This window comes from Nonomuraea roseola, assembly GCF_039535395.1.
Lineage (GTDB): Bacteria > Actinomycetota > Actinomycetes > Streptosporangiales > Streptosporangiaceae > Nonomuraea > Nonomuraea roseola.
The window spans coordinates 56252-146063 of sequence record NZ_BAAAXC010000011.1; the positions used below are offsets into that span (position 1 = coordinate 56252).

General features: G+C 70.8%; 87 protein-coding genes, 1 tRNA gene and 6 pseudogenes (1 of these 94 only partly in view). 53 read left to right on the plus strand and 41 right to left on the minus strand.

Annotated features, from left to right (window positions below):
• On the minus strand, nt 1-853 hold the 5' portion of the coding sequence (locus tag ABFX55_RS11570; RefSeq protein WP_346120303.1) for a LysR family transcriptional regulator. The gene continues 41 nt to the left of window position 1, outside the view; 853 of the gene's 894 nt are visible here — the first part of the coding sequence; it begins with the start codon at nt 851-853; its stop codon lies beyond the left edge, outside the window.
• A gap of 99 nt (nt 854-952) precedes the next feature.
• Here ABFX55_RS11570 and ABFX55_RS11575 point away from each other — a divergent pair, with 99 nt between their 5' ends.
• A complete protein-coding gene (locus ABFX55_RS11575; RefSeq protein WP_346120305.1) occupies nt 953-2245 on the plus strand; it encodes an MFS transporter in 1293 nt (430 codons plus the stop codon).
• A gap of 250 nt (nt 2246-2495) precedes the next feature.
• Nucleotides 2496-3614, plus strand: a complete 1119-nt coding sequence (locus tag ABFX55_RS11580; RefSeq protein ID WP_346120307.1) for an epoxide hydrolase family protein — start codon at nt 2496-2498, stop codon at nt 3612-3614.
• Between the two features lie 34 nt (nt 3615-3648).
• On the opposite strand, the gene ABFX55_RS11585 is transcribed toward ABFX55_RS11580, so the two are convergent.
• From ABFX55_RS11585 to ABFX55_RS11605, 5 genes are all read right to left on the minus strand, one after another.
• Nucleotides 3649-4227: a peroxiredoxin-like family protein gene (locus ABFX55_RS11585; protein ID WP_346120308.1), complete on the minus strand. Its 579-nt coding sequence runs from the start codon at nt 4225-4227 to the stop codon at nt 3649-3651.
• Entirely contained in the window at nt 4224-5135 is a 912-nt protein-coding gene (locus tag ABFX55_RS11590; protein ID WP_346120310.1) for a haloalkane dehalogenase, read from the minus strand. The genes ABFX55_RS11585 and ABFX55_RS11590 overlap by 4 nt, the downstream gene beginning before the upstream one ends.
• Before the next feature lie 36 nt (nt 5136-5171).
• A complete protein-coding gene (locus ABFX55_RS11595) occupies nt 5172-5615 on the minus strand; it encodes a hypothetical protein (protein ID WP_346120312.1) in 444 nt (147 codons plus the stop codon).
• Complete coding sequence (locus ABFX55_RS11600; protein ID WP_346120314.1) at nt 5612-6154, minus strand: RNA polymerase sigma factor; 543 nt, start codon at nt 6152-6154, stop codon at nt 5612-5614. The genes ABFX55_RS11595 and ABFX55_RS11600 overlap by 4 nt, the downstream gene beginning before the upstream one ends.
• A 442-nt stretch (nt 6155-6596) precedes the next feature.
• Nucleotides 6597-7331, minus strand: a complete 735-nt coding sequence (locus ABFX55_RS11605) for a class I SAM-dependent methyltransferase (RefSeq protein ID WP_346120315.1) — start codon at nt 7329-7331, stop codon at nt 6597-6599.
• A 298-nt stretch (nt 7332-7629) separates the two neighbouring features.
• Here ABFX55_RS11605 and ABFX55_RS11610 point away from each other — a divergent pair, with 298 nt between their 5' ends.
• From ABFX55_RS11610 to ABFX55_RS11625, 4 genes are all read left to right on the plus strand, one after another.
• Nucleotides 7630-8181 carry an RNA polymerase sigma factor gene (locus tag ABFX55_RS11610; protein WP_346120317.1) on the plus strand — a complete coding sequence of 184 codons (552 nt, stop codon included), beginning with the start codon at nt 7630-7632 and terminating at the stop codon, nt 8179-8181.
• A complete protein-coding gene (locus ABFX55_RS11615) occupies nt 8178-9038 on the plus strand; it encodes a hypothetical protein (protein ID WP_346120318.1) in 861 nt (286 codons plus the stop codon). The genes ABFX55_RS11610 and ABFX55_RS11615 overlap by 4 nt, the downstream gene beginning before the upstream one ends.
• Nucleotides 9039-10018: 980 nt before the next feature.
• Complete coding sequence (locus ABFX55_RS11620; RefSeq protein ID WP_346120319.1) at nt 10019-10594, plus strand: hypothetical protein; 576 nt, start codon at nt 10019-10021, stop codon at nt 10592-10594.
• A gap of 485 nt (nt 10595-11079) precedes the next feature.
• Entirely contained in the window at nt 11080-11655 is a 576-nt protein-coding gene (locus ABFX55_RS11625; RefSeq protein ID WP_346120321.1) for a DoxX family protein, read from the plus strand.
• 494 nt (nt 11656-12149) lie between these two features.
• Here ABFX55_RS11625 and ABFX55_RS11630 read toward each other — a convergent pair whose 3' ends face one another.
• Nucleotides 12150-12629 carry a carboxymuconolactone decarboxylase family protein gene (locus ABFX55_RS11630; RefSeq protein ID WP_346120322.1) on the minus strand — a complete coding sequence of 160 codons (480 nt, stop codon included), beginning with the start codon at nt 12627-12629 and terminating at the stop codon, nt 12150-12152.
• Nucleotides 12630-12866: 237 nt separating this feature from the next.
• Between ABFX55_RS11630 and ABFX55_RS49785 the strand changes: the two are divergent.
• Nucleotides 12867-13782 (plus strand): annotated as a pseudogene (locus tag ABFX55_RS49785) (RNA polymerase sigma-70 factor).
• A 416-nt stretch (nt 13783-14198) separates the two neighbouring features.
• Here the strand turns inward: ABFX55_RS49785 and ABFX55_RS11645 are convergent.
• Nucleotides 14199-14519: a hypothetical protein gene (locus ABFX55_RS11645; protein WP_346120323.1), complete on the minus strand. Its 321-nt coding sequence runs from the start codon at nt 14517-14519 to the stop codon at nt 14199-14201.
• 42 nt (nt 14520-14561) lie between these two features.
• Entirely contained in the window at nt 14562-15155 is a 594-nt protein-coding gene (locus tag ABFX55_RS11650) for a TetR/AcrR family transcriptional regulator (protein WP_346120325.1), read from the minus strand.
• Between the two features lie 47 nt (nt 15156-15202).
• Between ABFX55_RS11650 and ABFX55_RS11655 the strand changes: the two genes are divergently transcribed.
• Complete coding sequence (locus ABFX55_RS11655; protein WP_346120445.1) at nt 15203-15613, plus strand: VOC family protein; 411 nt, start codon at nt 15203-15205, stop codon at nt 15611-15613.
• Between the two features lie 1143 nt (nt 15614-16756).
• Here ABFX55_RS11655 and ligA read toward each other — a convergent pair.
• From ligA to ABFX55_RS11670, 4 genes and pseudogenes are all read right to left on the minus strand, one after another.
• Nucleotides 16757-18856: an NAD-dependent DNA ligase LigA gene (gene ligA, locus ABFX55_RS11660; RefSeq protein ID WP_346120327.1), complete on the minus strand. Its 2100-nt coding sequence runs from the start codon at nt 18854-18856 to the stop codon at nt 16757-16759.
• Nucleotides 18857-19077: 221 nt separating this feature from the next.
• Nucleotides 19078-19209 (minus strand): annotated as a pseudogene (locus ABFX55_RS49790) (IS481 family transposase); the annotation flags it as partial.
• A gap of 156 nt (nt 19210-19365) precedes the next feature.
• Nucleotides 19366-19499 (minus strand): annotated as a pseudogene (locus ABFX55_RS49795) (hypothetical protein); the annotation flags it as partial.
• On the minus strand, nt 19499-19990 hold the full coding sequence (locus ABFX55_RS11670; protein WP_346120328.1) for a DUF6194 family protein: 492 nt from the start codon (nt 19988-19990) through the stop codon (nt 19499-19501). The gene ABFX55_RS11670 and the pseudogene ABFX55_RS49795, both read right to left, overlap by 1 nt.
• 42 nt (nt 19991-20032) lie before the next feature.
• Here ABFX55_RS11670 and ABFX55_RS11675 point away from each other — a divergent pair, with 42 nt between their 5' ends.
• Together ABFX55_RS11675 and ABFX55_RS11680 are read left to right on the plus strand one after the other, a co-directional pair.
• Nucleotides 20033-20758, plus strand: coding sequence for a MerR family transcriptional regulator (locus ABFX55_RS11675; RefSeq protein ID WP_346120330.1), 726 nt, complete (start codon nt 20033-20035; stop codon nt 20756-20758).
• A 1679-nt stretch (nt 20759-22437) separates the two neighbouring features.
• A complete protein-coding gene (locus ABFX55_RS11680; protein WP_346120331.1) occupies nt 22438-22824 on the plus strand; it encodes a hypothetical protein in 387 nt (128 codons plus the stop codon).
• Between the two features lie 151 nt (nt 22825-22975).
• Here ABFX55_RS11680 and ABFX55_RS11685 read toward each other — a convergent pair whose 3' ends face one another.
• Nucleotides 22976-23632 (minus strand): response regulator, encoded by a 657-nt coding sequence (locus ABFX55_RS11685; RefSeq protein ID WP_346120333.1) that lies wholly within the window; start codon nt 23630-23632, stop codon nt 22976-22978.
• The gene (locus ABFX55_RS11690) at nt 23629-24801 is read right to left on the minus strand and encodes a sensor histidine kinase (RefSeq protein WP_346120335.1); all 1173 of its coding nucleotides are present in this window, start codon (nt 24799-24801) and stop codon (nt 23629-23631) included. Before ABFX55_RS11690 ends, ABFX55_RS11685 begins: the two co-directional genes overlap by 4 nt.
• Nucleotides 24802-24935: 134 nt before the next feature.
• Here ABFX55_RS11690 and ABFX55_RS11695 point away from each other — a divergent pair, with 134 nt between their 5' ends.
• From ABFX55_RS11695 to ABFX55_RS11705, 3 genes are read left to right on the plus strand one after another with little or no spacing between them, the layout of a single operon-like run.
• Complete coding sequence (locus ABFX55_RS11695) at nt 24936-25844, plus strand: ABC transporter ATP-binding protein (protein WP_346120337.1); 909 nt, start codon at nt 24936-24938, stop codon at nt 25842-25844.
• Nucleotides 25841-26647, plus strand: coding sequence for a hypothetical protein (locus ABFX55_RS11700; RefSeq protein WP_346120338.1), 807 nt, complete (start codon nt 25841-25843; stop codon nt 26645-26647). The genes ABFX55_RS11695 and ABFX55_RS11700 overlap by 4 nt, the downstream gene beginning before the upstream one ends.
• A 40-nt stretch (nt 26648-26687) precedes the next feature.
• On the plus strand, nt 26688-27851 hold the full coding sequence (locus tag ABFX55_RS11705; RefSeq protein WP_346120339.1) for an alpha/beta hydrolase family protein: 1164 nt from the start codon (nt 26688-26690) through the stop codon (nt 27849-27851).
• A gap of 174 nt (nt 27852-28025) precedes the next feature.
• On the opposite strand, the gene ABFX55_RS11710 is transcribed toward ABFX55_RS11705, so the two are convergent.
• Nucleotides 28026-28349, minus strand: coding sequence for a sensory rhodopsin transducer (locus ABFX55_RS11710; protein ID WP_346120341.1), 324 nt, complete (start codon nt 28347-28349; stop codon nt 28026-28028).
• Nucleotides 28350-28862: 513 nt separating this feature from the next.
• On the opposite strand from ABFX55_RS11710, the gene ABFX55_RS11715 reads away from it, so the two are divergent.
• Complete coding sequence (locus tag ABFX55_RS11715; protein ID WP_346120343.1) at nt 28863-29930, plus strand: hypothetical protein; 1068 nt, start codon at nt 28863-28865, stop codon at nt 29928-29930.
• Between the two features lie 89 nt (nt 29931-30019).
• Here the strand turns inward: ABFX55_RS11715 and ABFX55_RS11720 are convergent, their stop codons facing one another.
• Together ABFX55_RS11720 and ABFX55_RS11725 are read right to left on the minus strand one after the other, a co-directional pair.
• Nucleotides 30020-30544: a hypothetical protein gene (locus ABFX55_RS11720; protein WP_346120345.1), complete on the minus strand. Its 525-nt coding sequence runs from the start codon at nt 30542-30544 to the stop codon at nt 30020-30022.
• 136 nt (nt 30545-30680) lie between these two features.
• The gene (locus ABFX55_RS11725; protein WP_346120347.1) at nt 30681-31535 is read right to left on the minus strand and encodes an intradiol ring-cleavage dioxygenase; all 855 of its coding nucleotides are present in this window, start codon (nt 31533-31535) and stop codon (nt 30681-30683) included.
• A gap of 119 nt (nt 31536-31654) precedes the next feature.
• Between ABFX55_RS11725 and ABFX55_RS11730 the strand changes: the two genes are divergently transcribed.
• Complete coding sequence (locus ABFX55_RS11730) at nt 31655-32662, plus strand: zinc-binding alcohol dehydrogenase family protein (RefSeq protein WP_379478978.1); 1008 nt, start codon at nt 31655-31657, stop codon at nt 32660-32662.
• A 90-nt stretch (nt 32663-32752) separates the two neighbouring features.
• Here ABFX55_RS11730 and ABFX55_RS11735 read toward each other — a convergent pair whose 3' ends face one another.
• Both ABFX55_RS11735 and ABFX55_RS11740 read right to left on the minus strand, forming a co-directional pair.
• Complete coding sequence (locus ABFX55_RS11735) at nt 32753-34222, minus strand: M81 family metallopeptidase (RefSeq protein WP_346120348.1); 1470 nt, start codon at nt 34220-34222, stop codon at nt 32753-32755.
• A 12-nt stretch (nt 34223-34234) separates the two neighbouring features.
• Nucleotides 34235-35383, minus strand: coding sequence for an ROK family protein (locus tag ABFX55_RS11740; protein ID WP_346120350.1), 1149 nt, complete (start codon nt 35381-35383; stop codon nt 34235-34237).
• A gap of 291 nt (nt 35384-35674) precedes the next feature.
• Between ABFX55_RS11740 and ABFX55_RS11745 the strand changes: the two genes are divergently transcribed.
• Both ABFX55_RS11745 and ABFX55_RS11750 read left to right on the plus strand, forming a co-directional pair.
• Nucleotides 35675-36049, plus strand: a complete 375-nt coding sequence (locus tag ABFX55_RS11745) for a helix-turn-helix transcriptional regulator (RefSeq protein ID WP_346120449.1) — start codon at nt 35675-35677, stop codon at nt 36047-36049.
• Nucleotides 36050-36059: 10 nt separating this feature from the next.
• Nucleotides 36060-36476, plus strand: a complete 417-nt coding sequence (locus ABFX55_RS11750) for a VOC family protein (protein WP_346120352.1) — start codon at nt 36060-36062, stop codon at nt 36474-36476.
• A 389-nt stretch (nt 36477-36865) separates the two neighbouring features.
• Here ABFX55_RS11750 and ABFX55_RS11755 read toward each other — a convergent pair whose 3' ends face one another.
• On the minus strand, nt 36866-37396 hold the full coding sequence (locus tag ABFX55_RS11755) for a hypothetical protein (RefSeq protein ID WP_346120353.1): 531 nt from the start codon (nt 37394-37396) through the stop codon (nt 36866-36868).
• Between the two features lie 599 nt (nt 37397-37995).
• A pseudogene (locus ABFX55_RS11760) lies at nt 37996-39124 on the minus strand (IS630 family transposase).
• A gap of 547 nt (nt 39125-39671) precedes the next feature.
• Here ABFX55_RS11760 and ABFX55_RS11765 point away from each other — a divergent pair.
• From ABFX55_RS11765 to ABFX55_RS11800, 8 genes are all read left to right on the plus strand, one after another.
• Complete coding sequence (locus tag ABFX55_RS11765; RefSeq protein WP_346120355.1) at nt 39672-40418, plus strand: histidine kinase dimerization/phospho-acceptor domain-containing protein; 747 nt, start codon at nt 39672-39674, stop codon at nt 40416-40418.
• A 15-nt stretch (nt 40419-40433) separates the two neighbouring features.
• Entirely contained in the window at nt 40434-40706 is a 273-nt protein-coding gene (locus ABFX55_RS11770) for an ATP-binding protein (protein WP_346120357.1), read from the plus strand.
• A 147-nt stretch (nt 40707-40853) separates the two neighbouring features.
• Nucleotides 40854-40991, plus strand: a complete 138-nt coding sequence (locus ABFX55_RS11775; RefSeq protein ID WP_346120359.1) for a hypothetical protein — start codon at nt 40854-40856, stop codon at nt 40989-40991.
• 27 nt (nt 40992-41018) lie between these two features.
• On the plus strand, nt 41019-42419 hold the full coding sequence (locus ABFX55_RS11780; protein WP_346120361.1) for an FAD-dependent oxidoreductase: 1401 nt from the start codon (nt 41019-41021) through the stop codon (nt 42417-42419).
• 423 nt (nt 42420-42842) lie between these two features.
• Nucleotides 42843-43220 carry a metalloregulator ArsR/SmtB family transcription factor gene (locus ABFX55_RS11785; protein WP_346120363.1) on the plus strand — a complete coding sequence of 126 codons (378 nt, stop codon included), beginning with the start codon at nt 42843-42845 and terminating at the stop codon, nt 43218-43220.
• 90 nt (nt 43221-43310) lie between these two features.
• Nucleotides 43311-43643, plus strand: a complete 333-nt coding sequence (locus tag ABFX55_RS11790) for a YnfA family protein (RefSeq protein ID WP_346120365.1) — start codon at nt 43311-43313, stop codon at nt 43641-43643.
• 245 nt (nt 43644-43888) lie between these two features.
• Nucleotides 43889-44971, plus strand: coding sequence for an ACR3 family arsenite efflux transporter (gene arsB / locus ABFX55_RS11795; RefSeq protein ID WP_346120367.1), 1083 nt, complete (start codon nt 43889-43891; stop codon nt 44969-44971).
• Complete coding sequence (locus ABFX55_RS11800) at nt 44971-45375, plus strand: arsenate reductase ArsC (RefSeq protein WP_346120368.1); 405 nt, start codon at nt 44971-44973, stop codon at nt 45373-45375. The genes arsB and ABFX55_RS11800 overlap by 1 nt, the downstream gene beginning before the upstream one ends.
• 112 nt (nt 45376-45487) lie before the next feature.
• Here the strand turns inward: ABFX55_RS11800 and ABFX55_RS11805 are convergent, their stop codons facing one another.
• The 4 genes from ABFX55_RS11805 to ABFX55_RS11820 all read right to left on the minus strand — a co-directional run bounded on the left by ABFX55_RS11805 (nt 45488) and on the right by ABFX55_RS11820 (nt 48327).
• Complete coding sequence (locus tag ABFX55_RS11805) at nt 45488-46903, minus strand: MFS transporter (RefSeq protein WP_346120370.1); 1416 nt, start codon at nt 46901-46903, stop codon at nt 45488-45490.
• A gap of 190 nt (nt 46904-47093) precedes the next feature.
• Complete coding sequence (locus ABFX55_RS11810) at nt 47094-47447, minus strand: ArsR/SmtB family transcription factor (RefSeq protein WP_346120372.1); 354 nt, start codon at nt 47445-47447, stop codon at nt 47094-47096.
• Nucleotides 47444-47890, minus strand: coding sequence for an SRPBCC domain-containing protein (locus tag ABFX55_RS11815; protein WP_346120374.1), 447 nt, complete (start codon nt 47888-47890; stop codon nt 47444-47446). Before ABFX55_RS11815 ends, ABFX55_RS11810 begins: the two co-directional genes overlap by 4 nt.
• Before the next feature lie 149 nt (nt 47891-48039).
• Entirely contained in the window at nt 48040-48327 is a 288-nt protein-coding gene (locus tag ABFX55_RS11820) for a DUF4287 domain-containing protein (RefSeq protein ID WP_346120376.1), read from the minus strand.
• Between the two features lie 165 nt (nt 48328-48492).
• On the opposite strand from ABFX55_RS11820, the gene ABFX55_RS11825 reads away from it, so the two are divergent.
• The gene (locus tag ABFX55_RS11825) at nt 48493-48933 is read left to right on the plus strand and encodes a pyridoxamine 5'-phosphate oxidase family protein (RefSeq protein WP_346120377.1); all 441 of its coding nucleotides are present in this window, start codon (nt 48493-48495) and stop codon (nt 48931-48933) included.
• Here ABFX55_RS11825 and ABFX55_RS11830 read toward each other — a convergent pair.
• A complete protein-coding gene (locus ABFX55_RS11830) occupies nt 48923-49507 on the minus strand; it encodes a TetR/AcrR family transcriptional regulator (RefSeq protein ID WP_346120379.1) in 585 nt (194 codons plus the stop codon). The two genes, ABFX55_RS11825 and ABFX55_RS11830, sit on opposite strands and share 11 nt — an antisense overlap.
• Before the next feature lie 88 nt (nt 49508-49595).
• Between ABFX55_RS11830 and ABFX55_RS11835 the strand changes: the two genes are divergently transcribed.
• Together ABFX55_RS11835 and ABFX55_RS11840 are read left to right on the plus strand one after the other, a co-directional pair.
• Complete coding sequence (locus tag ABFX55_RS11835; protein WP_346120381.1) at nt 49596-49982, plus strand: nuclear transport factor 2 family protein; 387 nt, start codon at nt 49596-49598, stop codon at nt 49980-49982.
• Nucleotides 49983-49984: 2 nt separating this feature from the next.
• Nucleotides 49985-50998, plus strand: coding sequence for a zinc-dependent alcohol dehydrogenase family protein (locus ABFX55_RS11840; protein WP_346120382.1), 1014 nt, complete (start codon nt 49985-49987; stop codon nt 50996-50998).
• Between the two features lie 120 nt (nt 50999-51118).
• Here ABFX55_RS11840 and ABFX55_RS11845 read toward each other — a convergent pair whose 3' ends face one another.
• The gene (locus tag ABFX55_RS11845) at nt 51119-54025 is read right to left on the minus strand and encodes an AfsR/SARP family transcriptional regulator (protein WP_346120383.1); all 2907 of its coding nucleotides are present in this window, start codon (nt 54023-54025) and stop codon (nt 51119-51121) included.
• A gap of 95 nt (nt 54026-54120) precedes the next feature.
• Between ABFX55_RS11845 and ABFX55_RS11850 the strand changes: the two genes are divergently transcribed.
• From ABFX55_RS11850 to ABFX55_RS11865, 4 genes are all read left to right on the plus strand, one after another.
• Nucleotides 54121-54636 (plus strand): NADPH-dependent FMN reductase, encoded by a 516-nt coding sequence (locus ABFX55_RS11850; protein ID WP_346120384.1) that lies wholly within the window; start codon nt 54121-54123, stop codon nt 54634-54636.
• 126 nt (nt 54637-54762) lie between these two features.
• On the plus strand, nt 54763-55185 hold the full coding sequence (locus ABFX55_RS11855) for a protein kinase family protein (protein ID WP_346120386.1): 423 nt from the start codon (nt 54763-54765) through the stop codon (nt 55183-55185).
• A gap of 503 nt (nt 55186-55688) precedes the next feature.
• Nucleotides 55689-56675: an NAD-dependent epimerase/dehydratase family protein gene (locus tag ABFX55_RS11860; protein WP_346120388.1), complete on the plus strand. Its 987-nt coding sequence runs from the start codon at nt 55689-55691 to the stop codon at nt 56673-56675.
• A 315-nt stretch (nt 56676-56990) separates the two neighbouring features.
• A complete protein-coding gene (locus ABFX55_RS11865) occupies nt 56991-57350 on the plus strand; it encodes an anti-sigma factor antagonist (RefSeq protein ID WP_346120390.1) in 360 nt (119 codons plus the stop codon).
• Between the two features lie 165 nt (nt 57351-57515).
• Here the strand turns inward: ABFX55_RS11865 and ABFX55_RS11870 are convergent, their stop codons facing one another.
• On the minus strand, nt 57516-58301 hold the full coding sequence (locus ABFX55_RS11870) for an SAM-dependent methyltransferase (protein ID WP_346120392.1): 786 nt from the start codon (nt 58299-58301) through the stop codon (nt 57516-57518).
• A 47-nt stretch (nt 58302-58348) separates the two neighbouring features.
• Here ABFX55_RS11870 and ABFX55_RS11875 point away from each other — a divergent pair, with 47 nt between their 5' ends.
• From ABFX55_RS11875 to ABFX55_RS11885, 3 genes are all read left to right on the plus strand, one after another.
• Nucleotides 58349-59659: an MFS transporter gene (locus ABFX55_RS11875; protein ID WP_346120394.1), complete on the plus strand. Its 1311-nt coding sequence runs from the start codon at nt 58349-58351 to the stop codon at nt 59657-59659.
• An 85-nt stretch (nt 59660-59744) separates the two neighbouring features.
• Entirely contained in the window at nt 59745-62777 is a 3033-nt protein-coding gene (locus ABFX55_RS11880) for a WD40 repeat domain-containing protein (RefSeq protein WP_346120396.1), read from the plus strand.
• Nucleotides 62778-62837: 60 nt separating this feature from the next.
• Entirely contained in the window at nt 62838-62975 is a 138-nt protein-coding gene (locus ABFX55_RS11885; protein ID WP_346120398.1) for a hypothetical protein, read from the plus strand.
• Between the two features lie 43 nt (nt 62976-63018).
• On the opposite strand, the gene ABFX55_RS11890 is transcribed toward ABFX55_RS11885, so the two are convergent.
• The 3 genes from ABFX55_RS11890 to ABFX55_RS11900 all read right to left on the minus strand — a co-directional run bounded on the left by ABFX55_RS11890 (nt 63019) and on the right by ABFX55_RS11900 (nt 65312).
• The gene (locus ABFX55_RS11890; RefSeq protein ID WP_346120399.1) at nt 63019-64215 is read right to left on the minus strand and encodes an MFS transporter; all 1197 of its coding nucleotides are present in this window, start codon (nt 64213-64215) and stop codon (nt 63019-63021) included.
• 56 nt (nt 64216-64271) lie between these two features.
• On the minus strand, nt 64272-64817 hold the full coding sequence (locus ABFX55_RS11895) for a TetR/AcrR family transcriptional regulator (RefSeq protein ID WP_346120401.1): 546 nt from the start codon (nt 64815-64817) through the stop codon (nt 64272-64274).
• Nucleotides 64818-64943: 126 nt separating this feature from the next.
• Entirely contained in the window at nt 64944-65312 is a 369-nt protein-coding gene (locus tag ABFX55_RS11900; RefSeq protein ID WP_346120403.1) for a VOC family protein, read from the minus strand.
• A gap of 442 nt (nt 65313-65754) precedes the next feature.
• Between ABFX55_RS11900 and ABFX55_RS11905 the strand changes: the two genes are divergently transcribed.
• The 4 genes from ABFX55_RS11905 to ABFX55_RS11920 all read left to right on the plus strand — a co-directional run bounded on the left by ABFX55_RS11905 (nt 65755) and on the right by ABFX55_RS11920 (nt 68074).
• Complete coding sequence (locus ABFX55_RS11905) at nt 65755-65910, plus strand: hypothetical protein (protein WP_346120405.1); 156 nt, start codon at nt 65755-65757, stop codon at nt 65908-65910.
• Nucleotides 65911-66019: 109 nt separating this feature from the next.
• Entirely contained in the window at nt 66020-66373 is a 354-nt protein-coding gene (locus tag ABFX55_RS11910; protein ID WP_346120406.1) for a hypothetical protein, read from the plus strand.
• The gene (locus ABFX55_RS11915; protein ID WP_346120408.1) at nt 66327-67001 is read left to right on the plus strand and encodes an iron-containing redox enzyme family protein; all 675 of its coding nucleotides are present in this window, start codon (nt 66327-66329) and stop codon (nt 66999-67001) included. Before ABFX55_RS11910 ends, ABFX55_RS11915 begins: the two co-directional genes overlap by 47 nt.
• Nucleotides 66998-68074, plus strand: a complete 1077-nt coding sequence (locus ABFX55_RS11920) for a glycosyltransferase family 2 protein (RefSeq protein ID WP_346120410.1) — start codon at nt 66998-67000, stop codon at nt 68072-68074. The genes ABFX55_RS11915 and ABFX55_RS11920 overlap by 4 nt, the downstream gene beginning before the upstream one ends.
• Here ABFX55_RS11920 and ABFX55_RS11925 read toward each other — a convergent pair.
• Nucleotides 68038-68196 (minus strand): annotated as a pseudogene (locus ABFX55_RS11925) (hypothetical protein); the annotation flags it as partial. The gene ABFX55_RS11920 and the pseudogene ABFX55_RS11925 sit on opposite strands and share 37 nt — an antisense overlap.
• A 123-nt stretch (nt 68197-68319) precedes the next feature.
• Here ABFX55_RS11925 and ABFX55_RS11930 point away from each other — a divergent pair.
• Nucleotides 68320-69060, plus strand: coding sequence for a class I SAM-dependent DNA methyltransferase (locus tag ABFX55_RS11930; protein ID WP_346120412.1), 741 nt, complete (start codon nt 68320-68322; stop codon nt 69058-69060).
• 75 nt (nt 69061-69135) lie between these two features.
• Nucleotides 69136-70470, plus strand: coding sequence for a serine/threonine-protein kinase (locus tag ABFX55_RS11935; protein WP_346120414.1), 1335 nt, complete (start codon nt 69136-69138; stop codon nt 70468-70470).
• 259 nt (nt 70471-70729) lie between these two features.
• Here ABFX55_RS11935 and ABFX55_RS11940 read toward each other — a convergent pair whose 3' ends face one another.
• The 3 genes from ABFX55_RS11940 to ABFX55_RS11950 all read right to left on the minus strand — a co-directional run bounded on the left by ABFX55_RS11940 (nt 70730) and on the right by ABFX55_RS11950 (nt 72252).
• Nucleotides 70730-71074: an isoamylase early set domain-containing protein gene (locus ABFX55_RS11940; protein WP_346120416.1), complete on the minus strand. Its 345-nt coding sequence runs from the start codon at nt 71072-71074 to the stop codon at nt 70730-70732.
• Between the two features lie 321 nt (nt 71075-71395).
• The gene (locus ABFX55_RS11945; RefSeq protein WP_346120418.1) at nt 71396-71719 is read right to left on the minus strand and encodes a hypothetical protein; all 324 of its coding nucleotides are present in this window, start codon (nt 71717-71719) and stop codon (nt 71396-71398) included.
• A 74-nt stretch (nt 71720-71793) separates the two neighbouring features.
• Entirely contained in the window at nt 71794-72252 is a 459-nt protein-coding gene (locus tag ABFX55_RS11950; RefSeq protein WP_346120420.1) for a MarR family winged helix-turn-helix transcriptional regulator, read from the minus strand.
• Between the two features lie 62 nt (nt 72253-72314).
• Here ABFX55_RS11950 and ABFX55_RS11955 point away from each other — a divergent pair, with 62 nt between their 5' ends.
• From ABFX55_RS11955 to ABFX55_RS11970, 4 genes are all read left to right on the plus strand, one after another.
• Nucleotides 72315-73334 carry a hypothetical protein gene (locus ABFX55_RS11955; RefSeq protein ID WP_346120422.1) on the plus strand — a complete coding sequence of 340 codons (1020 nt, stop codon included), beginning with the start codon at nt 72315-72317 and terminating at the stop codon, nt 73332-73334.
• Between the two features lie 104 nt (nt 73335-73438).
• Nucleotides 73439-75358: an APC family permease gene (locus ABFX55_RS11960; RefSeq protein WP_346120424.1), complete on the plus strand. Its 1920-nt coding sequence runs from the start codon at nt 73439-73441 to the stop codon at nt 75356-75358.
• Nucleotides 75359-75475: 117 nt separating this feature from the next.
• Entirely contained in the window at nt 75476-75829 is a 354-nt protein-coding gene (locus ABFX55_RS11965) for an STAS domain-containing protein (protein ID WP_346120426.1), read from the plus strand.
• Nucleotides 75830-75867: 38 nt separating this feature from the next.
• On the plus strand, nt 75868-77037 hold the full coding sequence (locus tag ABFX55_RS11970; RefSeq protein ID WP_346120427.1) for an FUSC family protein: 1170 nt from the start codon (nt 75868-75870) through the stop codon (nt 77035-77037).
• Between the two features lie 61 nt (nt 77038-77098).
• Here ABFX55_RS11970 and ABFX55_RS11975 read toward each other — a convergent pair whose 3' ends face one another.
• Nucleotides 77099-77926, minus strand: a complete 828-nt coding sequence (locus ABFX55_RS11975; RefSeq protein ID WP_346120429.1) for an ATP-binding protein — start codon at nt 77924-77926, stop codon at nt 77099-77101.
• Nucleotides 77916-78752 (minus strand): MEDS domain-containing protein, encoded by an 837-nt coding sequence (locus tag ABFX55_RS11980; RefSeq protein ID WP_346120431.1) that lies wholly within the window; start codon nt 78750-78752, stop codon nt 77916-77918. The genes ABFX55_RS11975 and ABFX55_RS11980 overlap by 11 nt, the downstream gene beginning before the upstream one ends.
• Before the next feature lie 219 nt (nt 78753-78971).
• Between ABFX55_RS11980 and ABFX55_RS11985 the strand changes: the two genes are divergently transcribed.
• Nucleotides 78972-80123: an NAD(P)/FAD-dependent oxidoreductase gene (locus tag ABFX55_RS11985; RefSeq protein ID WP_346120433.1), complete on the plus strand. Its 1152-nt coding sequence runs from the start codon at nt 78972-78974 to the stop codon at nt 80121-80123.
• On the opposite strand, the gene ABFX55_RS11990 is transcribed toward ABFX55_RS11985, so the two are convergent.
• On the minus strand, nt 80120-80950 hold the full coding sequence (locus tag ABFX55_RS11990) for a UbiA family prenyltransferase (RefSeq protein WP_346120435.1): 831 nt from the start codon (nt 80948-80950) through the stop codon (nt 80120-80122). The genes ABFX55_RS11985 and ABFX55_RS11990 overlap by 4 nt on opposite strands.
• Nucleotides 80951-81074: 124 nt before the next feature.
• On the opposite strand from ABFX55_RS11990, the gene ABFX55_RS11995 reads away from it, so the two are divergent.
• From ABFX55_RS11995 to ABFX55_RS12005, 3 genes are read left to right on the plus strand one after another with little or no spacing between them, the layout of a single operon-like run.
• The gene (locus tag ABFX55_RS11995; protein WP_346120437.1) at nt 81075-82133 is read left to right on the plus strand and encodes a type III polyketide synthase; all 1059 of its coding nucleotides are present in this window, start codon (nt 81075-81077) and stop codon (nt 82131-82133) included.
• 6 nt (nt 82134-82139) lie between these two features.
• Nucleotides 82140-82679: an isoprenylcysteine carboxyl methyltransferase family protein gene (locus ABFX55_RS12000; protein WP_346120439.1), complete on the plus strand. Its 540-nt coding sequence runs from the start codon at nt 82140-82142 to the stop codon at nt 82677-82679.
• Nucleotides 82676-83689 (plus strand): NAD(P)/FAD-dependent oxidoreductase, encoded by a 1014-nt coding sequence (locus tag ABFX55_RS12005; RefSeq protein WP_346120441.1) that lies wholly within the window; start codon nt 82676-82678, stop codon nt 83687-83689. Before ABFX55_RS12000 ends, ABFX55_RS12005 begins: the two co-directional genes overlap by 4 nt.
• 34 nt (nt 83690-83723) lie before the next feature.
• On the opposite strand, the gene ABFX55_RS12010 is transcribed toward ABFX55_RS12005, so the two are convergent.
• Nucleotides 83724-83797: transfer RNA gene (locus ABFX55_RS12010), tRNA-Leu, on the minus strand.
• 455 nt (nt 83798-84252) lie between these two features.
• Between ABFX55_RS12010 and ABFX55_RS12015 the strand changes: the two are divergent.
• The 3 genes and pseudogenes from ABFX55_RS12015 to ABFX55_RS12025 all read left to right on the plus strand — a co-directional run.
• Nucleotides 84253-85590 (plus strand): annotated as a pseudogene (locus tag ABFX55_RS12015) (hydantoinase/oxoprolinase family protein); the annotation flags it as partial.
• A gap of 73 nt (nt 85591-85663) precedes the next feature.
• Nucleotides 85664-86257 carry a hydantoinase/oxoprolinase family protein gene (locus ABFX55_RS12020; RefSeq protein WP_346120451.1) on the plus strand — a complete coding sequence of 198 codons (594 nt, stop codon included), beginning with the start codon at nt 85664-85666 and terminating at the stop codon, nt 86255-86257.
• Nucleotides 86254-87882 carry a hydantoinase B/oxoprolinase family protein gene (locus ABFX55_RS12025; protein WP_346120453.1) on the plus strand — a complete coding sequence of 543 codons (1629 nt, stop codon included), beginning with the start codon at nt 86254-86256 and terminating at the stop codon, nt 87880-87882. Before ABFX55_RS12020 ends, ABFX55_RS12025 begins: the two co-directional genes overlap by 4 nt.
• Nucleotides 87883-87931: 49 nt before the next feature.
• Here ABFX55_RS12025 and ABFX55_RS12030 read toward each other — a convergent pair whose 3' ends face one another.
• A complete protein-coding gene (locus tag ABFX55_RS12030) occupies nt 87932-88774 on the minus strand; it encodes an NAD(P)-dependent oxidoreductase (RefSeq protein WP_346119600.1) in 843 nt (280 codons plus the stop codon).
• 54 nt (nt 88775-88828) lie between these two features.
• On the opposite strand from ABFX55_RS12030, the gene ABFX55_RS12035 reads away from it, so the two are divergent.
• Nucleotides 88829-89812, plus strand: a 984-nt coding sequence (locus ABFX55_RS12035) for a BTAD domain-containing putative transcriptional regulator (RefSeq protein ID WP_346120443.1), incomplete at its 3' end; no start/stop codon positions are given.

Sequence of the window (89812 nt, forward strand, 5' to 3'; positions counted from 1 at the left end):
CGGTGAGGGCGGGCTGACCCAGGGAGGTCTCGCGTACGGCGGTGTGGATCGAGCGGACAGGTGCCGGGGCGTGCAGGTCGCGGACGACGACGCCGGGATGGGGGCCGGGCAGGGCCAGCCGCGGGATCAGCGTGACGCCGAGGCCGGCGGCGACGAAGCCCTGGGCGGTGGCGTAGTCCTCGCCGTCGACCGCGAACTCCGGGTGGAAGCCGGCGGCCGCGCAGCCCGCCAGAAGGGCGTCGAGGCAGGGGCCCGGCCGTTCGCCGCAGATCCACGGCTCGCCGGCGAGGTCGGCCAGTTCCAGGACGTCCTCGGCGGCGAGCGGGTGCCCGGTGGGCAGGACGGCCAGGTAGGGGTCGTCGAGCAGGTGGTCCAGCCGGACGCCCTGGTGAGGCAGGCCGCGGGGCCGTACCACGACGGCGAGGTCGGCCCTGCCCCGCAGCACCTCGGGCATCGGGTCGTCGGGGTCGGTCATACTCAGGTCGATCAGCACGTCCGGGCGCTCCCGGCGGAAGCGGGCCAGCGCGGGCGCCACCAGCACGGCCCCGGCCGTGGCGAAGTACCGGACCGAGAGCCGCCCGGACCGGCCGGCCCGCAGGTCGGCCAGCGCGGCCTCCGCCTCGGCCACCTGCTCCCCGATGACGGCCGCGTACTTCGCCAGCAGCCGCCCTGCCGTCGTGGGCCGTACGCCGCGGCCGACCCGTTCCAGCAGGGCGATGCCGGCCTGCTTCTCCAGCGCCGCCACCTGCTGGCTGATCGCCGACGGGGTGTAGCCCAGCGCCTCGGCGGCGGCCGTCACCGTCCCTCTGGTGACGACCTCGTGGAGGACCTGCATGCGCCGCGTGTCGAGCATGTAGCAGAGCTTAAAGGTGAGTCCACGACTTTGCGCTTGTCCTGACGGTTCGGGCTCGGGCACCGTTCATCTCGGCCCCCATCATCGGATGAACGGATCATGGACTCCAGCTCCCCCTGGCGGATCGCCGGCTTTCGCACCCTGTTCACCGCGAGCACGCTCAGCCAGCTCGGCACCAACGTCGGCTACATCGCCGTCCCGCTGATCGCGGTCTCCGCGCTCGGGGCCGGCCCTGGCCAGGTCGGGGCGCTGGCCATGCTGAGCACGGTCGCCTTCCTGGTCATCGGCCTGCCCGCCGGCGCCTGGGTGGACCGGCTGCGGCACCGGCGGGTGCTGATCACCGCCGACGTGGCGCGCGCGGCGCTGTACGCCTCGGTCCCGCTGGCGTGGTGGCTGGACGCGCTCACCCTGCAGCAGCTGTACCTGGTCGTCGTGCTGCACGGCTGCGCCACCGTCTTCGCCGACATCGGATCCCAGAGCGTGCTCCCGCAGGTGGTGGGCCGTGACCGGCTCGTGCCTGCCAACGCGGCCGTCATGACCCTCATCGCGCTGGGCAACGTGGCAGGGCGCGGCGCGGGCGGCGGCCTCGTTCAGGCGCTCAGCGCGCCCGTCGCCGCGGCCTGCGCCGCCGCCGGCTATCTCGTCTCGGCCCTGCGGCTCATGTCCCTGCCCCGCCTGCCCGCGCCGCCTTCGCCGGCCGGACGCGTCCCGCTGCGCACGCAGATCGCGCAGGGCGTGCGGCATGTCTTCGGCGACCGCGAGCTGCGGGCGCTGGCGCTCACCGCGTCCTTGAACAATCTGGGCTCCCAGATCGTCAACACCATGCTGCCGGTGCTGTTCGTGCGCGAGCTGGGCCTGCCCGCGGGCGCCCTCGGCCTGTTCTGGGCGGTGGGCGGGACTGGCCTGCTCCTCGGCGCCCGCTGCGCAGGGTGGGCGGGCCGGCGGCTGGGCCATGGCCGCGCCCTGGCCCTGGCCGGCCTCTGCCTGGCCCCCGCCGGGCTGCTCCTGCCGTTCCTCGACCGCGGGGCCGGGCTGTGGCTCGCCGGGGCCGGGTACCTGCTGGCCATGTTCAAGACCGGCATGGACAACGTGCTCGGCGTCAGCCTGCGGCAGCGGATGACGCCCGACCCCCTGCTGGGCCGCATGAACGCCACCTTCCGCACCCTGCTGACCGGCGCGCTCGCGGCCGGCGCCGCCGTCTCCGGCCTGATCGGCGAGCTGGCCGGGGTCCGCGTCACCCTGTGGGTGGGAGCCTGCGTGCTGGCCACGGCGTTCCTGCCGGTCTTCCTCTCCCCTCTCAGGACCAGACGCGACCTGCCCGAGCAGCGGGCCGAGCCGCCCACGAGCGGCGGCGGGCCGCATCAGGAGGACCTCGCCCCTTCCCGTCCCTGATCCGGTGCCCTGCTCCTGATCCCGGGCTCCCCCGATCCACCGGCGTCCCCGATCGCCCGACCAGGGAGATCCGCGAGGCGGACGCCCCCTCCTCGAGCGAAGCCCGGTAGGCGGCCATCGGCTCGCCGGTCACGGTCGGCCGGTGGGCCGCTCCCTTTCGTCGTTCTGAAGATTTCCCGCTGTCCGTCCTTGCGTCCGCTGAACCGTATGCTGTACGGTACAGCGTACTAGACACACTGAGGAGAAGCTCTTGCCACAGAACGACATCCGGCCCTTCCGTCTCGACGTGGCCCAGTCCGACCTGGACGACCTGCGCGAGCGGCTCGACAGGGTCCGCTGGCCCGACGAGGTACCCGGGCTCGGCTGGCAGCACGGCGTGCCCCTGGCCCACCTGCGCGACCTCGTCGACCACTGGCGCACCGGCTACTCCTGGCGCGAGGCCGAGTCCGAGCTCAACGCCCACCCGCAGTTCACCACCGAGATCGACGGGCAGAACGTCCACTTCCTGCACGTCCGCTCGGCCAACCCCGACGCGCTTCCGCTGCTGATCACCCACGGCTGGCCCAGCTCCCCCGTGGAGTACCTCGACGTGATCGAGGCCCTTTCGGCCGACTTCACGCTCGTCATCCCCTCGCTGCCCGGCTATGGCCTGTCGGGCCAGACCCGAGAGGTCGGCTGGGGCTCCACCCGCATCGCCAGAGCGTGGCTGGAGCTGATGACCAGGCTCGGCTACGACCGGTTCGGCGTGCAGGGCGGCGACTGGGGCACCTGGATCTCCAGGGAGATCGGCGTGCTGGCCCCCGAACGCGTCGCCGGCATGCACGGCAACGGCATCATCTGCTTCCCCATGGGCCTGCCGGGCGAGCTCGACGGCCTGACCGAGGTCGAACAGGAGCGCATGGCCTTCCGTGAGCGCTACCTGACCGAGCAGTACGGCTACAAGCTCATCCAGTCCGCCCGCCCGCAGACGTTCGCCTACGGCATGGCCGACTCCCCCGTCGCGCTGCTGTCGTGGTTCACCGGCGTCTTCCACGAATGGAGCGACGCCGAGATCCCGCGCGACCGTCTGCTGACGAACGTGATGCTCTACTGGCTGACCAACACCGCGGGCTCGGCTGCCCGCTCCTTCGTCGAGACGCCCGACACCGACCAGGACACCTCGGTGGAGTGGGAGCTCAAGCCCGCGACGGTGCCCACCGCGGTCTCGGTGTTCCCCAAGGACATCCTGCGCCCGATCCGCAGGTTCGCCGAACGGGACAACAACGTGGTGAGCTGGGTCGAGCACGACCGCGGCGGCACCTTCGCCGCCCTCGAGCAGCCGGACCTCTACGTCGCCGACGTCCACGCCTTCTTCACCTCCCTCACCTGAGCGTCAGCGGGCAGGTCCGGGAGCGGGCGGCCGCTCAGGCATGGCGCGTTCGCGTAGCCGGCCCTCCCTGCGTTCTTGCCCGGGCTGCGAGGAGGAGGAGCTCGTCGACCTCCCACTGGTCGCCTGCGTGCCTGCCGTACCGGTGGGAGAGGATCTGCCCGTCGGGGTCGATGAGGAAGTCGGCGGGCAGCCCGAGCACCGTCTCCCCGCCCGTGGGGTACGGCCTGCCGCCGCGGCGCAGGCCGCGGGCGACCACCGGCCACGAGCCGGGCCGCATCGGGGTGGTCCAGGCGCGCGGATGCAGCACCGCTCTGGCCGAGGCCTCCACCCCGAACTCGGCGTACAGCCGCCTGCCGGGGTCGGCGATCGCGGCGAAGGGCAGCAGACCCTGGTGGGGGAGCATGTCCTCGGCGGAGGAGTGGAAGACCACGATCTCGTGGACGCCCGCGGCCCTGATCTCCTCGTGCCGTGCGGCGATCGTGCGCAGGTGCATGTTGCAGATCGGGCAGCCGGCGTAGCGGCGGAACTGCAGGTGCGTCAGCCCGTCGGGGGCGGGCAGCCGCACGCGCTCGCCCGTGATCGTGCTCAGCTCGCGGGCCTCGACGGTCCTCATCGGGCCGCCGACCTGATGAAGTCGTCGACGACCTGCGCCAGGCGCGGCCCCTGGTCCTCCTGGACGAAGTGACCACCGCCGACGATCGTGGTGTGCGGCAGGCCCTTCGCGCCGGGAACGCGCTCCCTGAAGGCCGTGTGCGCCTGGCCGAGCACGAAGTCCCTGTCGCTGAAGGCGCACAGGAACGGGGTGTCGAGGCTCTCCAGCACCTCCCACGCCTTGCGGTTGGCGGGGGCCGCCTCGTCGGCGGGGGTGATGGGGATCAGCAGCGGGAAGCGGCGCGCGCCCTGCGCGTGGTCCTCCTCGGGGAAGGGCGCGTCGTAGGCCGCGACCACCGCGGGGTCGAGGTCGGTGACGGTGCCGGTCGCGACGATCTGCCCCGCGCTGAACGGCCGCACGCGCTGGCTGTGCTGGAGCCACTGGGCGTAGAAGGGTCCCATGTCGCCCTGGTCGCCGGTGTGCAGGACGGTATTGGTCGCCACGACGCGGCGGAACCTGTCAGGGTGCTCGGCCAGCAGGCGCAGGCCGAGCAGGCCGCCCCAGTCGTGGCAGACCATCGTCACATCACGCAGGTCGAGCCGGTCGAAGACGGTCTCCCACAGCCAGTCGACATGGCTCTGGTAGGTGTAGGCGAAGCGGTCGGCGGGCTTGTCCGAACGGCCGAACCCGACCAGGTCGGGTGCCACGCACCGGTGCCCCGCCGCGACCAGCGGCGGGATGACGTGCCGGTACAGGTAGCTCCACGTCGGCTCGCCGTGCAGCAGCAGCACCGTCTCCCCCGAGGGCCGCTCCGGGCGCTCGTCGAGGTAGTGGACTCTGATGCCGTCGCCGAGTTCGACGTAGTGCGGCTCGAAAGGGAAGTCGGGCAGGTTCTCGAACCGGTCGTCCGGTGTACGAAGGATGTTCATGCCTCCTGAGAGCGCGTGGGCGCCAGGAGTGTGACATCAGCCGCCGAGCTCGTGCTTGCGGCGCAGCAGGGCCGCCCGCGCCGACCTGGCCCTGACCAGCACGACGGCCGCCACCAGCGCGAGCACCACGTTCACCGCCGCGCCCGCCCAGCCCGCCCAGCCCGGCCTGTCCACCGCCAGCGCGACGGTCAGCAGGGTCAGCGGCCAGGTCGCCGCCACGGCGATCCAGCCGCCGATGACCCTGTCGAGCGCGAACAGCGGCGTCCTGCGGGTCAGCGCCCAGCCGCCGTAGCAGGCCCATGCCAGGCACAGGACGGCGAAGCCCCCGAAGACCGGCGGCAGCCGCTCCTCCGTGGCCCACAGCAACCCGATGGCCAGCGCCCCGCCCAGCCCCATGACCAGCGCCACCACGTACGCCATGCGCCTGCGCAGCGACACCGGCCCGGACAGCCTTTTGATCATGTCGTCGGCGTCCATCATCGCGTTCCCCTCTCACCCAGTTGTTCTCTCAGCAGGCGCCTGGCCCGTGACAGGCGCGACTTCACCGTTCCGACCGGGATGGCGCAGATCTGCGCGCAGTCCTCGATCGACAGGTCTTCGAGGTAGAACAGCACGAGGATCTCCCTCTCGACCAAGGGCAGCCCGGACAGCCCCGCGACCAGCGCGGCCCTGTCCGCCATCACCTCGGCCCTGTCCTCGACCACCCGCTCGTCCGCGTGCTCGGTGACCTGGCCGGACGCCGTGGTCGTCTCCTGCCTGCCGTACTCCTCGCGCAGCCTGTTGGTCACCGCGCGGCGCGCGATCGTGAACAGCCACGGCGCGAACCTTCCGGGCTCCCGGAGCCTGGGAAGGCCGCGCACCACGGCCAGCCACACCTCCTGGGCCACGTCGTCGGCGTCGCCGTGGTCGAGCATGCGCCGCACGTAGGTCCACACCGGGTCGTGCCATGCGCGCACCAGCTCGGCGAGCGCCTCGCGCTCTCCGAGCTGGCACCGCACCACCAGCAGTTCGTCAGTCACGCTGCCTCCTCACCCACAACAGTCGGGAACACAGCCCCGCGGGTTCACGAGGTGGACAGGACGCGAGAAATCGTCCTGCTCGTTCCGTGCCTGGCGCCGGCCGTGGAGTGCCTGGCACGACCGGCCCACCGCCGAAGGTCGGCGAAGTCTGTCCCAGTCGTCACGCGCCTGTTGTCAGGGTTCGCCGCCTGTGAAGTGGTGCGCGAATGGTGGTCCCTTTCGACGGGATCCAGGTCGAGCAGCCCGAGGTGGTACTCGGCGTCGGCCTCGGAGGCCGCCCTGGGGCCGATGCCAGGGCGGCGGCGAAGGGTTTCGGCGTGTCGGCGGACGCGGGAACGGCAGCCATACCGGCGAAGATCAGTCCAGCGGCGCCTCAGGCTGTGTTCGCCCGGCCGGGCTTGCTCGGCTGGGCGGCTTGGCGTTCGGGGCCTGATCGGTGAGGCTAAACGGCTTCCAGGACGAAGAACAGGAAGCACAGGAAGGTCGAGTCGGCTTCCTTGAGGACGTCGGGGAACAGTTCGTGTGCCCCTGGCGCCGGGCGCGGTTCGCTGATGACGGCGATCCGGAAGCCGGCCGCGGTGAAGGCGTCGGTCATCGCGTGCAGCGGCCGGTGCCAATACGTCAGCACGGCGCTCTGGCCGCTGAAGGTGTAGTCCTCGGAGTACTCGCGGATCGCGAAGTAGCCGGCATCGGGATAGGCCAACGGGTAGATCAAGGGGTGATTGACCGCCACGATGAGTCGGCCGCCGGGCGCAAGCACGCGCCGCAGGTCGGCGAGCGGTCCCTTCCAGTCCTCCAGGTAGTGCAGCACCAGGCACACGATGGCATCGTCGAACGCGCCGTCAGGGAAAGGCAGAGGACCGCCGCCCAGACCGGCCTGATGCAGGGCCGCGCCCTCGCCGAGCCGCTGCCGTGCCAGGTCCAGCATCCTGGCGCTGGGGTCGACGCCGGTCACGATGGCGCCCTGCTCGCGCAGCGCCGCGAGCAGGGGACCGGCACCGCAGCCGACATCGAGGATCCGCCGCCCGGCCACGTCTCCGGCCAGGTCCAGGATCGCGGGCCGCGTGTAGTAGCCGTTGATGAGGTTGGCCTCGGTTTCGGCCGCGTACGCCTCGGCGAAGCTGTCGTAGTCGTTGGCCACGGTCTGGCCGGCGGGCCCGGCGGAGTTCTCGATCATGGGAGACATGCGGCACATCCTGGCATGGCCGGTCACCACGGGCGTGTCCAGATCCGATCGGCGCAGGGGAATTCCTGGCTCGACGCTGGACCCGATCACGACCCCGGTCCGACCCCGTTAGGTGAGCCGACGGCCACGCCAGCACCCTCCTCCGCCGAGGTGACACATAGCGGTACCGAGGCGCCGCCACGGCGCGATCTCCTCGAGTCTCTGCCCGTGGCCTGAAATTCTGCCGTCGCTCGCGGACACGTAGGAAACGAAACCCGAAAGCGTTCGGAAGGTCCGATGAGGATGACGCATGGATGAAACAGACAGCCGGCACCGGTTCGAGGCCATGTACCGGCACACGTATGAACAGATCCTTGGCTACGCCATGCGGCGGTGTTCCTCTCCCGAAGACGCCGCCGATGTCGTGGCCGAGACCTACGTGATCGCGTGGCGGCGCATAGGGGAGCTTCCGCGTGGCGAGGCCGGCAGGCTCTGGCTGTACGGCGTGGCCCGGCGGGTCCTGGCCAACCACCGTCGTGGCGAGCGACGCAGAGCCACTCAACACGCCGAACTCACGGCCGAGGCTGAAGTCCTCTACGCCATGCCCTCTCCTCAGACAGGGGCTGACGAAGTGGACGAGGCCATGAACATGCTCTCCGACGATGATCGCGAGCTGCTGGCCCTGTCCGTCTGGGAGGAACTCGACCCCGGAGAGATCGCCGCGGTGCTGGGCTGCTCACGCAACGCCGCCCGCATCCGCCTGTACCGCGCCCGCAAGCGCTTCGCCACGGCGCTGGAGAAGACCTGCCCATCGATGCCCCGCCTCGAAGCGCGGCCGCTCATCGAGAAGGAGTCACGGTGAACAACGACCAGATCTTCAAGAACCGGGCCAGGGTGCTGGACGAGGACCTGGCCGGCCGGGCGTCCACCGCGGGGGCGGACGCGCTGCTGGCCGAGATCGTCCTGCTGGAGCAGGAGCCGGCCCGGCGGCGGCTCACGCCGTCACCCCGCCGCGCACTGCTGGGCCTGGCCGCTGTGGCCGTCCTGGCTGGAGCCTTTGTCGTCGTACCATCCCTCTTCAAGGAGTCCGGGCAGGTGTACGCCAGCCAGGCTGTGACAATCGACCGCGACGGCGACTGGTACGTCTTCTACATCACTGACGGCGATCCCGAGCCCGCCGAACTGGAGAAGGCCTTCAGGAAGGTCGGGCTGGACGGCATCACGGTCGAACTGATCCCCGTCTCGCCGCAGCAGCGCGCGCCCGTCGTCGGGTTCGACAAGACTGATCCCGACGCACGCATGTCGTCCACCCTGTCCGACTGTGGCGAGCGCGTCGAAGGGTGTCTGACGGCCTTCCGCGTGACCGCCGGCATCAAGGGGTCCGCGCAGTTCCACCTGGGCCGCCCGGCGAAGCCGGGCGAGAGGTATTCCTATCCTGCCGATGCGAGCTGGCCAGGTGAGGCGCTGGCCGGAGTGAAGTTGCAGGGACGTTCGGTGGCCGAGGCGGTACAAGTCGTGCGCGAGCGCGACCTCAAGGTGGCCTACGAGCTCGACTGGCCGCTTCGGGACGGGGGCCACGGCGTTCGCTTCGAGCAGGGCGTGCCCGCTTCCCGCATCGATCCGAGCTGGAAGGTGGCGACAGCGGAAACCTACAACGACGGCGTGATCGTCCTGCACATCGAGCCAGGGGCAGGCGCGACTCCACCGCCCGGATTCTGAAGTGGAAACGGGTGAGCACTCGTCAGCGCGGAAGGGGTGCTCACCCGTCGCTCAACGCGAACCGACATTCAGATGGTGCGTGCTTCGGCGCGCCTCCTACAGGGACCGGTCTGCTCCGGGTCCGCGCCGAGCAGGAGTAGGAGGCCGGTCCTCGGCCGCGCCGGTCTTCCACTCCTCGCGCGTCACGCCGAGAGGGATGTCCTGACCGTCCGCTCGGGTGCCCGCACTGAGCATGAGGTCGCGACAATATCCTGCGCCGCTGTCGCCTCGGCGCACACCTCAGGCCGTCTCGACGAGCAGCCCTGGTCAGGTCGTGCTCACCGAGGACGAAACCGTTGCCGGGAGGCTCCGCCGCCTCGGTGAGCGGGCTACCACCCACCGCGAGCCATGAGTCGGTCGGCAACGCGGTCGACGGGGTGCGGACCACCCTCTTCGGGGTGTCATCACCTTCGCGCAGCGCTACAAGGCGGACCCGGTCATCTACCGCCGCAGGCGGCCCATCAGTAATGAGTACGCCCGATGGAAGGTGTCATGGCGGTTGTGGATCGGCGGCGACCAACTCGTCCGCAGAGCGTGGAGCACGTGGCGCGACCAGGTCCCCCGGCGACGGGTCCTCCTACGCCTATGCTGCTCCTCCACCATGGCGTCCGGGTCGCTGGGCGGCCGCGGCGGCCATGAGGAGCGCGGCGGCAGCCAGGGCGAACGCAGCCTGCGACCTCACCCAGCCCGATGATCGTTTCCGGTCACGGCGCCAGACATGGAGCGCATGGCCCAAAGCAGTGAGTCAGCTCCCGGTGGCTTGCTGAGCACGGCGCGTACGAGAATGGTTTCTCCAGAGCGCCAGCCTGCGATGTGCTCCGTAGAGTGGCGAGGTACTCGAGGCTGGGCGCAGAGCGCGGCTCGCTGACCACGCCCGTCCACCGCTGGCGATACCGCGCCTGCGCTGGTGGCTCCGACCCGCTGGAGAGGTTGATCCGTTCGTGTTCGATGAGATCATCGCTCGTTACGATGCCTTGGCACTTCACACCTTCGCGTACACGGTGACCATGCCGGGCTCTGGTGTTCTCGCAATCGAGGATGCCGCTCGTCGCCTGGGATTCGACCCGGCCATGGTGCGGGGTCATGAAGAGCCGCACAGCGATTGCGGTCTTTCCCTCTACCAGATCGGCACCGGCATCGTCATGTTCGACCGGAACCCGGGCGGTTACCGCAACGAGACGATCGATCGGCTCGCAGGCGAAGGGTTTCGGCATTGGAGCCTGGCCTTCGACATCGAAGGCAACACCAGCATGTATGTCCGCTACGGAGATGCCGAAGGACACCTCGAACACCCTGAGGAGATCTGGATACCCTTCACACACTGGGCAGATCACCTCGGTCCCTTGGTTGGCTACGCCGAACTCCTCGGCGCCGGCTATGACACCGAGGACGGGGAAGCAGCGGTGGACATGACCTCGGCATGCTTAGCCGTGATCGAACTGGAAAGCGGCGTTCGTCTGGACGATGCGCTGATACGCAGCTCACACTCGGGGTTACCGCCGCTGCCGATGTCATGACCCGTGGCAACGCCAGTGAGAGACGGCCTTGATGCCCGCCTATGCCCGGACACTCCTCCCCCACAAGGGATCGCCGAGGCCGCGATCAGCGTGCTGACGTCGTCCTGACCATGCCCCTTTGTGAGCGCAGCCGATAAACGCGGGAGCGGCCAGACGAGCGGCTTCGCCCACATCAACGGTGCAGGTCACCAATCAAGATCACACGGTTGGGCCCCGTGAACGCGAGCCTTGCGGGCACCCCGTCGTGGACGCTCGATCCCCGCACCGCGGCTACCGTCCCAGCCCGCAGTCACGGGCCAAATTCTTGTTTTCGCAGCTAGACCGCGTCTCGCGTGTCCCGCCCTGTCCCGCGGACGGCGCGCGCGACCCTGCTGCGGTGGTCAGATGTGTCCTGTCAGCACGTACGGAGCACCACACGCTGACAACGGAACGAACAGAACCAGCGCGTTCCCCGGCCAACCCGACAAGAAAGGCAGTGACACGACATGAGCCAGCACGTCAGCGAGAACTCACTCGACGTCAAGAACATCGAGCAGCAGCCCAAGGAGCGCGGAAAGAGGTTCACGCTCAACGGCGCATTCTGGTCACTCCAAGTGTTGTTCGGCTTCTTCTTCGCCGGCAGCGGTTTCGGCAAAGTGCTGTTGTACGACGAAGCCCTGTATGCGGCAGCGCCCCGGGCCGTGGCGTGGTACGCCGCGGTGCCGCAGTCCCTGATCGTCTTCATCGGGATCTGTGAGGTACTTGGCGGGGTCGGCCTGATCCTGCCGGCGATGACGGGGGTCAAACCGAAGCTGACGCCGCTCGCCGCCGTTGGCCTGGCGCTGACGATGATCCTCGCGGCTGGTTTTCATATCATGCGCGGCGAATACGCGTTGGTGCCCGCGAATCTCTTGCTGGGAGGCGTCGCGGCGTTCATCGCGGTCGGACGATGGAGGCTGAGGCCCGTCGCACCCGCGATCATCACCACCTCAGGCGCCCTCAAGTCGTTCGCGGTCCTCATCGCACTGACCCTGCTGGTATTCGTTCCGACGTGGTACACGATGACCAACGTCCAATTCTGATCACACCGTTTCGCACACCGACTGCCCCGACTCCCTCGCCCAGCATGAGCGGCTCATGCAGCCGAGCGGGTGCGCCCGGAGGAAGCGCGGACCCGGTGGCTGTTTCCGGACGCTCACGCCCGTTTCCAGGCCGCCCTGGAGGCGCTGCCCGCCTCGCAGCCCGTTCGCCTTCACGAAGACCTGACGCCACAGCCTCGGGGATCAGCCAGGCCACCCTGTACGACCTGCTGCCGAGCGCCGCGACGATGACGAAGAAGGCGCGACTGAGCAGGAAGCCGCTCGACAGCTGGTCAGCCGCCCGCACCGCCAGCGCGCCGTCATCCCCATTCCCGCCCCCCGGCCCGGCAGCCAGGCGCAGGGCCCTGGCGATGACCGGGCTGCCGAACAGGTTCACACGGGTGGCCATGATGCACTCCTTGCCGGAGTTGATGACGATGGTTCGGTTTCAATGGATTGGTGACGTGGGTTCGCACTGCCGAGCCGAACTGGCCGGACTAGTAGCCGAACTGGCCGGGCTGGTAGTTGCCGCCGGGCATCCGGTTGATGACGCCGAGCCGGTTGTTGGCGTTGATCAGGGCGATGACCAGCATCAGGGTGGCGAGCTGGTCTTGGTCGTAGTGCTTGGACGCGTTGGCCCAGGCCTCGTCGGTGACGCCGCCGGCACCGTCGGCTATGCGGGTGCCCTGCTCGGTCAGCTCCAGCGCGGCGCGCTCGGCGTCGGTGAACACCGTGCTCTCCCGCCAGGCCGCGACCAGGTTGACGCGCGTGGCGCTCTGCCCTGCGTGCGCCAGATCCTTGGCGTGCGCGTCGGTGCAGTAGCCGCAGCCGTTGATCTGGCTGGCGCGCAGCAGCACCAGATCGCGGGTCACCGACGGCAACGTCGACTCCTTGATCAGCACCATGCTCGCCGAAGCGATGTGCTTGAGGGCCTTGGCTGCGACGGGGCTGCCGAACAGGTCCATACGAGCTTCCATGACTTCGTCCTCACTACTGGAGATACCTGCCGCGCGGATCACCGGCGTGGATCATCGGCGCGCGGCGTCTGATGACCATGGAGATGCCGGTGACCCAGCCCCCGTGACACCTCGATCGTGTGACATGAATCACAAGCTCTGGCTGTCACAAGAGGGTGGGGACCGGCGTCTTGTGCGTGTGGCACGATCAACACCGAAAGGCAGAAGCCCACGATGAGCGAGCGCAGCGAACCGGCCATGGACACACCCGAGCCGCCCGCCGACCGTGGCCGCGTGGACTCAGCCACCGAGGCGTTCGTGGCCCACCGCAACCTGTTGTTCACCGTCGCCTACGAGATGCTCGGCTCGGCCGCCGACGCCGAGGACGTCCTGCAAGAGACCTGGCTGCGGTGGGCGGACGTCGATCTGGACCAAGTGCGGGATCGGCGCGCCTACCTGGTCCGGATCACCACGCGTCAGGCGCTGGGCCGGATGCGTACGCTCCGCCGCCGCAAGGAGTCCTACGTCGGCCCCTGGCTGCCCGAGCCGCTGCTGACCGCGCCGGACGTTTCCCATGACGTGGTGCTGGCCGACAGCGTCTCGATGGCGATGCTGCTGGTGCTGGAGACGCTCGCGCCGGTCGAGCGGGCGGTGTTCGTGCTGCGCGAGGTGTTCGACCTCGGCTACGACGAGATCGCCGAAGCGGTCGGCAAGACCCCCGCCGCGGTCCGCCAGATCGCCCACCGGGCCCGGGCGCACGTCGCCGCTCGCCGCCCGCGCGGGGTCGTCCCCCCCGGCCGAGGCCCACGAGGCGCTCAAGGCGTTCCAACAGGCGGTCGAAACCGGCGATCTGCAGAATCTGCTCGACAAGCTCGCACCCGACGTCGTCCTGCTGGGCGACGGCGGTGGAGTCGTCCAGGCCGCGCTGACGCCCGTCGTCGGCGCCGACCAGGTGGCTCACGTGCTGGCCACCGGGCGGCTGAGCACGATCACCGCGGCATCGCTGCAGCTGACACAGATCAACGGCTATCCGGCACTGATTTTCCGGCTCAACGGCGAGATCGACACCGTCCTGGCGGTGCGCATCGACGACGGTCTCATCACCGGCCTGTACGCCGTGCGCAACCCCGAAAAACTGTCACGGATCGAGCAGCCGACCACCCTGCGCCGCTGAACCCGGACAGGTGACGGACACCGCTGGAGGAGGTAAGGCGCTGCGCCTTACGATCGCGCCTGAGTTATGTCACGTGCCACCAGGGGCGATGATCGACCGAAACCAGAGGGATGCCCTGCGCGGCGGCCTGGCCCTCAGGGACGGGCGGGGCCGGTTCGTCGAGCGGTTGTGAGCCGACCTGTCCCCGGATCGCCCCCTCCTCCGTGGACAGGTCCCTTCCCACCGGGCGCCGCACCGGCTCAGGCGCTCGCGCGGGTAGGCGCGTACGCGGATACAGGGGTGTGGAGCCGAGAGCCAGGACGCGGTCGTCTGCGGCCTGTCTGGATTAAACGGGTTCGACGCCGGCGGCCGCTCCTTGCGCGCGCAGGACCGTCACGCCCGGGGCGGTCTGGCCCGCGACGATGGCAAGGCAGTCTTCACAAGCGATGGACTGGCTGCTGCCGCTGGGCGAGGCTTCGGGCGTAGGCAGGCGACACGGAGACCCCGACCGTCCGTTCCCGGGCCCGGAAGCGCGCGTCAGGTGGGCTGCTGAACCTCCAGCCGGGGCCCGGCTCACGGCCTGGCCGGAGGTCGAGCCCTTTGCATATGTCGAGCTCGAGGGGGATGTCCCAGTCGGCGACGCCGCTCTGGGGCAGCGGCGTCGCCTTGGCCACCGCGTGGCTGAGCTGCGTGGTCGTCATGGCGACCGCGCGCCGCTCTGCTGCGTAGGTCAGCGCCATCTCATGTGGGCCAGGCACAGGAGAGATCATTCCGTTTGGCGCTTTGGTGCGCCGAGCCGGTCACGAACGCACGCGCAGCGACTCCAGCATCCGCACGAGGGCGGCCTGGGTGTCGGCCAGGTCGTTCGGGCCCGTCGAGGAGGCCAGCCACAGCGCCGCCTCGTTCATCGCCCCCGAGAGCAGACGGGTCAGCGGCGCGAGCGGCTGGCCGGCGATGACCCCTGCCTCGACCAGCGCCGCCAGCGCGTCGGCCAGGTGGCTGGCCGAGGCGGCCTCATCCATCGCCCGCCACTCGTTCCAGCCCAGTACGGCGGGGCCGTCGATGAGCATGATCTGCTGCACCTCGGGATCGGCGCCCGCGGCGAGGAAGGCCTCGCAGCCGGCGACGAGCTGGTCCCACGGGTCGTCCATGGCGTCGGCTCCTTCGGCCACCCGCCGGCCGACCTCCTGCTGCACCTGCTCGACCACCGCGCGAAACAGCTCGGCCTTGCTGTCGAAGTGGTGATAGAGCGCGCCCTTGGTGACGCCAGCGGCGCGGACGATCTCCGACAGCCCGACGGCGCCGTAGCCGCGCGCGGCGAACAGTCGCCTGCTCTCGCGCACGAGCGTCCGCCTGGTCTCCTCGCGCTGCCGCGCCCTCGCCGTCCCATTCACATACCGATGGTATGCTGACATACCGTCGGTATGTGAAAGGACTCACCATGACGCTGACCAGCTTCTATCCGGTCATCTGCACGACCAGCCTCAAGGAGTCGCACGACTTCTACACCCGTTTGATGGGCTTCGAGACGACCTTCGAGGCCGACTGGTACGTGAGCCTGCGCCGCGGGCCGTACGAGCTGGCCCTCCTGGACCCGAGCCACCCCACCATCCCCGAGCGGTATCGGGGCAGGGCCGCGCAGGGGCTGCTGCTCAACTTCGAGGTGGAGGACGTCGACGCCGAGTGGGAGCGGCTGGTCGTGCGCGAAGGACTGTCCGCCGAGCTGGAGCTGCGCAGCGAGGACTTCGGGCAGCGCCACTTCATCGTGGCCGACCCCAACGGCATCCTGATCGACGTCATCACCCCGATCCCGCCGCAGGGCGAGTACGCCACCCAGTACGTCAACCCATGACTTCCATGCCGCCCCCATATCCGGGGGCGGCCCGCCCCCAGGTACGCCGGCACGAGCGGACCCTACGATCACACCTCAACCCCAGAGCACCCGAGCTGACCAGCTTCCTAGCCCTCAGAACACCCCGGCAAGCGGACCACCCGATCGACACATCCCAGCCGCTGCCTCCGCCACCGTGGCGCATGTGCACGTGAGCTCGCATGGTTCGACAGCCCAGCCTCCCCTCCGCCTCCGTGGGGTTTGCGAATGGGCAGCACGGTCAACATCCCAGGCCCCACCTCCGCCTCGGTGGATGCGTTTGCGAATGGGTGCGGTCGAGATTCCACGAACCTCCGTCACCGTCGATCGGGAGCGGCCCGCACGATCGACGGCCGCCGCCCGACCACAGACTCCGGACCCACCGCCGCCTGCGCGCCCGCCAACCCGCTGCACGCTCATCGCCCCCGCTCCACCCTCACTCTGCCGCCACCGAGAGGTCAGCCTCACGATCGATATCCCAGACTCCGATTCGCCTCCGTGGAGGCGTTTGCGAACAGGACGCACGGTCGAGATTCCACGCCTCCGTCACCGCCGGGCGAGAGCGGACCGCACGATCGACGGCCGCCGCCCGACCACGGGCTTCGGACCCACCGCCGCCTCCGTGGTCGCCATCCCGGCCGGACGCTCTGCGACCCCGGGCCTCGCCATGCCGCCGCCGGAAGGCGATCGACAGCCCAGCCCCGCCTCCGCCGCCATGAGCGGGTGCGGGCGCACCGCACGGTCGACGACCTCCGTCCAGCCACCAACGCCGGCCCAGCGCCAACCGATCGGACGCTCATCGACCCCGACACCACCCCGCCCTCCTGGGCGAACGCGAGTGGGCCGGACGATCGTCTGATCCAGGATCGCTCCGACCACTGGCCCGGCCAGGCTTGCATTGAGGGGCGCAACGGCTCGTCCATGCCCCTACAACGGGCACGCGACCCGCGTTGATCACCGTGACGCGCGGACGCCGACCCGCCCTCGCCAACCCGCTCTGCCCGGTCGCGCTAGCCCGTCCTCGCCACCTCCCAGTCCGGTCGCGCTAGCCCGTCCTCCCCCTGCTCGCCCCGGTCGCCCCTTTCGTCGCGGTCGGTCAGGCGGCTTCCGGTTGGCGTGGGCGGCCTATCTGAACGCCGCGACGAGGTCGGCGAGCTCCTCCGGGGTGACGATCCGTACGCCCAGCGCTTCGGCCTTGGTGCGCTTGGATCCGGCCTTCTCCCCCGCCACCAGCAGTGACGTCTTCGCCGACACGCTCGAGGACGCCTTGCCTCCCGCGCGCTCGACCAGCTCGTTCACCTCGTTGCGCGACAGCGCCTCCAGCGGTCCGCTCATCGCCCCTGTGACGACCACTGACATCCCGGCCAGTGGCAGCTCGGGCACGTCGTCCGCGAGTGCGTGGCCTACAGGATCGGGGCCCTGGCCTGTGAGGGTGGGTGGCACGGCTCCTGGCTCGGTCATCGTCACCCCCGCCTTGACCAGCTTGTCGATGAGAGGCCCGAGCGCGGCCAGCTCGGCCACCACCACGGGCGCCTTCTCGGGGCCGATGCCCTCCACGGCCTGGATCGCCTCGGCGTCGGCCGCCCTGATCGCCTCCATCGTGGCGAAGTGACGGGCGATCCTGCGGCTCATCGACCGGCCGGTGCCACGCACCCCCAGCGCGCAGAACACCCGGCTCAGCGGCCTGGTTTTGGCCTGCTCGATGGCGGCGAGCAGGTTGTCGCTGCTGACCTCGCCCATGCGCTCGAGGGGCAGGAGCTGCTCGCGGGTGAGGAAGAACAGGTCGGCGAAGTCGGCGATGAGCCCGGCGTCCAGCAGTTGAAGGATGCGGCTGTCGGCGAGGCCCTCGATGTCGAGCTGGTCGCGCCCGACCGCGTAGGTGATGGAGGCGCTCGCCTTGCACGCCCTGCCGCGCACGCACCTCCACCGCTCCTGCGAGGCGTCGATGCCGTCGCCGCACGAGGGACACACCTGCGGGAACTCGATCGGCCGCTCGTCGCCGGTGCGCAGGTGCACGACGGGCGCCTCCACGCGCGGGATCACGTCGCCCGCCTTGTAGACGACGACGCTGTCGCCGAGCATGAGCCCTCTGCGGGTGATGTCGGCGACGTTGTGCAGAGTCGCGTACTTGACCGTGCTGCCGTCGAGCTCCACCGGTTCGAGGACGGCCCTCGGGGCGATGACGCCGGTGCGGCCGGTGTTCCACTCCACCGCGACCAACTTGGTGATCTTCTCGGTGGCGGGCAGCTTGTAGGCGACCGCCCACCTCGGCGCGCGCGTGCCGAACCCGGCCTGCGCCTGGTCGCCGGCCAGGTCGCACTTGACGACGATGCCGTCGATGCCGAAGGGCAGCTCGGCCCTGAGTGCGGCGATCTGCTCGATCCGCTCCTGCACCCCCGCGAGGTCGGTGGCGACGACGCCCGCCACGGCCGTCACGGCCGTGGTGCGCACGCCCTGCCCCGCGACCCACTCCATGATCTGGCTGTGCGGCAGCTCCCGCAGCCGCGCGGCCAACTCGGAGTCGTCCTGCGGCGGCAGCGGCAGCGCGCCGTAGGCGAAGAAGGTGAGCTCGCAGGTGTAGGCCCGGTCCTGGGCGCGCAGGGTGCCCGCCGCCGCGCTGCGCGGGTTGGCGAACGTCGTGCCGTCGTGCGCGCGGCGCTTGTCGCACGCCTGCGCGAACTGCTCGGCCGTCATCATCACCTCGCCGCGCAACTCCACCGTCACCGGCTCGGCCAGCCGCTCCGGCAGACCGACGACGGTGCCGATGGCGTGCGAGACGTCCTCACCGGCGGTGCCGTCCCCCCTGGTGACCAACTGGACGAGCCGCCCACCCCGGTAGCGCGCGGAGACCGCGAGCCCGTCGAGCTTGGGCTCCACACTCCACGCGGCGACCTGCCGCCCGAGCCTGCGCTCCAGCGAGGTCACCCAACCGGCCAGCTGCTCGGGCTTGAAGACGTTGTCGAGCGAGAGCATCGGCACCGTGTGCGGCACGTCGCCCACCACCGCTCCACCGGCCACCTTGCCCGTCGGTGAGTCGGGCAGCACCTCGTCGGGATGGGCCTGCTCGTAGGCCTCGATACCGCGCACCAGCCGGTCGTAGGCGTCGTCGTCGAGCGCGGAGGTGCCGTCGGCGTAGTAGGCGGCGGAGGCTCCGACGGCCTCGCGCACGGCCTCGGCGTAGGAGGCGTGATCGGCCAGGAGGATCATGGGGGGTGCGTCGCTCATGCGTTCATCATGCCGGTCGGCACCGACAATCCATGGAGGCCGGGACGGCCGCCCCCGCAGGCGGCCGTCCCGGCATGGAGCAGCGAACTTACCACTGCCTCGACGCGCCGGATTCATGTCCTCGACGATTGGGACGCCAAGAGCTGCCGCCCGGCTGACGCTATAGTTCGGCATCGCCGAGCGCTAGCTGTATGGGGCCAGGACGTTGTCGATGCGTTCGATCGCGTGATGCCGTGGGCGGCGAACCATTCCCGTGCGCGATCGAGGAATGCTGCGGCGGTGGCGCCCTTCTCGTCGTCGAGGGACTCGGTGTAGGCAAGGCGCGTGTGACCGTCGATCGCAGAGTGGAGGTAAGCGCGGCGACTGATCGTGACGCCTTCCCGCTCCAGCTCGAAACCGATGCGCCGCCGACCACTTGTGTTCGCGCCGCATCCACTCGATACGCGTAATGATCGACCCCTCCGTCGCGGTGGGCTGACGTAGGGTCCGAACTGCGTGTAACGGTTCACCCACTTCGATGCCGTGGCGCGGGAGATCCCCATCTCTGCGGCGACATGGGCGATCGGGCGAGTCGGCATCGCTCGACAAGGCGGCGGCGGCCTTCGATGGTCAGCGGCGCGTTGCGGTGGCCGCCGGGGCTCATCAGTCGTGGGCGGGGCCGGCGCCGCCCCGAGCCTGGCGGCGCTCGACGCGGCGCTGATCGGCGAGGTGAGCTTCGTGGAGAGCCGCCAACGCGCGAGTCGTGGTGCGCGAGCCCGGGTTCACTACCGCGACCCAGCCGTAGGCGCCGTAGAGCGGGTGTGGGAGGAACGTGTCCGTCTCGCTGAAGTCGACAGTCGATTCCTCGATCGACTCGGGCGGGTATCCGACGAGGTCGGTGAACAGCTGTGACCCGACGTGGATGTTCAGGCGCCACCGGTCGGGCGCATCGAGGCGCGATTCGACGTCATCCGGGTAGTCCTTCGTGACGATCGTCGCGTAGGGCTGCCTGTTCCGCGGAACCTCGCCATCTGGGGCGTAGTAGAAGAAGAAGTCCCCCCAGGAGATCTCGGGGTGCTCGCTTCCTGATTGGGGTGCGAGCTCCAGCACACCGACGTAGCTTCTGATCTCTGTGAGAATCTGTTCCGAAGTCATGGTTCAAGTGTGAACTTGAAGTGCTTATGGAGGGTTGGGATCGTGGAAGCGACCATCGTGTCCGCGCCCCAGGCGTATACGACGAGCAGTCTGGCCGCAGCCACCGGCTATTCCGTCCAGCAGATTCGCGACCTCGAACGCCTCGCCGTCATACCTCCCGCCATCCGGCAACCCAATGGGTACCGCCGCTTTGGTTCCGAGCACGTCACAGCCCTGCGCGCCTACCGCAATCTCGCGATCGCCGTCGGCCCGGTCGCGGCTCGCAGCACGCTGCGAGAAGCACAGACCCTCCCGTATGACCAAGCAATCGCCCGTATCGTCGCACTTCACGTCGCACTGGCTCGGTCCCGCGACGACAGCATCGCAGCCCTCCAGGCGCTCGACGGCATCGTCGAGGAGGACTCCCACGACGCGGCGCCTACGCCCGCCGATTCGATGAGCATCTCGGAACTGGCGAACGCGATCGGCGTGCGCGCCTCCACGCTCCGCTTCTGGGAACAACAGGGCCTCGTCACCCCCGAACGCACCGCCGGGCTCAACATGCGGCACTACCCGCTCGCAGCGATCCGGGAAGCGCGAATCGTTGCTGCGCTACGCGCCGGCGGCTACCGCATCCCCGCAGTACAAGCGGTGATGAAATCCCTCCGCAGGATCAGCGACACCGACGACGCCCGCACCGCGCTCCAGAACCGACTCCGAACAGTCGCGAGCCAATCAGAAGCGCTACTCCGAGCCGGCACCGACATCGCCGACCTGATATCGCGTTGAGCGGACCGGCCTACCAGCACCCGCAGGTCGCCGCTGGGCATGAAGACCAGCTTCGGCATCCGGTCGCGGAGGTCCACGTCGTCCATCGTGGCCGACACCGGCCGCGGGCTGCCCACCAGCCTGCCGCTGACCAGGTCGAACAGCTTTCGGTCTCGGTCTGGGCGCGCGCCTGTGCCACCACGGCCACTGTGGCCGGCTCGGCCGCTGCCAGCCGGCGCTTCGGGGCCAGGTCACCGCGCAGCCGCTCGAGGTCGCGCTCGCATGGTGCGCGCCAAGCAATTCCCCTGGTCATACCCCGTCTCGGCCCCTCGCAGTACATGAGACACATCACAACTCAACAGGTTTCCGGCCGGAACTATAGGGCATTTGGTAGCGGCCGCTGCGAAGTTCCCGCAAGCTGCAAATCAAGATCATTGCCTGACCCATGGGCAACGAGACGAGATTCAGAAGGACGAACACGAAGCATGTCGTTCACCGACGAGTACGACCACGACGACGCGCACGCCGAGTGCTTCCAGCCGCACGTGGGCACCGACCTGGACTACTACGGCAGTGAGGGACGTCCGTTGTAGGTCTCAGGACGGATCAGTCGCCGAACGCCCGGACCAGGCACGACAGTCAGCCGGACGGTCAGCGTGCAGTGGCAGCCGAAGCGCGCGCACATCGACTGACGTTCAGATGACTGCTGCTGGAAGCAGTGCCGTTCTTCTTGCTTCCAGCAGCAACTCCGCTCGGTAGAAACGCCCCCGCCAGGTCTCAGGTGCTCATGTTCAGGCCACGACCTCCACGAGCGGAAGTCACACCCGCCCCCGCCCAACGGGTGTGGGGGACAGACAGACCAGGGCTCAACGCCGGTCACACTCACCGTGGGCGGAGATCACGTGTCCGTCGCAGGTCAGTGCCTGTCCGCGCGAACGATGAACCGCCCCGAGGCCTGGATGTCGCGGGCGTCCTGCTCGGCTCGGCCGCCGCCTTCGCGCTGGTCGACGCCATGTCCGCCGGCCTGGGCGCGGCGCCTGTCCCGGGTGGGTACGGCAGGCGCCGCGGTGCCTGCTCGCCGGAGGCGCCGCGGTCGCCGTCTGGCTGATCGCCTTCGCCTCCATCCTGTCCCGCCTCCCCGACGACGCCTACTTCCCGGTCGGCGACCTGCTCGTCGAGATGGGCCTGTGCCTGGGCATCACGCTGGCGGCCGCCGTCCGATACGCCCCTGGACGGCAGGCCGCCATGGCCGCCGTGGTGGTCCAGCCCGCGCTGGCCGCTCAGGCCGCTGAGCGTGACCATGTACTTCCCGTCGGCGGAGAACTCGGCGGTGGCCGCGGTGCCCTTGAAGCCGAGAGGGTCCGGCTGGCGACGATCCTGCTGCCGGACCAGATCAGACTCTGGCCGCCCACCTGCGGGTTCGGTCGCTTGAATGCCCTTCCACTGGCGGATGACCCACCGGGCGGGGACCGTGAGGATGACTGGCATGGATCCGGAACCCGCCCTGTCAGTCCGGTTCGGTCTGCCTGACGGCCCCGCCCGGCGTGGCCGATACGGCCCCGAGGCGGCTCTTGACAGGAAGCCTGCAAACCGTGTGACATACGTCGTGTATGTTACCGACACGGAGTAGGCGCTCACTTCCTGAGCCGCCGCCGCGGGCCTGTGTCCGACCATCCGAATCCGTTCTACCGGGAGTAGACGTGAAACGATTCTTCGCATTCTTAGGCTCTTTTCTGCTGGTCAGCTCACTTGCCGCACCTCCCGCCGCCGCGGCGGCCGCTCCGCGGCTGAAGCTCAGCTTCGGGTGGTGCAAGACGGCCTGCGAGATCCGCATCAAGGTGACGAACACCAGCCGGTACGACATCGCCTGGGTGGGCGGAACCTGTCGCCTCAGGGTCAATGGACGCTACGTGGGCAAGGGCACGATCTACCTCGGCCCCATCAAGCGTGGCCATTCCCGCAGCAGCACGTGCAACGTGGTCGATGCGCGGTTGAAAGAGGCGTGGTGGGACTACGAGAACGGCGACGCCGACTTCAGGACGTACGCCACCGTCAAGGCGATCCCGCACTACCGGTACCGCCGTTGATCCCGGCTCTCATCCGGGACGAGCCCGGCCTTCGTGTGACGCGGTTGGCCGTGACGGTGACCTGTCTGGCCTGGGCCGCGGCGGCCTGCTCGGTGCCGCCGGTGGAGGTCGGCTCGGCCCGGCCCGCCGGGTCCGGCGTCCGCGCGGTCGGTCAGCGGGACGGGGAGGCCAGGCCCGCGTCGTAGGCGATGATGACCAGTTGGACCCGGTCACGGGCATCGAGCTTCTGGAGCAGGCTCGCCACGTGCGCCTTGGCGGTGCCGGGGCTGATGTGCAGCTTGGTCGCGATCTCGGCGTTGGACAGGCCGCGCGCGACCTGGATCAGCACCTCGCGTTCCCTCCCTGTGACGCCCGCGAGCTCGCGCGGCTCGGGCACGGGGGCGGGCCTGGCGGCGAACTCCTCGATGAGGCGGCGGGTGACGCTGGGCGCGATCAGGGCGTCTCCCGCGGCGACCACCCGGACGGCGGACAGGATGTCCTCCAGCGCCATGTCCTTGACCAGGAATCCGCTCGCCCCTGCGCGGAGGGCGGCGTGGACGTTGTCGTCGTCGTCGAAGGTGGTCAGGATGAGAACCCTGGCCGCGGGCGCGTCGGTGGTGATCATCTGGGTGGCCTCGATGCCGTCCATGCCTGGCATGCGGATGTCCATCAGCACCACGTCGGGGCTCAGCTGTCTGGCCAGCTGTACGGCTTGGGCCCCGGTTCCTGCTTCCCCGACGACGTCGACGTCCGGTGTGCCGGCGACGACCATGCGCAGTCCGGCGCGCACGAGGGGCTGGTCGTCTGCGAGTACGACACGGATCTTCACGGCGCCCCTGCCGGAATCGGCAGACGTGCGGCGACCCGGAAACCGCCCTCGGGCCGTGGCCCGGCGATGAAGTGGCCGTTCAGCAGCGCGACCCGTTCTCGCATCCCAGGAATGCCGAATCCGTCCCCCTCGGCGGTGGTGGTGCCGCGCCCGTCGTCGACGACCTCGATGCGCAGTTCCTCGCCCCCGTAGTCGATCGACACGTGGCAGTGCGGCGTGCCCGCGTGCCTGACCACGTTGGTCACCGCCTCCTGGACGATGCGGAAGGCGGACTGGTCGACGGGGGCGGGCAGCGGACGGCGCTCCCCCTGCCAGCGCAGGTCCACGTGGACACCCGCGGCGGTGGTCGTGGCCATGAGCCGGTCGAGGCTCGCCAGCCCCACCTGTGGTGAGGGCGCTTCGCTCCTGCGCAGCACACCTACCATGCTCCGCAGCCCTTTCAGGGTCTCCCTGCTGGTGGTCTCGATGGCGTCCAGCACGTCGCGCGCCTGCGCCGGGTGGGCGTCGATCACCCTTCTTCCCGCGCCGGCCTGGATGGCGATGACGCCGATGCTGTGGGCGACCATGTCGTGCAACTCCCGGGCGATGCGCAACCGCTCGGCCGTCACCGCCTGGGCGGCGGCGTGCGCGCGCAGGGCCTGGCCGTACTCGCGCCGCTGGCGGATCGCGGCCCCTGCCAGCCAGGCGAGCACGACGAACGCGGCGAGCAGGATCGTCAGCGCGAGAAAGCCGGGGGCGAGGGCGCGGTAGCCGTTGCGCCACAGGTCCAGGTGCCAGGCTGCTTCCTGGACGGCCAGCGTCACGCCGGCCACGGTGATACCGGCCCGGTGTGTCCGCGTGGCCGCGATGAGTCCGACCAGGATGTCGGCCGCCAGGAGCACCGGCCAGATCTGCTCGGCCGAAACTCCCGCCGCCATGGCGGCTGCCACCTCGCCCAGCATCACGACCAGCACCGGCGCCGGCCGGCGCCGCGCCCACACAAGAGGCAGCGCCATGGCCACGGCCACACCGGCAAGGGCCATGCCCTCCGGATGGACGTCCTCGTCCTCGTTCAGCAGCATGACGTACTGCGTCACGGCGAAGATCGCCACGGCACACCCGGTCAGCACCGCCGACGTGCCAGGCGGCAGGCGTTGCAGCAGAGGGGGCCGAGGCGGTTCGTGGTGCACGCGGTCGATCGTAGCCACCCCCCGCCGGCCGGGGCATCGGCCTGGCGGCGTATGCCCGCAGGCCACCCCCGTGCCGCCGAATGCCGCCCACGGCCAGATGCCCCAGGGGGACGGCCTGCGGCAGCGTTGGCCCGGTGATCGAAGTCAACGGACTGACCAAGCGCTACGGCGCCGCGACGGCGGTGAACGACCTGACATTCACGGTGCGTCCCGGGCACGTCACCGGTTTTCTCGGCCCCAACGGCGCGGGCAAGAGCACCACGATGCGCATGATCCTCGGCCTGAACCGGCCGACCAGCGGGAGCGCCACCATCGACGGCCGGCCGTTCGGGCGGCACAGGGCCGGGTTGCGTCACGTCGGCGCGCTGCTGGACGCGGGCGACGTGCACCCAGGCCGTAGCGCCGCCGCGCACCTGTGGGCGCTGGCCCGCGGTAACGGACTGCCCCGCCGCAGGGTGGCCGAGGTGTTGCAGGAGGTGGGGCTGGAGGGCGTCGCGCGCCGCAGGGTCGGCGGGTTCTCCCTCGGCATGCGGCAGCGGCTCGGCATCGCCACCGCTCTGCTGGGCGACCCGCCCGTGCTGCTGTTCGACGAGCCGGTCAACGGGCTCGACCCCGAAGGCGTGCGGTGGGTGCGCGGCCTGTTCAGGGGCCTGGCCACCGAAGGACGCACGGTCCTGGTCTCCAGCCACCTGATGAGCGAGATGGAGAACACCGCCGACCGCCTCGTCGTCATCGGCCGCGGCCGGCTGATCGCCGACCAGACTCTCGCCGAGTTCGCGGCGCGCGGCACCCGCGCAGGCGTCGCCGTCCGCACGCCCGCCCCCGCCGAACTCACCGCCGTGCTGACCCGCGAAGGCGCCGTCGTACGGCCGGAGGGCGCGGCTTTGACGGTCACCGGGCTGAGCGCGGCTCGCATCGGCGAGCTCGCCCATCAGCGCCGGATCATGCTCCACGAACTGGCACCGCACACGGCGTCGCTGGAAGCGGCGTTCATGGAGCTGACCGCCGGCCGCACCGAGTACCTCGCCGGTGACCGCCGGTGATCACCGCTCCCCGTCCCAGTTTCCGTGATCTGCTGGCCGCGGAGTGGATCAAGTTGTGGTCGCTGCGCTCGGCCCGCTGGGTGCTCGGGCTCGGCGCGCTGGCCGTGATCGCGCTTGCCGTACAGGCGAGCATCGACGCCTACGGCGCCTGGCCCACCTTCACCCCGATGGAGAAGCTCAGGTTCAACCCGATGACGGAGGCCTTCAGCGGTCTCAGCGCGGTCCTGGTGATGATCGGCGCGGGCAGTGTGGGCGCCCTGACCCTCGCGGGCGAGTACGCCAGTGGCCTGATCCGCACCACGTTCATCGCGATCCCCGCGCGCCTGCGCGTGGTGGCGGCCAAGGCCGCCGTCGCGACGGGCGTCATGCTCGCCACCGGCACGATCCTCGCCCTCGCCACGTACGGCGTGAGCCAGGCCATCCTGTCCGGCCGTGGGGTCGGCGCCTCGATCGGCGACCCCGGTGTGCTGCGCGTCCTGGCCGCGAACGCGCTGCTCGCCCCCGTGTCGACGCTGATCGGCATGGGCATCGGCGCGCTGTTGCGGCACACCGCGGCCACCGTCGTCACGGTCTGCGCCGTCCTGGTCATCCTGCCGACCTTCTTCAAGCCGACCGTGCACCAGTGGGCCAACGACCTGTACGCCCTGTTCCCCTTCTACGTCTGGCGTACCTGCCTGTCCCTTGTGCATCCCCGCACCGAGCCGGCCCTGCCCACGATCGCGGGCTCGTGGCTCGTGTTCGCGCTGTGGCCGCTCGCCGCGGTGGTCCTGGCCCTGATCGTGGTGCGCCACCGCGACGTGTGAACGCACCCTGCCCCCCTTCACGAACAGCGAGAGGAAACCGATGAACATTCATGGAGCAACTGGTCGCGCACTCCTGCCGCGACTCGCGGCGGCCGCCCTCCTGACGGTGACGGCCTGCCTCATCCCCGCCGCCTCCGCTCACGCCGAGGACGTCCGGCTGGAACTCCCCCGCCCGACCGGTCAGTACCTGGTCGGACGCGACACGCTGCATCTCGTCGACAAGGAGCGCAAGGACCCCTGGGTGCCGGAGGCGGGCGCGCGGCAGTTGATGGTGTCGATGTACTACCCCGCCCAGTCCGGCACCGGCGCTTCCTCTCCCTATCTGACCATTGAGGAGGCCACGTCGCTGCTGCGGAGAAAGGTTCCGGGCGCCACCATCTCGCCCGAGACGGTGGCCGCCACCCGCACCCATGCGCACACCGGCGCCCGCCCGAAGAAGGGCCGCTTCCCGCTGGTGGTGCTCTCGCCCGGCCTGGGTCTGCCGCGCGCCAGCCTCACCTTCCTCGGCGAGGACCTGGCCAGCCGCGGATACGTCGTGGCGCTGGTCGACCACGCCTACGAGTCGTCCGGCACGACCTTCCCCGACGGGCGCACCCTCACCTGCGCGCCCGTCTGCGACCAGCCCAAACCGCCCGAGGGCGGGCTCGCGACCATCACCAGGAGCCGGACCAAGGACATCTCCTTCGTCGTCGACGAACTGACCGACCGCCGTCCGGTCTGGAAGAACGCTCGCATGATCAACTCGAAGCGGATCGGCATGGCCGGGCACTCCCTCGGCGGCGACGCCGCGGCCGCCACCATGGCAGCCGACAAACGGGTACGGGCAGGGGCCAACCTGGACGGCACCTTCCACCCCACGGTTCCCGCCGACAGCCTGGGCGATCGTGCCTTCCTCCTGCTGGGCAGCCAGGCCGACCACATCCCAGGCAAGGACCACACCTGGGACGGCAGCTGGCCGAACATGGGCGGCTGGAAGCGCTGGCTCACCGTCGCCCGTACCGATCACACGAGTTTCACCGACCTGTCGATCCTGCAGAAGGAGGCCGGCCTGTCCGGCCCTGACGCCCTCTCCCCGCAACGCTCCCTGGAGATCACGCGGGCCTACGTCGGCGCCTTCTTCGACCTGCATCTGAAGGGCAGGAAGCAGCCGTTGCTCACCGCTCCGTCCCCGGCCAACCCCGAGGTCGCCTTCCACACCCCCTGACCTGGCCGATCTCGATGCGCTGGACGTGACGGCCCTACCAAAGTCCAGGGCGCGCCCGGAGAGTCCCCCCGGCCGCCGAGACCCGTGCCGTCTCCGGACACGGGTCTCGGCGGCCGCACCTGTCGGACTCCACGGCGAGGTTCTCTCACCGGCGTGCTGGCGTCCCGTTCACAGTCAGGCCGTCGGCCGCCGCGCCTTCGGCACGTCCTGGTTCGCCGGGTGGGGCTGCACGAGCACTGGCGTGTCCGACACGACCACGACGGAATACGGCAGGCTCGGGGACGGGAGGTCGGAACCGACCAGGTCCTCCAAGATCGGAGACTGCGTGCGCTGCGGAGGAATGATCAAGCGGAACGGCCCCAGCGGCTGACCGCCCTCCGCACAGAACGTCAGCTCGACGTGGGCGTTGCAGGAGCTGATGTTGAACAGGCTGAGCTGATCGCCGGGCATGCACCCGTCGGTGATCGCCATCTTCCAGTTGCCCACCATGGTGCTCATGCGCGACTCCCGTCTGCTACTGCGGCAGTCGTCCCGCTACCCCGTTATCTCGGAGTCACGCTTGTCGTGCCCGCCGGCCTCCGACAGATCGCCTCCGGCGCATGGTGACCGCGCGGCTTCAGGCTCCGCCGGCCGGCACCACCGCCGAGTCGCGCTCGCCCGAGACGACGAGGACATCGGGAGCCTCCAGTCGGCGGGGCCCGCACCACCAGATAGGCGTACGTTGACTCCGTTGTAGGCGCGAGCCGAGTGCTGCCCCGGATCGCCATGATGATCTACCCTGCCGGGATGACTCACTCCCGAGCATTGCACGGGTGGCGGACAGCGGCGCCGGCCGTACTGGCGCTGAGCCTGGTTGGCTGCGCGAGTGGAACGGCCACGACGCCCCAGCGCGCGAGCACCCCCACGTCTGCACGCCCGCTTCCCGCGCCGACGGAGCAGGCGGGTTGCGCGGCTGCCCCGCGGGCGGCCGACCAGCTGCGGCCTGCCGCCGTACGAAGCTCGGGGTGGCGGTTGCTCTGGCGCGACGAGCCCATAAGCTTCCTCCACAACGCCAGCCTCCTGCGCGACGGCACGCTCTGGGCCATGTACAGCGAATGGGAGAGCGGGAAGAAGCAGGCGCGGCGATGGGACGGCACGGCGTGGACGCGACCACTGCGGATGCCGCCGGTGCCGACGATGCCCGACGAGGACGCCCCCGAGGGTGACCAGAATCTGGTGGTGCCCTCCGCCGACGCTCCGTGGGTCCTCCAGGAGGACCCGGACAGCGCCTCCGGGTGGTCACTGCTGCGCTGGAACGGTTCGACATGGCGGGACGAGCAGGTGGCGTTCGCCGACGTCAGCGCCTCGTGGGCGAGCGCACGGGGGTCGTGGGCCACGGTGGGCGACTGGTCGATGCGGTGGAGCAGGACGGGGTGGCAGTCGGCGCGGCTGCCCGCTCCCAACCCGCTCTTCGTGGGCGGCACCGACGAGGAGCCGTGGGTTGTCGGCAAGGACTCCGGCCCCGACTCCCCCACCCGCGTCCCGCGCCTGGCCCGGTGGACGGGAAGCGCCTGGCAGGAGGTGCCGCTCCCGCGGCCCGCGCTGCCGCCGGACGCCGAGCGCGTGGTCAACGACTCGTTCTGGGCCGGCACCGGCCTCACCGAGCTGTCGGCGGCGGTACGCACGGGCGAGGCGGAGTTCTGGGTGCTCGGCAGGTACGAGTGGGCAGAGCTCGAGCCCCACGGCCAGAAGGTCGTGACGTTGGCCCGGCTCGTCGCGATGCGCAGCCAGGCGGGCAGGTGGAGCTGCTTCTGGGGTCCGGCGACCACGCGAGAGGAGAAGAGGATCGGCTTCGAAGAAGCGATGCCCGACGGAGCGGGCGGTCTGTGGGCGACGACAGCCGATGACGAGATATGGCACCTGTCGGGCGGGCGCTGGACGCGCGAACGCCTTCCGGTCCGCGGCGGTGGTCACGCTGTCGTGTACGACCTGGTCGCACAGGACGGCCTCGTCTACGCGCTCGGCGCCATCCGCCGGCCTCGCGATCCCGCGAGCTCCGTGTACAACCAGGGTGCGGCCCTGTGGCGCCTCAGCCCGTGAAGGTCGCCGACACCTCGAGGGCACGCCCGCCACGGGAGATCGAGCTGTCGACGGGGGTGAGCGGGAGTATGTCCATGCACACCTGTAGCTCAGCGATGGGCTTGCCTGGCGGTGCGATACCGGAGAAGGCCGGGGCCGCGCCACAGCCCGATGGCGATCGCCATCGCGAAGACCGGGACGGCCAACGCGGGCAACGGCCACAGCAGTCCGTCTCGTGCTTCTGTGGCGATCACTCCTGCCGCGTTCAGGGCGGCCACGGGCAGCAGGCAGGCGGCCGCGCCAGCCGTTCTTGCCCGCCATCGGCGCCGGGCCGCCCATGTGGCCAACGGCAGGAGCACCATCAGGGCGGGCACAGCGAGCAATGTCCCTGCGAACAGCCCGACGACACCGCCCACCAGGGAGATCTGCGCCAGCCCTGCCAGGAACGCGAGCCGGTCCACGTGTTCGGCGCCGGGAAGGGCGCTGATGAGGAACACCTGTGCGGTGATCACCCCTGTGAAGGCGCCACCCGCGGCGCCGGTGACGAGCATCCGGCCGGTGATGCTCAAGGCGGTGCGTCGGCCCGAAGTGGTCTCGGGCGGCGTGGGTGGCAGCCGTCGGAAGATCGCCGTCACCGCCACAGTGTCGCATGATGTCCGCCCCTGCCCTGCTGTGAGGCGCTGGAACCGGCCGCGCACTGTCTCGTTCACCGCGATCCGAGGCGGTGGCCGCCCTGTTCGATCTGTCCGGTCGGCCGCTCGGGGACGCCGGTTAGACGGCGACCGAGAGGCTGACGGCGAGACCTGAGCTCACGCTGCCGGTGACGGTGCCGAGCTGGCTCGTGTGCCCGTCGCCGAAGATGCCGTCACTGTCCAGGGACACCTGTGACAGGTTGTGCACGCTCTGGCTGTAGCCGTCTGTCGCGTACACCGCCTCGCAGATGTCTCGGGGCAGCGCTATCTGCGAGACGGCGATCTTGTGGTCGGGGCTCGTGGTCCTGGCCAGGCTCGGGTAGACCTCGAAGTGGATGTGCGGCCACCGTCCCGTGTAACAGGCAGGGAAGACGCTCTTGAAGGTGAGCTTCCCTTCGCCGTCGGATTCCTGGACGCCGCGCAGGTAGTTCTCGCTCGCGATGCTCTCGGAGTACATCGAGTAGTTGCCGTCGCGGTCGCACTGCCACAGGTAGACCGCCGCGCCTGACAGGGCCGAGCAGTCCTTGGAGGTGTCGAGGAGGGTCAGGTCGACAGTGAGGGGCACGCCTTCGGCGGTGCCCGAGGCCGAGCCGACGCTGCTGCGGATGTCGCTGCGGACGACGCCGCTCTCAGTGAGGATGTTCGGGCCGTTCGAGCCGTCACCCGGGTACGGCCCCGCGGTCTCCTCCGGGATCTCCGCGCACGTGGCGCCCGATGCGGACGCGCCTGCGCTCGACGCGGACGCGCCTGCGCTCGACGACGCGCTGGGCGGCCTGCTCGAGGACGTGTTCGACGCGGTGCCGGTCGAGTCGCTGCCGCAGCCGGCCAGCGTGGCCAAACCGGCGCCGGCCAGCAGCCCCAGAACCTTCCGGCGTTCCAGCAGCGCCGAGATGTCGAACTGGAGTCCCCTGTCGAAGATGTCGTCGTGCTGCATGGGTACTCCAGGCCGGAAGAGACTGTCATCGAACTCTAGTCGAGCTCACCCGGGCCGGCCCGAACCATCACCCTGCGCAACTGTGACGAGTGGCATGTGACCATGGAGAGGTGGGACGCATGATGACGGCCTGGGTGGTGCGGCGGCCAGGTCCCATGACGACAGGGCCGTTGGAACGGGTACGCCTGCCCGTGCCGGAACCGGCCAGGGGCGAGGTGCTCATCCGGGTCGAGGTGTGCGCGGTCTGCCGTACTGACCTGCACCTGGCCGAAGGGGACCTGACGCCTCGGCGCCCCGGCACGGTCCCGGGGCATGAGGTCGTGGGGCGGGTCGCGGCGCGGGGCGCCGACGCCGACCGGTTCCAGGACGGCGAGCGGGTGGGGGTCGCCTGGCTACGCGCCGCCTGCGGGAGGTGCCGCTACTGTGCCCGCGGCGCCGAGAACCTGTGCCCGTACTCGCAGTACACCGGATGGGACACCGACGGCGGCTACGCCGAGTACCTGACCGCGCCGCAGGACTTCGTCTACCCGCTGCCCGACGACCAGCCGGCCGCAGCCCTCGCCCCGCTGCTGTGTGCCGGCATCATCGGCTACCGGGCGCTCATTCGCGCCGACGTCCCTCCCTGCGGGCGCCTGGGCGTCTACGGCTTCGGAGCCTCCGCCCACCTCACCACGCAGGTCGCCCTCGCTCAGGGGATCACCGTGCATGTGATGACAAGGGCACCCGAGGCCCGGCGGCTGGCGCTGGAGCTGGGCGCCGCCTCGGCGCAGCCCGTCTACGCGGCAGCGCCCGAACCGCTCGACGCCGCCATCCTGTTCGCTCCCGTCGGCGATCTCGTCCCCGTGGCCCTGGCTGCCCTCGACCGCGGAGGCACCCTCGCCGTGGCAGGCATTCACCTGACCGACATCCCGCCGCTGGTCTATCAGGACCATCTGTTCCAGGAGCGCACCCTGCGCAGCGTCACCGCCAACACCCGGGCGGACGGGCGGGCCCTGCTGGAGTTCGCCGCCCACCACCCGTTGCGCGTCGCCACCGTGCCCTACGAACTCGACGAGGCGGACACGGCGCTGTCGGACCTTGCCGCCGATCGAGTGACGGGCGCCGCCGTGCTCCACGTTAACGGCTGACACCCACGCGACCGCCCGGCAAGAGGACTACAGCACGCGCCGCACACCACGCCACATCACCGCCGCCCGTGCTCCCCGCCGTTCACCGGCTCACCGTGTGACGACGGTGAGGTCCGCGGCGAAGCCGCGCTCCAGGGGGAAGATCGGCCGGAGCAGGCGCTCGTACGGCAGCCGCTGCAGGTCCTGGTCGACGCCGCCCGGCGTCAGGGCCAGCAGCCAGTCCCCCGCTGCGTCGAACAGCTCCGGTTCCAGGTAGCCGATCTTCACGACCACGAGGTCCACCGTGCTCACGGTGACACCGAGCCGGGTGTAGGAGGCCAGCTCGCGGTACTGCATCCGCCGGGAGGTGACGAACACGCTGAGCCCGCCCACCCGCACGCTCGCGCACCGCCCGCCGTCGGGGTCGTCGGCGACCGCCTCCAGGACGCCTTCGAGCGGAAGCGGGCCCGGATCCCGCGAGTCGATGCGTCCGCCGACGCGTACGCTGACCGGTGAGCCGAGCGGCAGGGCGGCGACCCGCGCCACGGCCTCGGGGTCGACCAGCGAGGCGTACACGGCCCGGATCGAGCCGTCGGCGATCTCCGGGCGAGCCAGCGTCCGTTCGAGGGCGAAGGTGACGTCGTCGGCGCCACCGGCTCCGGGGTTGTCGCCGGAGTCGCTGATGAAGAACGGCCGCCGGGCGGGATCCTTGACCGCCACCATGGCCTCGGTGAGGCATTCGTCCATGGAGCCGGTGGGGGCGACGAAGGCGAACTCGTCGCGCGCCGCCCAGAAGTGCTCGGCGAGCTCGCGCGCCGCCTCGGCGGTGACGGCGGCGTCGGTGCCCGTGGCGACGACGGCGCCGCTGCAGCGGGGCTCGTCGGCCCAGGCGAAGCCGATCCAGATCGCCGCGTCGATGACGCCTTCCCTGGACTCGATCTCAGGGATGCGGGCGTACAGCCCTCTGGCCGGGTCGAGCCGGGTGCTGGTCATCTCTCCTGGCAGCAGGATCGGCACGTGGACGAGGGCCCTGTGCGGGCGCTGTCCGCGGCGGAGCGCGTCGACCAGGTTGCGCGCCGCGCGCTCACGGGTCTCCCACACGTCGACGTGGGGCGCGGTGCGGTAGCAGGTGAGCAGGTCGCACCCGTCGAACAGGGCGTGGGAGACGTTGCCGTGCAGGTCCATGGCCGCGGAGACGAACGGTTCAGGGCCGATGACCGACCGGATGGCGGTGACGAGGTCGCCCTCGGCGTCGTCGCGGCCGGCGACGCTCATCGCGCCGTGGATGTCGAGCAGCACGCCGTCCAGGGGTCCTGCAGCGGTCAGCCCGTCGAGGATCTCGGCGTGCCAGGCGTCGTAGGTGTCGGGGGCGACCGCACCTCCGGGAAGGGCGCGCGCGTGGACGAGCGGTATCCACTCGACGTCGGCGGCCCACGGCTCGGCGGGTGAGAGCCAGCCGTACCGTGCCAGGAGGCTGTCGCCGCGGGTGACGTCGAAGTCGTCGGCGGTGCTCAGGTGCGGCGAGAACGTGCTGGACTCGATGTGCACGCCGCCGACGGCGACGCGAAGGGGATGGGGCACGGGCGGGGCTCCTCAGGAGGATCGGACGTCGGCCTTCGCGCGCACCAGATGTCCGAGGCCGGTCAGGGCCGCATCCGGGCCCGCGATGCCGGCCTCGATGGACAGGGACTGGGTCATGGACGGCAGGCAGCGCTCGTAGAGCATGCTCCTGGCCGCGGCCACGTAGACGTCGAGGCTGGACAGCGCTCCGCCGATGACGACGGCGTCGGGGTTGAGGAAGTTGACCAGCCCGGACAGGGCGACCCCGAGCAGCCCGCCGGCGTGGCGCACCATCGTCACGACCGAGGGCTCGGCGTTGACGGTCGCGGCGATGACGTCACGGGTCGTGCTCACCGGCAGGCCCCGCTCCCCCAGCTGGCGGGCCAGGGCGGCGCCGCCGGCGACGGTCTCCAGGCAGCCGCGGCTGCCGCAGGAGCACTCGCGCTCGCCGCTGTCGGCCACGCGGACGTGGGTGACGTCTCCGCTGAGCCCGCGGCCCCCGCGGTGGATCCGGCCACCGCTGACCAGGCACCCGCCGATGCCGGTGCCGGCCTTGACGTAGATCATGTCGCCGGTGTCCCTGCCGCGGGTGATGTACTCGCCGATCGCGGCCGTCTTGGCGTCGTTGTCGACGACGACCGGCACGTTGAAGCGTTCCCTCAGGTCGGCCTGCGCGTCGAAGCCGCTCCAGCCGGGCATCCGGGCCGGGCCGATCAGCCGTCCGTGCGGGTACTCAACGGGTCCCGGCAGCGCCAAGCCGATCCCGAGCAGCGCCTGGCCCGGCGCGGTCGCCGCCCTGATCCGCCCGAACGCCTGCGCGACGGTGTCGAAGACCTCCACAGGGCCTGCCCCGATCTCGATGGCCACTTCCTCCGTGGCGAGCAGCCGGCCGTCGGGTGAGCACAGGCCGATGCGGGCGTGCCTGGCGCCCAGCTCGCACACGGCGAGGACGCCGCCGGCATCGCGCAGGCGCAGGATCCGCGGCCGCCGTCCACCGGTGGAGCGGCCCATGCCCTCCTCGAGGATGGCGCCCTCCTCCAGCAGGCGTCGCACCACGCTGGAGACGGTAGAGGGCGCGACCCGCAGGGTCTCCACGAGATCGGCACGGGACGTGGCCTCGCCACTCGCCAGCAGACTCAGGGCCTGCTCGCGCAGGTTGGCGGGACTCGATGGGTCCGACATGCCGCTCCTTCCTACGGGCGGTCTCCCCTGCCCCGCGTCGCACGACTCTAGCTCGAAAAAAGTAGGCGAAACAAAGTCCATTAGTTCCGGCGACTTCATGCATAGCCGTCTATGAATCCCCGCATTGAGCGCAGCGAAGAGACCCCATGGAGAGCAGATCCCACAGCCGCGGACTCCGTCCCCCTTCCGCGCTCGTAGCTGTGCGCCGGCACCGGCGGGCGCCCGGCGCTGTGGGATGGTGGTGAGGTGACGTTGGAGGACCTCGTCCGGCTGCGCCGGGCCCGTGACCTGATGGATCGCGACTACGCCGACCCGCTCGACGTTCCCGCGCTGGCGCGTTTCGCCCTCATGTCGCCGGGCCATTTCTCCCGCAGCTTTCGCGCCGCCTTCGGTGAGACGCCGTACAGCTACCTGATGACGCGCCGGATCGAGCGGGCCAAGGCGCTGCTGCGCAGAGGTGACCTGACGGTGACGGAGGTGTGCTTCGCGGTCGGCTGCACATCGCTGGGGTCGTTCAGCTCGCGCTTCAGCGAACTGGTCGGCGAGAGCCCGAGCGCATACCGGGCCCGCCGCCATGACGAGGGCGCCGCCATCCCGGCCTGCGTCGCGAAGATCCACACGCGCCCGGTCAGGAACGGAGAAGCGAAACTGGCCCCTGGTCCGTAGCGTGAAACGCATGGACATCAGGCTTTCGCAGTGCTTCATCGCCGTCGACGACCACGACAAGGCGCTCGCCTTCTACCAGGACGCTCTCGGCCTGGAGGTGCGCAATGACGTCGGGTTCGAGGGGATGCGCTGGGTGACCGTCGGGGCGCCGTCGCAGCCCGATGTGGACATCGTCCTCGAACCGCCTCTCGCGGACCCGAACGCCTCGCCCTCCGACAGGAAGGCCATGGCGGAACTGCTGGCGAAGGGCCTGCTGGGCGGTGTCATCTTCACCACCGACGACTGCGACGCCACCTTCGAGCGCATCAGCGCCGCGGGTGGGGAGGTGCTGCAGGAGCCGGTCGACCAGCCGTACGGCGTGCGTGACTGCGCCTTCCGCGATCCCTCAGGGAACATGCTGCGCTTCAGCCAGCCTCGCAAGCAGTGAGCGCCGGTCCCGCGAACCTCGCCGCAGGCGTGGTAGACCCGGCAGCGTCCCGGTGGTGCCCCCACCGGGCCCTGGCGGGGCACAGGCCGTACGCTGCCGGAGCACCATCGGCGTGGGCTGCCATCGGGGCGGCGACGTGCGCGGCGTTCCGGCCCGCCCCACGCAGGGTGTTGGAGGCGAACGACCGCTGGAATTCCAAGCCACTTAGCTGAGCCCCGGATGGCTCACACGGTTCCGCGCCACAGCCAGGGGTCGTGCAATTCCACCACGGTGGACGAGGCGTTGCACCGGAGAATCGCCCGGCCGACGAGCGAGCGCGAACCGCTCGCCCGTTGCCTTGCTGGGCACGCCCGAGTGCGCGCCGCCTACCGGCGCGCACCACGGCGTAGTCAGCGGGCCTGCGTGAACTGATACAGCAGCGGGCCGTCGAGCTTCCAACCCGGCTCGTTCGCCAGGATCTTCTCGGTGTGCGCTTCGATCGCCAGGCGCCACCTGCCGTTGTTGGTCAAGCGGAAGATCTTCACGACCTTCCCCGACTTGGCCGACGGCGCGTACCCGAGGACGCCCTCGTACCGGAAGCTGCCCGAGGCGACGAGTTTTTCACGCTCGGAGTCGGATCCGGTGATGATGTACGACGCCTTGTGCGTCCAGCGCAACCGGTAGAGCGGCTTGCCGCCCGGGAACGGAGCAGACGACAGGTAATACATCGGCGTCTTCGTCACAGACCAGCCGTGTGCGGTGACCGCCCTTTCCTTCTCCGTCTCGCTGGCGGTGTAGAAGAAGCCCCCGTCCTTCGTCAGGAGCTCGTAGAGCTTCACCCGATGGTCGGCGATGCTCGTGGCCTCCTTCACCGGAGCGGTCCCGGGGTCAGCCGACGCCGGGGCGGCGGCCCCCAAGGACAGGGCGGCGCCGAGCGCCACTGCCAGCCCGATGCGAACAGGACGCGCTATACGGCCGAACGTCAATGCCATGGAAGTAGTGATCCCTCTGTGTGCAGGTAAGTGTCAGTCAGACGGCTGCTCGAGGCGTCACCGGTGATGTCGGCATCGGATTCTCCCGCCATGGGATACGAACCATGGCGCCGAGGGCTCCGTGATCGCGTCCGTCTCGCGGACGCTCGCCGCCGGGCACAAGCCAGCTCAGTACTCGAGAGCAGTCACCCATTCGCCTGTCCCTGGGCGGCTTCGCCTACGCCGACCAGCAACCTGGGCGTGCCCAGCCTCCCAGCCGATCTTCAGATGATCGAGACTCAGAACGGCCATCCTTCGCGGCTTTTCTGCCGTTTCAAGATCCTGGGCGACAGCGGACACTGACCCGCCTCGCTTGACCAGAGCCCTCCTCACTGGCTTGCCGGTCCAGTCGACCGGCGCGTTCCCCCCGACGCGACCACCCGCCTGACCGGTTCGCGGGGCCAATCCCGCTATTCACGACTTTTTGCGGCGTCTTGCCCATCGGCCGTCTCTACCCGAAACGACGGGTGCCTAGTGCGGTGACCACGATCGTTCACCGGCTTGGATGATCATGCGGCTCGCGTGGCGGGGCGGCCCCAGCGCCGCTGCTTTTCGCTGCGGACCCGGGCGCGTTCGCGGCGTTGAGCGGCTAGGACGTCGGGGTGGCGGGCGTTGGCGTTGCGCCAGCGTAGGTAGGCCTGGAGTTTGCGGGTCTGCACGACGTGGTTGGGATGGTTGGAGTTGCTCATCACGAAGGTGCGCAACGGCCCGAACTGGGCTTCTATCGGGTTGGCCCACGAGGCGCTGGTCGGCGTCAGACAAATCTCGACCTTGTTCGCCGCAGCCCAGGCGCGGATGGCCGGTGTCTTGTTGGCCGACAGGTTGTCGCAGATGAGGTAGATCGGTGCGCCGTCCGGGCGGGCTTGGCGGATCGTCTTCAGGGCGGCCAGCGTGTTGGCGCCGCCCTTGCGCTCACGCACCACGCCCCACGCCCCACGCCCCACAGCTGATCGTCGCCCAGGCTGTAGCAGCCGTGGAAGTAGCGCACTCCGTGGGTGCGGGTGTAGCTGGCCGGCCGGCGTTCTGGTTTGCTCTGCTCGGCCCAGCTGGAGCCGGGCTGCGGCCGGATCGACAGCGGCCCGAACTGGTCGAAGGCAAAACACCGGGTCGGGAAGCGGGTGGTGACCTCCTCGAGCCGGTCCAGCTTGGCCTCCCGGTCGGGGTCGGCCGACTCCTTCCAGGTCCGGGTGCGCTGGAAGGAGATCTTGTGTTCGCGTAAATACTGCCGCAGCCGCTCGCGACCGACGATCACGACGCGGGTCGGGGTGTCGGCCAGGTAATCGGCGAGCTTGCGGATGCTCCAGCGGGTGAAGGGCCGACCCAGTTCCTCGGGCCGGGTGGTGGCCGTCGCGACGATGAAGTCCTCATCGCCCGAGGTGATGCGGCGGGGACGGCCTCCCGCCCGGTTAGGGTCCAGCGCGGCCAGGCCCCGTTCGTTGAAGGCGTGGATGACATCGCGCACGGTGTCCTCATCGGCTGCGACCGCGCGATCGCCGCCACCGTTGTGCCGCTGGACGACGCCATGACGATCAGCGCCCTGCGGACCCGGATCGAGTCGTGCTTGCCTCGCCGGACCAGCCGTTGCCGGGTCTGACCTTCATGATCGGACAGCCGCCGAGCCCGCACAGGCTCCGCCATGCGCTTCTCCTCTGCTCGTCATCGTTCGTATCGATACGACAGTGGAGGACAACCCGGCAAAACCCGCGCAAGCCGCACGGCGCGTCCCAGAAGATCCGGTGAACCTAAGTGGTCATCGCACTAGCGTGACCAGGAGGGAAGGCGGAGAAGACGGTGAGCCTACGGCACAACTGGTCAGTGCGAACACGGCTGACGCTGTTGTCGAGTGCCGTGATGGCGCTACTGTGCGCGGGCATCTGCGCGCTGATCCTGATAGCCGGACACGAACGCGCAGTGGACGAGCGGATCGACCGGCTACTCCACGATTCAACCCTGCGGATGGCGCACCTCATCGAAGGCGACAGGCTCTCGCCCGTGATCAGAGACGAGCATGTCACCGCCATCCAGGTGGTGGACCCTGGCGGCCGGATCATGGCGGCGAACGCGCCTATGATCGGCAAACCACGACTCGCCTCCTTCACCCCACAGCAGGACAACTCGCAACTCCACCAGATCGTCTGCGATTCACCGGGCTTCCCGGACGCATGCATGATCATCGTGGATCTCCGTGCGCGGAGGCCAGTGGATCATCTACGGCGCCGATCCCGTCGTGCCGTGGTACATCAGTCGCTCACTCCTCGCCGCACTTGTGGGCGGGTCGACGCTTATGGTCGGGGCCACTGCGATCGGCGCCTACCGCACCGTCAGCAAGACCCTCGATCCCGTCGAGGCCATCAGCGCCGAACTGGCCGAGATCACCTCGACTGATCTGGGACGGCGGGTGCCCGAGCCGAGGCATCGCGACGAGATCCAGAAACTGGCCCAGATCGTCAACCAGACTCTGGACCGGCTTCAGGCGGCGGTCGAGAGGGAACGGCGATTCGCCTCGGACGCCTCCCACGACCTGCGCAGCCCCATCACCGCCATGCGCACCCAGGTGGAAGAGGCGCTGCTATACCCCAGCGAGGCCGACTGGCCCGCCATGGCACAGGCCCAACTGGCCGGCCTCGAACGACTCCAGGCGATCGTCACCGATCTGCTCGCGCTCTGCCGTCTGGACGCCGGAGCCGGCGGTGCCACCGATCTGGTGGACCTGAGCGAGTTGGTCGGCTCCGAACTCGCCCGCCGCGTCCATCAAAGGACCATCGTCACGAGACTCCATCCCGGCGCTGTGGTCACCGGTGACCGGCTCCAGCTCATCCGGCTACTCACCAACCTCTACGACGGGATCGGCGCCGTAGATGATCCACTGGCCTCCGCGCACGGAGATCCGCATGGCGACGATGATCATGCATGCGTCCGGGAAGCCCGGTGAATCGCAGACGATCTGGTGGAGTTGCGAGTTGTCCTGCGGGAGAACGGGCACGTCGCGCTCCAGGTGAGCGACGACGGCCCCGGGATCCCTGTCGAGCAGCGGGAATTCATCTTCCAGCGCTTCGCCAGGCTCGACGCCGCCCGTAACAAGGACACCGGCGGCACGGGACTCGGCCTGGCGATCGCCAGGCAGATCGCCGAACATCACGGCGGGACGCTCGCCATCGAAGACTCCGGGCAGGGCGCACGCTTCGTGGCAAGGATCCCCGCTTCTCCTGCGAGGACATAGACGAGACCCCTTCTTGAGGAGGACGTCGGTAGTCGACCAGCCGGTCTCGTGGTGGGCGGGGTTAGGCGCTCCTCTAATTTGACATCTCTCTAATCAATGAGGCAAGCTGCCAACTACTTCGACGAACTTCTAAACAGGAGGTGCGCGATGCGCGCTCTGTTCCGCCGGATCCGCCGCGTTCAGAACGTCACGCTCGACGAGGCACACGCCGTGGTGTGCGACGCCGCGTGCCGCGCGGCCGCCGCCGCGGACCGCTCGCGCACCTCCCTCCCGCTCTTCCGCTAACCCTTCAGAGACCCAGGAGAAGCCCACATGAGCGACAGCTGCTGCGGCACCACCGCGTCCCTTGAACTTGAGCAGATCGCCACCTCCGGCGCCACCGGCGCGCTGCCGGTCGCGGTGATCGGCGCCGGTCCCGTCGGGCTCGCCGCCGCCGCCCACCTGGCCGAGCGCGGCCAGGACTTCCTGATCCTGGAGGCCGGCCGGCAGGTCGCCGCCTCGGTCGCCCAGTGGGGCCACGTCCGGGTCTTCAGCCCGTGGAAGTTCAACATCGACGCCGCCGCCAAGCGCCTGCTGGAAGCCGACGGCTGGAGCGAGCCCGACCCCGAGTGGCTGCCCACCGGAGCCGAGCTGATCACCGACTACCTCGCCCCGCTGGCCAAACTGTTCGGCGACAAGGTACGGCTGCACACCAAGGTGACGGCCATCAGCCGCCTCGGCTACGACCGGGTCCGGACCAACGGCCGCGAAGACGTCCCGTTCCTGATCCGGCTCGACGGCGGCGCGGAGCTGCGCGCCCGCGCGATCATCGACGCCTCCGGCACCTACGTCACACCGAACGTCCTGGGCGCCAGCGGCCTGCCCGCATACGGCGAGAACACCGTGGAAGTCGACCACGCCCTGCCCGACGTCCTCGGCGCCGACCGCGAGCGCTACGAGGGCAGACACACCCTCGTCGTCGGCGCCGGCCACTCGGCCGCCACCACCCTGCTCGCCCTCGCACAGCTGGAGGACACCCCGATCACCTGGGCGATCCGCGCCGGCGGCGCCGCCCGTACCTACGGCGGCGGCGCGGCCGACGCGCTGCCCGCGCGCGGCGCGCTCGGCACCCGCCTGCGCGCCCACGTCGAGTCAGGCCGCATCCACCTGCTGACCGGCTTCTACACCCACTCCCTCACCCGGAGCGGCGACCAGGTGACCGTGGTCAGCCATGACCCGTCCGGCGCCGAGCAGTCCGTCACGGCAGACCGCATCGTGGCCGCGACCGGCTACCGGCCCGACCACACCATCGCCTCCGAGCTGCGCCTGGACCTGGACCCGATCCTCGGCTCCACCCGACAACTGGCCCCGCTGATCGACCCGAACCAGCACTCCTGCGGCACCGTCCCCGCCCACGGCGTCGACGAGCTCGCCCACCCCGAGCCCGGCTACTACGCCGTCGGCGTCAAGAGCTACGGCCGCGCCCCCACCTTCCTGATGGCCACCGGCTACGAGCAGGTCCGCTCAGTCGTCGCGGCGATCGCCGGGGACTGGCAGGCCGCACGAGACGTGCAGCTCGACCTGCCCGAGACCGGCGTGTGCTCCTCCAACCTCGCCGAGGCCCAAGAGCAGCGCGTCGGCCTGGCCACCGGCATCAGCGGCGGCCTGCTGGCCACGCCCCTCGCGCTGGCGAGCGTCGGCGCCTCCACCGACGGCGGCGGCTGCTGCGGCTGAAAGCAGGGATCGTGCGCCTCCTCCGCGACCGCGGCCGGTCGCACTCCGGCTCCGGCGGGCCGGGGTGAGCCCCACCGCCGAGACCGCCGCCCCAGGGATCGGGGCGGCGGTCAGCCACGTTCCGGCCGCGCCGGCCGTCATCCAGACATCGGGTACGGCGTGCTACCGCCGACCGGGAACACGGTGCCCTGCGCCGTCGGCCGCGCGACGGGTTTCGGAGGCGGTCGCGCTCGCCCAGGCGGCGGGCTATGTCCGGGTGATGGACACCGTGCCCTGCGCAGACGGGTTTCGGGGTCGCGCTCGCCAGACGGTGCTATCTCCGGGTGATGGACACGGTATCCACGGCCTGCGTGATCTCCGCGTTGGCCCTGGTCGCCTACCATCACCTATAATTTCGACAGGTTTCGAAGTAAGGGGTGTCGCATGACCGCCGTCACGATCCAGTGCTGCGCGCCGATCGCGCGCGAGCCGCTGTCGGAGACCGACGCGGCCGACCTCGCGGTCATGCTCAAGGCCGTCGCCGACCCCGTCCGGCTGCGCCTGCTGTCGATGATCGGCTCACACGCGGGCGGCGAGGCCTGCGTGTGCGACCTCACCGACGCCTTCGACCTGACCGCCCCGACCATCTCCCACCACCTCAAGGTGTTGCGCACGGCAGGCTTGATCGACGGCGAGCGCAGGGGCACCTGGGTCTACTACCGGATCATCCCCGAGGCGGTGAACAGGCTGGGAGCGCTCTTCGCGCCGCTCACCGCGCCCGCGTCCGACAGCCCGGTCGAGCTGGAGCTCACCCCCGCATGACCGATGGTCCGCGCGAGGTCGACGTCACATCGGCCGTCCCGCCGTGACCCGATGGCACAGCGGCCGCCGGGGTGTGCTGCACTACCGGTCATGACTGTCGCCCGCTCCCTGCTGCTGTTCGCCCTGGCCGCGCTCGCCGAGATCGGCGGAGCGTGGCTGGTCTGGCAGGGCGTCCGCGAGCAGCGCGGCATCATCTGGATCGGTGCCGGTGTCGTCGCGCTCGGCCTGTACGGGTTCGTGGCCACGCTGCAGCCCGACGCCCATTTCGGCCGCATCCTGGCCGCCTATGGCGGCGTGTTCGTCGCTGGATCCCTCGCGTGGGGCATGGTCGTCGACGGCTTCCGACCCGATCGATGGGACGTCATCGGCGCGCTGGTCTGTCTGGCCGGTGTCGCCGTGATCATGTATGCGCCGCGTGGCTGATCTGCCGTAACAGGTCAGCGCCATGGGAGCGGGCTGGACAAACATATAGACCTCCATGAAAATAGATGTGTGTCTATATGTGGGCCCTCAAACGACGAGTGCGCCGGATCGGCGCCGGGACCGCCCATGTCCGACCAGCCCGCCGCAGACCTCGTGCGGACACCGCGTCACCCTGTTCGCCCAGCTGGACCGCGCTCCCGCTGCCAGGCCCTGACCTGGCCGACCACCTCGAACGAAGGAAGTCCATGGCGTCACCCACTGTCCTGGCCGAGAACACCGAGGTGATGCGCGGGCTGTCACGGCTCGACCGCTTCCTGCCCGTGTGGATCGGCCTGGCCATGGCCCTCGGTCTGCTGCTCGGCCGGACGGTCCCCGTTCTCGACGACGCCCTGGACACCGTCAAGATCGGCCAGGTGTCGCTGCCGATCGCGCTCGGGCTGCTGCTGATGATGTACCCGGTGCTGGCCAAGGTCCGCTACGACCGGCTCGACACCGTCACCGGCGACCGGCGGCTGCTGATCTCATCCCTGGTGATCAACTGGGTCGTCGGTCCCGCCGTGATGTTCGCCCTGGCCTGGACCTTCCTGCCCGACCTGCCGGAGTACCGCACCGGCCTGATCATCGTCGGCCTGGCCCGCTGCATCGCCATGGTCCTCATCTGGAACGACCTGGCCTGCGGCGACCGCGAGGCCGCCGCCGTCCTGGTGGCCATCAACTCCGTCTTCCAGGTCGTCGCCTTCGCCGCGCTCGGCTGGTTCTACCTCGAGATCCTGCCCGGCTGGCTCGGCCTCGAAGGCGCCAGCCTGAACGTGTCCATGGGGGACATCGCCGAGAGCGTCCTGGTCTTCCTCGGCATCCCGCTGCTGCTCGGCTACCTGTCACGCAGGCTCGGCGAGCGCGGCAAGGGCCGCGACTGGTACGAGAGCCGCTTCCTGCCGCGCGTCGGCCCGATCGCGCTGTACGGCCTGCTGTTCACCATCGTCATCCTGTTCGCCCTGCAGGGCGACACCATCACCTCCCAGCCCGGCGACGTGGCCAGGATCGCGCTGCCGCTGCTGGTCTACTTCGCCCTCATGTGGGCCGGCTCCTTCGCCCTCGGTAAAGGCATCGGCCTGCCGTACGACAGGACCACGACGCTGGCGTTCACCGCTGCGGGCAACAACTTCGAGCTCGCCATCGCCGTGGCGATCGGCGTCTTCGGCGTCACCTCGGGCCAGGCGCTGGCCGGGGTGGTCGGCCCGCTGATCGAGGTCCCGGTGCTGGTCGCGCTCGTCTACGTCTCGCTGTGGGCGCGCCGCCGCTTCTACCCCGCAAAGGAAACCGTCTGATGACCGACAAGCCCAGCGTCCTGTTCGTCTGCGTGCACAACGCCGGACGCTCCCAGATGGCCGCAGGATGGCTCAGCCACCTGGCCGGCGACCGGATCGAGGTCCGCTCGGCGGGCTCGGCACCCGCGGAAGGCGTCAACCCGGTCGCCGTCCAGGCGATGCGCGAGGTCGGCATCGACATCGCTGATCAGAAGCCCAAGATCCTCACACCGGAATCCGTGCAGGCCTCCGACGTGGTCATCACCATGGGCTGCGGCGACGTCTGCCCGATCTTCCCCGGCAAGCGCTACGAGGACTGGAAGCTCGACGACCCCGCCGGGCAGGGCATCGAGGCGGTCAGGCCGATCCGCGACGAGATCCGTACCAGGATCGAGAAGCTCGTCGGCGAGCTCCTGCCTGCGTGAGCTCCGGCGGAGCGCTACGCAACAACTCCTCGACGTGGGACGGTTCGTCTGACCATGGGCGGCAGAAAGGGACGCGCGGTTCGCACCCATCCCTCGCCGCTCTGGGGGCGACTCAGTCCGAGGAGGCGGCCACTTCCCTCTCGGCTTCCTTCCATGCGGGTACGGCCGCCGCCGCCGTACGGCGCTCGCCGCGCGGACGTAGCCCGAACCAGACGAGGACCACGCTGAGGAGCGTCACGGCCACGTTCACGCTCAGCGCGAGGTGGATGCCGGTCAGTTCCACGCTCCGCGTCGCGGCGACCGCGCTCAGGATCGGGATACCGACGGTGATGGCCACCTGCTGGGTCATCGAGGTCAGGCCCGTGGCCAGGCCCTGCTCCTCGTCCGGCAGCCCCGAGGTCCCTGTCACCGTGTAGGCCACGATGGAGGTGACGTGCCCGAAGAACCCGATGAACAGCGCGGGGATCAGAACCACGAGCGCCATTCGGTCGGCGCCGAGGAAGACCAGCGGGAGGGTAGCCAGGCCCTGCACGGCCAGGCCCAGGGTGAGGACCTTGCGGGTGCCGAAGCGCCCGATGAAGCGGCCGGCGATCACCCCGGCCGCCACGGCCGCCAGGCCGGGGACGCCGAAGATCAGGCCGGTGACCAGCGGGGAGAAGCCGAGGGTCTGCTGGAGGTAGAGCGTGGTCAGGAAGATCATGGCGGTCTCCATGGTGAAGACCACGAACCCCGCGTAGTTGCCCCACTTCACCGTGGGCCGCCTGAGGATGCGCACAGGGACGAGCGGCGCGGGCGAACGCAGCTCGATCATCCAGAACGCGGCCAGCAGCAGCACGCCGATGACGGCCGAGGGGAGGTTCCTCTCGATGACCGCGTAGATCACGGCCAGCAGGCCGCCGGTCACCGTCACCGCTCCAGGCAGGTCCAGCTTCACCCGGTCGGGCAGCCTGCTCTCGCTGACCACGAAGGGGGTGAGCAGCAGGATGACCAGGGCGACAGGGACGTTGATGAAGAACGCGGCCTGCCAGCTCAGCAGGCTGACGAGGCTGCCGCCGACCAGCGCGCCGATGGTGAAGCCGGCCGAGAGCAGCGCGCCGTTGAAGCCGAGGACGCGGTCGCGCGTCGCGCCCTCCGTGAACGTGGTGGTGAGCAGCGACAGCGACGCGGGGATCGTCATCGCGGTGGCGAAGCCCTGCAGCACCCGGGCGGTCAGCAGCAGGTCGGGGGTGGTCGCGAAGCCGCCGAGCAACGAGGCCACGGTCAGCAGGATCATGCCGGACATGAACAGCCTGCGGCGGCCGAACAGGTCCGCCAACCGGCCGAACAGCAGGGTGAATCCGGCCGCGGGCAGGGCGTAGGCAGAGGTGATCCAGGGCAGCCCTGTCAGTCCCATCCCGACGCCCGCGCCGACCTCCGGCAGCGCGACGTTCAGGATCGAGAAGTCGACGGACAGCATGAACCCGGCGCCGAGCAGGACGAGCAGGATCAACCGCTGCCTGCCGGTGATCAGTGAAGGCGAGGTGGTCACAGGACGGTTCCCTTCGTGAGAAGCCAAAGGTCGGCGCGCAGGACGGCTGAGCCGTACGGCCATGGGGCATGGCAGGCCCAACGCATGGCGATGAGGGGAACCCGAACCCCGCGCCGTCCGACGGGGCGAGCCGACGCGGGGGGCGCTCTGGCAGAGCGGGACGACAGGGTTGATGAGGGAGAGCGGCGAGCTAGCGCGAATCCCGCTCCGCCGCCTCGGCGACGCGCTTGATGTTCGCCAGCCGCCGGTCCCAGTCGGCCGCGAGCGTGGCCATCCACCGCGCCGTCGCGTCCAGCGCCGCGGGCCGCACCGCGTACCGCACCTCGCGACCGACCCGGGCGCCGGAGACCAGCCCGGCGGCGTCGAGGACGGCGAGGTGCTTGACCACCGCCTGCCGCGAGACGGGAAGCCGTTCGGCGAGCGTCGTCGCGGTGGCCTCGCCCTGGGCGGCGAGCAGATCAAGCAGCTGACGCCGCGTCGGGTCGGCCAGCGCGACGAGGACGCTGTCGACCGACGCGACCTCGCCGCCAGGCGCGTCCGTCACGACGACGGCTGTTCGGCGCGCGCCTTGAGCGCGTCCAACTCCTGGGGCCAGCCGCCGGTGTTGTCCTTCAGCGCCTTGCCGCGCAGTTCATCCGACCCTGCCAGCGCCGCGAACCCGCTCTCGACGACGCGCAGCCGCGTCTTGTCGCCCTCCTGGGACAACGTGAACTCCACCAGCGTGCTGTTGTCCTCGCGCAGCTCCTGTCCGGGGAACGCGCTGGCCCAGCGGTAGGCCAGATAGGTCGGCGGCTCGACCTTCTCCACCCGCACAGGGAAGTCGCCGTACTCGGCGTTCCTCGCCACCATCGACTCACCCTCTCTTGCCACGGTGCCGGACACGCTCGCCCGGTCGCCCACCCAGAAGCCGGGCTCGGCCACCAGCGACCAGACCCGCTCCAGGGACGCCGCGATCAGGGTTTCACGTTCGATCCGATCCTCGCTCATGAGGAGACTCCTTCACTGCCACCGTTGGATGTGCAATCCCAGAGTTGCACATCCACACCCCAGGCGCAACCCCAGAGTTGCACCAAGGACTTAAGCTTGACGTTCCGCGAGGTCACGCGCCGTACCGTCGGCTGCGGAGGAGAGCGGCATCAGGGCCGGTTTTTCTTCCCGTCCAGCCAGAGCGTGTCGGATTCGTCGCGATGGGATCCGGCGCTGCCGACGTGCTTGGCGTCGATCTTCGCGCCCTTCTTGATCACGTGCACCAGAGCCATCGCATGCCCGCGCCCGAGGTCGTAGTCCTGCTTCAGCCACTCGATGATCACTCCCGCCTTCGTGGACGGGTCGCCGAAGCCGCGCCCCTTCGCCAGCGCGATGAACTCACGCGGCGTCAGCCCGGTCTTGTCCTCAATGTTGTCCAAATAGGCCTGAAACGACATGAATCTCCGTTCGTAGTCGAGTGTCCGTAGTGTCCCATTGATTGGCTTTCGTACGAGATCGACCCTGCGGTTCGCGAGCGTACGGCCCGACCCGGCGACCCCCAGCGAACCGTCAGCGGTGACCGGCAGGGTGAGGGCCAGGAATTCGAATTCGAGGAGCAGATCATGTCGACGCGGATGACGACGGCCGAGCGGGAGAGCTTCCTGGCCGAGACCCACATCGGAGTGCTGAGCGTGGCCGGCGCCGACGGGCGGGCGCCCATGGCGGCGCCCATCTGGTACGGCTACAGGCCCGGCGGTGAGATCACGTTCGCCACGAGCCCCGGCAGCGTGAAGATGGCCCTGATCCGCGAGGCGGGCCAGATCGGGTTCACGGTTCAGCAGGAGGCCATGCCGTACAAGTACGTCTCTGTCGAAGGTCCTGTCGTGGGTTATGAGCCGACCGACGCGGACGAGTACCGCCAGTGGTCGGTTCGCTACCTCGGCACCGAAGCCGGCGAGCGGTTCTTCGACAACATCAAGGACTTCGTGCGGACGATGGTCACCGTCCGCGTGCGGCCCGAGCGCTGGCGGACCTACGACTTCGGCAAGGAGTTCAGCGGCTGACGCCCGGTGCCCGCGTGTCGATGACGTGCTCGGCGAGTTCGCGGGCGGCGGCCGCGGGGTCGGTTCCCGGCCGGGTGGCTCCGGCCGCGAGCAGGCCGTCGATGAGCAGCAGGAGCTGGCCCGCCGCGTGTCCGGGGCGCGGGTGCCCGAGCGCGACCAGCTCGTGCTCCAGGAGTCGCCGCACGCGGTCGCGGTAGTCACGCGTGATGGCGTGGCCTGGATGGGCGGGGTCGGGCAGCGCCAGGTCGGCCGCCAGGTAGCGGCAGCCGCGGAAGTCAGGCGCGTCGATGACCCTGGCCAGTTCGTCGAAGACGGCCAGGAGGCGGTCGCGGGGGTTCTGACCTGCGGCGTTCATGGTCTGCCGGTAGCGGGCCTCGTCCTCGTCGGTGCTACGGCGCAGCACCTCGGCCAGCAGGCCGTCCTTCCCGCCGAAGTGCTCATAGAGCGAACGCCTCGCGACGTTGGCCTCCTTCAGGACCGCGTCGACGCCGACGCCCATGCCGTGGCGGTAGGTGAGGTCCTGGGCGGCCTGCAGCAGGCGTTCGCGTGGGCCGGGAGCGGTTCGTGTACTCACGGGCCCAGCCTGCCAGCTGTTGACGAGTAGATCAACCGGTCTATATGGTTCAGGGAGACCGAACGGTCTATCTACCAAGGAGATGTCCATGTCCGCTCGCACGACCTCCGACGTCATCGATCGCTTCAACCACGCGTTCATCCACCACGACGCCGACGTGCTCACCGATCTCGTCGGCGAGGACTGCGTGATGGAGGCGGTCCAGCCGGCCCCCAGCGGGGAGCGGGTCGTCGGCCGCGAGGCCTGCCTGGCGTGGTGGCGGGCGCTGGTCGAGGACCGCACCACGCAGTTCGAGCCCCAGGAGGTCATCGTCGCCGGCGAGCGGGCCACGATCTGCTGGCACTACCGCTACGGCGACGGCGCCACCGACTGGGTGAGCGGCGTGAACGTCATGCGTGTGCGCGACGGCCTGATCACCGAGGCTTTCGGGTTCAGCAAGACGGCAGGCGTCCCGCTGGCCACCGAGAACAGCTGACCATGCGTAGCTATCACGTGAACAGCGGTGCAGGCGTGGAAGGCCTGTCGATCAGGGAGCACGAGGAACCGGTTCCCGGCCCCGGACAGGTGCTGGTCGCCGTACGGGCCACCTCACTGAGCTTCCGCGAGCTGATGGTGCTGCGCGGCGACTACGTCCTGCCGGTGAAACCCGATGTGGTCCCCGTCTCGGACGGCGCCGGCGAGGTCGTCGCCGTCGGGCCTGGCGTGAGTACGGCACGCGTCGGTGACCGCGTCACGGCTCCCCTGTTCCCCAGCTGGCAGGACGGCCCCTTCGGCGTCGAGCATCTGCCGCAACTGGGCGGCTCGCTCGACGGCATGCTCACCGAGCTCGCGCTGGTCGACGAGCACGCGCTCGTCCCGATTCCCGGCCACCTCACCTACGCCGAGGCCGCGACGCTTCCCTGCGCCGCGGTCACCGCCTGGAACGCCCTGACCGGCGACGGCGAGGGCCTGCGACCCGGCCAGACCCTCGTCGTCCAGGGGTCCGGCGGCGTCTCGCTGTTCGCCCTGCAGTTCGCCAAGGCGCTCGGCGCCCGGGTCATCGCCACCACGAGCAGCCCCGCGAAGGCCGCGCGGCTGACCGAACTCGGCGCCGATCACGTCCTCGACCACCGGGCCACGCCTGAGTGGCCCGGCCAGGTCGTGGAGCTGACCGGCGGACGGGGAGCCAACCGCGTCGTGGACGTCGCCGGCCTGCTGGAGCGCTCCCTCAAGGCGGTGACGATAGCCGGCCATGTCGCCTGCGTGGGCTTCCTCTCCGATGCCGTGCCGCCGCTCGACCCCCGGGTGCTGTTCGCCTCCGGCGCCACCGTCCGCGCCGTCGCCGTCGGCAGCCGAGCCCAGTTCCTCGCTATGAACCGGCTGATCGAGGCCCATCGGCTGCGCCCGGTCATCGACCGGGTCTTCGCCTTCGACGACGCGCCCGCCGCCTACCGCCACTACGCCTCGGGCGAGGCGTTCGGCAAGGTCGTCATCGCCGTCAAGGGAGGGTGAGGACGGCCTTGCCCTGGACGCGGCGTCGGGGACGAGGGCCAGCTCGGCCCACGCTCCCGACCGGCCGAACGTCACCACACGAGCGCCCACCGCCGGGCCCGAGCCGTCGGCGGCGGCCCCTCACGCACGATCCGCTGACGGTCGGGCGGCGATCATCTCGAGGACGCGGTCCACGTCGCCGCGTTCGGCCGGTGGCAGCGGCGCTCCGACCGACTCCCGCAGCTCCGCCGCCTCCGCCAGCAGCCTGGAGGCCTCCTCGGAGGCCCCCTCCAGCGCCGCCACCTCCGCCAGCCCCTCCTGTGCCAGCGCCACCGAGCGCGGATCACCGACCTCACGGGCGGCGGCCAGTCCCTCCAGGTGCAGCGCCCTGGCGGCAGCCGCCTCCCCTCGGCCGGAGGCGATGAACCCCAGCTCGGCCAGGATCAACGTCACCCCGTAGAACGGCACCCCGAACTCCGTCTCCAGCCGCCGGTTCCAGGCCAGCGATTCGAGGAAAAGCTCCTCGGCTCGATCGAGGTCGCCCGACCTGCGCGCCACCAGCCCGAGACCCACCCTGGCGAACTCCTCGGCGTACCTGTTGCCCTGTTCGCCTGCCAGCCGCATCCCCCGCTCGTGGAGGTCCGCCGAACGCTCCAGCTCGCCGGTCAGCAGCGCGATCCGTCCCAGGCTGGACAGCCGGTAGGACACGTCGGTCCACAACCGCAGATCCTCCGCGATCCGCAGCCCCTGCCGATGCAGCCGGGCGGCGCGCGCGTAGTCGCCGGTGACCTCCGCCAGGTAGCCCAGCATGTCCGAGGCCTGGAGCTGCCCCCACCGATCGCCGAGCTCACTGAAGATCGCCATGCTCTGGGCGGCGCTGCTCGCGGCCAGGTCGAAGTCGCCCTGGAACATCGCCTGCTTGGCACGGCCGGCCAGCGCGGCGGCCTCGCCCCACCTGTCGTCCTGCGACCTGAACCGCGCCAGCGCCTCGTCCAGCAGCCCGACCGCCGTGTTCACGTCCCCGAAGTGCAGGCAGGCGTGCGCGAGGAACCAGCGCGACCTGGCGTCGGGGAAGTCGATGTCGTCGGTACGGCCGGCGCCTGCCAGCAGGGCGAACCCGGAACCCCACGCCGTCCCCCTGGTGTGGCGATACCCCTCCTGGTGCCTGCCCCGCAGGTACCAGTACCAGGTCAGCGCCTCGACCAGCCGGGGGGAGCCCGCCGAGTCCAGCACCGCCCTGAGGTTGAGCACCTCCTCGTCCAGCCGCACCAGCCACTGCCGCTGCGCGCCGCCGTACAGGTGAGGGGCGGCGCGCACGGCGAGCTCGGTGTAGTAGGCGTCCCTGAGCCCGAGCACGGGATCGTCCTGCTCGAGCCGCTCCAGGCAGTAGGCCGCCACGCTCTCCAGCAGCCGGTACCTGGGCGCGCCGGTCACCATCGACCTGCCGACCAGCTCGTCGAGCAGGTGGAGATCGACCCCGACCGCCTCGGCCGCCTCCAGCGTGCACCCGCCGGGATGGACCGCCAGCGCCAGCATCGCGGTCCGCTGCGGCTCGGTGAGCTGCTCCCAGCTCCAGTCGATCACCGCCCGCAGCGTCCGCTGCCTGGCGGGCCTGCCCCGCCCGGCGACCCCCAGCAGGCGGAACCGGTCGTCGAGCCGTTCGGCCACCCCCTGCACGCCCAGCGCCCGCGCCCTGGCCGCCGCCAGCTCCAGCGCCAGCGGCAACCCGTCCAGGCGCCGGCAGATCGCCTCGACCCACGGTGTGCTCTCGGCGTCCAGCGGCGTGCCCGAGCGCTCGGCGAACATCGCGACCGCGCTCGGCTGGTCGAGGGGCGGCACCACGAAGAGCGTCTCCCCCGGCAGGGCCAGCGACTCCTGGCTGGTGGCGAGCACCCGGACCCCGGGGGCCTTGCGCAGCAGCAGGTCCACCAGCGCGGCCACCTCCTCGACCAGGTGCTCGCAGTTGTCGAGCACGAGCAGCAGCCGCTGCCCGCGCAGCGCGTCGGCCAGCCGATGGGCCAGGTCGGGCACGGGCACCTGAGGAGGCGTGGAGGTCTCGTCCCTGACCCCCAGCGCGGCGGCCACCAACTCGGCCACCTGCCCGACGGCCCCGGCCAGCTCCACCAGCCACACGCCGCCCGGCAGCTCGACCGAGGCGGCGGCGGCCAGCGCCAGCCGGGTCTTGCCCACGCCGCCAGGACCGGTCAGCGTGACCAGCCTGGAGGAGTCGACCATGGCTTCTACCTCGGCCACCGCCCCGTCCCTGCCGATGAGGGAGGTGAGCTGCGCGGGAAGGTTCGTCGAGGACGCCGCAGGCGCGGGCGTCAGCGCCGGATCCTGCACCAGGATCGCCTGGTGGAGCGCGACCAGCTCAGGGCCTGGGTCGAGACCCAGCTCGTCGGCCAGACGCTCGCGCAGCTCGGCGTACCCGGCCAGCGCCTCGTTCTGCCGCCCTGAGCGGTACAGCGCACGCAGGTGCGCCGCCCGCAGCCGCTCCCTAAGGGGGTGCGCCGCCACCAGCTCCCCCAGCTCGTCGGCGAGGCGGCTGTGCTCGCCCAGCGCCAGCCGTACCTCCGCCTGCTCTTCCAGCGCCGTCAGGCGCTGTTCGTCGAGGCGGGAGGCGGCGGCGTGCGCGAAGGAGTCGCGGAAGTCGGCGTAGGCAGGGCCGCGCCACAGCGCCAGCGCGTCGGACAGCAGGTCGGCCTTGACCCGCAGGTCGTCGCTGGCCAGCGCGCCTGCGAGCAGCCGGGCGAACTCGACGGCGTCCACCGAGTCGCTGACCAGGGAGTATCCGGTCGGCTGGTAGGCCACCAGCTCGCGATCGCCCAGTGCGCGGCGCAGCTGGGAGACCTTGGTCTGCAGCGTGTTGGTGGGGTTGCCCGGCAGGTCCTCGCCCCAGAGGTCGTCCAGCAGCCGGTCGGCTGACACGGTTCGCCCCTCGTGCATCAACAGGTCGGCGAGGAGCGCGCGGACCTTCAGTTCGGGAACTCGGACGGGCGTCCCGTCAGCAGCCCACACCGAAAGCGGACCAAGAACACCAAATCGCATCAAGTAAGGCTATCGGCCGCCGACCCCCAGCCGATCGTGCGCACCCACCAGCACAGTGGAGTCGTCAACCGGACGACCGGACGGAAGGAGGCGGGATGCGACTAGCGATCATCATCGGCAGCGTACGGCAGGGCAGGTTCGGTCCTACCGCGGCGGCCTGGCTGCACACCAGAGCGTGTCGCCGAGACGATCTCGACGTGGACGTCATCGATCTGGCCGAAGCGTGGCTGCCGACGGTACTGCCGGCCGGCTTCCCTGCGCGTGGGGTCACCGGGCCGCCGGCCGTGGAGCATCTGCGGCCCTGGCTGGCCGACGCCGACGCGTTCGTGATCGTGACGCCGGAGTACAACCACAGCTTTCCCGCCTCGCTCAAGAACGCCATCGACTGGTACCACGAGGAGTGGCGGGGCAAGCCCGTCGCCTTCGTCGCCTACGGGGAGGCCTCGGGCGGCCTGCGAGCCGTCGAACAGCTCCGCCCGGTGTTCGACGCCCTCGACGCGGTGTGCGTCGGCGAACCCGTAAGCTTCCCCTTCCTCCGGACCCCTTCGGACTCCTCCGCCGAGCGCCTGCTCGACGCCCTCGAGGAGCACCACCGTGATCGTCAGCCGTGAGATTCCTCCCCTGAGATTCCTCCCCTGAGATCAGAGCGAGCGGCCTGACGGTGGTGACGCCGCGCACCTCGCGGCGCTGCGCCATCGAGATCGACCGGCCTGCCGCACGGGCTCTAATGTCATCGGGTGGGATTGACGGAGAAACGGAGCTTCGGTGTCTACGAGGCGTTCGACGTCCTGGGCGAGGGCGGGCAGGGGACCGTCTACCTCGGTCGCGGGCCAGACGGCGTCCAGGTCGCCATCAAGGTATTGCTCGGCCAGGTGGCCCGCGACGAGGACGCGCGACGGCGCTTCCGGCGTGAGGCGGAGGCCGCGCGGAAGGTGGCGCCGTTCTGCACGGCCAAGGTGCTGGACATCGGCGTCGAAGGCGAGCAGCCGTACGTGGCGGGGCTCCTGTGTGTGGCGCTCGGCCGGGCATCCTGGCCTGCGGCCCTCCTCGGCCTGGTCCATGTCCCGCTCGTGGTGGCCTTCGCGCTCCCGTCGCTGCCGCTCGGCACGCGGGAGCGGCTCGAGGACTCCTTGCGCGTCGACCTCATGACGCTGGTGTAGGCGGCCACGCTGCTGACCGCCCTGATCCTCCTCGTCACCGGCCTGCTGCTGTCGCGCTGGAGCCGGGTCGTCGCCTTCCTCGCGGTGTTGAGCGGCCTGGCTCCTGCTGGTCGCAGGCGTCACCGGCCTGCTGTCCGAGGCAGGTCTCGCCCATCCGCGGAGCGGTGCGTTCGCCACGGAAGCGCTCGGGCGGCTGACGAGCGCGGTGTGGGCGCTGGCGGCCGCGGGACTGGCGGTGGCGCGAGCCGTACAGGCCAGAAGGCCACCGTCGCAGGGAACCTCCGCCGCCTGAGCGACGGGCCTCGTTCGCCCTGACTTGCCCCGCCGGAGAGGCGGGACGCGGCCGGTGGGTCGAGGCGAATCACGGTGCGTCCGGTGGATTGAAGCCGGTCACGGTCGGGCCGTGGGGACCGGGCGACGACCTCGGTACGCCGTCGGCGAATCGGGTCCGCTGTCAGCGAAGACGTCTGGGCTCTCGCTGCGCGCGGTGCTTGGGTGACGGGATGGAGATCTTGGTTCTGGGTGGAACAGCGTGGGTGGGCAGGGAGCTGTCGCGGCAGGCCGTCGAGCGCGGCCATCGGGTGACGTGCCTCGCTCGCGGCGAAAGCGGAGAGGTCGTGGACGGAGCGAGGCTGGTGGCCGCCGACCGGCGCGATCCTTCGGCGTACGAACCGCTGCTCGACCGCGAATGGGATGCGGTCCTCGAGGTCTCCTGGCAGCCAGGCTTCGTACGGGGGGCGCTCGACGCACTCGGCGGCAGGGCCGGGCACTGGGTCTATGTCTCCTCCATCAACGCCTACGCCTCCTATGACACGCCGGACGCGGACGAGTCCGCCGCCCTGCTCGCTCCGACCGACCAGGACGAGGTCGACCGCGCGTTGTACGGCGAGGCGAAGGTCGCCTGCGAGCAGGCGTCGACGGCCGCCCTGGGCGACCGCCTCCTCATCGCACGCGCCGGTCTCATCGGCGGCCCCGGCGACAGCAGCGGACGCTCCGGTTACTGGGTGGCCCGTGCCGCGCGGGACGCCCGAGGGCCGATGCTGGTCCCCGACGCTCCCGCCAGGCCGACGCAGGCGGTCGATGTGCGCGACCTCGCCGCATGGCTGCTCGACGCCGCGGAGAAGGGCACCGTCGGCACCTACGACGCCGTCGGTCCTGTCGTTCCGTTCGGAGAGTGGATCGAGCTGTCGCGCGCCGTCGGCGGGCACACCGGTCCTGTGGTCACCGCCGACTCGGCATGGCTGCTCGCGAACGGCGTGGCCGAGTACATGGGGCCCGAGTCGCTGCCGCTGTGGCTGGTCAAGCCTGGCTGGGAGGGATGGTCGGCCAGGAACGGCTCCGCTGGGCGCGCCGCGGGGCTGCGCCATCGGCCCAGGGCGGAGATGCTGGCCGACACGCTGGCCTGGGAACGCGAGCAGGGTCTGGACCGGGAAAGACGTGCCGGCCTCAGCGCCCAGCGCGAGCGCGAGTTGCTCGACGCCCTCGGCTGACGGCGGCCTCTGCCGCTGTGTGATCGGATGACGTGGTGCCAGGACAGGCCGATCAGGTGGTCGCGCTCGAGGGGGCTCGCGGGGCGCCCGCTCGGCCGCCACGCCGAACACGACGCGGAAGTCCACGTCGCCCGCGGGCTCCTCGGTGGTCGGCCCGAGGTCCACCTCCAACAGGTCCTTCAGGGGCAGGCGCCCAGGAGGATTTCCGCCGTACGGGCGGATCTGGCATCGTTCTACGGAGCGCCGGAAGTACGTGGACCAGGGAAGGCGGTCCTTATGAATCCCGATCCCTCCGGATTAGGCCAGCCCACCCTGGTGATCTTGGTTCTGCCCTCCATGGCAGGCGTGACGGTCGCGCTCCAGGGCGAGCTCGACATGGTCACGGCCGCATGGCTGCGTCAGGAGCTGGATCAGGTCTTCGCCGAGCCGGGCAGGAAGCGTCTGATCCTCGATCTGTCGGGACTGACCTTCTGCGACTCCTCGGGCCTTGGCGCCATGATCGGCGCCTACAACCAGGTGCAGCAGACGGGTGGACAGATCGCCCTGGTCGGAGCGCAGGAAAGGCTCAGGAACCTTCTGGTCCGCACGGGCCTCGACCGCATCCTCCCCCATTATCTGACCCTTACCGAAGCGGAGAGCGCCTTCACCCTTCCGCCGCCGACGCCCGACATCTGAGCCGGGCCTGGCAGTACCCGCTCGCCGGTCCCGGTGGCGGCCCAGCCGCCGCGACGGCCCGCACCACCGGTCATGACGATCGTCCGCTCCCTGCCGCTGTTCGCTGACGTCTTCCCGTTCCCGGCGGCTGATCGTGGCGGCTGACGCCAGAGGCGGGAGGCAGCGTCATGACCGTTTGGCGCCCACCGCGCACAGGTGATAGTCACCCTTGACGAGCGACCTGTCGGTGGTCGCGTCGGGACGCCACTCGCGTGTGTTGACGACGCCGGGCTCGAGGAGCTCGAAGCCCTCCAGGAAGCCCTCGAACACGTCGCGGCGGCGGGGGGTGAACGGCGAGGAGGCGTTCTGGTAGACGGAGCTGACCTTGTCGGCCTTCTGCGGCATCGTGTCGGGGGCGACATGGGTCAGCACCAGGTAGCCGCCGGTGGGCAGCAGGTCGCGGTAACGGCGGATGATGCCGGCCGGATCCTCCTCGTCGGTGACGAAGTGCATCAGGGAGACCACGAGGAGCGCGACGGGCCGCTCGAAGTCGAGCACCTCCGCCGCCCGTGCCATGACCTTCTCCGGCTCTCGCAGGTCGCCCTCCTGGACCGTGACGCCGGAGGAATGGCCGAGCAGGGCCCTGGAGTGGGTGAGGACGACGGGGTCGTTGTCGACGTAGACGATTTTCGCACCGTCGATCACCTCGTGGACATGGCCGGCGGTCGGCAGACCCGAGCCGATGTCGAGGAACTGGTCGACGCCCGACTGCCTCAGGTGGCGGACCGCCCGCTGCAGGAAGGCCCGGCTGTTGCGGGCATCGCCCCTGACCTCCGGGATGATGGCCAGGACCTTTTCGGCGGCGTGCCGGTCCACCTCGAAGTTGTCCTTGCCGCCCAGGTAGTAGTCATACATGCGGGCCACGTTGGGGACCGCGGCGCTGACACCTGGGGGCGTGCGTTCACTGCTCATGGGCCAAACCTAGACGATCTATGTCCGCAGTTGCGATGATCGTTCATATGTTAGGTCTGGACGCGACGCCCGGCATCAGCAAGACCAACCTGTGGGCCTGCATGGGGCTGGGGTTCCTCGGCACCACCGTCATCACCTTCCTGCCGGCCGGCCAGCCGTACATCCTCAACGAGGTTCTGGGGCTGTCCTCCGGCGACCTCGGCAGAGTCACCGGCTACCTGCAGATCGCCGCGGAGGTCGCACTGATCCTCAGCTTGACCTGGTACGGCGCGCTGGCCGACCGGATCGGCAGGCGACCCGTCGCGGTAGCGGGGCTTCTGCTGTGCGCGGCGGGGGCGGCGCTCTACCCCTTCGCCGGCAACGCGGCCGTTCTCGTCGCGCTGCGGGTCCTGTTCGCCCTCGGCATCGCCGCTCTGCACGTCACCATGTCCGCGATCACCGCCGACTACGTGCGAGATCGCACGCGAGGCAGGGCCTACGGCTGGCTCGGGCTCTTCAGCGGCATCGGCGCAGTGATCGCCGTGCTGGTGCTGGTCAGGCTGCCCAGCATGCTGGAGAAGGGCGGAATGGAGCCCATCGCGGCCGCCAGGACCGGCTTCCTGATCGTCTCCGCGCTGGTCCTGCTCGGCGCCCTGGCACTGCGCTCCACGCTTTCACCGAGCTGGGGCGTGACCGAGACGCCCAGGGTGCCGCTGACACGGCTGATCGGCGAGGGCGTCAGACTGGCCCGCGACCCAGGGGTGGCGCTGTCCTACGCCGCCTCCTTCGTGGCCAGGGCCGATCTGGCCCTCGTGGCCAGCTTCCTGTCGCTGTGGATCGTCGACTACGCCAGGTCCGTACGCGGCATGTCCGCCACCGAGGCCCTGGCCAAGAGCGGTGCCATCGTCGGCATCGCCTACACGGTGATCGTGGTGGGCGCGCCGCTGTTCGGCTGGCTCGGCGACCGGATGAAGCGGCAGCACGTCGTCATCCTCGCCCAGGCCGTCGCCGCTGCCGCCTATCTGTCGACCCTGCTGGTCAGCGACCCGCTCGGGCCCGGGATGATGCTGGTGGCCGCCTTCATCGGTCTCGGCGAGATCGGCGTCATCACCACGGCTGGGCCGCTGCTCGCCCAGCAGGTGCCGGCCCGCTACCGCGGCTCCTCCTTCGGCGTGCAGGTCCTCTGCGGCGCGATCGGGATCTTCGTCGTCTCCGGGGTCGGTGGCTGGCTGTACGACCTGTGGCGGCCGGCCGCTCCCTTCGCGCTGTCCGGCGCGTGCGGGGTGCTGGTCGTCCTGTTCGGGCTCGCGGTACGGCGGCGCGTCGTCCCTCATCCCGAGGTCGTGGCCGCTGAACGAGCGGGCGAGCCGGCCGCCTAGATCCCCCGTCGCGCCGCAGGATGTCGAGGGCGCCCTCACCGAACAAGGGGCGAAGTGTCGGTCATGTCCATTACGGTCGCTTGGCATGATGATCAGCGGCAGCCAGATCGTGCTGGCCGGACGGTTCGGCCGGCTTTCGAAGGATGAGGCCAAGCGCCGTCTGGAGGCGTTGGGCGCGAAGGTGACCGCGTCGGTCACGGCCAGGACCGACCTGGTCTTCGCCGGGGCGAAGTCGGGGGCCAAGGCGGGTCCTGCGGCGGTACGCGGCGTTCCGATCTACGACGAGGACGCGCTGGCGGCCGTGCTCGACGGCCGGGAGCCCGGCACCCCGCCACCATCCCCGCCGTTCACCGGCGTCCCTGGCGAGCGGATGGGCCCCGACGAGGCCCTCGACATCCTCAAGAACGCCGACTGGTCCGCGTTCTCCCCGGAGCGCGACACCGTGCCGCTGCGGGACGCCCTCCAGGCGCTGGAGCGCACCCACGGCGCCACCGACGCGCATCGCCTCGCCACCGCCCGGCTGCGCGACGCGGGCGCGCTGCTGCGCCACTCCGACGTGCACCACGGCGAGCTGAACGGCCACGCGCTCAGCCCGGACGGCCGCCACCTCGCGGTCGGAAGCTGGACAGGCGACGACTACGACAGGGGCGGCGTCCTGCAGGTCTTCGAGGTCGCCACCGGCCGCTGCGTCCACGCGATCGACGGCATCATGGGCGGCATCGGCTTCCCCGGTCACGCGCGTAGCCTCCAGTGGTCGGCGGACGGCACGCGGATCGCCCTGGAGTACAACACCAACGCGACCGGCGTGTGGGACCCGTTCGGCACCGCCCACGAGCCGCTCGCCGACGCGTTCTTCCTCGCCTCCGGCAGGCCGTTGGGCATGGCCTTCGCCCCGGAGGGCAGGCGCGCGTTCGTCTACGGAGGCGAGTCGGACCTCCTTCGCAACGTCGTCGTGGCGATGCACGAGGGCTCGGTCGCCGGCCCACCGGACGCCCGCCCGGAGGGAACGGCGCCGATCGAGTTCAGCGGGCCGTCGCCCGACGAGTTCAAGGAAATCTGGAACGACGAGCCCATGTTCGTCCTCAGCCGGGCGTTCTGGTCGCGCGACGGCTCCCGCGTCTACGGAGAGGCGGCGGACGAGTACGCGGCGATCTCGCTCGATGTGGAGAAACGGCAGGTCACCTGGTTCCTGCGCCTGGAAGAGGATCCGGACGCTGCTGCGCCGGAGTGGAGCCTGGACGAACGACTCCTGGCCTGCCAACGCGACGGCAGGCTGGTCATCGCCGACGCGCTGACGGGTGAGACGACGGCGGAGCTTCCTGGCTACCCGGGCGCCGACGTCCTGTGCTGGGGGCCGGGCGGCCGCCTGGCGGTGGTGGCCCCGGCAGGCGGGACCGTCGGGATCGTCGACGCGACGACCGGCGAGCACCTGTACGACCTGAACGTTCAGGCGGCCGCCTCCGACCCGCGCGGCTGGGACGCCCGGCCGTGGGCCTGGTCGCCGAACGGCGAGCGGGCCGCCTGTGTCACCGCAGAGGGGCGGATCGAGATCTGGTCGCTCGGTGAACGCCCCGAACGGCTGCGCGTCCTGGACGGCGTCCGGCGCACCGTCGGCCAGGATGATCACAGCTTCGGCCTGGAATGGCCCGCCGCCGACGTGCTGATCGCGATCGGTCCGCACGCGGTGCGCTTCCTCCGTCCCGACACCGGCGAGATCGTGGCCGACCACCCCTTCCACCATGCCCCTGCCTCCCGTCGCCCGCTCTTCCTCACCGGCCGCGACCTCGGCGAGCAGCTCCGGCTCAACCCGACGTTCGCGCTGGACGAGGACACCTGGGCGGTGGCGTTCGAGGACGGCACGGTCATCGCGCAGGCCGGCAGGGAAGACGATCTCGACGGTCGGCTCTGCTGGTCGGTCGACCGCCGCTTCGCCTGGCCGTTCCGCTGGGGCGACCAGGAGGTCTTCCCCGACCCCGCCCATGCGGGGGTGCGGGCGGGGTCGCCGGAGACCGGCCGACTCCTGGCGCCGTTCCGGGGACGTGGCAGCACGGCAGAGGCGAAGGGGACGTGGCCGCCACCTGACACCGCCACCGTCGGCGACCTGATCACGGTGGTCCGGGGAACGCTGGCCGACCTGACCGTTCAGGACTCGGTCGCCCACGCGGAGTGGACCGTCAACACACTCCAGCAGCTCGCGATGATCCGCGCCCGGCGGCGCGAGGCTGCCGAAGCCCGCGAGCTGGCCCTCGCGATACCGGAACACCGGCGACGTCTCGGACACCTCGCGCGGATCGCGCTCGCGCTCGGCGCTGCAGGTTTCGCGGCGGAAGCCGCCGCCGTCTTCCCCTATGCCGACGACGATCTCGCGGACATGAGCGACGCGGCGGACACGGCGGCGGTCGCCGGCGCCTGCGCGGTCCTCGGGCAGCATGAACGCGCCGAGCGGTGGTTCGCCTCCGCCCGCGAGGCCGCCGACGCCCATCGCTCGAACTGGGGAGTCCGCCTGCCGCTGGTCTGGGCGCTCACCGAGTGCGGCCGCGAGCAGGAGGCCCGCGTCGTGCTGGACGAGGGCGTGGGCACGCCGGGGGGCCGGCACCACGGCGTGCCCTGGCTGGTCTGCCTGCTCAGGAGGGGCGAGACCGAGCTGGTGCGCGAGCTGATCGGGGAGCGCAGCGAGCCGAACGACCCGAACAAGCGGCACTCCTACGGCGTGCGCTGGTTCGACGACTGGACGGCGGCCCGCGCGCTCACCGTCCACGGGCAGCCGGAACTGCTCCGGCTGTGGGGCGACATCAACTGGGCCTCGGTGCGGGATCACCTGCCGGTGGCCGAACGGATCGCGACCGAGGGCAGGCCCACCGGCCCGACCGACGACCAGCTGACCGATCTCGCCGCCCAGTACGCCGGGCTCGCGACACTCCCCAAGGCGACCAAGCGTCGCGAGTGCGTGCAGGTGGCCAGGAACGCGGCGAAGTGCGGCCACGTCAGCGCCGTGCTCGACCTGCTGCCCGGGACGGACGACCCCGGCAGATACGGGATGAACAGTGGCGAGCGCGCCTGGGTCGCGCTCAGTGCCCTGCGGACCATCGCGATCGGCGTGGACGTCGATGTGTGGTGATCCGGTGCCCCGGTCGCGTGCTGGGGCTGCCTGGGCGCCTACCTGCCCACCGCCGCCCCCGTGCGCGCCTACGCCATCCACGACGGTCTGATGAACGAGTGGGGCCTGCGGGTCCTGGACGGCGTGCTCGCCATGGAGGCGGAGCGCTCCGGCGCCGACATCCGCCGCCTCAAGCCCGGCGAGACCGTCGAACTCTGACCCGACCGGGGCGACACGGCCCGTCCCTGCGGGGTGCGGTGCGTCAGCGGGTGGTGGAGGCTTCGACGCGCTCCTGAGCGAGACTCTCGGTCGTTGACTGTGCCCTGGTACGGCCGAGCTCGGGCAGGAGGGAGCCGATCCCGAGTACGGCCAGCCCGACGCCCAGCCAGAGGGGAGCCCGCAGCCCGAAGCCGTCGATGGCCAGCCCGCCGACCGCGGAGCCGACGATCACCCCGAGGGTGATGAAGGAGGCGTGGACGGTGTTGACCAGTGGCCCCGGGTTGCCGACGCGCTGGACGCGTACGGCCATCGCGGGGTTCATGGTCACTCCGACCAGCCCGACGCCCAGCATGGCGATCACCGCGGGGACGGTGAGGTGGGCGAACAGCGCGAAACCGGCCAGGAAGATCGTGTTGAGGATCAGCCCGGACAGCAGGACGCTGATGGTGTGCCTGTCGGCCAGGCGTCCGACGACGTGGTTCCCGATCACGGTGGCTGCGCCGTACGCGACGAGCAGCAGGGGCACGGTCCCCGAGGAGAACCCGGTGACCTGGGTGAGGATCGGGCTGAGATAGCTGAAGGCGGCGAAGGTCGCTCCGATGATGAGGGTGCTGGTCGACAGCGCCAGCCACAGCCTGCCGTTCCTGAAGACCGCCATCTCCTGCCTGAACTCGCCGTTGCCGCCGTCGGCACGCCCGAGCCCGGGAACGCCCATCGTGGTGGCGAGCGCGGCGATGACGGTCAGGGCGCCGACGACCCAGAAGGCGGCACGCCAGCCGAGCTGCCCGCCGATCAGCGTGGACAGCGGCAGCCCGAGCAGGGTGCCGAGCATCAATCCGTTCAGGACGACGGCGAGGGCACGGCCGCGTACCTCTGGGCGGCTCAGCTGGACCGCCACCGAGATGGCGACGCCGAAGAACGCCTGGGAGGCCACTCCGGTGATGACGCGCGCGACCATCATGATCGGGTAGGACGGCGCGAGCGCCGCGAGCACATTGCCCACCAGAAAGATCGCGAACAGCAGCATGAGTGCGGGTTTCGGGCGTATCCGCATCAGCGCGACGGTCATCAGCGGACCGCCCGCCGACATGGCCACCGCGAAGGCGGTGATCAGATAGCCGATCTGGGAGATGGTCACGCCGAGTCCGTCCGCCATCTCCGGCATCAGGCCTCCGACGGCGAACTCGCTGGTCACCATGGCGAAAATGCCTATGGCCAGCACGTAGACGGCTCTGGGCAAGGGGAACTCCTTTATTGCACCAATCGGTGTAGAACTTGGGCATGAAAAAGCCGAGGTCAGGCCAGGGCGTCCATGGCCGTGGCCGCGATGGCCTCGAGGGTGGCGTCGGCGGCGCCACCCTGAGCGGCCACCCGGATCCCGGCGATCACGGCGTTGACGAACCTGGCGAGCTCGGCGGGATCGCGGCTGGAGCCGATGCTGCCGTCGCGCTGCCCGCTCCCGATGACGGCGCTCAGGTTCACGACTCGGTACTCGGTGTCGCGATCGAGCATCAGGGCGATCTCCGGATCACGGCCGGCGAGCTCCATCGTGGTGTTGACGGTCAGGCAGCCGAGGCCGTAGCCGTCGCGCCTGTTCTCCGCCTCCGTCTGGAGGATCTTGGCGAACAGCGCGCGGATCCGCTCGATCGCCGGCAGCTCGTGATCGTCAAGGATCCGCAGCTGGTCGGCGGTGGTGGCGGCCATGTAGCGGGTCAACGCGCGCTTGAACAGCTCGCGCTTGTTGGTGAAGGCGTTGTACACGCTGCTGCGGTCCAGACCGAGCGCCTCGCACAGGTCCCTGGTCGAGGTCGACTCGTAGCCGTTCGCCCAGAACGTGCGCATCGCAGTGTCCAGGACCCGGTCCTCATCGAACGATCTCGGCCTCGCCATACGAGTACGCTACTCGTTTTACATCGATCAGTGCAATACGAGGAGACCGACGTCCGCAGCTCCCGCCGACATGGCTCCTCAGGCCTGGAGGATCGACAGGACGTTGCCCGCAGGGTCGGTGAACCAGGCGATGGGCGGGCCCTCCTCGCGCATGACGCCCTTCGCGTCCTGCTTCATCTGCGGGTAGCGCTCGAAGCGCACCCCGCGCTCGGTCAGCTGGTCGACGGCCTCGTCGATGTCGTCGACAGGGAAGTTGAGGATGGTGAACGTCGCGGGCGTGTGGTCGGGCTTCGGGTAGACGAGCGTGTCGCGGTCGCCGGCGAGATGCAGCGTCAGCATGCCGTTCTCCTCCGACACCCGGATTCCGAGCGTGTCGCCGTAGAAGGCCTTGGCCGCCTCGATGTCGTCCACCGAGAACCCGCTGAACGCCTTCGTGTCACGGAACATCAGTTCTCCTCCATTGCTGCGTGGGGTGCTCATCGCTGACCTGCTTGTGCCGCACGCCCCGGTCGATCGCGGTGGCGGGCGGACCGCCGTCGCGGTCCTCCGGCTCGGCCGGACCCGTGACGTCATCGGGTCGATGCGGGCGCCGGCCGCGTCGATGTTCAGTATCACCCGGCCGACCTCGGGACCCCGGTCCGACACTTCGGCCGTGCAGCCGATGAGCGGGTGGGAACACGCGGGAGCGCCGGCAGGGTCGTCGCCTCGCCGCCGGTCGCCTTCGCCGGGCGCTGGCAAGTGCCGGACGGCCGAGCGGAAGCGCAACCCGGCGATCCCCAAGGCAACCTCCGCGTTGTCCGAGCCGTAGGCGTGGAATGGGTAAAGCCGTGCGTGGCCCATCGGCGCCTGGGTAGGCACGCCGTACTCGGAAGGAGGAAGGAGATCGCTCATGGCCACTCGGCAGATGACGCCGGAGATGACGGACGAGGAAGACGTCATCGACCTGTCGCCGGCGCAGCACGCCCTGATCAGGGACCTGTTCGACGAGGTGGAGCAGTCCTCGGGCAGGCAGCGGGCCGAGGCCTTCGAGAGGCCGGCGCGGTGACGGCGCACGCCCGCGGCGAGGAGCGCTACGAGTTCCCGCAGCTGCGCGCCCGCACCACCGAGGCCGAGCGCAGGAAGCCGGCGGTCAAGGTGAAGGCGGCCGAGGACAGATGAACCTGCCTGCCGCGCGAGGCCCGATCACCGCGGCGTTGTTCGGACGGCTGACCGGCCCGCCCGGAGGCGAGCCGCTCGCCGTCCACGAGGTGGACGACGAGGATCTGCACCTGGCCCTGTTCGTCTGCTACGAGCTGCACTACCAGGGCTTCGACGAGGTGGACGAGCGCTGGGAGTGGGAGCCCTCGCTGCTGCGCACCCGAGCCGAGCTGGAGCGGCGCTTCGAGTCGGCGCTGCGGGAGCTCGTGCCGCGCCCGCCCGCCGTCCCCCCCGCAGGAGGTACGGCGCGCGCTGGCCGAGCTGGTGGCGGCCGACGACGGCCCGCCGCTGTCGACGTTCCTGCAGCGTGAGGCGAGCCTGGAGCAGTTCCGCGAGTTCGTCGTGCACCGGTCGATCTACCACCTGAAGGAGGCCGACCCGCACTCGTGGGCGATTCCGCGCCTGCGGGGCAGGGCCAAGGCGGCGCTGGTGGAGATCCAGTCCGACGAGTACGGCGGCGGCCGTCCTGAGCGCATGCACTCGGAGCTGTTCAGGGCCACCATGCGAGGCCTGGGCCTCGACGACTCCTACGGCGCCCATCTCGGCAGGGTGCCCGCGGTGACGCTGGCGATCTCGAACGCGATGTCGCTGTTCGGGCTGCACCGGCGGCTGCGCGGCGCCTCGATCGGCCATCTGGCGGCCTTCGAGATGACCTCCTCGCTGCCCAACCGCCGCTACGCCGCGGGGCTGCGCAGGCTGGGCGGCGACGCGACGGCCACGCGCTTCTACGACGAGCACGTGCAGGCCGACGCCGTCCACGAGCAGATCGCCGCGCACGACCTGTGCGGCGCCTTCGCCCGCGACCACCCGTCGCTGTCAGGCGATGTCCTGTACGGCGCCGCGTGCGCGCTCACGTTGGAGCGCCTGTGGGCCGCGCAGGTCATGTCCCGCTGGCTGCGCGGCACGACGTCGCTGCTCGGGGAGGTCGTGGCCGCATGATGGACTACGTGCTCCCGTTGCGATGGGACGACGACGCGGGCCTCGAGGAGCTGACCGCCTACCTGCGGACCCTGAGCCGCCACGTGCGGGTCATCGTGGTGGACGGCTCCCCTTCGCCGCTGTTCGAGCGCCACGCCGCCGCGTGGGATGGCCTCGCCACGCACGTCAGGCCCGCGAGCGAGCTGCGCTTCGCCAACGGCAAGGTCAACGGCGTGACCACGGGCATGCGCCTGGCCAGGGCCGAGCACGTGGTCATCGCCGACGACGACGTCCGCTACGACCAGCCCGCTCTGGCCAGGGTGGAGGCGCTGCTCGCCGACGCCGACCTCGTCCGCCCGCAGAACCACTTCTGGCCGCTGCCGTGGCACGCGCGCTGGGACACCGCCCGCAGCCTGCTCAACCGCAGTCTCGGCGCCGACTACCCCGGCACGTTCGGGGTGCGCCGCTCCTTCTTCATCGAGATGGGCGGATACGACGGAGACGTACTGTTCGAGAACCTCGAGCTGATCCGCACCGTGCGAGCGCACGGCGGCAGGGAGCTGCGCCCTCTCGACCTCTACGTGCGGCGGCTGCCGCCCGAGGCGGCCCGCTTCTGGGACCAGCGGGTGCGCCAGGCCTACGACGACCTGGCTCAGCCCGCCCGCATGGCGCTGTTCCTCTCCGTCCTTCCCGCGGTCGGGCTCTGCCTGGCCCGGCGCCGCTACGGCCTGCTGGGCGCGGGTGCGGCGCTGGCGGTGGGCCTGGCTGAGGCGGGGCGGCGCAGAGCGGGAGGCGGGCGCGTCTACCCCGCGACGGCGGCGCTGTTCGCCCCGGTCTGGATCCTCGAACGCGCCACCTGCAGCTGGCTGGCCCTGGCCGCCGCACTCGGCGGCGGCGTGCCGTACGCGGGGCGCAGGCTGAGGACGGCGGCCCACTCGCCGCGGAGGCTGCGTCAGGCCGCGGGGTCGGGCTCACTCGTGGCCCGGAAACCCGTCGACTTGTGCGAGCCGTCGCAGAACGGCTTGACCGAGGAGCGTCCACACCTGCACAGCGCGACGGTCGTCCGGCCCGGCGGGATGGGCACGCCCTCCTGAGTCAGCAGCTCGAAGGGGCCCCTGATCAGCAGGGGGCCGTCCTCGCACGGGGTCACCGTCACCACATCATCGTCTTCGCGCGACATCCCGCCCCTCTTTCCCACGATGACCAGCGAAAACATCCAGGCTCTCCTGACCGGCGCCTCAGCCGGGCAGTCACGGGGAGCCGCCCGACCAGGAGGAACGACAGTGCCCCAGTCACCACATCGCCACCGTCCACGCTCTGACCGCGAGGGGGGCCGCTGATGTCGCCCGCCTTCGACGCCTCCGCCTACGGACGGAGCATCGCCGACATCTACGACGCGACGGTCACCGACCTGCCGACCGAGGCGACCGTCGAGCGGCTCGCGCTGCTGGCCGGTGACGGCCCCGTACTGGAGTTCGGCATCGGCACCGGCCGCCTGGCCCTGCCGCTGGCCGCGCGGGGCCTGACCGTGGCCGGGATCGACGGCTCCGCCGACATGGTGGAGATCCTGCGCTCCAAGCCGGGCGGCGAGCGTATCCCCGTCTCCGTCGGCGACTTCTCCACCACCAAGGTGGAGGGCAGGTTCAGCCTGGTGGCGCTCACGACGAACACGATCTTCGCTCTGCCGTCGCAGGACGCCCAGGTCGACTGCTTCCGCAACGCGGCCGACCACCTGCTGCCCGGCGGCAGGTTCGTGGTGGAGACCTGGGTGCCCGACCCCGCGGCCTTCCGCGACGGCTCGGCCCTGCGGCTGCTGTCCATGAGCGAGGACACCGTCCTGGCCGAGGCGGCCAGGCTCTCACCCGCCGAGCAGTTCATGCACACCACCAAGGTACGGCTGACCGCCGAGGGCGTACGGCTGCTGCCCGCCAACCACCGCTACGCCTGGCCCGCCGAGCTCGATCTCATGGCCAGGCTGGCGGGCATGGAGCGCGAGCACCGCTGGTCGGACTGGAACGGCTCGGCGTTCGGCGACGACAGCCGCGCGCACGTCACGGTCTACCGCCTGCCCCAGGACTGACGTTTCACCACAGGCGTGATCACGTTGTTATAACTCTGCCGAATGCCGACATGTCGGGCGGGTACCCGTACTCCCATGTCCGAACACGTGGAGCGGCTCGGCGGGCGCTACCGGCTGCTGAGACCGCTCGGTCAGGGCGGCATGGGCCGGGTGTGGCACGCCCATGACGAGCTGCTCGCCAGAGACGTCGCGGTCAAGGAGGTCGTGCCGCCTGTCGGCATGGCCGAGAACGAGGTCGAGGTCTTCACGAGCAGGACGCTGCGGGAGGCCCGCGCCGCCGCCAGGATCAGCCATCCGGGCGTCGCGACCGTCTACGACGTGCTGGAGGAGCGCGGGCACCCGTGGATCATCATGCAGTTCGTGCCGTCCAGGCCCCTCGGCGGGCTGATCGCCGAGCGCGGCGGGCTGCCCGCCGAACGGGTGGCGCGCATCGGCCTGGACCTGCTGCGCGCCCTGCGCGCCGCCCACGCCGTCGGCGTGCTGCACCGCGACGTGAAGCCGGACAACGTGCTGCTCGCCCACGACGGCAGCGCGGTGCTCACCGATTTCGGGCTGGCCGCGCTGGACGAGGACGCCTCGGTGACCAGGTCGGGCATGGTCGTCGGCACCCCTGCCTACATGGCGCCCGAGCGCGCCACGGGCGGCCCTTCCCTTCCCGCCTCCGACCTCTGGTCGCTGGGCGCGCTGCTCTACGCCGCCGTCGAGGGCCTGTCCCCCTTCCACCGCTCCCACGTGCTGGCCACGCTCGGCGCGGTGGTGCACGACGAGCCGCCGCCCATGGTGAAGGCGGGCACGCTGGCCCCGGTGATCCACGGGCTGCTGCGCAAGGAGCCGTCCGAGCGGATGAGCCTGGACGAGGCCGAGGCGCTGCTGCTCGCCGCCGTTCACGACGGGCGCCTGCGCTCCCCCGCCGACCTGCCGTCCGAGCCCGTCTCTCCGGCGTCCGAGACGTCCGTGAGCCCCTCGACGGCCGCCCGCCCATGGCGGAGCAGGCTGTTCCCCGCCGCCGTGGCGGCCCTGGTCGTCGCGGCCCTGACCACGTCCCTGCAGAGCGGCGCTCCTGCCACCCCCTCGGCGGCCCGCCCCGCCGTTCCCCCCGCCGCGGACGTCCCCTCGGACTCCTCCGTGGACGCGCCCGTGAAGGCGCCCGTGAAGGCGCCCGTGGAGTCGGTCTCCCCCTCGCCCGCCGTACGGCGGAGCTCCGCCGAACCCGCGCCCCACGCCGCCACCAGGAAGACGCGCAGACAGAGCACAGGGGAGAGCACGGGGGAGAACACCGGGGTGAGCACCGCGTCGGCCTCCCCCCGCCGGCCCACGATCGTCGCGGAGCCCACGGACCGGAAGAAGGCGCAGCCCGGCAAGGGGAACAAGCGCGACAAGGACAAGGGCAAGGGCAAGGGCGGCCGCTGAGCGGCACGGCCACACGGAGACGTCGATCGCTGAACGGCCGACACCCTCCTGCGGCGCCCGCTGCCGTGCGGTGGCACGGCAGCGGGCGACGGCGGCGGCATCCTCGGCTGCACGACCAGGACCGGCGTCACCGCGAACGGCAGGCGGAGCGTCATCGTCCCGGCCTCCACCGCATTCCAGGACTCCCACAGGCGCGCCGAGCGACTCGTCGACCGCGGCCTGTGCGACGGAAGGTGAGAGCCGGCAGCCGTCAGACCGTCTACTTGGCGGCGGCCTTGGCCGTGGTGGCGCGGCGCGCCGGCTTCTCCTCGCCGGCGGAGACCGAGGGCAGGTGCACGATCGAGCCGCGGTGGTCGCGCTCGTCGGCGTCCGGCTCGTCCAGCCACGCGCCTCCGTGGGCGAGGTAGCGGAAGCAGATGCTGGTACCCGCGGGCAGGGTGACCACGGTGCTGTGCGCCCCCTGGTCGGTGCGGGTCATGGGATGGGCGTAAGGGTCCCACTGGTTGAAGTCGCCCACGACCGAGACCGGCCCCGGCAGGTCGGCGGGGAGGGTGAACGTGAGGCTGACCAGCCCGTCGTCGCTCGGCATGTCCTGTCTGATCATCGAGAATCCTCCTGTTGCGTCTGCACGGCATGCGCGCCCCGGCCGTGGCTGCCACGGTGAGGCGCGCCTCCTGTGATTGCAGAACGCCGCTCGAAAGGGTGCAATGCGGCACGACGTCCGGCAAGGACATCTTGATCCGGGTTTGCCGCTTCCCTTGCCGGGACGCCGCGGCGCTGGCCGGGGCTTGGGCCTTCGAGCGTGACCCTGTCCCTCGTTGTTCGCGCCCCCTCGTGGTTCGCGCCCCCTCGTTGTTCGCGCCGCGGCGCCGGCTCGGGTGAACCGGCGCCGCGGCGCCGAACGTCGGGATGCGACGCCAGCCCGTTACGGCTGCGTGTGCACCGGAGTCCTGCCGCCCTGCGACTTGTCGAACATGCCGGTGCCGGTGTCAGTGTCGGTGCTGGTGCCCATGCGCTGCCGCATCTCCTCCTCCTCGCGCATCTCCTCCATCCGGAGGGCGACGCCGAGCGCGAACAGCGTCGGTGCCCACTCGCCGACGAAGATGCCCCATCGGTCGGCACGGTCGAGGCCCGCGTTCTCCGACCCCTTCGAGATGACCCAGGAAGCGACGGACAGGCCGATGGAGGCGATGCCAGCCGTGTACGCGAGGCTGGACCTGATGCCCATCGAGTGAAGCTGCTTGATCATGGTTCCCCCTTGTTGTGGTGCATGTGAAGCGCTACCCCACATGACCGGAAGGTGAACCTGCCCGTTGTGGCCGGTCAGACGATCGTGATGAGCCTGATCAGCTGTTCGCGGAACCTGTCGTACTCGTCCACCGCGCCGAGCAGCCGGTCGGAGCCGCGCTCCTCCTCGCGGGCGTGCGCCAGCACCCTGGCCCCGGCAGGGGTGATGCGCACCAGCACCCTGCGGCGGTCGCGCTCGTCGGGGCCCTTGCCGACGTAGCCCGCCCTGCGCAGGTGCTCAATGGTGCGGCTCATGGTCTGGTCGGTGACCCTGCTGAGCCTGGCCAGCTCGCGCTGCGCGAGGGGCCCCTCGGCGAGGTGGTGCAGGGCGATCAGGCCGGCATGGGTGAGCTCGTGGGCCTCGAGGAAGTCGTGGAAGCGGCTCTCGACCAGTCGCGCGGCCATCGACAGCAGGCGGCCGGTGGGCCAGGAGCGAATGTCGGCCCTGACGGCGTCGGCCCCGCCCGCGACGTCGTGCCCCTCCTTCTCCGCCACCCGCCCATTGTTCCACCGACGGCGGGCGCCATTTGTTCAGCAGGCTGAGCATAATAGTCAGCGTGCTGAACAAATCGGATGCCACCCGTACACTCGCCTGGGGCGTCGTGGCCTGCGCCGTCGCGACGGGACTCGTCTGGCTGCTCGGCCAGCGGCTCCAGGGCATCAGGCTCCTCCCCGACCAGGGAGTCTCCTGGTACTACTGGAAGCTGCCCGAGCCGACCGTGTGGAGCAGGCTGTCGGCCTGGGCCGGCTACGCCGCCCACCAGATCGCGTTCTGGGCGCTGATCTTCTACGCGCAGACCAGGGTCGGCAGGTACACGGCGGGGCTGCACCCGGTCAACGTCGTCGCGCTGGCGGTGAACACCGGTTTCGTCGCCCTTCACACGCTGCAGACCCACCTGTTCTACGACGGGCTCGCGCAGGACGTCTCGATCTTCAGCTCGCAGGGCTCGGTCGTCCTGCTGCTGGTCGCGGTGCTCGTGATGGAGAACCGCCGCCGCGGCCTGTTCCTGGGCAGGCCGGCGCCCATCGGCCGCCAGGTCGTCGACTTCGCCCGCCGTTACCACGGCTACCTGTTCAGCTGGGCGGCCGTGTACACCTTCTGGTACCACCCGATGGAGATCACGAGCGGTCACCTGGTCGGTTTCTTCTACATGTTCCTCCTGCTGCTTCAGGGCAGCCTGTTCCTCACCAGGGCGCACACCGACCGGCGCTGGACGGTGACGCTGGAGCTGGCGGTCGCCGTCCACGGGACGCTCGTGGCGCTGATGAGCTCGGGCCCCGGCGGCGCCTGGCCGATGTTCCTGTTCGGCTTCCTCGGGGTCTTCGTGATCACCCAGATGCACGGCCTCGGACTGTCACTCCCGGTGCGCTGGGCGCTGGCCGGCTGCTACGTCGGCGCGCTCCTGGTCGTCCACGCCCTGCGCGGTCAGATCGGGTCGGCCTTCGACGCGCTGCGCATCCCCGCGATCGAGTACGCGCTGGTCGGGGTCCTGGCGCTGCTCGTCTGGCTGGGTCTGCGGACGGCGCGGCTGATCCGCGGCGCGCGCACGCCCCCAGCGGACAGATCGCGTTTTTGACGTTTTCTTGACGCCTCGATCATGAAGAAATCACCTTCGACGTCAGTAGTGTGCACCTTCGTCTTGACGTGCGCTCGGTGTTGGGGGTGGCCAGGTTGGCCGGGGTGGATCAGTCCGTTTCCGCAGGGGAGCGGACGCTGCGGACGTGGCTGCTGAAAGGCCTGCAGCGTGTCGCTCCGGGAAGCGCGGACCCGCACCACGAGGAGTCCCCCGCCCATCAGCACTCCTGGTGGCAGGTGATGTGCCTGACAGGCGTGGACTACTTCTCCACCCTGGGCTACCAGCCGGGCATCGCCGCCCTGGCCGCGGGGGCGCTCAGCCCGATCGCCACGATGCTGCTGGTGGCGCTGACCCTGTTCGGCGCCCTGCCGACCTACAGGGCCGTGGCCAAGGAGAGCCCCAACGGGCTCGGTTCGCTGTCGATGCTGGAGCGTCTGCTGCCCGGCTGGCGCGGCAAGCTGCTGGTGCTGTTCCTGCTCGGCTTCGTGGCCACCGCCTTCATCGTGACGATCACGCTGTCAGCGGCCGACGCCACCGCCCACCTGCTGCACAACCCGTTCGTCCCCGCGTTCCTGTCCGACTGGCAGGTGCCGGTCACGCTGACGTTGATCGCCGCGCTGGGCGGGGTGTTCCTCGTCGGCTTCAGCGAGGCCATCTCGATCGCCATCGTCCTGGTGGCCGTCTACCTCGCGCTGAACGCGGTCGTGGTGGCCGCGGCGCTGCACAGGGTGTTCGCCAAGCCCGCGTTGATCACCGACTGGCAGTCCGTGCTGACCAGCCAGCACTCGAGCCCGATCGCGATGATCGCCGTCTCGCTGTACGTGATGCCGAAGCTCGCCCTCGGCCTGTCCGGCTTCGAGACGGGCGTCGCGGTGATGCCCCTGGTCAAGGGCGACCTCGCGCAACGGATCAAGGGCGCGCGCCGGTTGCTGACCACCGCGGCGCTCATCATGAGCGTCTTCCTGATCTCCTCCAGCTTCGCCACGGCCGTCCTCATCCCCGCCGAGGAGTTCGCCGAGGGCGGCGCGGCCAACGGCCGCGCCCTGGCCTACCTGGCCCACGCCTACCTGGGCGACTGGTTCGGCACCGCCTACGACCTGTCCACCATCGCCATCCTGTGGTTCGCCGGGTCGTCCGCGCTGGCGGGGCTGCTCAACATCGTGCCCCGTTACCTGCCCAGGTACGGCATGGCCCCCGACTGGTCGCGCGCGGTCCGGCCGATGGTCCTGGTCTTCACCGCCATCTCCTTCCTCATCACCGTCTTCTTCGGCGCGGAGGTGGAGTCGCAGGGCGGCGCCTACGCCACCGGCGTGCTCACGCTGATCCTGTCGGCGGCCGTCGCGGTCACCCTCTCGGCCTGGAACGGCGGCCGCACCCGCTCCGCGGTCTCCTTCGGGATCATCACCCTGATCTTCGCCTACGCCACCGCCGCCAACATCGTCGAACGCCCCGACGGACTGGTGATCGCGCTGCTGTTCGTCCTGGCCATCGTGATCACCTCGCTGATCTCCCGAGCCACCCGCTCCACCGAGCTGCGCGTCACCGGCATCTCCATGGACGACCTGGCCCGCCAGTACGTCAACCTGTGCGGCGACCTCCGGCTCATCGCCAACGAGCCGCACGCGCGCGACCAGAGGGAGTACGTCGACAAGGCCCGCGAGGCGTGGGAGCTGCACCGCCTGCGCACCGGCGAGGGCCTGCTGTTCCTGGAGGTGAGCGTGCCCGACGCCTCCGAGTTCGCAGGGGAGCTGCGCGTCGTCGGCGAGGAGCGCCACGGCTTCCGAGTCCTGCGCATGGAGAGCACGACGGTGGCCAACGCCATCGCGGCGCTCCTGCTGTACCTGCGCGACCAGACCGGCAAGACGCCGCACGTCTACTTCCACTGGGCCGCCGAGGGCAACCCCATCGGGGCGCTGCTGCGATACCTGGTCTTCGGCGGCGGCGACATCCCGCCCCTCACCCGCGAGGTGCTGCGCCAGGCCGAACCCGACGCCGATCGCCGCCCCGTCGTCCACGTCGGCTGAGGGGCCGCCCACCGACGTCCGCGCCCGCGCATCTGGCCGTTTGCCCTGGCTGGGCCGCTGACCACGCGTAAGGTAAGCGGGAGCGGGATCGACCCCCGCGGAGAGGGGCTGGTGGACATGACGGTTCTCTCAGCGGACGTGCGCTTCGACGAGGCCCATCCGGTCGTGCGCCTGTCGGGTGAGCTCGATCTCACCTCGTCCGCGGTCCTGCGCGAGGCGATCGAGACGGCGCTGGCCTGCCGTCCCGCCACGGTCGAGCTCGACGCCGAGGCCCTGACGTTCTGCGACTCGCAGGGGCTTCGCGCGCTGTTGCAGGTCCAGAACTGCGTCACGAACGCGGGTGCCGCCCTTCGCCTCACCCATGTGCACGGCACGTTCCTGCGCGTGCTCGAGCTCACCCAGCTCGACAAGGCCTTCGCCGTCGACCCGGCCACCGGCAGGGGGGCCGGGGACACGCGCGCGAGCGCCTGACGCTTGCGCCGAAGGAAAAGATCCGGAAATGTCGCGCTATGCGACATCCGGAGTCCGGCCGCCTGTCGGCCGCTGTTCGTCAGGAGCTTGCCTATGTCCGCACCCAGCTGAAAGCCCTCGGCGAACGCGGCTCGCACCAGCGCTTCGAGCTGAGGCAGATCGCCAAGGCCACGCTGGCCGCCGTGCTGGCCTGGTTACTGGCCGACCGGTTCCTCCCGCGTGAGAGCCTGTGGATCGCTCCCGCCACCGCCGTGATCATGGTGCACGCCACCGTGTACAAGACCCTGACCAACGGGTTGCGCAAGGTCGCCGCCGTGGCAGCGGGGGTCATCCTGGCCGGCAGCATCGGCCACCTGCTGGGCCTGACCGCCTTCACCCTCGTCCTGGTCGTCCCTCCTGCCCTCGTCGCGGCCCGCTGGCACCGGATGGGCCGCCACGGCACCGACGTGGCCACCACCGCCGTGCTCATGCTCTCCTTCGGCGCCGCCTCCCAGGAGCGCTACCTGCTGGCCTACGTGATGGCCACCGCCATCGGCGCCCTGTGCGGAGGGGTGGTCAACTCCACCCTGTGGCCCCCTCTGTACCGCAGGCGCCCGGACTCCGCCATCGAACGGCTGAGCGGCGAGATGTCCGCCCTGCTCGACGACGTGGCAGGGGCGCTGCGCGACGGCTGGGACCTGTCGAGCCTGCCGTCGTGGCGGCACCAGACCGACAGGCTCGACGAGCACCTGGCCGACGCCGCCGCCACCGTCGCCGACAGCGCGGAGAGCCGCCGCTACAACCTGCGTCGGCGGCACAGGCCCGACGGAGACGAGCACGTCCAGCTCCTGCGGGCGCTGACCGAGATCGGCGTGCACCTGCACGCCATCGTGCGCGCTCTGGCCCACCTGGACCACCAGAACGACCTGGCCGCCACACCCGACGACCTCAGCGACCACTACGCCCGCGACTACTCCGTCCTGCTGGAGTTGATCGCCGACATCGTGACCGGCCGCATCAGGCCCGGGGGCGCCGCCGAGAGCGCCGACTCGGGCCCTGACGCCTTCGCGCGGGCCCATGCTCAGGCCGACCACATCCGCGACCAGATGACCACGCAGATCCAGGCAGGGGCCCTCGACCATCCCCGTGGCTGGGCCATCAGCGGAAGCCTGCTGACCGACGCCGAACGCATCCTGAACATCCTGGCCACCCTGCGCACCCCCGCCTGACATCGGCCGCGTCAGGCGGGTCAGCGACCTCAACCAGACTTGCGGTCAAAGGTGCGGACGGTCATCTGTCGTCGGGTGGGGGCAACTGCTTGGCGGCGTGCTCGGGGCTGTCGCAGAAGGTGAAGCCGGTCGGGCTGAGCGCCGTGAGCCGCTGCCTGAACTCCTCCGACAGCCCTGCCACCAACATCACCCCCGCCGAGGTCTCGTTGACGCGCTGCTGCGCGGTGACCAGGGCCGCGATGCCGATGGCGTCCCAGAAGGTCACCTCGGTCAGGTCGAGGACCAGCCGCGGCGCCGGGTGCTCCGACAGCAGGGCCTGCACGGCGGCGCCGACCTCCTGCGCCGCCTGCTGGTCGAGGTCGCCCGAGAGCGACAGCTCGACATGGGACGGCCTGGAGTGACGGACCAGGCTGAATCTGGGGAGGCGATCGTCGCGCGGCAGGTCGAAGGCGACCGTGACGACGCTGCCCGGCGAGGCGGACCGCACGGTGAGACTGTCGGCGAGATAGCGGGCGATCCACAGCCCGTGCCCGTGCTCGTAGGACCACTGGTCGGCGGGACGGCCCGCGGACCGCTCACCCGCCTTGGCCCTGCCCTCGTCGCTGACCTGGCAGTGCAGCGCCCCCGCCTGCCTCCACAGCCGTACCCGCCCGGCGCCCGCGCCGTGCAGGACGGCGTTGGTGGCCAGCTCGTGCACGGTGATGATCAGGTCGCTGGCCCTGCCCTCCGGCAGCCCGGCCTGCGCGACGTGCGCCTCGAGCGTGGCCCGCAGCGCGTAGAGCGAGTCGCCGTCGAAGTGCTGGTCGAGGATGAGCGGCGCGCCCGCGGGAAGCTCGCCCCCGCCGTCGGCGGGCGCCTGTGGGGTGTTCAGCGTTCCGTCACCGGTCATGGACGGTCACCAGACTGACGCCGGGAACGGCCGCCGCGCCCAGCAGGACGAATCGCGCCGCGACCGCGCCGCCGCAACGCAGGAGGACCCTGCGGGCGGGGGCCAGGCTCCGGGCCGCGTCGATGATCATCCGGGTGCAGGACAGGTCGATGAACGACAGCTCGGCCATGTTGACGGTGATGTCCCCGTCCACCCTGATCGCCTCGGCCAGCGCCAGCGCCAGGGATTCCTCGGCCGCCTGGTCGATCTGCCCTGCCAGCCTGATGCCCGGTGGCGCGTACTGTCGGCAGATCCGCAACAGCGGGTCGTTGTGGTAGGTGGCCGCGGCGACCGAGCGCGTGTGGAAGGCCGAGACCGACGCCAGTGTCACCGGGTCGAAACGGTCGCGGTCGTACTGGCACAGCACCGACGCGCTGGTGCCCGACAGTGCCACCGCCATCTCCTCCTCGAACGCGGGCAACTGCTCGATGCCGCTGATCGGGCGCAGCGCCCAGCTCATGTCGAGAGCGATCCTGAGGCCCGCGTATCCCTCGCGTTCGGTCGCTGCCATCTGCTCGCGCAACCAGCCCATCGCGTGTTCGACCGCGAAGCTCTGCCCAGCCAGCAACCCGTCCTGGCAGGCCCTGATCTCCATCCGGCCCGCCTCGGACGTGGACTGCGTGGCGATCCCCCTGCGGCTCAGCTCGATCAGCGCTCCCTGCGGCTCCTCGCTCAACCATACGACGCGCTGGCCTCCGGCCAGGCCGTCTCTGATGTAGGCGGCGGTGAGGTCGAGCAACTCCTCGGGCTCGCCGAAGGTGAGGCAGGCGTGATCGTTGAGTCTCAAGTCCGTGATCTGCGTATCCGCATCCAACGTCATCACGCCACCATCCCCACCGCGGCCCTGTGCCGCGATCCGCACCGTCAACCGCCCAAGGATAGTGATCAATCGTCCTGGCGGAGGCGTCAATGCCACACGCCCTCAGAGGCCTCCCCCTACCCTCAGACCGGACGCTCACCAGGCGCACGCCGGTTTCGGCCGGCGCGGCGGTGGAAGGAGCGCTGTGTGACAGACGTCTGGGATGTGCTGGTCGTCGGCGGTGGCCCCGCGGGCGCGGCCGCCGCCCTCCGCGCCAAGCAACTGCGTCCCGGCGCGGCCGTGCTGCTGCTGGATCGCGACGACTTCCCCCGCGACAAGGCCTGCGGCGACGGCATCGCCGCCCACGGCAGGGACGAGCTGGCCCTGCTCGGCCTGCCCGACCTCATCGCCGACTACCGGCCGACACAGCGCCTGTCGGTCATCTCCCCCGGCGGAGTACGGGTGTCGGCCAGGGTCGCCCGCCCCAACCACGTCGTGCCCCGCATGGTGTTCGACGCCCGCCTGGTCGAGGCGGCCCGCGCTCGCGGCGTCGAGGTGCGCCGCCACCGCGTCCGCTCCCTGACCTCCCACGACGGCCGGGTCGTCGTGGACGGCGAGCTGACCGCCCGCGCCGTCGTCGCCGCCGACGGAGCCCACTCCACGCTGCGGCGCCTGCTCGGCGCCCGTCCCACACCCGAACGGCACACCGCCATCGCCGTCCGCGGCTACGCCGACATGCCCGACGACGAGGACGCCCAGCTCATCGCCATGCAGCGGGCAGGCTGGCCGGCCTACGCCTGGGCCTTCCCGATCGGCGACGGCACCGCCAACGTCGGCTTCGGCATGCTGCTGCCGACCCTGCACGCCACGGGCCTGCCGGGACGGCAGGTGCTGCACGGCAGGCTCGCCGAACTGCTGCCGCACCTGCCCGCCCGCGACCTGCGCGCCCACCACCTGCCGCTGTCGCCAGGCCGCCCGAAGCCCGGCGTCGGCAGGGTGCTGTTCGCGGGCGACGCCGCCAGCCTCATCAACCCCCTCACCGGCGAGGGCATCTACTACGCGCTCCTGTCGGGCAGGCTCGCCGGGGAGGCGGCCGTCCTCTCCGCGGGCGACCCGCTGACCGCCTACCGGCGCCGGCTGCGCGCCGCCCTCGGCAGGCACCTGTTCACCACCGACGTGCTGGCCCGCGCCGCGCAGTCGCCCGGCTTCATCGACGCGGCGATCGCCACGGCCGCCCGCCGTCCCGAGGTCTTCGACCTGCTGGTCGAGGTCGGCCTCGGCGCGGGAACGGTGCCCGCGCCGCTGGCGGCGGCCGTCGTGAGCCGCTGGATCAGGACGAACCTGGGTGCGCGCGGCTAGGCGGTGAGCCTTGCGCCGTTGGCGACCAGGAGCGCGACGTCGATGCCCGCCACCGCTATCGCGGCGACGAAGGGGGCCTTCGGCCACCTGCCCGCGGCCGGCAGTCCCGCCGCGGTCGTCGCGCCCGCGGCGGCGAGCGCGACCCAGGCGGCGGGCGCCGCGCCGTACGAGCCGAAGGCCAGCAGCGCTGTGGCGGCCAGCAGCGGCAGCGGGACCAGCGCCGAGACCCGTGCCCGCCCGAGCCGCTGCGGCCAGCCGCGCACGCCGGCGGCCAGGTCGGAGGCGATGTCGGGCAGCACGTTGGCCAGGTGCGCCCCCACTCCCAGCAGGGCCGCGGCCAGGACGACCCACCAGGACGGCCACGGCCTGCCGGGCAGCCCGAGCGTCACGAAGGCCGGCAGCGCGCCGAAACCCACCGCGTACGGCACCCAGGACAGCCGCGTCGCCTTCACCCCGAGGTCGTAGGCCCACGCCGCCCCGACGCCCGCCAGATGCACCAGGCCCGCGACCACCCCCGAGGCCAGCGACAGCGGCACGCACAGCACGAGCGCCACGACCGCCGCGCCGCGCACCGCCGTCGCGCTCACCACGCCTGCGACGACCGGCTTGTCCGTGCGTCCTGCGGCCGCGTCGCGAGCGGCGTCGACCGCGTCGTTGCACCATCCGATCGACAGCTGACCGGTCAGGACCGCGGCGAACACCAGCGCGCAGCCGGCCGCGTCGCGGCCGCTCGCGGCGGCCAGAACGGTGACCAGAACGGTGACCGCGAGCGTCGGTCCCGGATGGCAGCTACCGGCCAGTCCCCTGAGTGCGCGCGCCGTCGCCATCGTCCGTCACACCCACTCGATCATAGGCAGCTCGATCATGGGCAGCGAGGATTCATGCCATCCCATGGGCATAGTAGCCACCGGTTCGGGCACCCTTCCGGCAACCGCTACCGGAGGGCCTTCGATGACCTGGATCGCAGCCGTTCACGGCGTCCTGCCCCCCAACCGCTACCCGCAGGCCGACCTCACCGCTCTGGCGGCCCGGTCCTTCCTCCCCGAGGGCGCCGACCGGCGCCTGCTCGAGCGCCTGCACGCCGGCGCCAAGGTCGACCAGCGCCACCTGGTGCTGCCCCTGGAGGAGTACGCCAAGCTCGACGGGTTCGGCGCGGCCAACGACGTCTTCGTCACCGCCGCCGTCGATCTGGGGGTCGAGGCGGTCGCGGGCGCGCTGGAGCAGGCCGGTCTCTCCCCCGCGGACGTCGATCTGATCATGTTCACGTCGGTCACCGGCGTCGCGGCGCCCTCGATCGAGGCCAGGGTGGCGGGCCGCCTCGGGATGCGGCCCGACGTCAAGCGGATCCCGATCTTCGGCCTCGGCTGCGTCGCGGGCGCGGCCGGCATCGCCCGCCTGCACGACTACCTGCGCGGCTGGCCCGACCACGTCGCCGTGCTGCTCTCGGTCGAGCTGTGCTCCCTCACCCTGCAGCGCGGCGACGCCTCGCCCGCCAGCCTGGTGGCCAGCGCCCTGTTCGGCGACGGCGCCGCCGCCGTCGTGGTCTGCGGCTCCGAACGCCCCGCAAGGACGGGCGCGCCCACCGTGATCGCCACCCGCAGCCACCTCTACCCCGACTCCGAGCAGGTCATGGGCTGGGAGGTCAGGGACAGCGGCTTCGGTGTGGTGCTCGACGCGGGCGTCCCCGACGTGGTGCGCACCTACCTCGCGGACGACGTGCACGGCCTGCTGGCCGACCACGAGCTCACCACGAAGGACATCGCGGCCTGGGTGTGCCACCCGGGCGGCCCCAAGGTGCTCGAGGCCGTGGCCGACGCCCTCGACCTGCCCGCCGGGGCTCTCGACCTGACCTGGCGCTCCCTGGCCGCCGTCGGCAACCTGTCCTCCGCCTCCGTCCTGCACGTGCTGCGCGACACGCTGCGCCTTCGTCCACCGCCGTCCGGCACCCCCGGGCTGCTCATCGCGATGGGCCCGGGGTTCTGCTCCGAGCTCGTCCTGCTGCGCTGGTAGGCGCCGATGCCCTGGTACTCGCTCCTCATCGTGCTCGTCGGCCTGGAGCGCCTGGCCGAACTCGTCGTCGCCCGCCGCAACGCCAAGTGGAGCATGGCGCGCGGCGGAGTCGTGCGCGGGCAGGGCCACTACCCGTGGATGGTGGCCCTGCACACCGGCCTGCTGGCCGGCTGCCTGCTCGAGGTCCACCTGGCGGACCGGCCCTTCGTCCCGGTTCTCGGCTGGCCGATGCTGGCTCTCGTCGTCGCCGCCCAGGCGCTGCGCTGGTGGTGCATCCGCGCCCTCGGCCCCCGCTGGAACACCCAGGTGATCGTGGTGCCGGGCCTGCCCCTGGTCACCTCAGGCCCCTACCGGTTCAGCCGGCTGCCGCACCCGAACTACGTGGCCGTCGCCGTCGAAGGCGCCGCGCTCCCCCTCGTGCACGGCGCGTGGGTCACGGCGCTGACCTTCACCGTGCTCAACGCCGCCCTGATGGTGGTGCGGATCCGCTGCGAGAACGAGGCGCTCGCCACTCTGGCCGACGGACCCCGGCCGGCCACCCCGTGATCGACATCATCGTCGCGGGCGGCGGCCCCGCCGGCCTGGCCACCGCGATCCACGCGGCGCTGGCCGGCATGGACGTCGTCGTCGTCGAACCGCGCGCCGCCCCCGTCGACAAGGCCTGCGGCGAAGGGCTGATGCCGGGTGGCGTGGCCGCGCTGCGGGCCATGGGCGTACAGGTCGGCGGCCACCCCCTGCGCGGCATCGACTACATCGACGCGGCCACCCGCGCCAGGGCCAGCTTCCGCCACTCCCCTGGGCGCGGCGTGCGGCGCACCGAACTGCACGCCGCCCTGACGGCGCGCGCCGCCGGGCTCGGCATCCCGATCGTCACCGGAAAGATCACCCAGGCCCGCCAGGACGAGCACGGCGTCGAGGCGGCTGGACTGCGGGCCAGGTGGCTCGTGGCCGCCGACGGCCTGCACTCGCCGCTGCGCGCCTGGCTCGACCTCGGCCTGCCCGACCGCCGACCCCACCGCTACGGCCTGCGCAGGCACTACCACGTCACCCCCTGGTCCGACTACGTCGAGGTCCACTGGTCACAGGGCGGAGAGGCGTACGTGACCCCGGTCGGCGACGACCTCGTGGGAGTGGCGATCCTGACCTCGCGACGGCGCGGCTACGACGAGCACCTGGCCGCCTTCCCCGCGCTCCTGGACAGGCTCGCGGGCCCCGCCGCGACCCCCGTGCGCGGCGCGGGACCGCTGCGCCAGCGCGTGCGCACCCGCGTGGCTGGCCGCGTCCTGCTCGTCGGCGACGCCGCCGGATACACCGACGCCATCACCGGCGAGGGCCTGTGCCTTGCCGCCCTGTCGGCGCGCGCGCTCGTGCGCTGCCTGGCCGCCGGCCGCCCCCAGGACTACGAGCGGGCGTGGCGGCGCCTGTCGCGCACGCACCGCCTGCTCACCGGAGCCCTGCTGAAGGCCGCGCACCGGCCGGGCACCGCCCGCCTGGTCGTCCCCGCCGCCGCGCGCCTGCCCGCGGTGTTCACCACTGTGGTGCGCGCACTGTCCTGAATGTCGCGCCCGCTCCGGCCTCTTCGATCCTGCGTGCCGCCCCAGGGATTCGAACCCTGACTGTCCGCGATCTGAACACGGTGCCTCTCCCAGTTGGGCTAGAGCGGCCTTGCTGAAGTGCCCGTCGCGGCGCCCGCTCGGCAGCGGGACCTCCCACGGGCTCTGCCGATGCCGCCGCGTGGTCGGCGAGCGCTGGCAGCCATCGGGCGGCGCAGGAAACGACCGCCCGGGAAGGGAAGACTGATGCGACCTGAATGAAAGAGCCGCCGGGACGACTGTCCACGGCGGCCACGGGAGCGATCCCCGAGAGGACTACCCGAGAGCCCGCCAGGACAGCAGGGCAAGCGAACTCAGCTGGAGAATCACGACCGCCCCTTTCCTGTTCCGCCGGTGTTCCGGCTCTTTTCCGATGTCACGACACTAACCCGCGCGATTCCGGCGTCGCCACTCATTTAAATCGAGCGCAGTGCCTCACGCCCGTGACCGGGGAGCGCGCTGTGCACCCTGCACACCCGCCACCCCCGCCGACCGCATACGGTGCCCCCATGACTTATCGCGTCGCCATGGACATCGGCGGCACCTTCACCGACGTGGTCTGTTACGACGAGCAGAGCGGCGCCGTCGTGGCCTCGAAGGCGCCGACCACCCCGGGAGACCTCGCCGAAGGCGTCTTCGCCGCGCTCGGCCGCGTCGTGGACGACCCCGCGCGCATCTCCTTCTTCGTGCACGGCACCACCCAGGGACTCAACGCCCTCCTCGAACGCAAGGGCGCCCGCGTCCTGCTGCTCACCAGCGCCGGCGCCCGCGACGTCTACCAGATCGCCCGCGGCAACCGCGACCGCATGTTCGACCTGCGCTACCGCAAACCCACCCCGCTGGTGCCCCGCGGCGACGTGATGGAGGCGGCCGGCCGCCTCGACTGGCGCGGCGAGGAGCTCCACCCCCTCGACGAGCAGGCCGTACGGCGGGCCGCCCACCGCGCCATGGCCGAGGGCTTCGACGCCGTCGCCGTCACCCTGCTGTTCTCCTACGTCAACCCTGCCCACGAGATCCGCGCGGGGCAGATCCTCGCCGAGGAGCTCGGCGACGACGTCCTCGTCGTGCTCAGTCACGAAGTCGCCAGAGAGTGGCGCGAGTACGAGCGCACCTCCTCGGCCGTGCTGGAGGCCTACACGGGCCCCGTCGTCCGCGCCTACCTCGCCAGGATCGAACAGCGCTTCGCCGAACGCGGTCTCACCGTCCCCGTTCACGTCATGCAGTCGTCGGGCGGCCTGGTCAACGCCGGCTACGCGATGAGGCGCCCCCTGCAGACCCTCCTGTCGGGACCGGTCGGCGGGACCATGGGCGGGGTCGCCGCCGCCCGCCTGCTCGGCCGCGACAACGCCATCTGCGTCGACATGGGCGGCACCTCCTTCGACGTCTCCCTCGTCGTCGGCGGGCGGCCCGACGTCAGCGCCGAGGCCCGCATCGAGGGCTTTCCCGTCCTCATGCCCATCGTCAACCTCCACACCATCGGCGCGGGCGGCGGCTCCATCGCCTACGCCGAGGCGGGCGCGCTGCGCGTCGGACCCGAGTCGGCGGGAGCCGTACCGGGACCGGCCTGCTACGGCAGGGGCGGCACCCAGCCCACCGTGACCGACGCCAACGTCGTCCTCGGCCGGGTCGACCCCGCCTGGTTCGCCGGCGGCCTCATGCGACTCGACACCGACGCGGCGGGCGAGGCCGTCGCCACGCTCGCCACCGAGCTTCACATGGACCCCCTGCAGCTGGCCGAGGGCATCTGCGACGTCGCCAACGCCAAGATGGCGCAGGCCATCCGCACGCTCACCGTCGAGCACGGCGTGGAGCCGCGCGAGTTCGCCCTGGTCGCCTTCGGCGGCGCGGGCGCCATGCACGCCGTCTTCATCGCCAGGGAGCTCGGCATCGGCGAGGTCGTCGTCCCCCCGCTTCCCCGGCGCCTTCTCCGCGTGGGGCATGCTCGAGGCCGACGTGCGGCGCGACCTGACCCATCCCTACTTCCGCCAGCAGGACGACCTCGACGGCCGCGACATGGCCGCCGCCCTGGCCGAGCTGCACCGCCAGGCCGAGTCCGCCCTCACAGGCCAGGGCGTCCCCCGCTCCAGGCAGCGCGTCGAGCACGCCGTCGACATGCGCTACGAGGGCCAGGACTACACCCTCACCATCCCGCTCACCGGCGCGGACGAGCCGGCGGGCGAGGGCTTCCTCCAGACCGTCGCCCAGCGCTACGCCGAGGCCCACACCAGCCGCTACGGCCACGCCACCGCCGAGGCCCCCGTCGAGTTCGTCATGCTGCGCAGCACCGGCTTCGGCACCTTCCCCAGGACCGCCACCGCCGCGCCCACCACCGAGGAGCACCCGCCCGCCGTACGGGACGTCATCTTCGACGGGCAGGTCCACCGCACCCCGGTCCTGCGCAGGAACGCCATCGACAGCGAGCTGGAAGGTCCCGCGATCATCGTCGAGGAGACCGCCACCACCGTCGTCCCGCCTGGCTGCCTCGCCGCCCTCGACGCCAACGGATTCCTGATCATCAAGGTGACCTCATGATCGACCCAGTGACCACAGAGATCATCCGCTGCGCGCTCCTGCAGGCCGCGGAGGACATGAACACCACCCTCATCCGCTCCTCCTACACCCCGGTCATCTACGAGGCCAAGGACTGCGCCGTCGCGCTCATGGACCGCGACCACAACGTCCTGGGCCAGTCGAGCGGCCTGCCGATCTTCCTGGGCAACCTGGAGGTGTGCACCCGCGAGACCGAGCGCATGTTCGGCCGCGACGTCTGGCAGGAGGGAGACGTCTGGGTGCTCAACGACTCCTACATCGGCGGCACCCACCTCAACGACGTCACCGTCTACGGCCCCATCTTCGTCGAAGGGGAGCTGGCCGGGTTCGCCGCCTCCCGCGCCCACTGGCTCGACATGGGCTCCAAGGACCCCGGCGGCTCCATGGACTCCACCTCCATCTTCCAGGAGGGCCTGCGCATGGGCCCGATGAAGATCTACGAGGCCGGACGGCCCTGCCGCGACCTGCACGAGGTCATCGCCCGCAATGTCCGCTTCCCCCACGCCACGCTCGGCGACATGCGCGCCCAGGTCGCCTGCGCCATGACGGGACAGCGCCGCCTCGCCGAGATCGTCACGCGATGGGGCCTCGACACCGTCACCGCCGCCCGCGACGAGATCTTCGCCCAGACCGAGCGCCTCGAACGCCAGGCCATCGCCGCCATCCCCGACGGCACCTACACCGCGGGCGGCCACCTCGACAACGACGGCATCGACCTCGGCACCCCGCTGCCGGTCAACGTCACCGTGACCGTCGAAGGCGACACCGTCCACGTCGACCTCACCGACTGCGCCGACCAGACCACAGGGCCGGTCAACTGCGGCGCCGCCCAGGCCGTCGCCGCCGTCCGGGTCGCCTACAAGCTCCTCGTCAGCGGCGACGTCCCCCTCAACGGCGGCTCCTTCCGCCCCCTCTACGTCACCACCAGGCCGGGCTCCATGCTCGCCGCGCAGTCGCCGGCCGCCTGCCAGTACTACTACTCCCACCTCGGCCTGCTCATCGACCTGGTCGTCAAGGCCTTCGCCCCCGTCCTGCCGGGCAAGGCCGCCGCCGCCTCCTACGGCGACTCCCTCATCGTCCAGTTCACCGGCACCGACCCGCGCACCGGCAAGCTGTACGTCTCCCAGGAGGCCACCGTCGGCGGGTGGGGCGCGTGGGAGGGCGGCGACGGCGAGAGCGCCCTCATCAACAACGTCAACGGCTCCCTGCGCGACATGCCGATCGAGGTCCTCGAAACCCTCTTCCCCGTCCGCGTCACCCGCTACGAGGTGCGCCCCGACACCGGCGGGCAGGGACAGTGGCGCGGCGGCAACGGCGTCGTCCGCGAGTACGAGTTCAGCGGCGACACCTCCCTGTCCCTGTGGTTCGAGCGCTCCGTCACTCCCGCGTGGGGCCTGGCGGGCGGCGCGGCTGGCGCACCGCCCCGCGTCGTCCTCAATCCCGGCACCGACTCCGAACGTCACATGCTCAAGATCAACGCCCTGCCCGTCAAGGCGGGCGACGTCCTGCGCTGCGAGTCAGGAGGAGGCGGCGGCTACGGCCCCGCCGCCCGGCGCGCCCCCGAGGCCGTCGCCGACGACCTCGCCCAGGGCATGACCACCCGGTAGGACCGGCGAACTCCCCGCCGCGCCCGGACCGGCGCGGCGGGGCGCCGGCCTACTCCTTGATCATGTCCACCAGGCGCGTCAGGCCGTCGGCCCCGTGACCCGCCTCGACCGCCCTGTCGATCATGTCCCTGATCGGCGCCAGCACGTCACTCCGCAGGCCCAACTCCTTGCTGGCCTCGAAGAAGTTCGGCATCGCCAGCTGGTTCATCGCCAGTGCCGACACCTCCGTCGTGTACTCGCCGGAAACGATCTGCTCGGCCGCGTGCGGCGTACCCTCCATCATCGCCGCCAGCCACGCCGTCAGCATCGGCGCGAACTCCCGCACGTCGCCACCTGACGCCCGCACCATCGCGAACGCGTGGTAGATCCCGCCGAACATGCCGTACATGCCGCTCAGCAACGCCAGGTCGTACAGCGCGGCCGCGCCCGCGTCCTCGCTCATGAACCGCGCCTCTGCCAGCACCTCCAGCGTGGCGCTGTGCTCCTCGAAGGCCTCCCGCGAGCCGCTGTAGAGCACCAGCGCCCCCGGCCCCGCGATCATCTGCGGCACCGCCATGATGCCGCCGTCGACGTAGCGCCCGCCCAGCTCGGCCACCCGGGCGGCGACCTCCCGCGCCTGCGCAGGCGTGCCGTTGGTCAGGTTCACCAGCACCCTGCCCTCCAGCGAACCGGCCTGCTCCAGCACCCCGAGCACCGCGTCGTTGTTCACCACGCACACCACAACCAGCGAAGAGGCGCCGACCGCCGCCGCCACGCTCTCCGCGCGCCGCGCCCCCTCCACCTCCTTTCCAGCCGAACGGTTCCACACCGTCGTCCGAAGTCCCGCGTTCACGAAGGCGCCCGCGAGCGCCCTGCCCATCAGGCCAAGCCCGATCACCGTCACTGAAGTCATGCCCCCCACCCTGCGGCGACGCCCTCTCGATCCGCTCTCGATACGGTGTCGCCCATGCGCTTCGCGATACTCGGACCACTGGAGGTCCACACCGAGGACGGCACGCCCGTCCGCGTCCGCGAACGCAAGGTCCGCACCCTGCTGGCCGACCTGCTCGCCCACGAGGGCCAGGTCGTCCCTGCCGACCGCCTCATCGACGACCTCTGGGGCGACACGCCGCCCACCGACGCCCACGCCGCGCTCCAGACCAAGATCTGGCACCTGCGCCGCGCCCTCGAGGCCGCCGAGCCCGGCGCCCGCGACCTCGTCGTCTCGCAGGCGCCCGGCTACGCGCTGCGCGCCGTCCACCTCGACGCCGCCCGCTTCCGCGCGCTCCTCGGCGAAGGCCGCCTGGACGAGGCGCTGGCCCTGTGGCGCGGTCCCGCCCTCGCCGGCCACGCCGACGAGCCCTTCGCCGCGGCCGCCATCACGCACCTCGAAGAGCTGCGCCTCACCGCGCTCGAAGACCAGGCCGAACAGCGTCTCGCCCAGGGCCACCCCGTCGAACTGGCCGCCCTCGTCGCCGAACACCCGCTCCGCGAGCGGCTGCGCGCCCTCCACATGCGCGCCCTCTACCGGGCCGGTCGCCAGAGCGAGGCCCTCGACGTCTTCACCCAGGCCCGTACCCTCCTCGCCGACGAGCTCGGACTCGACCCAGGACCCGAGCTCACCGCCCTGCACGAGGCCATCCTCAGGCAGGACCCCGCCCTCCTGCCCCCGCGATCCGACCTGCCGGCCGCGCTCACCGACCTCGTCGGCCGCGACGACGCCGTCCGCGAGGTCCGCGCGGCCCTCGAAAGGTCACGACTCGTCACCCTCACCGGGCCTGGAGGCGTCGGCAAGACCAGGCTGGCGATCGAGGCGGCCCGCGCCCACCCCAACGCCCACCTCGTCGAACTCGCCGACACCGACGACCCCGCCCAGGCCGTCGCCCAGGCCCTGCGCCTGCCCGACACGACCGACCTCACCACCGCGCTCCACGCCCGCCACCCCACCCTC

Coding starts and splice junctions, on each gene's coding strand:
- ABFX55_RS11575 (WP_346120305.1), top strand. CDS start 953: ATGGACTCCAGCTCCCCCTGGCGGATCGCCGGCTTTCGCACCCTGTTC.
- ABFX55_RS11585 (WP_346120308.1), bottom strand. CDS start 4,227: ATGAGGACCGTCGAGGCCCGCGAGCTGAGCACGATCACGGGCGAGCGC.
- ABFX55_RS11590 (WP_346120310.1), bottom strand. CDS start 5,135: ATGAACATCCTTCGTACACCGGACGACCGGTTCGAGAACCTGCCCGAC.
- ABFX55_RS11595 (WP_346120312.1), bottom strand. CDS start 5,615: ATGATGGACGCCGACGACATGATCAAAAGGCTGTCCGGGCCGGTGTCG.
- ABFX55_RS11605 (WP_346120315.1), bottom strand. CDS start 7,331: ATGATCGAGAACTCCGCCGGGCCCGCCGGCCAGACCGTGGCCAACGAC.
- ABFX55_RS11610 (WP_346120317.1), top strand. CDS start 7,630: ATGGATGAAACAGACAGCCGGCACCGGTTCGAGGCCATGTACCGGCAC.
- ABFX55_RS11625 (WP_346120321.1), top strand. CDS start 11,080: ATGAGCCAGCACGTCAGCGAGAACTCACTCGACGTCAAGAACATCGAG.
- ABFX55_RS11630 (WP_346120322.1), bottom strand. CDS start 12,629: ATGGAAGCTCGTATGGACCTGTTCGGCAGCCCCGTCGCAGCCAAGGCC.
- ABFX55_RS11655 (WP_346120445.1), top strand. CDS start 15,203: ATGACGCTGACCAGCTTCTATCCGGTCATCTGCACGACCAGCCTCAAG.
- ligA (WP_346120327.1), bottom strand. CDS start 18,856: ATGAGCGACGCACCCCCCATGATCCTCCTGGCCGATCACGCCTCCTAC.
- ABFX55_RS11670 (WP_346120328.1), bottom strand. CDS start 19,990: ATGACTTCGGAACAGATTCTCACAGAGATCAGAAGCTACGTCGGTGTG.
- ABFX55_RS11705 (WP_346120339.1), top strand. CDS start 26,688: ATGAACATTCATGGAGCAACTGGTCGCGCACTCCTGCCGCGACTCGCG.
- ABFX55_RS11710 (WP_346120341.1), bottom strand. CDS start 28,349: ATGAGCACCATGGTGGGCAACTGGAAGATGGCGATCACCGACGGGTGC.
- ABFX55_RS11725 (WP_346120347.1), bottom strand. CDS start 31,535: ATGCAGCACGACGACATCTTCGACAGGGGACTCCAGTTCGACATCTCG.
- ABFX55_RS11730 (WP_379478978.1), top strand. CDS start 31,655: ATGATGACGGCCTGGGTGGTGCGGCGGCCAGGTCCCATGACGACAGGG.
- ABFX55_RS11740 (WP_346120350.1), bottom strand. CDS start 35,383: ATGTCGGACCCATCGAGTCCCGCCAACCTGCGCGAGCAGGCCCTGAGT.
- ABFX55_RS11745 (WP_346120449.1), top strand. CDS start 35,675: ATGGATCGCGACTACGCCGACCCGCTCGACGTTCCCGCGCTGGCGCGT.
- ABFX55_RS11750 (WP_346120352.1), top strand. CDS start 36,060: ATGGACATCAGGCTTTCGCAGTGCTTCATCGCCGTCGACGACCACGAC.
- ABFX55_RS11775 (WP_346120359.1), top strand. CDS start 40,854: ATGCGCGCTCTGTTCCGCCGGATCCGCCGCGTTCAGAACGTCACGCTC.
- ABFX55_RS11780 (WP_346120361.1), top strand. CDS start 41,019: ATGAGCGACAGCTGCTGCGGCACCACCGCGTCCCTTGAACTTGAGCAG.
- ABFX55_RS11785 (WP_346120363.1), top strand. CDS start 42,843: ATGACCGCCGTCACGATCCAGTGCTGCGCGCCGATCGCGCGCGAGCCG.
- ABFX55_RS11790 (WP_346120365.1), top strand. CDS start 43,311: ATGACTGTCGCCCGCTCCCTGCTGCTGTTCGCCCTGGCCGCGCTCGCC.
- arsB (WP_346120367.1), top strand. CDS start 43,889: ATGGCGTCACCCACTGTCCTGGCCGAGAACACCGAGGTGATGCGCGGG.
- ABFX55_RS11800 (WP_346120368.1), top strand. CDS start 44,971: ATGACCGACAAGCCCAGCGTCCTGTTCGTCTGCGTGCACAACGCCGGA.
- ABFX55_RS11815 (WP_346120374.1), bottom strand. CDS start 47,890: ATGAGCGAGGATCGGATCGAACGTGAAACCCTGATCGCGGCGTCCCTG.
- ABFX55_RS11820 (WP_346120376.1), bottom strand. CDS start 48,327: ATGTCGTTTCAGGCCTATTTGGACAACATTGAGGACAAGACCGGGCTG.
- ABFX55_RS11825 (WP_346120377.1), top strand. CDS start 48,493: ATGTCGACGCGGATGACGACGGCCGAGCGGGAGAGCTTCCTGGCCGAG.
- ABFX55_RS11835 (WP_346120381.1), top strand. CDS start 49,596: ATGTCCGCTCGCACGACCTCCGACGTCATCGATCGCTTCAACCACGCG.
- ABFX55_RS11840 (WP_346120382.1), top strand. CDS start 49,985: ATGCGTAGCTATCACGTGAACAGCGGTGCAGGCGTGGAAGGCCTGTCG.
- ABFX55_RS11845 (WP_346120383.1), bottom strand. CDS start 54,025: ATGCGATTTGGTGTTCTTGGTCCGCTTTCGGTGTGGGCTGCTGACGGG.
- ABFX55_RS11850 (WP_346120384.1), top strand. CDS start 54,121: ATGCGACTAGCGATCATCATCGGCAGCGTACGGCAGGGCAGGTTCGGT.
- ABFX55_RS11860 (WP_346120388.1), top strand. CDS start 55,689: ATGGAGATCTTGGTTCTGGGTGGAACAGCGTGGGTGGGCAGGGAGCTG.
- ABFX55_RS11870 (WP_346120392.1), bottom strand. CDS start 58,301: ATGAGCAGTGAACGCACGCCCCCAGGTGTCAGCGCCGCGGTCCCCAAC.
- ABFX55_RS11875 (WP_346120394.1), top strand. CDS start 58,349: ATGTTAGGTCTGGACGCGACGCCCGGCATCAGCAAGACCAACCTGTGG.
- ABFX55_RS11880 (WP_346120396.1), top strand. CDS start 59,745: ATGATGATCAGCGGCAGCCAGATCGTGCTGGCCGGACGGTTCGGCCGG.
- ABFX55_RS11895 (WP_346120401.1), bottom strand. CDS start 64,817: ATGCGCACGTTCTGGGCGAACGGCTACGAGTCGACCTCGACCAGGGAC.
- ABFX55_RS11900 (WP_346120403.1), bottom strand. CDS start 65,312: ATGTTCCGTGACACGAAGGCGTTCAGCGGGTTCTCGGTGGACGACATC.
- ABFX55_RS11905 (WP_346120405.1), top strand. CDS start 65,755: ATGGCCACTCGGCAGATGACGCCGGAGATGACGGACGAGGAAGACGTC.
- ABFX55_RS11910 (WP_346120406.1), top strand. CDS start 66,020: ATGAACCTGCCTGCCGCGCGAGGCCCGATCACCGCGGCGTTGTTCGGA.
- ABFX55_RS11920 (WP_346120410.1), top strand. CDS start 66,998: ATGATGGACTACGTGCTCCCGTTGCGATGGGACGACGACGCGGGCCTC.
- ABFX55_RS11930 (WP_346120412.1), top strand. CDS start 68,320: ATGTCGCCCGCCTTCGACGCCTCCGCCTACGGACGGAGCATCGCCGAC.
- ABFX55_RS11935 (WP_346120414.1), top strand. CDS start 69,136: ATGTCCGAACACGTGGAGCGGCTCGGCGGGCGCTACCGGCTGCTGAGA.
- ABFX55_RS11940 (WP_346120416.1), bottom strand. CDS start 71,074: ATGATCAGACAGGACATGCCGAGCGACGACGGGCTGGTCAGCCTCACG.
- ABFX55_RS11945 (WP_346120418.1), bottom strand. CDS start 71,719: ATGATCAAGCAGCTTCACTCGATGGGCATCAGGTCCAGCCTCGCGTAC.
- ABFX55_RS11965 (WP_346120426.1), top strand. CDS start 75,476: ATGACGGTTCTCTCAGCGGACGTGCGCTTCGACGAGGCCCATCCGGTC.
- ABFX55_RS11970 (WP_346120427.1), top strand. CDS start 75,868: ATGCGACATCCGGAGTCCGGCCGCCTGTCGGCCGCTGTTCGTCAGGAG.
- ABFX55_RS11975 (WP_346120429.1), bottom strand. CDS start 77,926: ATGACCGGTGACGGAACGCTGAACACCCCACAGGCGCCCGCCGACGGC.
- ABFX55_RS11990 (WP_346120435.1), bottom strand. CDS start 80,950: ATGGCGACGGCGCGCGCACTCAGGGGACTGGCCGGTAGCTGCCATCCG.
- ABFX55_RS11995 (WP_346120437.1), top strand. CDS start 81,075: ATGACCTGGATCGCAGCCGTTCACGGCGTCCTGCCCCCCAACCGCTAC.
- ABFX55_RS12000 (WP_346120439.1), top strand. CDS start 82,140: ATGCCCTGGTACTCGCTCCTCATCGTGCTCGTCGGCCTGGAGCGCCTG.
- ABFX55_RS12020 (WP_346120451.1), top strand. CDS start 85,664: ATGCTCGAGGCCGACGTGCGGCGCGACCTGACCCATCCCTACTTCCGC.
- ABFX55_RS12025 (WP_346120453.1), top strand. CDS start 86,254: ATGATCGACCCAGTGACCACAGAGATCATCCGCTGCGCGCTCCTGCAG.
- ABFX55_RS12030 (WP_346119600.1), bottom strand. CDS start 88,774: ATGACTTCAGTGACGGTGATCGGGCTTGGCCTGATGGGCAGGGCGCTC.